The following is a 115343-nucleotide window of genomic DNA, read 5'->3' as shown; positions in this document are numbered from 1 at the left end:
AACTCGAGTTCTGGCCTGAACTTGAAGTGTTTGTAAAAGCCTTTAAAGCCTGGAAAGCCGACGGTTTTAGCCAGCTACCAGACGAGCATTACACTAACTCAATGCGCCGCGCCCTAGACATTATTGGCCGCGCCGCACTAACCGGTGGCATTGCTAAGTTACTGGAGATTGAATTGCGCTTAAAAGAAGGCAATAGCGATCTGATTATCCGTACCGACCGCCAGTTAAATGAATCATCTAGCCACGGTATGGCATACCTGATTTTATGTAAATTCTTGCTGGCATTTACCCGTTTATTACGCGGTAAAGCCAATGTGACTATTCATTGGCCTATTGATGAGCTCGGCACCTTGCATCACACCAACGTGAAGAAGATTTTTGATGCCTGTGAAAACAATAACATCAGTGTGTTAGGGGCATTCCCAAATCCAGAATCTGAAGTGCTTAACTTATTTGCTAACCGTTACATCATTAACAAGCAAACTAAAAAACTGCAGGTGGTTAAACCTAAAACTAACCCACTTGCTGAGCGACTCTCGCAACGAAATGCTGACACTGCTCATTCTGAAATATCTCACCCCACAACGGCTAAGGAGCAACGTTAATGTCTGACTCAAATGAAACAACCTTAGTGGGTACCAGTGCGTTAATCGAGCAGCTGTTACGTGGTGAGTTTATTTGCCGAGTGACTAACGAAGACGGTTGGCGCGCGCTAAAAAATAACAGCACCCGCGAGCGGATAGAAACGTACTTAAACCAAATTAATCGCACCCTGGCCAGCGCTGGTGAAGGTGAAGTGTTCTTTTGTGGGTATCTACAACTTGGCGATGCTGAGCGTAAAGTGATTTCATCGCAGTTTAAAGATATTTGCGCGGCGTTAATTCCGCTGGTGGAATGGCTCGTGTTAGTGCAAGAAGCGAGCGGCCAGGATGCACCATTAAGTGAAGGTGCGCCGATACGCTTAACCGACTTACAAGCACGAATAGAAGACACTCCAGCCTTTAGAGAGCAACTAACAAAGCTCAGCCAGTATCGCTTATTTGGCTCTAGCAGCAGTAATGTCGACGGCCAAATTAAGTTAGTGTTTAAGCGCTTAGTCGAATTGGGTTACCTAGCAAAACCCAATAGCGAGAAACAGATTTATATTGCCACTGGTAAGCTTGATTACTTATACGAAGTGATCCGCTTTATTGACGAAACAGAGGGCTTAAGCCTTGAGGCGCAAGCTGAAACCGCGACCCAAAGGGAGTTAATATGAGCAGCAACTTACACCAAGCTGGGGTAAAGCTGCTCAAACAACTCGGGCGGCATGCCGATGTGATCATGGATGCGTATTTAGCCGGCTCGGTTAACGACACAGCCCATGATGCAGGCGTGATTGAAAAACTCAAAAAAAGCGGCATTTTGTGGCGCCCAGAGCCAGACCAAGAGCTGCGCTTAAAGCGCTCAGTGCGGGCGTTGCTTGAAGAAGCCTTAAGCGATGAGCGTAACCGTCAAATTGACTCTAACGTTGGCTCATCTTTAGCGACCATTAAAACCCTCGCCGACCATTATAAAGAAGCACGCCACAATGTTGATTACAGCGCTGCAGAAGCCTATTTAGCCGACTTAAACGAACACGTTTACAGTTTCACCGACAGCTTACGCTATTCAATTAGGGTGTTGTGGGGACGCATTAACAACGAGTTTGGTTATGTCGGGACGATTAGTGCCAAAATTCGTGAAAACGAACTGGCGCAAAGCCAGGTGTCTGACTTGCTTAATGGCCTTGAAATGTTCCAGTTTAGTGAGCTGGGTGAAATTGCCGGTGACATCCGCGAGTTACGCCGTTTATTAATTACCAGCTTGCAAGAAACCCTAAGCCAGTGTACTCAAGAGCTGAGTATTGTACAGGGCAGATTGTATGAATTACTCGGCCGCTTTAGACAAATCCAAGGGCGAACACGGTTGCTCAAAGGCTGGTTGCTGCACACCGACATGCACCCAGATTATCAAGTCGATAACCATGTTGGCCATAAAGCGATTCCGAATTTATTTAACTGTGCCCAGGCTCTATTAGCACCAGCCAGTGTCGATGTAAGTAATCCACATCATGAACTGGAGTTAATGAGTTTAGTCGCGCAAGTGAAAGCCATTAGCCGTGATGCATTACCGCATATTGCACGTGAGCAAAATGTCACCTTTGAAATGGGCGACAGTGAAGATTTTGATATCCCAGAAAATCCACTCAAAATTGCCGTGGATGAATATTTCTGTGAGGTTATCGATTCAGGTTTACGTCAATCGGCATTGAGTTATTTAACCGAAAAGCAATTAACCTGGGATGCTGAAAGTTGGCTTTACCAAGTGATTGGGGGTTATGAAGGTTTGGCCGATGAGCATAAAAATTACTTTGAGTTAGAACCGATTGGTAAACCCGATCCAGTGTATAACGGTAATTTTATCATTCATGATGTTGAGTTATGGCTAGCCTAAGCCAGAGTCAATTACAGTTAATGGCCCGCGCGGCAAAACAACTTTTACCGCGCGTAACATATAATGCTGGTTGGAAAAAACTGTATCAGTTATGGCAAATAGGCGAGCCCGATGGTGCTGAAAAATACCTGTATTTAACCCATAGCGATTATGGTTTACTGCGCAAAATGGCGCAGATAGACTCAGGCTTAGATATTCTCGCACTCGATTTTGACGTGCCGCGACAGCAAATGTCGCAGCTCAGTGCTAATGAAAAATACGCTAATATCAGTCCAGATGCCGATTATGTGTTAATAAAACTCGCGCCTAACATCGTTCAATCTCTGTTCTCTACATCCGCAGTAGACTCTGTCGTCGAGGTGTTGACGGTATTAGGTAGCTCATTGCGATTAAAGGTCGACGCCGCAGTTGCACTGTGTCAGCAACTTAAGATTACCCAGCTCATTGTGGTCGAAAATCTCGACAGTTTTGATAATCTATTTGCTTATTCATTCACGCCAGAGTTACAGCCAATAGTCGACAATTGCATGGTGTTGTATCGTGGCAGCCACGATTATTCTCCAGCTGGTCGCAAGCATTTTTTACATTTGATCGCCGCACTGAAGTTGGATGTAATTGCTTTTACCGACCTTGATCCCGCAGGGTTGATGATTGCCAATACCCTCGAACATTGCCACAGCATGATCGTGCCGCAATGGGTGCTTGAGGCACCCGATAAACTGCTCGCTATCAGCCAAATTAACTCAGTCAGTGATTTTGATAAGCAGCATAAACAATCGGCTTATTTAAACAATATTTTGTCGCAAGGTACTGTAACTTCGATGGTATTCACATCTCAATGGGTATCATTAATCCAGTGGTTGAGCCGTAACCGTGTCAGCATTAAACAACAGCATATGTTGGCAAAGTCATTGCCGCTGAGCTTACTAAAAATCCATTCATAATATCTAATGTCTTAACCTCCTATCGGACAAAAATGTTCAATGATTTTTGTACAGAGTGCTCTTGTATTGTACGAAATATGTTCAAATTGATTATTTGATACGGTTTTCTTTCTTGTATCCTCACTGGTTACACCATTAGCAACTCATTATTTATTATGTAATCGATTGTTATTATTGTCTTTTATATTTAAAAACAGTTAAACGCTCATTAAGTGGTCACTTTTGTTGATAAGGTGATTGAAATATATTGCGCGATGTCTCAGTATTTCAACGCTCGAAAAGAATAAGCACCAGGATTGGTATAACAATAATCAGCAACAGAAGTTGCCATTTCGAATGGGAAATTAATACATGACAAAATCACTTTCAGCACGGATCTTTATTGGTCTATTTTTTGGCGTGCTACTCGGCAGTATTGTGCAATTTTCACTCGCCGACAACGCCTTTTTTGGTGGGACACTTGTTACATTTGCAAGTGGTATCGGCACCATGTTCGTTAATATGATCATGATGTTAGTTGTACCATTAGTGTTTGTGAGTATTGTTTGCGGCGTGTGTGAGTTACAAGATTTAAAAAGCTTTGGCCGTTTAGGTGGCAAAACCTTTGGTTTTTACATTATTAACACCGTTGTCGCGATTCTTGCGGCATTTACAGTGGCAATGATATTTGAGCCAGGCAAGGGCGTTGATATGTCTAGCAGCGGCTCGGTCGATATTACCGCAACAGAACTGCCTGATTTAATGTCACTTATTGTGAGCATTGTGCCTAACAATCCTTTTTCAGCGTTTACCTCTGGCAACATGTTGCAAGTGATTTTTATGGCGCTGCTAATGGGCGGTGTAATGAAATCAATGGGCACATCGGTCGCGGGCGCAGTCAAAGGCTTTCAAACAGCCAATAAAATCATGATGCGCTTAATTGGATTGGTGATGAGTCTTGCACCATACGGTGTATTTGCCTTGATGTTTAAACTAGGCGCTACCTTAGAACCTGAAATTTTTGTCAGTGTGGTTGAATACCTAGTATTGATTTTAGCGCTATTACTGATTTGGATTTTTATCGTATACCCTATTGCTGTTAGCGTGTTTACGCCAGTGTCGGCGAAAACCTTCCGTGATAAAACCCAAGAGCAAATCCTGTTTTCACTTTCAACAGCAAGCTCTAATGCCACCATTCCGGTAACGATGCGCACCTTAACCGACAAACTTGGCGTAAGTCAGGCTGTGGCGGGATTTGGTGTGCCGTTAGGGGCAACAATGAACATGGGTGGGGTATCAATTTATATTACTATCGCCATTTTCTTTGTCGCCAATGCGTTTGGTATGCCAATCAGTAACGACCAAATCCCTTCGCTATTATTTAGCGTATTTTTGCTTTCTGTTGGCGCTGGTGGTGTACCTGGCGGTGGCATGGTGATGATTGGTGTGTTGATTTATCAAATGGGCTTACCGGTTGAAGCGTTTGTGATTGTGGCCGCCCTTGACCGTATTATTGATATGGTACTGACATCATGTAACGTCGTGGGCGACACCGCTGTCCTCACCATTGTCGATCAGACAGAAAAGAAGTACCAAGTGAGTCAAGACTGCGTCGTCGTAGCGAAAGAATAAGTTTAGCGAGTGAGTCATACATAAACGGCCTGCATTGCAGGCCGTTTTTGTTATGACTATTAGAAGTATTATCTATGCTGCATTTTGTTTTCAATATTAGACATAATTTTGAATGTGGTATTTTCTAAATCATCTAAGCCACGATGGGCGACTAATTCATATGATCGATTAATTAATCGGTAAGCTTGCGGGTAGTTAAATTCGACGATCTCAAGCTCAGCTAAATCGTTAAGAGCCTGGCTTTGACCTATTGGATAACCCATCATTTGATGATATTCAATGGCTTTTTTAAACTGCTCTCTAGCGTCGTTATTACGCCCAATTCGTTGATTGATAGTACCCGCTAAGTGATAAATATAACCTAATGTGACCCAATCTTTAACTTTAGCAGCATTGGTTTTGGCGAGGTTGAGCACCCCTAAAGCTTGCTCAATTTTGTTCGTTTCGATGTAACTGTGGGCTAATAATAATCTTTGTTGGGCTAATTCTCGGTATTCGTTCTGATGCTCAGCAATACCCATTGCCGTTGTTAATGTCTTATTAAGCTGCTCAAATTGTTGCTGTTGTAATTGAATAGTACCTAATAGGCGGCTAGCAAGCAGGTTATTAGGTGCGTCTTGAATGACCTCAGATAAAAGCTGCTCGGCACCGAGTAAATCACCTTGTTGGCTCAATGCGATGGCCTGCACTAATTGTGTAGAATGCAATTGAGAGTGGTAGTCGTTAACTGACTGTTTGCTTTCAGGGTTTAGTTGATGAGTGATAGCTTTCGCTGCTGACGCCAATGCTTGATTGATGCTGTCAGCGCTAATACTGGTGCTGTCACTTTGGCTTTGGCTATGTAATGTGTAACTGAGCTGGTACTGATTTTTGAGCATACTCACACTGGATTCGATGACTAATACCGCACCCGATATCGCCATGATTTTGTTAATGTCAGAAGGGCTAACGTTATCGGTTTGAGCGAGCCGCGAAGTGATATTAATGACATCTTCAGCTTGCAGTAGAGGGTAACTCACACCCAGTGTTAACTGGTGAATAAGCACATCCATAGCGGCATAGGCATTCCATTGAGTATCGCCATCTATGGGTGGGGTAACAATCTTAACAGGAAGAACCAATACCGCGCCAGATGCCAGTGGCTTGGGCTTTATGTTGGACAAGTAAACATAAGCACCAATACCAATCAGCAGCAAAATTATTACGGCACTAAAGTATTTATATGTATTTGAGGTCGGTGCCTGTGGCATTGCGATAGTCCTTTATCAATATCGAATGAAGTAACTTAGTGGTTAATTAAGTTATTGTAAAGAAAACCTGTTTTTATCTTTTGTGTTGTTATGGCTTAGGAGGTTTTGTGTTGAAGGGCGTGTCGAATACTTTATTTAAATACAGCGTAAAAATAAAAAACCGCCTTTTGGCGGTTTTTTGAAGACGGATTAGTTAGTCAATTGATGGCTCTTCACTGTAATCAATACCATGATAGCTCAAGCAGGTATCGACTTCATTCGCGCTACCTAAAATCACCGCAACACGTTGATGAATTTCAGTTGGTTGAATATCCAAAATAGTCTCGTAACCTGTTGAGGCTTTACCACCAGCTTGCTCAACAAGCAGTGCCATTGGGTTGGCTTCGTACATTAGGCGTAATTTGAATGGTTTAGCTGGGTTTTTGTTGTCTGTTGGATAGGTAAAAATACCGCCACGACACAAAACTCGATGCACGTCACCCACCATAGCGGCAATCCAACGCATGTTAAAAGACTGCTCGCGAGGACCGATTTTTCCCAGTAACAAGTCGGCAATGTAGGTTTGCATTGGCGCTTCCCAAAAGCGTTGATTTGACATGTTAATGGCAAACTCAGCCGTATCTGGGGTGATTTGTACATTGTCGTCAGTCAATAAAAATGTTTGGCTGTCTGGATCAAGAGTATAAAACTGAGTACCTTGGCCTGTGGTAAGCGCCATCATCGTTGATGGGCCGTAAAGCACGTAACCTGCTGCAACTTGTTTGCGCCCAGCTTGTAAAAAGCTTTGTTCGCTAAACTCACCAGCAGGTGCAGGTAACACAGAAAAAATAGTGCCAACAAGTGAATTAATGTCGATATTAGATGAGCCATCTAATGGATCAAAACTCACTAGGTATTTACCTTGAGCGTTAGCTTCTACAACATAATCTTCTTCTTCAGAGGCAATGCCGCGCACTGTCGTGTCAGCCTTTAAGGCATCTTTAAGCATGTCGTTAGTGATGACATCCAGTTTTTTCTGGGTTTCACCTTGAACATTTTCTTGTTCTGTTGCACCTAGTACACCCGCTAACGCGCCGTGTCGAACTGAACCGCTAATGGCGATTGAGGTTTCCGCTAAGGTAAATAGCAATTGCGTTAAAGATGCATTTACCGCTTGAGCGCTGAGGGTTTGGGCCAAAGTCTGCATTATTTTTCCTATGAGATTTTGCGAGGTTAAGGTCTATGTTTTAAATTTAATTCTTATGAGCAAATCATACCCCACAATGACGCTAATTTCAGCGATTGTTATCTGAGGTTTTGGTTTTACAGTAATTTCAGGCAGAATGTTGGCTGATTGATTGCCCCCAAGGATTAATAATAATGACAACCACATGGAAGCAGCATGCTTTAGTGGCAATGACTGCCGCACCATTACTCTTTACTAGTCAAATTTCTCAAGCAGCGCAAGGCAGTACAATGATCCCATTAACTACCGCACCGTTAACCGCAATAAAAGGTAATAACACGCCACTGACCATAGAGCGTATCCATGCCTCACCAGCTTTGGCTGGATCGAGTCCGCGCGGACTTGCTTTGTCTCCTGATGGTAAGCGAGTGACCTATTTATCGAGTCGTGCCGATAACCAACATTTTTACGACTTATGGCAAATGAACATTGCGACAGGCCAGCGCAGCATATTGATCAATGCCGATCAATTAGCGGGTGGCGAACTGTCTGATGAAGAAAAAGCCCGCCGTGAACGTCAGCGTATTTACGGTGAAGGGATCATGGAATACTTTTGGTCTGAAAACAGCCAAAGTATTTTAATTCCAGCCGCTGGGCAATTGTATTTGTATGATGTGGCTAGCAATAAAGTCACAGAACTAAACACCGGTGATGGCTTTGCAACAGATGCGCGCTTGTCGCCTAAAGGTCGTTATGTGTCGTTTGTACGCGATCAAAACCTTTATGTGTTAGCGCTAGACACTCAAAAAGTCGTCGCATTAACCACCGATGGCAAAGGTGCGATCAAAAATGCCATGGCGGAGTTTGTCGCCCAGGAAGAAATGGACCGCATGACAGGTTATTGGTGGGCACCCGATGAGTCCGCAATCGCGTTTACGCGCATTGATGAATCCGGTGTTGAGTTAGTCACCCGTAATGAAATATATGCCGACGGCATTAAATTAACTGAGCAACGCTATCCTTATGCAGGTAAAGCGAACGTTGAAATAGCCCTTGGTGTGGTTACTTTACAGGATAAGAGCATCAACTGGATTGATTTAGGCAAGCAAAAAGACATGTATTTACCGCGTGTTGATTGGCTACCTGATAGCAAGCATGTGTCTTTTCAGTGGCAAAGTCGTGATCAACAAACACTAGACTTACGCATTGCTGCATTAAGTCAACCTGACCAGGCTAACACCGTGATTGAAGAGCGCAGTAAAGCCTGGGTAAATCTGAATAATGACCTGCACTTTTTAAAGCAGCAGTCGGCCTTTATTTGGGGCTCAGAGCGAGATGGGTTTAATCATCTGTATTTGTTCGACTTACAAGGTAAGCTGCTTAGGCAATTAACCCAAGGTGACTGGGCCGTTGATGCACTTGAGTTTGTCGATGAGGCCAGCGGCTGGGTGTATTTTAGTGGTCGTAAAGACAGTGTCGTCGAGCGTCACTTATATCGGGTTAATTTGCAAAAGGGCGCTGATTCAATCGAGCGAATTAGCCAAACGGCTGGAATACATGCTGCGGTATTTGCCGATAAGAGTCCGGTTTATTTAGATTATTTTAATAGCCTCCAGCAACCGCCACAGATCAGCTTACACAATGACTCGGGTAAATTATTAGCCTGGGTTGAGCAAAACGAGATTAATCAAAATCATCCTTTATATGATTTGGCTGGCTTATGGCAAATGCCTGAGTTTGGCCAATTAAAGGCAGAAGATGGTCAGCCATTAATGTACCGTTTATTTAAACCTGTACCGTTTGATGCTAATAAAAAGTATCCAGTTGTAGTACGTGTTTATGGTGGACCGCACGCACAGTTGGTGGTGAACAGCTGGAGTGAGGCGGATTATTTTACCCAGTACTTATTACAGCAAGGTTATGCCGTATTCCAATTAGATAACCGTGGCTCGGCCCATCGTGGCACTGAGTTTGAGTATGTGATTTATCAAAATATGGGGGATGCCGAGGTAAACGATCAAAAAGTGGGTGTTGATTACTTACGTAGCCTGCCATTTATTGATGGCGAAAATGTGGCAATTTATGGTCACAGTTACGGCGGCTATATGGCATTAATGAGCCAATTTAAGGCGCCAGATTATTTTAAAGCAGCCATTTCAGGGGCTCCTGTAACTGATTGGCGTTTATACGATACCCATTATACCGAGCGTTATATGGGGGATCCTGAAACCAATAAACAAGGTTATGATGCCAGCAGTATTTTGCCATACGTCAAAAATTATCAATCAGGCCTGTTGATGTACCACGGCATGGCGGATGATAACGTATTGTTTGAAAACAGCACGAGAGTATACAAAGCATTGCAAGATGAAGGTAAATTATTCCAGATGATGGATTACCCTGGGTCTAAGCATTCCATGCGCGGTGAGAAAGTGCGTAATCACTTATATAAATCGTTAGCTGCATTTTTAGACCAGCAATTGAAATAACATATGTCGTGAGTAAATCGCTAAAAGCGGGCATAAAAAAACCAGGTTAATCACCTGGTTTTTTATTGGGTAACCTTAAAAGATTAGATTAGCCTTCTAAGTCACCACAAAAACGATAGCCTTCACCGTGAATAGTCGCGATGATTTCTGGCGTATCGGCTAAGCTTTCAAAGTGCTTACGGATACGACGGATTGTCACGTCAACAGTGCGGTCATGCGGCTTTAATTCGCGGCCAGTCATTTTTAATAATAAATCAGCACGCGTTAAAATCTTACCTGGGTTTTCAACAAAGTGAAGCATCGCACGGAATTCACTGCGTGGTAGCTTATAAGACTCACCAAGTGGGTTCACTAATGAACGGCTGTTAATTTCTAAGCTCCAGCCATTGAAACGGTAATATTCAACCGAACCTTTTTCTTCGCTTTCAGCCGCAGCACTGTTAACTCGCGTTAATAGGTTACGAGCACGAATCGTTAATTCACGAGGGTTGAAAGGCTTAGTGATGTAGTCATCGGCGCCGATTTCAAGACCAAGGATTTTATCAACTTCGTTATCACGACCGGTTAAGAAAATAAGGCCGATGTTATTAATTTCACGTAATTCGCGAGCAAGTAATAATCCGTTTTTACCTGGCAAGTTAATGTCCATAACCACTAGGTTAATTTTATTGTCTTGCATGGCTTTGTGCATTTCTGCGCCGTCGTTAGCTTCGGTAACGACATAGCCTTCAGCTTCAAAAATACTGCGTAATGTATTACGGGTTACTGCTTCGTCTTCAACAATCAGAATGTGTGGGTTTTGCATGATATTTACCTAATTTTATAAAATTCGATTCTAGCGATAGGCTAGTAAGTTGTAATCGCGCATTAATTAACGCTGATACTCCAGTATTTTTTTGGTGTTTATCTATGTCTGCCCTGAATAAAACACTCTTATAAACTCGTAAGATGTAACGCTATGTATGGTTACTGAGTTGTCTTGCGTATATTAACGCTCATTACGCAATGCAATATGCAGCTGCATAATAAGTAAAAAATTTGCCAAAAGGCTTACTACTATGAATACGATTTATAGAGATAGTTCCATATGTTGCAAACTTATTTATACGTATTACTGTTTATCCCTTTGCTTTATCAAATGTAGAACATAAAACGTTCAGGTGTAAACTAAGCACACAAAATTGTGATTAATTACCAATAAATGCGTTTTAAACGCCAGCCCTCGATACATTTAGCAAGCGATGTTATTGGTTTCACTACAGTGCTTTACTAGTAGGTGACGTTATTGTACTCGTTTTAGGCATTTGTTAACAAATTAAATGTTAAAAAATTAATATAACAGTCAAGTATATGAAAGATTAATGTTGTTAATACCATGATATTTAAAGGTAAATAAATATTATGCTTGTGACTGACATCACAAACCTTTAAGAATTCATAAGGCTTTGCTAAACTGATTTTGGTTTAATTGACGAATTAATATTATGAAAAATGTTATAGATACACTGTGGCATCACTATCAAAGTACACATTTTTTGTTCACTCAACGCCTTTCTCATGATTTCCCGTTTGCTATTATTACCGCCCACAACCCCAGTGGCTTATTACTCTCCCCGAGCCAAAATCGTTTACTAGATCGTCAGCTCCAATCCAAAATTCAACAATACAACAGTCCATACCGAGCACTCATTGGTGCAGCACCTGATTTGTCGCATATGGAAAAAAGTTGGGCTATTTTTATTGATAAAGAACAGGCGCTTGAGTTGGGTAGAGAATTTAATCAACATGCCATATATTATGTTAATCAAGGATTGTTATCACTTATTGCCTGCATTGATCCGCTGATGCCAGAAGTCGATATGGGAGCTTTTAATCAGCGTTTACGCTTAGTTAATGAGTTGCCTGATATTAGTTCGCACCTGTAGTGTTTAGCTGTTAAGTGCATAAAACTGTGGATCATTTAATTTTTTGGATCTTTAATTAAGACAATAAAGTTCAATTGTCTCTTTATTTTGCCTTTGAAGGCTGTTTAATCCATAAAAATGGCTATTTTTCATCATTATGAACAATCTAAAATGATGTTTTTGAGATTGTGAAGATAAGTCTCCTTGATCGTCATCTTCGCCACAAAGATGAATAAAATTAAAATAGCGTATTTTTACAACGATTGTTGATTGACTTGTTAGTGGGTTTGTTGCTATTTTTCAAGTCCCTCCTTCGGGAGGCACAGAAGAGGAGCGTTAACTAGGTAGTAAGTTTGAGGATGCCAATCCGATGACAACTTATGATGGAGATTAGCGCCGAGGTATCAAATTGTGTGGCACACATTGATATCGGTCGTTTAGGCTGAATCCTAACGATTGTCACCTGTTTTTTGGTGGAGAGCTTCTGGTGATGATTGCTGTTTCCCTTCTTTAAGGGTGCGTTATCTTAGCACCAGGCTCTTCGAACGTAGTGTGTTCGGAGTGTATATCATGTTAGTCAATTATTTCTTATTTTGTCGTCTTTCGCCAACCGCGGAGGCATTCGTATGAGCACTGTTTCTCAAGATATTCGTCCAGAATTAGTCGTCGCCAAATTTGGCGGTACCTCTGTTGCTGATTATGCATCGATGAGTCGTTGTGCTGACATTGTGTTAGCCAATCCTGCCACCCGTTTAGTGGTGGTCAGTGCGTCAAGTGGCGTAACCAATTTACTGGTCGAGTTAACTCAAGCAAATGTGAATGACGAGCGCCGCTTAGCGTTGTTAAAGCAAATTGCACAAATTCAATATGCCATTTTAGATGAGTTAGGGCGCCCGCAAGATGTAGCCGCGAGCATCGATAAAATTCTAAGCCGCATGTCGGTATTAAGTGAGTCGTTAGAACTTGATCGCAGCAAGGCGATTATGGACGAATTGCTCTCAACCGGTGAGCAATGTTCATCGATTTTGTTTTCTGCGGTAATTCGTGAAAAGGGCACCGCATCGGATCATTTTGATGTGCGCCAGGTGCTTCGCACCGACAGTCATTTTGGCCGTGCAGAACCTCATATTGAAGCCATAGCCTCGTTGTCTGGTGACTTGTTAAAGCCGTTGCTGGCGAATTATGTGATAGTCACTCAAGGTTTTATTGGTGCAGATCAAGATGGGCGCACAACCACTTTAGGCCGAGGCGGTAGTGACTATTCTGCAGCGCTACTTGCCGAAGCATTAAGTGCCACAGCGGTAGAGATTTGGACTGACGTTGCCGGTATTTACACTACCGACCCAAGGTTGGCACCTAATGCACGCCCCATTCCAGAGATCAGCTTTAATGAAGCGGCTGAAATGGCAACTTTTGGCGCTAAAGTATTGCACCCAGCGACCATTTTACCTGCGGTAAGACAAAAAATTCAGGTGTTTGTAGGTTCCAGCAAAGCGCCTGAAATGGGCGGTACATGGATCCGTCATCAAGTTGAAGACACGCCCGTTTTTCGCGCGGTGGCATTACGTCGCGATCAAACGTTATTAAACCTTCATAGCCTGCAAATGCTCCACGCACAGGGGTTTTTAGCGGAAACCTTTGCAACACTTGCACGTCATAAAATCTCGGTAGATTTAATTACAACCTCAGAAGTGAACGTGTCGTTAACGCTGGATAAAACCGGTTCAGATTCGAGTGGCCAAGGCTTATTGAGCGAGCCATTACTGCAAGAGCTATCGCAACATTGTCGTGTCCGTGTTGAGGATAATTTAGCGCTTATTGCCATTATTGGTAATCGCATTGCCTCTACCGCAGGTATTTGCAGTCGCGTCTTTAAAGTGCTTGAAAACCACAATGTGCGGATGATTTGCCAAGGTGCGAGCCCACATAATTTATGTGTATTGGTATCTGAATCTGAAGCGGCGCAAGTGGTTAATGCTTTACATCAAAATCTGTTTGAGTCGTAATTGATGAGCAAGGTAATACAGTCGAATATACAAGTTGGGGAGCTTGCCACAGGGCAAGCGCTCACCATACCGCTTTATGATTTTATGGGTGCTAAAGCGTCTGCGCCGAGTGTTTACATTCAGGCCAATGTTCACGGCGCTGAAGTACAAGGTAATGCAGTGATTTATCAGCTGATGACCTTACTTGAAGACTATGACGTACTAGGGGATATCAAGCTGGCACCTTTGGCTAATCCGCTGGGCATAAATCAAAAAAGTGGTGAGTTTACTTTAGGCCGGTTCGACCCCATTACTGGGGTGAATTGGAATCGTGAATATTTTGACCATAAAGTCGATTTAACTACCTGGTATGCAAAGCATCAACACTTGAGTAATGCCGCGTTATTCGATGCCTATCGAGTGATGTTAGTTGAGTCGTGTCAAGCAAGGCTTAATCAGCCTTTTGGGATAACGACAGGCCATAGGCTAGCCGTAAGCTTACAATCTATGGCACATCAGGCTGACATTGTGCTGGACTTACATACTGGGCCTAAGTCTTGTAAGCATTTATATTGTCCTGAATATGACATTGATGCTGCACGTTTTTTCTCTATTCCCTACACCTTGGTTATTCCCAATAGTTTTGGTGGCGCGATGGATGAAGCGGCATTTTGTCCTTGGTGGCAGTTAACCGATTTTGCCGCTCAACAAGGGCGTGACTTTACGGTACCCGTGTCAGCGTTTACGCTAGAATTGGCTAGCCAGGAGCGTATTGATTTAGCTGATGCATTGGAAGACGCAAAAGGTATTTTGGCGTATTTAAGTCATCGAGGGGTGATCCGTGAAAAAGTCGAGCCAGCTCAAATGGCGCGCTTTGGCTGCTACTTAAAAGACTATAAAAAGTTTCATGCGCCTAAAGCGGGTTTAATTGAATATTGCGCAGTAGTTGGCCAGCCACTTAATGCCGGACAACCATTAGTGAATATATTACGTATGGATTTGTATGGCACCGATGACGCGCATCAAGTGATTAGTTTGCCAATGGATTGTGTGCCTATTTTGCATTTTGCTTCCGCATCTGTGCATCAAGGTACTGAGTTGTATAAAGTGATGACCAATGTGTTTAGGTTATAAGCGAAAATAATAAAAACGCCTGCATTTTGCAGGCGTTTTTGTCTGTGACGGAATGAAGATGCACGAGAGGCCTTGAGCTTAACTGCCAAGGATTTGCAGTGGAATAGACAGCATGTCGTCACCAGAACTTGCAAAATACCAAATGATACCCACCAAGCTTGCTACCGTTAACAGATACCACACTGTTGAGAATATTTGTCCGTAACGGTCGAGCGGCAGCAGATGGCTTTGATGCCTGCCACGCCATTCAAATACAATTTCAACACTACCAATCAGCAGTAAAAATCCTAATAGAGCAAGGCCTAGGCTATAGCTGATAAATACCCCTATAGCGGCTCCTAAAATACAGGCTATTAGGCCGACCAGGCTGTTCATTGAAAAGCTAATACTCTTTAAAATATGACCGCCATCGAGTGGCAAAATCGGCAATAAGTTAAATAAGTTCAGCAATGCGTTAAAACTGGCGAGTCCGGCAAAAAATACATTACCGGTGATCCAGTACAGGCCTAAACTAATGACGGATAAAATCAGTCCAAAAGTCGGCCCCATAATCGAGATATACACATCTTGCCAACGAGTATTAATACGCTCATCGCTTAAGGCCAATCCGCCGACAAACGGAATAAGGTAAATGCCTTTTGTTTTCATGCCAAAGTGTTTCATGGCCCTAATATGGCCATATTCATGAAATACTAAACAGCCGATAAGTGCCAATGCAAATTCTAGTGAGAATAACCAAGAGTAAGCTGCCACACTGGCACCAGCAAACAACACTTTAATCACTTTAGCACTTTTGAGGAGTTTGAATCCCAAAGATGCTAAGCCGACTATACTGAGCTTTTGCGTTTTAGCGACCGGAACTTCGGGCGTTTGTTTTTCTATGTCACTGACGCTGCGCTTGCCTTGAGTGATTTGTTCTTCATCAACCAGTAAGCAATAGTCGAGCTGAAAGGGTTGCCAGTTAACATCAATCTCTAATCGAATCTGAATTGCTTTGGTTTGCGATGTGACGCTTGTTGGCGCATCAATAATATCGTCTTCATTAAGCGGTACAGTATGTTGTTGAGCAAGTTCAAACGAGTGAATGTGAAAAGCTTGATCGCTCGCGCTCGCTGACTTTTGTGATACCAGTTGATTATCCCAATATAACTGCTGCCAGCCTGCAATAGAGCCTTCTAGGCGTAAGCGTTTACCAAGACATTCAATATTAAGTAATTCCATTAAGGATTCTCAGAGCTTATAGACGGTGAGTATGCGGGCATTTTGCCAGAGCGCTGTTTGATGCTCAATGGGCAAGGTGATTTTATTGGCTAATAAAGCTGTTCTAATTCAGCAACAGTGGCAATACCTTGTTCAATTGTGGTGAAAACGATTTTTGCACTGCAACAGTGTCCTTGAAACTGACCGAATTGGCGCACCAAAGGCAGCATTTGTAATACGCTTATGGGGAGAGGTTGTTTTACGAGGTGTGGCAGTTGTGCCACACTCGTGTCGACTGAGCTGTGTTCAGGTTGTGGCTTTGCGATAAGATAAACGTCGCCGCTACTGTCAATCAATGTGTCTTGTACGCAAACAGTATATTGATTGGCGCAAATAAAACTTAACCAATCTTGATGATTTGCTAGATACATTAGCTCATCATCTTGATCAAACTTTAAAAATGCTGGCCAATGTATTTGTTGCATAATGTGGCGGTCTCATTATTGAGTGTTGTTCAGGTTAGCGGTTACTGTAATCGTAGGACACTTCTTGATTCACGTTTTTGACAATACATGGGCCATGCTCGCGTTGAGTGCGATTAAATGCATTACCGATGTGGATTTCGACGTTAGTAAAAATGTGCTTTTCAGCTTTGATAAAGTAATGATCAAAATAGCCCTCAACTTCGTTCTGATGTTGAGTGAACTCCACTTCTTCTTTAATTCGCTCAGCTGCCATCTGATTTTTTTGATCGAGCATCATTTTAACTTGTTCAATCATGCCAGCATCGCTTTGCCATTCAGTTTTAGGAGGCAATTTACGCAATCGAGCTTCGAGTTCTAATCCCGCGACTACCATGCCTTTAATGCTATCATCTAAATCTTTAAGTTGTTGTTTTAATTCACCTTGGTTCATAGCGCAATAGATTTCTGTTTTGGTGCCAGCCGTTGCGCCAAAAGCAATGGCTCTAATGCCTTTTGCTGCAGTTGCGATACCTCCAATGAGGTCACCTCGTCTTGACTGGGCATCGCTCACCGTAATGCTATCGCCAGAGGTAGTATTGCTATGAAGTAATTGTTTGGTAATTAAAATATTGCCTTGGGCTTCAAGTCGCGAGTATTGCACAAATTGAGCGCAAATTTGTCCGCTTGCTTTTATGCTAGTGCTGAGCTCTTGGTCTTTAATTAAACGACCTATGACACCTTTGCTGATAATCACATCGCCGTGAGCTTCAATACTGGCTGAATCAACAAACCCCATAACAGTCACATCGCCACTGGCTTTGACTTCCATGCCTTCATGTACATCGCCGGTAATGAGAATACTGCCTTTAAAATTGACGTGCCCATAGCGTACATCTACATCTTTAATTTGCAGCATGTCGTCTACTTGCATGCCTTTGCGGTTTTCAACGGGTTGGCCTGACAAGGTTGCAATGAGCTTATTAGGATCTTTCGGGTGCAAGCTGGTGCCGGTACCAGGTTCCATTGGTTTATCTTTTCCAGGAATTTGCTGCAGTATATCTCCGTGAACATTAAACCCCGGCGTGCCAATTGTTGCAGGAACTTTTACCATTAATAGGTCATTGGGTTTCACGGTGATTAATGCACCTAAATTGCGCATATCGACTGAGCCGTCTTCACGCTCTTGTGGTTGCAACAAGCGCTCACGCGCTAACGCCACCTTTCTGGTGATAACTGCATTTTCACCATTTATGGCTGCTTTTCCACAAGCAATGACTCCCTCACAACTTTCGCCAGGAGGCAAAATCGATAAGCGCTGCATTAATGCCATGATTTTTGGCTTGCTTAAGCCCATTTTGATTTTTTTGCTTTTGAGCATATTGAGGATGTCTGGCAGGGTCATGTCTTTACCGCCCCATGCCGAGGTGATTTTCATGCTGGCATGCATTTTATCGTCACTAACAGTGATATTGACCGACCCGTCTTTACGCTCGGCAATCGCAAAAAATAATTCATGATCACCCGGTTTTTGACCACATAACGCGTTGACTTCGGTTATGGCTTTAATAATTGCAGGTTCAATAGGATACAACATGGCAAAGCTGGGCTGGGTGAGTAAAGTATGAATGTCTTCTGCCGACAACGGGCCATGAGTATTGGGAACTACACGGAGTTCTGCTTTTGATTTATCTGCGCTTAGCGCTATGACTGAGGGCTCTAACATAACATCCTTTGTTTTGTTTTTATTTTTATTATGGTTTAAAACGAAGGCAATAGATTAACAGTGAAAATGACCTAAAAGTGTGCGCCATTTTGCCTTTGAATCAATTTAGCTGATATTGAAGTCCATTTCCAGCAGTAAACCTGCATTAACGCTGATGAAAATACAGTTTGTACTTATTATTTTCTGCTAATACATTCACACTGCCAAAATAGGTAGCGATAGTATCTGAATATGGCAAGTGTCGATTAGCCACTATTTGCCAAACACCTTTAGGCGCTAAGCTGCTTGCGCTATGTTTAACAAATTGCGTGGCGATGTCGGTCGTGCTGGTTAATCCATCATGAAATGGTGGGTTAGAGATGATGCCATTAAACTGGCCATTGATTTGATTAAATCCATCAGACGGATACACATTCGCCTGCATATTGTTTGCCGCAAGAGTGAGCCGGCAAGACTCGAGTGCCATGGCATTGATATCAATACATTCAATGTTTAACAGTGGATTTGCTTTGAGTAATGCCGCGCTTATCACCCCGGCACCACAGCCAAAGTCTAATACTCTACCTTGTAGAGCGTCGGGCAAATGCGACAGTAATAACTCGGTGCCTTGATCAAGTCGTTTTTCACTAAATACCCCCACAAGATTGCAAATTTGCATTTGCCCTTGCGGCGTATCAAGGGCGTATTGGCTAACCCAATCAGTCATTGAAAGTGGCGGTGACATTTGGGTTAAATAACAGGTGTAGAGCAAGCAATGACGCGCATTATCTTGCTTTATTGGGGTGGAGAAGTATTCAGGGGTTAATTTAGCGATAGATTTAATACCCCCTTTGTTTTCGCCCACAATCACCAATAAACCGTCTATGGCTAAGTGCTGAGCCGCGAGTTGCAACAAGTAACCCATTAATGGCTTGGCTTTGGGAAAATAGATAATAATGCTATCGTACTTTTCTGTTGTTAGGGCATCAGGGAGTTGATGGCCAAAATAACATTCTAGTGTACTGTTGGCGTAAGGTAACAGTGTTTGGTGGTGGTTAAAATCGAATGCTAATGCGGTGACATGGCTTGCAGACTCTAGGCATTGGCTCGCAAAAGTATCAGCTTCATAATTGAGTATTAATACTTTATGTTGCTGAAATAGTTCACTGTTGCGGATTAATGCTTGAGACGGATTTGTTAGCACTTGAATTACTCATGGTAAAGATTAAATGATTAACAGCCCTTTGCTTGTGTCGCAAAAGGCTGTTTCGAACGATTATGGTTTCGCTGCTGACTCGGGTAGCAAACTAAACACTTTATTGGCAATGTCGATATTGTCTTGGTGGCCACCAAAAAGTCTTGCGCCAGGGCCTGCCGAAAATACTTGTACGTCAACGGCGGTATGCCCGCCGCTTGTCCAGCCTGTGTTTGAACGCACATCAATTAACTTACGCAATGCAATCGTCAGTGGTTCGTTGCCTTGCATGCGTGCATTTTCTAGGGCGGTGTATTCAGTGTCCGAAGGTGTAAAACCAATCAAGGTGGCAATAACGGCTTGCCATTGTTCATCGGCGATAGCACGAGTCGCAATATCATCTGGGCTAGCTTGAACGTTATGCAGCACAGCTGGATTCCATTCGTATTTGTCATTTGCCCCGACAGATAGGCCACCGGTATTATGGTCGGCGGTAATAACCACTAGTGTGTCTTTATTTTCACGCACAAACTGCTCAACCACTTCGATTGCCGCGGCAAACTCGTCCATTTCACCCATTGCGGTTGCAATGTCGTTACTGTGGCCAGCCCAATCAATTAAGCTGCCTTCAACTAATAACACAAACCCTTGTTGGTTTTGTGATAACAAGTCGATGGCTTTTTGGGTCATTTTACTGAGTTTATGGCCCTGTTTGTCGTTAATCGCCCAAGGTAATTGCACATCTGCAAATAATCCTAACACTTTGGGTGATGTTACAGCGTCGAGTTGTGAAAACTCGTTCAGATGTTGGTAACCTTTGGCAGTGAATTGCGCTAATAATGAGGGTGGAAAATACTGTTGGCCACCGCCTAAAATCACGTCAGCGTCTGTGTCCAGGTAGGCTTGTGCTATGTCGATGTAGTTACTGCGACTTTCGTTATGAGCCAAAAATGCAGCCGGCGTTGCGTGGTTAACTTGTGAAGTCACCGCCACGCCAGTAGCTAGGCCAAGGGTTTTGGCTTTTTCCATTAACGTCGTAAGTGGACGTTTTTCAACATCGACGCTAATCGCCCCATTGTAGCTTTTAAAACCGGTTGCCAATGCAGTTGCCGAGGCAGCTGAGTCGGTAACGTAACCACTGACAGAGGCAGGGTAGGTGCTCGACATGCCCACGAGCAGGCGATCAAAGACAGTCTGTTCGATCTCTTCCGTTTCTGGGTTATCGTTATAATAACGATAAGCTGTGGTGTAAGCAGGGCCCATACCATCACCAATCATGATGATGATGTTTTTAGGTCTAGAAGGTCCTGCCGTTGGTACGTTGCTATTTGCTGATCCCGAAACCGCCACAGGACTTATCATTTCATCGCTAGCCATTACGTTTGGCGCACAAAGGTAAGGTATTAACAATAAGCAGCTTATTGAGCGTTTACATGTCGCTAAAAAATCCATGATGAGTCCTAATGGGTTAAGAGTTAATACGCGCTTCAATGGCATCCATTAACATGCCAGTAATATCGACATCAAAGGCGGCTTCAATTTCTTTTATGCACGTTGGGCTGGTCACGTTAATTTCTGTGAGTTTGTCGCCAATGACGTCTAAACCAACAAAAATTAGGCCGCGTTTTTTCAGTTCAGGCCCAATTGCGCGGGCAATTTTCCAGTCGCTTTCAGATAACGGTTGTGCAACACCACTGCCGCCTGCCGCTAAGTTACCACGGGTTTCGCCTTTCATCGGAATACGGGCTAACGCGAATGGTACTGGCTCGCCGTCAACCACTAAAATGCGTTTGTCGCCTTGAGTGATTTCTGGAATAAAGGCTTGAGCCATGGCGTATTGCTGACCATAGCTGGTTAAGGTTTCAATGATCACCCCAACGTTTGGGTCGTCTTTTTTCACGCGGAAAATAGACGTACCACCCATGCCGTCTAATGGCTTAAGGATAATGTCTTGCTTGAGCTGATGAAACGCACGGATACGTTTAGCATCGCGGGTAACGATGGTTTCTGGGGTGAATTCAGAAAACCATGCCGTGAACAGTTTTTCGTTTGCGTCGCGTAAACTTTGTGGCTTGTTAACGATTAATACGCCTTCTTCTTCTGCGCGCTCTAGCATATAAGTGGCGTAGATAAATTCGGTATCAAACGGTGGGTCTTTACGCATTAATACCACATCAAGGTCAGCGAGTGGTGTGTCTACCGCGTCACCTAATGTAAACCAGTCATTTGCATCTTGCTTAACCGATAATGGACGCATGTTTGCCATGGCTTTGCCATTGACCATCGCCAAATCGTGCATTTCCATATAAAACAATTGATAACCACGTGACTGTGCGGCTAACAACATCGCAAAACTTGAGTCTTTTTTGATGTTAATGTCGCTGATTGGGTCCATTACAATGCCGAGCTTAATCATGGATATTTCCTTACTATATGGGGAGATAATATCGACTGGGTACTAGCCAATATCGCCAAATTTAACTTGTAGTGCGGTAATTGCTGTTAGTGATGCCGTTTCGGTGCGAAGCACTCTTGGGCCAAGCAAAATATCAGTAAAATGATGAGTTTCTGTCATGGCGATTTCTTCATCTGACAATCCACCTTCAGGGCCAATTAACAATCTGACTTTGTGATTATCAGCATTTAATTGCAAGCCATTTATACCGTGAGATGCTCTAGGATGTAAATTGAGTTTTACCGCACTGGTTTGTTCTTCACACCATTGAGCTAATGTCATCGCCGGGCGCACAATAGGTACCACACTTCGGCCAGATTGTTCACAGGCACTGATGACAATTTTTTGCCACTGTTGCAGCTTTTTATCTAAACGCTCACCGTTGAGTTTGACCCCACAGCGATCTGAAAATAGCGGTGTAATCGTGGTCACACCAAGCTCTACCGATTTTTGCACGGTAAATTCCATACGATCGCCGCGAGAAATCACTTGGCCTAAATGCAAATCAAGTGGTGACTCACTATTATTTGCCTCACAACTTAAGACCGTAACAGTAATCGATTTCTTACTGACATCAGTAATTTCAGCTAAATAGTCATTACCGTCGCCGTTAAATAAACTGATGTTATCACCATTTTCCATGCGTAATACACGACCAATATGAGCGACACCGTCATCATCCAATTGAACGGTTTGCCCTTGCTGTAGATTGTCTATGGACTGGTAAATGCGTGGAACTCTCATCAGTGGCGACCTTATATAATTAGTGACTCAAATAATAGCTGGGTATTCAATTAACGGATCAAGCCGTTATTTTGGCATTGTTTGAATACAAAATCATTATGATTACCTTGGCGAGCAGCGATTAAGCTATCACGTTGGCATTCTGTTGCCGAAACTGGCTGCATTTTGTCCCATGCGTTAAACAGTTTTTTCTGACTGCTACTGATTTGCAAACCATAGGTTTGCTGCATGTAAAGATAAGTGCGTGCAATTGGGCCGCGTGAACGTGCTGGTGGTTGTACTTTACGACCTTTAAAGTCGACAATCATGGCGCATTGGCCATATTGATCAGGTTTTCCATTCCAATCACTGAAACGATAATTACTGCGGTCACCGTTTACTTCACCGATGGTTGGCACAAGGTTGTGTAAATCGGCTTCCATTTTTTTAAATTGTTCATTGTTTTTGCCGCAATTTTTACGACCGCCATCTTGCCAGCATTGTAGCTGGTGGCCAAATTCCCATGCAGGGACCACATGTTCCCATTCAATTCGGTTTGCGCGGATGATTTGTTTGCGAACTTGATAGCCACAGCTAGGGTGATCGGCTTGCCAAAGCTTGCCACTAATGGCGATGTCGCAACCGCAATAAAAGGTACTGAGAGGCAGTTGTTGATAGATTTTTTTGGCAATTGTTTTAGCTTGTCTAAAGCTACTAGGATGTTCAGCGGCATTGACAGTTGTTGAAAAAATGCCGCATAAAAGCGACACCCCGAAAAGCCAAGAGTGATAGTAAGATAAGCGCAAAATAAACCCTAAAAAGTAAACTAAAAATACAATGTTTGCGGAGTTAATCCGTCATTTTGCGCAGATGGTAAGGCATAGGCTGCCATGACGCAATTGATAATATTTTATGGGGGTATGACGCTAAGTTGTGTCAGATAGGTTGAAGGGTTTGCTTGCAGCGACGACAGCGATACTGTGTTTGACCACGGACCACTCGATTATGGCGTCTTATAGATAATGTGGTGTTGCCACAACCACAAAAATAGTCAAACTGCTGCCCATTCACAGATTGGACATTCAATTGATGGGTGGTTTTTGGTGCCACTCTAAAGGTGGCCGTCATTATGCTTTGCCATTCTTTGCCATGGGGTTTTACACGGCCAAAAAGTTGGTAACACAATAAGTGGCTTATTTCGTGCGGCACGACTTCGCTTAAAAAAGTCTGTGGGTTTTCTGCCAATAACACTGGGTTAAAACGCAATCGGTTTGTTTGTAAGTGGGCGGTACCCGCACTTTTTCCGCGTAAGGTAAATTGCACGATAGGGCGTGGAAATACTCGATTAAAGTGATGTTCAGCATGTTGATAATCGCTTTCAACCTTGGCTAATATTTGCAACTGTAAAGCAGATTTAGCATGGCTAGCTGTTAAATCTGCGTTACGCTGATTTGAAGCCATATTGGCGCTCGCCGATGCGCTTGCTTTATCCAGAGTGGTTCGAGCTCGTAAAGCAAGATTAAATATATTTTTAAGCATGTTCTCATTTCTAAGCTTGAGCTGTTTTTGATTCCAGCCACCAAGCTGTCATTCATTAGCCATTAGCCATTAGCGGTTATTGTTATAAAGACGTTGCCGCTGCAGCGATCATTGCTTTGATTTGCTCAACAATTTCTGCTTCAACTTGAGCATCATAGCCCTTAACTCGTGGAGTATGAATGTGACCCACAGGCAAGTTCAAGTTAAATTGATCGCGCAATAAAATACTGCGGTACGAGATTTCATTCGACAAATATCCACCGCCAGAACCTTCTACCGAAATTTCATTTTGTAATTCTGTTAATGACTTTGCTGAAAATTGACCTCGAGACATCGTTCTAATTTGGTGATTATCGTTCACTGACCAGCGGCCTTTAACTGCCTGCATTAGTTCAACCGGCAATGAAAATTGCACAAATTCTGGGCCATTTAATTTACCATCGTTTGATGTGCCGCCATTAAAAAGTGGCGCTTTAGGATTACGATGACTGGCGCCAGTTAACACGTTTAGATTATCGGGGGCATCAGCACTACGGTTACGCCCAGGAAAACGTTCAATGTCAAAATTGTCGCGGCCCATACTAATGGTAAATAACATATCTAAACTATTATTACGGTAAAACGGGGTCAGTAATGACTCAATAATCCCGTTGTCAAAATCGCCGAATCTAACGGGGATCATCACTGTTTCAATTTGAGCTATTTTGCCATTAACGTTAAAACGATAACCGTCCAAAGCAAGTGCCGCTAACCCTGATGGATTGCTTTGACCAATATTGCGGTCTAGAAAAAACGGATCGAACCCCGTAACCAAAATATTAATGTGAGTGTTAGGATCGAATTCTATATCACTAAATCCACGCGATGACTTTTCAACCGCGTTCACTAGTATTTCGCGCTGCCAATCAGCAATATTAAACCCAGCCCTATCTTGCTTAAGCGTGTTGCGCATACCTAAGCGGCTCCAGTATAAAGAGCGATCGTCATTATGGCCTGATTGCACGTCGCGCACAGCTTGCTGCCATAATCGATGGCCTTGTTGAGCGGCCATTTCTGTGACGGATAGCTCATCGTTTGCTTGCTGTAATTTGACCTCAAGGGTCTCGTTAATGGCTTGGTAGCGGTTGACCACTTGCGGCATAGTTTGACCCGCTTTAGATACCCGCATCTCTTCAATGTTTTTTGGCAGTTGGCCAGCAATGGCGCTATGAGATAAAGTGAGAAATGCCACTGAACTTAACATGAGCAAAGCGTTGCGATTAATCATCACGGTTCCTTAAGGACGAGCATGCCCTTATTTGGGTTGTGTTTAACGATATAAAGTCAAAAACGAGGTCTAATTGACAGTTATAACACAGATATAGTGTTGATTTAATAGTGCACAAGAGACAAACGCTGATTATGTGAACCTTTTAAGTTGCTGACTTAAATTGCATAAGTTTTTTGGCCGTTAAATTTTACAAACACTTTATTCTTAAGGCTGATATTTACGACAAAAATTGCGTAAGTGAACCATACTAAGTCAATAACAAGATATAGCTGAAATAAAGGCTTAGTCGTATATTCATTGTTTGGTTGCTCTGGGGAGAAAGCCAAGCTTAATGACAGAGCCGCAAATGTGTCATGATACTCAATTGAAAAGGTATTCTTTTGGGGGACGCTTTGCATAGATGTGTAGCGTCACTTTTCTGCATATATGGACGTCACATAGTTGGTTATATCTATAGATAAGATGCACAAACTAATCTCCGATTAGTTATTGATGTGCTCACTGTTTCGAAAGGATATCAACATGGAACCATTACTATTGGCAGGATTTCAGTGTAATGAGCTAAATGACGTACTTTCTCGACTGCATTTTAAGCTTCACTACATTAATTCATACGACAAACAACAAATACCTACCGACTGTGCGCTTTGCTTAATCGATCTTCGTAAAGGCAGTATCATTAATGAAGTTAACTACTTGGTGAGGGAACTCGACCCGAGAGTTCACATCATTGTACTCATTGATAAACCTCAGCTTGATAACTCCGAAATCACTACGTTTATAGCCCAATTTGCATGGGACTTTTGTACCAGCCCTATTGATCCAGAAAGATTAGCAAAGTGTTTGGGGCACGGTATTGGGTTATCTAAATTAAAGCAACAACACCAGTCAGCTGAGCCCTATCTTCCGTGTAACGATCCTGAACAACCAGTTATTCAATCTGCTGTGATGCAGCAATTATTTAGGCAGGTCGAGCGTGTAGCGCCTACTGATATCCCGGTACTGATCCGGGGTGAGTCTGGCACCGGTAAAGAATTGGTCGCCACGACATTACATCAACAATCAACGAGAAAAGACGGGCCATTTATTACCGTAAATTGTGGCGCTATGGCTGCAGGCTTAGTTCAATCGGAATTATTTGGGCACGAGAAAGGCGCGTTTACAGGTGCAACGAGTAGCCGAAAAGGTAAAATTGCGCTTGCGGATGGTGGCACATTGTTTCTTGATGAGATTGGTGATTTACCTGCCGAGTTGCAAGTTAATTTACTACGTTTTTTACAAGAAGGACTTTTCGACACTGTTGGTGGCGGTACTCCTCAGTCTAGCGATGTGCGTATTTTAGCGGCAACCCACGTCGATTTAGAAAATGCCATTGATCAAGGCCAATTTAGGTTAGATCTTTATTATCGTTTAAATGGGATTACTATCGAGACACCAAGATTAAAAGATCGACGCGATGATATTATTGGACTTGCAAACCGTTTTGTCCGTGTTTATTCAAATGAATATGGCCTGGCAACAAAGCCATTATCGCAATCAGCTAGCCATGCGTTATTAAATTATCCATGGCCAGGGAATGTCCGCGAATTAATTAATCGTGTGCGCCGAGCGGTAGTATTGAGCGACACGCAGCAAATCAGCGCGCAAAACCTAGAATTAGCCAGTATGGATAAAAAACGACATATTGCATTATCACTTAAAACCTTAAAAGACACTGCTGAAAAGCAAGCATTGCAGCAGGCAATCTTGATTGCTGATGGCCAAGTTGAGTTAGCTGCAAGCTATTTGGATATTTCTCGAGCTACTTTCTATCGATTAATGGATAAACACGGGTTACAACTTACTTAAGCCTATTTTGCTGCTTATTCCTTATTTTACTTTTTGAGTCTTATTGTTGAGAAATAGGCTTAAAATAAATTCTACAGTTAATTCAATCACCTAGATTTATATCATCTCATTGTTAAGACTTCCCTTTGAACGTTGAAAACCTATCAAATTGAAATATATGCCTTTTTTATATTGGCACAAGGGTTGCTATATCCTTGTATCAAGTATGGAAGGAACATCTTATGGATATCATTAGCAAAGTACATTGCAAGCATTTGCAACTGTCATTAAAGCGAGGAATGCAATTAAGCATGTTATTGCTGGCTGCACAATCTCAAGCTGATGATTCGAGTGTTATTGGTTCACATGTATTGCAAGGTGCAGGACGTGCGAGTATTAATCAGGCCGCAGGCGACTTTAATATTCAGTCTAATAGCCATGCAGTGGGATACAGCACTGCTATTAAAACGATTAATTATCATATATTGCCGCAATCAGAATCGGTATCTGATGTGAATAAACAATTTACAACGGTAATAGACAGCCAAGCCTTTGCGCTATTTCAGGGGTTAGCCAGTGTTAATCAAGTGAGTGGTGAGCTCAACATGCAAGCCAATATCGGCAGTGTTGCGATGGATTCAACACTCGAAACCATCATGGGCCAGGGATTAAGTGACTCAGCATTAACCCAGGTGTCGAGCCAATTTGCCCCTTCAACTTATCAATTATCACATTATCAAGCCGAAATTGCTCCAGACAGCTTTCTGGATGCCCAAGGTGTGATGCAAGTTAATCAGATTTCTGGCGATAAAAATATTGCCATTAACCAGTTCTCGTTGCAGTTACCAAGCGGGAATTAATTATCATCGATCGGAGGAAAGGAAGATGAAAAAACTAACTCTAGTGCTAAGTATTGCAGCAATAATGAGTGGTTCTGCATATGCAAATGGAATGACAGAGACAGACAGTAGTGTTGAATTAGATAAAAAAGTAAAAGTGACCAAAAACTTAAGCTACGAAGGTGCCGTGACCATAGAAGGAAACATTTTTGCCGACGGGCTTGGTATGGCAGTCGTTGAAAATGTTCAAGAGTCCAGTGCTAACATGGTTGTGAATTCCTACCATGATAATGAGGCTCAGATTACGGGTAACGCGTTTGAAAATTCAAGCGGTAATATTGGTGTTAACCAGGCTGCCGGTGAGTTTAATGCGCAATCAAATTCTGCCGCTCTCGCAGCAATTGATGCCGGTTTTGCATTTGGTTCTGGTGATGCTGAAATTTTCAGCACACAGGTGGGAGGGTTTAATACTGTATGGAATGACGCTTCAACCAATACATCGACCATCGACGGCGCTTCATTTATGAATGCGACAGGTAATATTGGCGTTAACGTGGCTGCGGGTAATAATAATCTACAAGCCAACAACATGGCTGCATCGACTTACAGTGGCGCATTAGGTGAAGCGAGTGTGTCGAATTTACAGCAAACCGGCCATAATTATTCAGATAATATCAGTGTGGTGCAAGACTCAATAGAATATGCCCAGGTCAACTTTGCTTTAAATGCTGAAGGTACATATGACGGTGCGTCGTATCTGGCTGAAGCTTATTATCCCGAGGTTATCCTAGAGGGGGATGGCGAACATAATAGTGGCGATGGTGTGGTTCGAGGTCATATCGATTTTGATACCCAGAATCCTTCTGGCGCTGAGGTCATGACCTTTAATGAAGAAGGTGATTTAAGTCTGAATGGTACTGTGAGTGGTGTTTTACCATACTTTGTGCAAACCGTGACTCAAAAAACTAACAACTCTTCTATGTTAGCTGGCACTGCTTTCCAGGGGGCGTCGGGTAACATTGGTGTTAACTTGGCAAGTGGTACGGGTAATTTGCAGTCAAATAACCTTTCATTAGCGACCATGAATGCAACACCTGATCTTATTTCTGGTGAATAGCTTATTAATCAAACGTTATGAATAAGGCAGGGGGGCAACCCCCTGATTCATATTATGAGTAACACAACTTCAATAATGATTATCTTATCGGTCGTGGTCAATTTTATTATCCCTTCTAGCAGCTTTGCAGCCAATATCCCTCTTACAGGGGTTGTGCCTGGAATGGGAACCTATTCTAAACCGATACAAAGTATTCGAGAACGCAAGTTTGAGCATGTTATCGAGCAAAAAACTGACTTTTCTTGTGGTGCAGCGAGTTTAGCCAGCTTGTTAAAGTTTGCCTATGACCGCCATGAGATTAATGAGCAAAAAGTGCTTATTGGCATGTTAGAACACGCCGACTTAGGTTTGGTTAAAGAGCAAGGCTTTTCATTGTTAAATATGAAGCGTTACCTGCAATCTCAAGGGTTAAGAGGCCGAGGTTATAAGGTAGGTGAAGCGGAGATGTCGTTATTAAAAATTCCAGCTATCGTCCTGCTTAATGATGGTGGCTATAGTCACTTTGTGGTTTTTCGTCGTCATGACGAAGGTGAAGTGTATTTAGGCGATCCCGCGCTCGGTAATAGAATTATGAGCATGGATGAGTTTAATCAAAAATGGAATGGCGTAGTGTTTGTGGTGATAGGTCAAGATTATCAGCGCGATAACCCTTTATTACATCCAAGGGCTAAATTAACGCTTAATACACTTGATCCATTATCGCCGATGACAGATGCCGAATTGCTCGAATTTGGTTTTTCATATTCAGACATGCTTTAAGGAGGAAGGTATGAAATTAGGCATGATGCTTTTATTGGCTATTACAACTCCCGTAATAGCGAGCCAACCTTCGCTGTCAGTATTTACACACAGCCAAGTGTTAACAGACTTTGAACTAGACTCAATGAAGGGTAAGTACACCAATAATGGTCAAGATTATTACTTTGGCCTACAAATGCAAACTCAATTTATTCAAGATAATGGCGTTCAGCAACAAGTGGGAATGCAAATAGAACTCAGCCAAGTCGATAATCAACCTTCGATAAATATTACGATTAGTGACCCCAACGCCGTTGATAGTCAAAATGGATTCCAGTTAGATTCGTTAGGACAATCTGCTGGTTTACAGCAACGGATTCAAATAGCGGGAAGTGAAAACCTGGCTGTAAATGAGCTCGATATGGCTCAGGGGCGATTAGCGCCATTATTGCAAGGTATTAATATAGCTGTTGGTACGACCTTGGTCAGTCAAAGTGGTGATACTACTTTTTCGGCGAATGCTAATACTGTGGGTTACCAAATTGCACTGGGCACTAGCAATGTGAGTCAAGGGATTAACTATCAAGATGGCAATGGTCAATTAGTACAGAGTATTTTTATTGATGGACTCAATCAAGGAGTGATAAACCAGTCTACAATAAGATATGACGGTATGCCTGTTGGACCAATACAGTCAAATATACTTGGTAGGCAAATCAGTGATTTAACCTCATTAGGTTTTTAATTCATTCTGTACAAGGCAAGGATGTGTTTATGAATAAGAAATGGACCTCAGCAGCCGCAGTTATATTGCCAAGTTTGCTGGCAATGCCTGCGTATGCTGCAGACACTCATTCTCAACCCGCCTCTTTATCGACTTTATCTGAGCAAGATATTGCTGAACTAAAACAGAAGCTAATTCAATTAAACCAGCAAATTAAGTTACAGCAACAAACGATTAATCAGATGGCGCAGCAGGTACTCAAACAAGAGGCACTAATAAGACAAACCACCACAACAGAGGTCGCATCTTCAACTCCACAAACCACTCCGCCAGCGGAGTCGCAAGTAGCACAAAGACCACGAACAGAATCCTCTCAGCAAGCCGAAACTTCAAGTCATGTCTCTGATCGAAAAAAAGCACCTGATAGGGCAAGAAGTACAGATGACGTACTGCAAGAAGCGCATAACGTATTTACCCGTAAGTTTACTATTGAACCTTCATTTACCTACAGTTATTACAGCCGAAAAGATCTCATTCTTAGAGGTTTTTTAGCTCTTGACGCAATATTTTTGGGTAATTTAAATTTGGATCGTATTCGTACTAATACTACTCAATTTGATCTTACTACGCGTTATACGTTAAATGATGAATGGCAGTTCGAGATAGGGTTGCCGTACCTATATCGCTGGAGTCAATATGATTCAGTGGGTGAAGGGAATTCTAGTCAACGTTATGAAACGGCTAAAATTAGTGACGGCCAAATTGGTGATGTTAGCGGTGCTGTTTATTATCGCCTTAATACTGAGTCTTATGATTGGCCAGATTGGGTGTGGAACTTTCGAGTACGCGCACCGACAGGAAAAGATCCATTTGGTATAGCGTTGGAAACCTCGGATTCTGGTAATTTAACTTATCCTACCGAAATGGCTTCAGGTTCTGGAGTATGGAGCGTGTCGACAGGATTTAGTCTAGCTAAAACCTTTGACCCTGCTATTGTATTTTTTAATTTAAATTATGGCGCAAGTTTCAAAGAAGAGTTTGATGATTTATCTGGCGCTGCTGGCAAAAGTCCTGGGGAAATTGATTTAGGCAATTACCTTGATTACAGCTTAGGGTTAGCATTTGCAGTATCTGAAAGAATGAGTTTAAGCATGAGCTTTAATCAACGTTTTTACAGTAAAACCAAGCAAAGACCTGAAGGCGGTGAATGGGAGAAAATACCGAGAACTGACACTAACACGGCCAGTTTAGGCATCGGAGCAACCTTAGCGTTATCGCCTAATTTGTCGATGGTGACATCTATCGGTGCAGGGCTAACGGAAGACTCACCCGATTATCAAATTAGTTTACGCTTTCCTTACCGTTTCTAGTTTATACCTTGATGCAGTTTGATATCGTTATGATTCAAGCTGCATGAAGGTATTATCCCATCATCATTATCCCATCATAGAGTGTAACGATTCCTGGCTGGTATAACGTTTAGTGAAAAAGTCTAAAAAGGCACTAATGTTACTGGCGAGCTGGCGTCGACTTGAATATACCCCGTAGACTTTAAATGATTCCATTGGCCAGTCTTGCAAAATAGGCACTAGGCTGCCAGAGGCTAATTCTTGCTTGCAGCTGGTGTTCGATAACATCGCAATGCCATAATCATCGAGTGCTAATCGCTTTACCATACTGGCACTGTTTACCCGTACTTTACGTTTAAACGTGGCCATCATTTTTCGATTACCTTTACCCAGTGGCCAAATGGGAGCCGATAATGTTGTGCCAAGTAATATGCCATTATGTTGGGCAAGTTCTTGTGGCGTAGCTGGGCTGTTATGTTTTTTAATATAGCCAGGACTGGCAACAAGAATAGGCTGGCGTTCAAACAATAATCTGGCAACTAAATCGGATGACTGTAATGGACCATATTTAATCGCAATGTCATAACCTTCACCCACTAAACCGACATCGCTATCGGTAAACTGAATATCGAGTTCAATGTTGGGATAAAGTCGCATAAAGCTTGAGCATAAATGACCAATAACATCTTGTGAAAATGACACCGGAATAGCAATGCGTAATGACCCTGAAATATCATTATGAGTATTCTCAATAATCGCTTTGGCAGCTTCAATCTCGTGACTAATGGAATCACAATGCTGAAAAAACAGTGCGCCAACTTGAGTCAGACTTAAATTTCGGGTGTCGCGTTGTAATAAACGCACCCCAAGTTGCTCCTCTAATTGGGCAACTTTACGACTTATTGTTGATTTAGGTTGTCCGATGTCTCGTGCTGCTTGGGAGAAACCTTTGGCTCTTACCACCGCTGCAAACAGCATCATACCGTTCAAATCGGGCATTTTAGTCTCACTGTCTCATTTATGGAACAAAGCGTCCAAGGTAGTTTATATGGTAATTTACCTACTAACAAAGTTATATTTACGAGCTATAAAAAATTTCAGAGGCTATATAAGCAGAGGATCTAAGGATGACCAGCAAAAAGCAGCCCGCTAACAAGACTCAAGCACTATCGGCTGACCCACTTTTCTTACAAGCTGAACACTTGGCTAAAGATTTTTCATTATTTCCTGCTCATAACAAGCAGAGTTTATCTGAAGAAGTGAAAGGACTATTAAATGAAGACGCGATTCAAGCTAATTTAAAAAGCTTAGCGTCTTTAGATGTTGACGGTTATGTGACGAAAGTCATTCAACCAACACTGGATAAAAACCGCCCTGGGGCGAAGCGGATGATCGCTGACTTAAAAGGCAAAATTATTGCTGAAAGTCATGCGGGTCCGTTTTACCGTGCAGAAGTGGAACTTAATTTTGGTACTCGTACTCGCCGAATCGGTTTTATCGCTCAAGAGCGTACAACTGCCAATGGCGCGTGGATGCCTGAACATCACCTAGCAGCGTGTAAAGCGATTCGTCACTTTGCCCAGTTGTCGATGCCTATTGTGTACTTAATTGATACACCGGGTGCGGATGCGGGTGAAGTCGCTAACAGCCAAAACCAGGCGCATTCGATTTCTAAAGCAATTGCCGAAAGTACTAATGTCGATGTCCCTACTGTCGGTATTGTGATTGGTGCGGGTTATTCTGGTGGTGCGATTCCATTAGCCGCCGCTAACATCTTATTGTCGGTTCGCGATGGTATTTTCAACACGATTCAGCCGCAAGGCTTACAAAGCATTGCGCGTAAATACAACTTGTCGTGGCAGGAGTGTGCTAAGTCTGTGGGTGTATCGCCAGAAGAGTTATATACCTCTGGTTGTATTGACGGCATTGTTGACTTTTCTCCATCTGATAAAGACGAGCGCCAGCATAATTTACGCCGTGCCATTATTAGCTCAATTGAAGCAGTTGAACGTGCAGCAATCAATTTTGTTCGCGACTCTACCGATTTAAAAGAGCATTACGACCGTAGCTTACAGCGTTTCTTAACGCCGTCTAAAAATCTACTGACGTTAGAAAATAATACCGGTTTGTCGGTTGCAAGTGACCCGACCATGTACCACAACATTTTTGGTAGTGCATATCGTTATTTGCGTTACCTGACGTTGCGCAGTCGTATTCAATCGATTTCTCAAGATCAGTATGGTCGTTTATCGAAAGTAAGCGTGCCAGAAGGCGACTTGTTAGCGCGTATTAAGCAAGAACAAGAGCGCGTATTCCAAGCCTGGTTAACCAACCCAGACAAACTGGTTTACGACGAAGAACTTAATAAGCTTTGGTCTACTTTTAGTACCAAACGTGGTGAGATTTCAACTGAACGTAACATGATTACGCGCTTTATTTTGGGTGAACCAAAAGAGAACTACAAAAAAGCACGTAAAGCATTGTTATTTAACATCGGTTGGTCTTTGTATCACCGCTGGAAAAGTAACGCCGCCAATAACTTTAATGGTTTAATTAAGCATTTAGAGTCTTTACCAAAGTCGGCTACTCAAGCGCCATGGCCTGAGCTAAATCAACTGACGGTTCTGGATATCGTGGTTAACGATGAGCTGCGTGAAGACTTTATTTGGCAGTGTCATAACGTGCTTATTTTTAACGCGTTATATGACAACGTAGTGGGTAGTTTAGCGTCGATTTCTAAAGAAGCGATGATGTCTAAAAGTTTGTCACGCGAATCTGTAGATAAGCTGTTACATAAGTCTATCGACAATGCGCTATCAACTAACGACAAGGCCAATGATAAGAACAAGTTCTATAAGTGGCTTAAATACTTTATGGACCAATCTAACCGTGCAGAGTTATTAACACGGGTAGAGCAATGGAAGAGCGTCGGTTTCCCACAGTTAAACGATTCATTATTCGTTATTTTGACTTACTTTTTCGAACGCTTATTGCCTGAGTATTTCGACAGTGAAGAAGATCACGACAAATACACCGGCACAATTAACCCTGTGCGTATTGGTCGTCGTAAGGATTTCTGGAACCGCTTAACCATGGGTTACCAAGACTTACTGATCCAAAAAGTGCTTCGCGAAGAGAAAAAACAAGGCAAGATGGCCTGGGAAAATGTCATCAAACAGTTCTTTACTAAGTTTGATGAAGTTGATGCCGACAAAATGTCAGCTAACTTGCTTAACTTCCCAGGTTTCCGTTTATCGATTGAAGATGCGATTGATAAAAAGATCCGCCCTTGCGGTCTGATTACCGGTTTAGCTGACTTTAATAACAACGGCACTAAATTACGTGTAGGTGTTGCTGTATCAAATACGGCATTCCAAGCGGGTGCATTTGATATGGCCAGTGCTGAGAAGTTCAGCGCGCTATTAATCGAATGTGCTAAACGTAAATTACCGGTAATTTGTTTTATCAGTTCTGGCGGTATGCAGACTAAAGAAGGTGCTGCGGCGCTATTCTCAATGGCTGTGGTTAACGACCGTATTACGCGTTTTATTCGTGATAATGAGTTGCCAGTATTAATGTTTGGTTTTGGCGACTGTACCGGTGGCGCACAGGCGAGTTTTGTGACTCACCCATTAGTGCAAACCTATTACTTGTCTGGTACGAACATGCCGTTTGCAGGTCAAATGGTTGTGCCGGCTTATCTACCGTCAACTGCAACGCTATCTAACTACTTGTCTAAAGTACCGGGTGCGATGACAGGATTGGTGCATAACCCATTTTGCGAAACATTAGATGCACAGTTATCAGGTATTGATCCGTTAATGCCTTTGCCAACCGCTAAAATTGAAGACGTGATCAGTAAAGCCTTATCTTCACTTGTGCCAGAAGTGGCTGAAGTAGAAGAAGAGATTGTGCAAGACGATCCGCGTGCCTTGATGAAGCCTATCACTAAAGTCTTGGTACATGCGCGTGGTTGTACTGCGGTGAAACTAATCCGTAAAGCACACGATAACAATATTAATGTGGTGTTAGTTGCGTCAGATCCTGACATGACTTCTGTGCCAGCAGATATGCTGAAAGAAAACGATAAACTGGTTTGTATTGGTGGTAACACATCAGACGAAAGTTACCTTAATGCTTATTCAGTATTAAAAGTCGCTGAGTATGAAGATGTAGACGCATTGCACCCAGGTATTGGTTTCTTATCAGAAAGCCCGCAGTTTGCTGCTTTATGTGTGAATAACGGCGTAAACTTTGTTGGCCCTAGCGTGCATTCAATGACGACAATGGGTAACAAGTCTAATGCTATCCATACATCGCAAGCACACAATGTACCGGTTGTTCCTGGTAGTCACGGTATTTTGAGCAATGCAGAGCAAGCGGTAAACGTGGCGTCTGAAATTGGTTATCCTGTGCTGCTTAAAGCGGTACAAGGTGGTGGTGGTAAAGGTATTCAGGTTGTTAAACGCTCTGAAGACATGATTGGCCTATTCCAAAAAACCGCAACCGAAGCCGCTGCAGCATTTGGTAATGGCGACTTGTATTTAGAGAAATACGTTACCTCATTGCGCCACATTGAAGTGCAGTTATTGCGTGACAAGTTTGGTAACACCAAAGTGTTGGGTATTCGTGATTGTTCAGTACAGCGTAACAACCAGAAAGTGATTGAAGAATCAGGTTCTACAATGTTACCTGAAGAGCTGAAACAACGCGTGATGGAATACACTCGTGCGTTAGGTGATGCGACTGATTACATGGGCGCAGGTACTGTTGAGTTTATTTATAACCTTGACGCAAATGAAGTGTACTTCATGGAAATGAACACACGTCTGCAGGTTGAGCATCCAGTAACAGAGGCCACCTCTGGTATCGACATTGTGAGTGCACAGTTTGATATCGCTGCCGGTCGTTCAATTGAGAAGCTAGAGCCTGTTGATCAAGGTTATGCTATGGAAGTGCGTGTCACAGCAGAAAAAGCGGCGTTAGATAGCCACGGTATTCTGCAGTTGATCCCTAACCCAGGTAAAATCACTGAGTGCGTTATTCCACAACGTGACGACGTAGAAATTATCTCGATTGCTGAAGCCGGTAAAGAGGTGTCGCCATATTACGACAGCTTAATTGCCCAAATTATTATTCGTGGTAAAGATCGTGCCGATGTCGTGACTAAAATGTACGCTTACTTAGACAGTGTAGTCATTAAAGGTATTGCGACTAACATACCGTTGTTGAAGTTGATCCTCAAAGATCCTACTTTCAACGAAGGCGTATATGACACTAACTACTTGCCACGTTTAATGGCTGAGTTAGACATTCCAGCATTGATTGCTGAAATGGAAGCCGCTGCTGAAGCCATGCCAGTTGATACTGAATCTTTACGTGTTGGCGAAAGTAATGAGCTTAAAGTGTTGGCACAAGGTGCCGGTATTTTCTATACCTCTCCAGCGCCAGGTGAAGCTGACTTTGTTAAAGAAGGTGACATTGTCACGGTTGAGCAAAATTTAGCGCTAATGGAAGCGATGAAGATGTTCTCTCAGGTCACGTTAGCCGGCTTTAACCGTCAAACAGGTGTGCTGTATCCTGAAGATCAAAAATATCGTATTGAGCGTATTCTCAATAGCAACGGTCAACAAGTCTCGCAAGGTGACTTATTGTTTGTGATATCGCCTGTAGAGGCATAAATCAAACGTTTGAACGTTGAATAACTTACCCGCCACTTGGCGGGTATTTTTTTGTCATGCTTTTATTTGTTTATACTACACTTCTAACAATATAAATTAATTGTTGAAATGTCATTGGATGTGAGTAGTGTTAAATCATAAGGGGCTGGTATTACTTGGTGCGTTAATAACAAGCGTGTTTGTTGCTCTTGGTGTGGCATCACCCGCCTTGGCGTATACAGAAGCGGCTAACTCGGCTACCGCGACAGATGACTATGTGGTTCGTTATTGTGTTGACCCTGATTGGTTACCTTACGAGGCCATTATCGATGGGCGTCATACCGGAATATCATCCGATTACCTTAAATTATTGACAGACTATACCGAACTCAGTTTTGTGCTAGTGCCGACATCATCATGGCGACAGAGCTTGGAGTTACTTCAGCAAGGGCAATGTGAACTCACCCCTATGTTGAATCAAACTCCCAAACGCGACCAATACCTGCTATTCAGCGACATCTTTTTTAAATCCCCTAATGTACTAGTGTCACTCAAAACTCAGCCATTTCTGCAAGGTTTTGAACATATCGGTCAACGTACTCTCGCCATTCCAAAAGATTACCGCCTTGTTGAATACATTCAGCAGTTTTATCCCAAAATTAATACTGTGTTAACCAGCAATGAACGTGAAGGCTTAGATAAAGTGGCTCAAGGTGAAGTGGATGTGTTTGTTGGCTCGATGTTTTCAGTTAATGCCTATATCCAGCAACAAGGGCTTTCCTCATTAAAAATAGCCGGTTGGGGCGGTCCAGAAGATGAATTGCGTTTAGGCGTGATTCATTCTAAACGTGCTTTACTTGATAAAATCAACACTGGCTTAGCCAAGATTACTCATGCTGACCACATTTCAATTTATAAGAAATGGCATAACATTACCGTGGTGGAAGACATCGACTACAGCTTGGTTTTTCAAGTGTTGGGCGTCTTGGGGCTGTTTATCCTCTTTTTACTTTATCGCACTATTTGTGTCACTAAGTACAACTTACATCTCACAGCAAACAACAACGAGTTACAAAAGCTACAGCATGAATTAGAAAGAAAAAACAGCGATTTAGATTTTTTAGCGCAACACGATCCATTAACTAAATTGTACAACCGTCATTATTTCAACCAAACCTTTTTGAATGATGATCGTGAATATGGCAATGATGGTGTGAGTCTTATTATAATCGATATCGATTTTTTTAAAGCGATTAATGACATGCATGGCCATGCAATGGGCGATAAGGTATTAGTACAGGTTGCTCAAGTGTTGCAAGTATCGGTACGCGACGGTGATGTCGTTGCACGCTGGGGAGGCGAAGAGTTTGTGATTGTATGCAAGCATATGGATTTGCAAGGTGCGGCTGAACTTTGTCAACGGATAACCAAAGAGTTAAGTGAATTTTCATTCCATCAAAAAATCAAAGTGACTTGTAGTTTTGGTGTGGCGCAATTAAATGAACATGAGGCGATTCAAGCCTGTTTCGAACGTGCCGATATGGCCCTGTACAAAGCTAAGCAATCTGGGCGCAATCAATATTGTTGTGCATAAGATATTGCTGTGTATAAAAAATTGTTGCACATAAAATAGTTACTTAAAATGCAATGTTATTTATTGAGTAAGGCAAACAATGAATACGAGATACTTCAGCATAAAATAACAGCGCCGAACGTTGTCACATCGTTAATATCATTTCGCGACCATGACACGATATTGAGTCGCCGTTGTGTTGGTTGAGACTTGGTGAAGGGGGGATTTCGGTTTTATGTTAATTATTACTGGGTTATTCGGTGCTAAGCCGATTAAGCCAAATAGCGATATCATCGCATTTTGACATTGATGAATGCAGGTTAATTCTCGCAATAAAAGTTAGACATTACATGGCCAATTATTTAAGCCGGTAAATTCTCAATATCAGCAAGTCATTCATTAGCATCGAGCATATGAATCACTGTTCTTTGTAGACCATATCTGAGTGCTCATTTACGCAAAATGAGCTTATTGAAGTCCTTTTTCATTGATAATGGTTTATTTCGGTTTTTTTAGGTTAAATCTTCAATAGATTAAAAAATAATCTATTATTTTTTAATCTATTGTTTTATAGAAAATAACTTGTATTTTTTAGGGTTTTTTTAACTAAAAACAAATAAATATTGCACCAGCCATTTGCGCCCAGCAAGGTTCCAATTTACAATATGCGCCTTAATAACCTGATGTGCGGTGTGTCGGTTCTTTTTCGCATGCTCCGTCTACTTCTTAAACTAATCATTAAAGTTGAATCATGACCGAATTATCCAAATACAGAAACATTGGTATCTTCGCTCACGTTGACGCGGGTAAAACCACGACCACCGAGCGTATCCTTAAGCTAACCGGTAAGATCCACAAGATCGGTGAAGTACATGATGGTGAATCAACCACAGACTTCATGGAACAGGAAGCTGAGCGCGGTATTACCATTCAGTCTGCAGCAGTAAGCTGTTTCTGGAATGATCACCGTTTTAACGTTATCGACACCCCAGGCCACGTTGACTTCACAGTAGAAGTATATCGTTCGCTTAAAGTGCTTGACGGCGGTATCGGCGTATTCTGTGGTTCAGGCGGCGTTGAGCCACAATCTGAAACCAACTGGCGTTATGCTAACGATTCAGAAGTTTCGCGTATCATCTTCGTAAACAAGTTAGACCGTATGGGTGCTGACTTCTTACGTGTTGTTAAGCAAACTAAAGACGTTTTAGCGGCTAACCCATTGGTTATGGTTCTACCAATCGGTATCGAAGACGAGTTCTGTGGTGTTGTTGACCTACTAACTCGTAAAGCGCACATTTGGGATGATTCTGGTTTACCAGAAAACTTCGAAATTAAAGACGTGCCAGCTGACATGGTTGACATCGTTGAAGAATACCGTGAAATGCTAATCGAAACTGCTCTTGAGCAAGACGATGACCTATTAGAAGCTTACATGGAAGGCGTTCAACCATCTATTGAAGATGTTAAGCGTTGTATCCGTGCTGGTACTCGTACAATGGCTGTGTTCCCAACATATTGTGGTAGCGCATTCAAAAACAAAGGTATGCAGTTATTGCTTGATGCCGTTGTTGATTACTTACCTGATCCAGTTGAAGTTGATCCACAACCGCTAACTGACGAAGAAGGTAACGAAAATGGCGAGTTCGCAATCGTTGATGTAGATGCTCCGTTTAAAGCATTAGCATTCAAGATTATGGATGACCGTTTTGGTGCATTAACATTCGTACGTGTTTACTCAGGCCGTTTGAAGAAGGGTGACACCATCCTTAACTCATTCACTGGTAAAACAGAGCGTATCGGCCGTATGGTTGAAATGTATGCTAACGAACGTATCGAAATTGAATCAGCTCAGGCTGGTGATATTATCGCTATCGTTGGTATGAAGAACGTGCAAACTGGTCACACTCTTTGTGATCCTAAGCACCCATGTACTCTAGAAGCCATGGTATTCCCTGAGCCAGTAATTTCTATCTCTGTAGCGCCAAAAGATAAAGGCGGCAGTGAGAAAATGGGTATCGCTATCGGTAAAATGATTGCAGAAGATCCATCTTTCCGTGTTGAAACAGACATCGATTCTGGTGAAACCATCCTTAAAGGTATGGGTGAACTTCACTTAGACATTAAAGTAGACATCCTTAAGCGTACTTACGGTGTTGAACTAATCGTTGGTGAGCCACAAGTTGCTTACCGTGAAACTATCACAGCAGAAGTTGAAGATAGCTACACGCATAAGAAACAGTCTGGTGGTTCAGGTCAGTTCGGTAAGATCGACTATAAAATCCGTCCAGGTGCTGCAAACACAGGTTTTGTGTTTAAGTCTTCTGTTGTTGGTGGTAACGTTCCAAAAGAATTCTGGCCTGCGGTTCAGAAAGGTTTTGGTAGCATGATGAACACCGGTACTATCGCTGGTTTCCCAGTGTTAGACGTTGAATTTGAATTAACTGATGGTGCATTCCACGCAGTTGACTCTTCAGCAATCGCGTTCGAAATCGCTGCTAAAGGCGCGTTCCGTCAATCTATCGCTAAAGCTAAACCACAACTTCTTGAGCCTATTATGAACGTTGACGTGTTCAGCCCAGATGACAACGTTGGTGACGTAATTGGTGACCTTAACCGTCGTCGCGGTATGATCAAAGATCAAAACGCGGGTATGACTGGTGTTCGTATTAAAGCTGACGTACCGTTATCAGAAATGTTCGGTTACATCGGTTCACTACGTACTATGACTTCAGGTCGTGGCCAATTCTCTATGGAATTTGCTCACTACTCACAATGTCCTAACAGCGTATCTGAAAAAGTAGTTGCTCAAGTTAAAGAGCGTAAGGCTGCTGAAGCTAAGAAGTAATTCTTAACTTCCCGCTGATAAAAACCGTTGCTTAGGCAGCGGTTTTTTTATGCCTGCGATTTAGCGCTTCATAGCAAAGGATTTTCAGGGTTAGCTGTATTTGGTGTACTGAGCGATAGTAACGCTTGTGCAGGTGGTGTAAGCGGAAGGTTTTGACGCCATATTAAGGCGAGATCCCAAGTCATTGCAGGTTGCATTGGTTTGAACACTAATTGACTGGCCGTTAAGCGTTGACAAATCGGTTCGGGTAATATCGCTACACCCATATTGGCCTCAACCATTGCGGCGATAAAATCCCATTGACCACTCCTAAAAGCGATATTGAGTTGCACACCAGCTTTGCGGCTGAGGCGATTAATTAATTTGGCCAACGAGAAATCTTCGTTGTATAAAATAAATGGATATGACGCAAAGTCGTGCCACTTAATTTCTGCTTTATCTGCTAATGGATGCCCTACCGGAAGGCAGGCAAGTAAAGGGTACTTCGTCAGTAGTTGGCTCGACAACTCAGTTTTGTGGGTTGTAGGAAGTGCAGTGAAGGCGATATCAAGGCTATTGTTGATCAAGGCTTGCTCACAACCAAAACCGCCATATTCGTACATCTGTAATTCTATACCAGGGTATTGTTGGCGATAACGGGTTAATAATCCAATAATTAGACTGCTCATCATAGGGCAAACCCCTAGTCGCAATTGTCCCGATTTAAGGCCGCGTAAATTACTCATATCCTCTTGTAAGCGATGCCAATGACCTAATATCTCTTGTGCACTTTGAGCAAATAGACGCCCGGCTGGGGTTAACTCCACCTTTTGATTATTACGAATAAGCAATTGTTCACCGAGGCTATCTTCTAAGCGCTGCACCACTTTGCTCAATGTGGGTTGAGTCATAAAACATTGTTGCGCTGCTCTGGTGAAGTTTTCGGTTTCTACTATCGTGAGAAAACAGCGTAAGGTCTTGATTGGTATATTCATGCTTAAATGGAATCTAGGTTAAGGTGATTATTCATTTTACTGATAAACCGTAAACGATTACTTTGAACTTGTTAACATAACGGAGTAACAGTCATGAAATCAATTTCGAGTTTATGGGTTGGCGCATTGTGGCAAGCAGCAATGCCAGAAGTGAATGAAGTGCAATCTTCAAATGCATCACAAACGGCAGCAGAGCCCAATTCACAAGCCGCACAACAAGCACCGCAAACCATTAACCCAGCATAAGCTGGGTTTTTTATGGGTATTGTTAAATAAATCATAACAATAAAAAAGCCGCTTGCAATGCAAGCGGCACACGTCATCATCGGGGGGAGGGAAGTTGACTAGTTAAAGGTGTTTTCGACCAGTTGCTGTTTATTTTCAGCTTGTGGTACATGGCACTGATCGCAAAAATAATACATGCCTTTTACGGTGCCTTTGTCATCCAGTACGTGCGATGTATCAACGGGTGTCGCCTTCATACGCTTCGCTTTATCCCAACTGTGGCAGCTTAAACAACCATTTTTATCAGTGCTGATTGAGTAGGTTGCTTTATGCGGAATAATTGGCGGTTGATGCACAAAAGTACGTTCAATCGACTTACCACGATTTGGATAAACAGGCATAGCATCTGCGGGACGAACATCGGTAATTTGTGACTCACCTGCGAGTGATGACAATTTTACTGGCTCAGGATTAGCATGTGCTTGTTGACCTGAGTAAGCGCTAATCGCTAGCATTATCGCAGCTAAAGTGATTAATTTTTTCATAACGGGCTCTCCACCTTAAGAGGAATTCTGTTCGAATATTTTGAATTAAATCGGTTTTCATATTGGAATACGCGCGGTGCACAAACATCAATACAACGGCCACACAAGGTACAATCACTGTCGAGTATAAGCGCTTGGGTACTGCCTTTTTTGAGGACAGGTTTTAATACCTGACGCTCAGGGCAAACAGTAAAACAATCCATACAGTTGTTGCATGCCTCGGCACGCACTGCGGCAACTTTTACCGGACTCACTTTACCTATTAGTGAAAATAATGCCCCTGTTGGACACAAGTGGCTACACCAAGCTCGTTCAACCACAAAGGTGTCGAGCAAAAAAATCACGACCAATATCCACAATCCACTGCTTGCACCAAATAATAGCGCGCGGTAGACAACAGGTACTGGGTTTAACCATTCCCACACAGTAAAACCGGTGAAAATAGGCAATATCAACACAAGTGTTAGCATGTAATAGCGCAGGTTTTGCGGTATTTCGCTGGTGCGAGGCAATGATAATGTTCGCCTAACCCAACTTGCCAAATCGGTGATGATATTCACTGGACATACCCAACTGCAAAATACTCTTCCGCCTAATAGAGCGTAGAGGCCAACAACGATGATGGCTCCTAGTAATAAGCTTAATTCAGGCCAATGGCCACTCATAAGCACTTGCAATGTGGCTAAGGGATCACTTAATGGGACAGTGTCCAGAAATAAACTGCTTGAGAGGTTTCCCTTAAAAAGCCACAGTCCCAAAAAAGGGCCAATGGCAAATAAGCTCAATACGCTTAATTGCGACAGTCTGCGAAGAATAAGAAAACGATGTGATCGCCACCATCCTAATTCTTCAACCGCAGCACTCGCAAAGCGTGTAGCTGATTTAGAGGTTGAGCTATGTTTGCTGCTCATAGTGACAACCCCTTATTTAACATCTCAAGTGTGGTTTCTTCTGTGTGTTGGTAAGTGTCATGAGCTGCCGATTTGCCCATTGCGATATGGCTTGGTAATACTTTTATCACTGCGAGTTCTGTCACGCATGCATGTTCGCATTTACCACATCCCGTACATAAATCTGGGTTTATAGTGGGTAAAAACATGGCATGGTGGCCGCTTTTTTCATTACGTTGCAGTTCTAGTGTGATGGCTTTATCGATTAGCGGGCAAACCCGGTAACAAACATCACAGCGTAAACCTCTATAGTTAAGACAGTTTTTCTCATCTATCAGTACTGCGATGCCCATTTTTGCGTCGTCGACATTTTCCAGTTTGTGATCAAGCGACCCACTTGGGCAGGCTTTAACACATGGAATGTCATCACACATTTCGCAGGCAATGTCACGCGCAGTAAAGAACGGTGTACCCGTTGCCGCGCCTTCAAACCAGCGAGCCAGTTTAAGGGTGTCGTAGGGGCAAGCCTCTACACACAGGCCGCAGCGGACACATGCTGATAGAAAGTCGTCTTCTGCCAATGCGCCTGGCGGGCGAATAGCAAATGGGTCAAGTTGTCGGGACTGGGTAGCAACCGTAGTTAATCCCAAACCGACCATGCCCATTACACAACTGGCTTTTGCCGTTGTGGCAAGAAATTGTCTGCGGTTAACACCGTTGACGCTTGCTAATTTGCTATTGGCTTTGCTCATAACATGACTTTCCGTTTATGCACTAGAGTATTGATTAAGCTTTCATGACTTTTACAGGACACTTCTTGAAATCTGTCTCTTTTGACAGCGGATCGGTCGCATCAAGTAATAGCTTGTTAACTAATTGGCGCGCATCGAAAAACGGCATAAAGACGACGCCTCTAGGTGGTTTATTACGGCCTTTGGTTTCAACACGCGTTTTGACTTCGCCGCGAGGTGACGCCACGACAACTTCGTCACCGCGTTGCAAACCACGTACTTTAGCGTCTTCTGGGTGCATAAAGATTTGAGCATCAGAATATGCGCGTTGTAATTCAGGTACACGAGCGGTCATTGAGCCTGTGTGCCAATGTTCAAGTACTCGACCCGTTGACATCCATAGGTCATATTCTTTGTTTGGCTCTTCTGCTGCTGGCTCATAAGGCAGAGCAAAAATAACCGCTCTTCCGTCTGGTTTACCGTAGAAGTTGAAGCCTTCGCCTGCTTTAACATACGGATCGCTACCTTCAACAAAGCGACGCAAGGTTTCTTTACCATCAATGACGGGCCAGCGCTTACCACGGTTTTCATGGTAGTTGTCAAAGGCGTCTAAATCGTGGGCATGGCCGCGACCAAACTGGGCGTATTCTTCGAAAATCCCTTTTTGTAGATAGAAGCCAAAGTGCTCACTTTCATCGTTATAGGCACCTTTGCATTGCTCTTTCGGGAATTTGTTGATTTCACCGTTAGCAAACAATATGTCGAATAAGGTTTTATCTGCCACATCTGGTTGCTTGGCTATTAACTCTGCAGGCCATACTTCTGACACTTTAAAGCGTTTTGAGAATTCAACTAACTGCCATAAATCTGAAGTCGCGCCTTCTGGTGGCTTAACTTGTTGATGCCAAAAATGGGTGCGGCGTTCAGCATTACCATATGCGCCTTCTTTTTCAACCCACATCGCGGTAGGTAAAATTAAATCAGCTGCCATTGCGGTAACGGTTGGGTATGGGTCAGACACAACAATAAAGTTTTCTGGGTTACGGAAACCTGGGTAAATCTCATCGTTGATATTAGGACCGGCTTGCATGTTGTTGGTACACATGGTCCAGTAACAATTCAATTTGCCATCTTTCAACATTCTGCTTTGCAATACCGCGTGATACCCAGGTTTTGCTGGAATAGTGCCAGCAGGTACTTTCCACAGCTTTTCAGTGATTTCACGGTGTTTGTCGTTATTAACTACCATATCGGCAGGTAAACGGTGAGAGAATGTTCCTACTTCACGCGCGGTGCCACAAGCAGATGGTTGGCCAGTAAGCGAGAATGGACTGTTGCCAGGCGTGGCAATTTTTCCGGTCAATAAGTGGATGTTGTACAGCATGTTATTTGCCCATACACCACGAGTATGTTGGTTGATACCCATGGTCCACAAACTCATGACTTTTTGTTTCGGGTCGGCATAGACTTTGGCCATAGTGATAAGGTTTTCAACCGGAACACCACTCATTTCTGATGCATATTCAACAGTATAAGTACTGACAAATTTGGCATACTCTTCAAAACTAATCGGTTTAGCACCACCATCACCTGGGTTTTTCGCATTCTTTTCTAATGGGTGTTCAGGGCGTAAACCATAACCAATGTCGGTGACACCAAGGGCAAAGTTAGTGTGTTTACTCACAAAGTCTTTGTTCACTGCATTGTTTTGAATAATGTAATTAGCAATAAAGTTTAAAATCACAAGGTCAGTTTGTGGTTTAAAAATCATTGGGTTGTCGGCTAAATCGAAGCTGCGATTTTCGTAGGTCGATAACACATGCACTTTTGCATCTTTGTGGCTTAAGCGACGGTCAGTTAAGCGAGCCCATAAAATAGGGTGCATTTCTGCCATGTTAGCGCCCCAAAGCACAAAGTTGTCGCCAGCTTCAATATCGTCATAGCAGCCCATAGGCTCATCGATACCGAAAGTACGCATAAAGCCACCTACAGCAGATGCCATACAGTGACGCGCATTAGGGTCGATGTTGTTAGTTAAGAAGCCTGCTTTGTGAAGTTTAGACGCAGCGTAACCTTCCCAAATTGTCCATTGACCAGAACCGAACATTCCGACAGAGGTTGGGCCTTTTTTAGCAATACTGGCTTTCCATTTTTCAGCCATGGTGTCGAATGCGACATCCCAGCTAACAGGGGTAAAGTCGCCTTCTTTATCGTATTTGCCATCTTTCATTCTGAGTAATGGCGAGGTAAGGCGGTCTTTGCCGTACATGATTTTTGATAAAAAGTAGCCTTTAATACAATTTAGGCCTTTATTGACTGGGCTTTCTGGATCGCCTTTAGTGGCAATCACTTTGCCATTTTTAGTTCCAACCAATACGCTACAGCCAACACCACAGAAACGGCACGGGGCTTTATCCCATGTAATGTCAGTTTTGCCTTCTGCGGCGTGAACCATATTAATTGGAATAGCGATACCCACAGCCGACGCTGCTGCGGCAGCGGCGTTGGCTTTTAAAAACTCGCGACGGCTTATGCTCATGGTGTTCCTCACTCTTAGAATGTTGTTCTTGGTGCGTGATAGTCATTGGAGGTGACGTGATGAAAATAAGTCTAGACCTTACTATTGGTATGGGTATACCTCTGAATGGGTATAGTGGTTAATAGTTGTTCAAGGTCACATTTTTTCGCGTGATGTAAATCTCATTTTAACAATTAGGCAGATCCTGTTTTAGCAATCGCTTGTAAAGCTGGTGTTATCTGAGATGTAGGTTTTAGCTTTGATTGAAATGCAGGTTATCTTTTCAGTGCGGCTTTTGTGGACACTTAAGTATCCTAGAATGGCAGGTGAAGAGCTCTTTATAGGTAGGCTTGTTAGTGAAGCAGTTAACGATACCCTGTAAGCTCCATGTAACCTTGGCCTTGATGACTCCCTTGGATATTAATGGGTCCTTCCCAATAAGAGGTTGATACCTGCATGTCGCTATTGGGATTAACGGCTTGAGTGGTTACATCTATTGCCTCACTGTTAATTCGGATGCGCCAAGCAATAGGGTGGTTACCCAGGGCTGTTTGTTGCCACTGTGTAGGTTGCATATCAATATCATTTGGGTTGTCGCGACTATTAATATTTCGGCCGCTACCATCGGCATACATACGCCTGGCGCTGAAGAAATGGTCTTGTTCTGTTTCGCCGCGCAATCTAAATGCCATTAAGGTTGAGTTGTCATTGAGTCGCAACGAAAACCAGTCCCACCCTTGTTGAGCTTTAGTGAGAAATTGCGAGCTCCATTCACGATCTAACCATGCTTTACCGCTAACTGTTTCGGTGACACCGTGGCGTGTAATCTCACCGGTCACGTCAATAAAAGGTTGGCTGTAGTAATAAGATGCTACAGCTTGGTCGGCACTTTTACTGCTATAGCCATTATCGCCCTGTAATTGTAATGGCTGTTGACTACTCAGTTGCAGTTGATAATTAAAGGTATCGTTGTTTACCGTTAGCTGAGCTGGGAACAAATCATCAGATTGGCTTAACCATTGCCAATTTTGCAGACGAACTTCAAAGGGCGACGGGTTAACACTGGCTAATTTTGGATGTCCCCGAGACCACTTTTCGGCAATAAGGTGCTCATCTTTAGAGGTTATCGCAGCATGCGCCATATAGAGTTGATTCGTCTTCCAGTCGTGACTATTTTCTGCTTTATTCGCTGATGGTGGCGTCATACCAATCCGAAATTGAGTCCATTGCACCCCAACATTTTCACCTTTCGCTGTTGTTAAATTGGCTGTTAAATACCACCATTCAATTTTAAAGTCGTTATGGGCAGAATGGTCCTGCGGAAACTGTAAGCTTTTACCTTGAACAACCTCTTTGTAGCCCGTAGATGACTGTGTTGACATGGTGCTAATAGTGGTGGCTTTGTGGTTTGTGTCTTGCTCAGGCGCGCAAGCTGATAAAAATAGCGACAAACCAATAGTGCTCAAACCTATCGCGGCCAAACTTAAGCTGCGTATTTTGTTATCAGTAACAGAGATCATAGCGCTTCCTGTTGCAAGCTTGAAATCAGAGGTTTTCGGGTTTGCCAGTATAAAGGTAAGCTTACTGCCAATAAGCAGCTCACTACCGCAATGACGACAACTTGCACATAGGCTGCCCAGTCCCAAACCATTGCGATACTCCAGCCAAAAGCTTGTAAAGTCACTTTATGGATCAGCAGATAGCCCAACAATGCGCCTGTTGGCAAGGCAACTAAACAGGTTAACAATACGATAAACAGCATTTGTACTATCACCATCATCCGCAACTGGTTACGACTAACACCGAGTGCATACAAGCGTGCTAGCGGTGCTTGTCTGGCTTGGGTTAGCATTACGCAGGCACTGAATAAACCAATCGCGGCAACCATTAACGTTAAGCTATTGAGCACGACAGTAATCGAGAAGGTTTTGTTAAATATGGTAATGGCTTCGGTTTTAATCCGTTGCTGGCTGTACATATAAGCAGACGATAAGTTAAGTTTTTGGCTAATGCTATTTTGCAATGTGGTGAGTTCACCTTGGTAAGTGACAGCCAAACTGATGGGCTTAGCCGGCAAAGGTGATTGTTGCCATAATGGCTGGCTAATAATGACTTCACCTTTAGGATTACCATAATCGTAATAAATCGCGCCTATGGTTAATGTATGTTGCTGTAATTGCGATAGTTGAACCTTATCGCCAATGTCGAGATGATATTTTATCGATAAGGGCTCACTTATCATGATGCTATGACCTGCAGTAAACGTCGGCCAAAAGTCATCAGCGGTTGTCTTGAATACTGTGGTGTCAGTTAACGATATATGGTCGCGACTCACCAGGTTAATAGGGATGAGTGTTTGCGGTGTTTCGGCACGATTTAGATTGCTGTCAACGGTCCATTGCTCATATACCGCATCAACCTTTGGATCGTTAGCTAATAGTAAAATCAATGTATCGATTTGATTCGGATTAGGCCGAATATACAAATCAGCATGCAGGCGTGCATCGAGCCATTTTTTTAAGGTAATTTCAAAACTACCCACTAAAGTATTCATGGCGATATTGGCACACAACGCCAGTAAAATGGCCATCATGGCGAGGGCAAGCGGTGCGATAATCTCTTTGGTTTCGGCAATCACATATTGCCATAAACCTTTAGGCATGGCTGGCGTGAGTAAATTCACTACCCAATGTAGGCATTGCGGCAGCAGCAATGGAATGGCCACCACCAACATACCTAATAATACCAGACTATGACGATATTGTTCAGTAAAGGCGAAAGCCACGGTACACAGCAATAACAACAAAACCGCGATGATAAACTGGCGTCGGTGGATGATATTAAATTGTTTATTTTGCGGTTGTTTTTGCGCTCCTTGCGCAAGCGGTGTATTTATCAAGCTGATGAGCATTGGAATGCAGGCTGCAAACGCGGCCGATAACGTCAGAATGAGTGCTTGGGCAAACCACTGCCACTGCCAATTCCCGGGTAATAATTTTGCGCCGTATAACTGCTCTAACGTAAGCGCTACCATAGGCTGCAACCATTGTGACAGTTGCAAACCCACAATAAAGCCTAATACACAGCCAATAAAAACCAAGGTAATAATTTCAATACTTAGGGCTAGCATCACGCTGCGGCGATCGAGTCCTTGTTGCATAATTTGCACTAACAATTTTTGACGTTTCATTAAGCTGTAACGCACGCCGTTATAGGCAATAAATAAACCGACAACAAACGCGAGCATGCTCATGGCATCAAGGTTTAAATGAAAACTTGCCGTTAAAGCGTTGAGTGATTCACCTTCGCTGGTTTTGGTTGAAAAGTGCAGTGTAGTGGTGTCGAACCCTGCTTGAGTCAGTGTTTGATTGAGGCGGGCAATAAGCTGGTTATCGGTTTCTGTTTTATCGGCGCTAAATACGGCAATATAACTCAGCTTTCCTTGCATATTGAGCAATGGTTGCGCGAGTGAAATATCGGCGAGTAGGGCAGAGCCTAATCCCCACTGATCATCAATCGTAATGATGTCTAAAGGCATATTATTTAGCGTAATGCTTTGCGATTGATTGGTCACCTTGCTGATGCGATCGCGCTGGCTGGCAGACATTAACACTTTAGCTTGGCCCGACAATAATTCGGCAAGGGGAATATTAGCTGAGGCCACTGATGTGTTTGCTTGCTCATCTTGGGCTATGCCGCTGCTTATTGCGGCAATAATATCGCTACTATTGACTCGCCATAATCTGCCTTGCTCATCTGTTGCTATGCCTTCAATACTTGCAATCGTGTCAAAGCCAGCATTGGCTAGCGTAAAATAAATCGATTCATCAATACTGTCTTGTGTGAGGTGGCTAATGGATAAACGGGCTTGTTTGCTAAGCAGTTCTGACACATTGCCATAACTTTGCTTGGCATTTTCGTTGGTGGCGTATACTCCAATCAGTAACGTCACTGCCAACATTATGCCGAGTAAAATCGCGCTGGCTTGTAATGGCGCATGGCGATAATGGCTAGCAAATAAGCGTAGGCATAGTATTAAACGGCTGGTGGCAGACGACTGGGACGTCATGGGCTTACCCCTGCAGCTTATTATCGATAGGGTTGACGACAATTTGCTGGTTTTCAACGTGCCAGCGATGCTGCATAAATTGTGCACATTCTTCACTGTGAGTAACCATTAAAATACAGCAATTAGCCTGTTGTGCGAGCTCGGTGAGTAATTGCATAACCTGCATGCCCGCGTGTTGGTCAAGGTTGCCGGTGGGTTCGTCGGCTAAGATTAGTTGCGGTTTATGGGCTAAAGCACGTGCAATAGCGACTCGTTGTTGTTGTCCACCAGAGAGGTTTTCTACACTACGGTCTAACAGTGGTGTGAGTCCCAGTTGATGACATAATTCATCACACCATGGGCTCCAACTTAATTGATTTAATGCCAATGAAAATTGAATGTTGTCGCGAACATTAAGAGGCGTAAGTAAGTTAAATTGCTGAAATATCACCCCAAGAGATTGACGTCGGTATTGGCTCCATTGCTTGTCTTGCCATTGGTTTACCGAGCACATCCTGTTGTTTTGACTAATGAGCATGTCGCCGCTATCGATAGTTTCAAAGCCACCAATAATGTTCAATAACGTGCTTTTACCACTGCCACTTGGGCCAGTGAGGGCAATCGTTTGCCCTTGCTCTAATGTTAAGCTGACCTGCTGCAACACACAATGGAATGACTCACCATCGCGAAATCCTTTGCTGATGTTGTCTAAGGTGACAATGCTGGTCATAGTCGCTCCATAACGAATGAGTTAAATCAAACTGTCACATTAACATCACCATAGTGACAGCTTGTTAACGTAATCATAATAACAACAATATACGTCAAATATTGCGTGAGTGTTCAAAAATAAAAAAGCGAACCTAGGGTTCGCTTTAATAATTAACTCTCTGATTTAATTAAGCATCGACTAATGAATAAGGTAATTCAATAATGGTCAATTGCGAGCTTTCATCGTCAGCGATACGCAGCTGCGCATTATTTTCGGTATCGTTGGGCAATACGGCAGTAAGAAGGACTTTATCGCCTTGTTGAACACACTCAATAATATTGCCCCCACGGCGGAAACCATCTTCTAAGGCGATTTCTAATTGGGTGTCAGTATTAATGGTTTGGCTGGTGGTGCCTGACAATATGTACAGAGCGCGTTTGTTGCCACCGCGATATTTCATTCTGGCGATAGTTTCTTGGCCCATGTAGCAGCCTTTGTTAAAGCTGATGCCATCAATGGCTTGTAAGTTACACATTTGTGCAACGTATTGGCCTGAATGGCTTGCATCAATATTAGGGTAACCTGCTTTGATTTCTAATGCCTGCCACGCGCTAGCATCCACTAATGTTTGTTGTGATGCATTGATTAACGCAGCCGCTTTTTCATCAGTAATAATCACAATGAAACGCTCGCCATCACGCAGTACCGCACCGCCGTCTACTATGGTTAAAGCCGCAGTGATATCGCCAAATTGTTGCGTTATAAATACCTGTGCTTCGCTGCCTGCCACGCCAATCATTTGATATTGGTTGCTGACATCGGCGAGCTCAGCTTTACTGAATACCGCGTATTTTTTGAGTTGCGGTAAATCAAGTTCAAGAGTCGATGTCGGCATTAACATAAACAAGCTGTCTGCAATGGCAAATGTACGGAAACTGGCTAACATTTTACCTTTAGGATCGCAGTGAGCGCCCCATTTCCATTGATCAGCGGTTAACGAAGTAATGTCGGTTGTCACCTGGCCATGAATAAAGCTGCGACCTTGTTCTCCAGTGACTTCGATTAATCCCATGTGAGACAAACGCGATAACATTAATGCTGGAGAGGTGGCAATGAAATCCCAATCGGGTTGGCTTGCTGAAATGGTCATAACGATCCCTAACGAAAGAATAAGACGATATGTGTTGAAGTGTAACGGATTAATATCATACTCAACAGAGGGCAGAGGTTTAAAGCTAATAAAAAAAAGCTACCTTGTGGGCAAGGTAGCTTTTATGGGCAGTTAGCCATTCACGAATGAGTTATGAGCTGATTAAAACAATACGCGAGCACGAATCGTGCCTTCAATTGATTTAAGTTCAACTAAGGCTTCTTCAGCTTGATCTGAGTCGACTTCCATTACCACGTAACCGATTTCAGCGGTGGTTTGTAAGTACTGAGCAGCAATGTTGATGCCTTTTTCAGAAAACGCCTGGTTGATTTTAATCAACACGCCAGGACGGTTTTGGTGAATATGCAATAAGCGCGAGGTACCACGGTGTTGTGCAAGAGACACTTCAGGGAAGTTAACTGCAGACAAGGTTGAACCGTTATCTGAGTATTTAACTAACTTACCCGCGACTTCAATACCAATGTTTTCTTGTGCTTCAGCGGTACTACCACCAATATGCGGTGTCAGTAACACATTGTCTAAACCACGTAATGGCGACACAAATTCATCGTCATTTGATTTTGGTTCAACAGGGAATACGTCAATCGCTGCACCGGCTAAATACTCTGAAGTTAACGCTTGCGCGAGATCGTCAATTTCTACCACAGTGCCGCGAGATGCGTTGATAAAGAAGCTGCCTTGACGCATTTTGGCAAACTCAGCTTTAGCAAACATATTCTTGGTTTGAGGCGTTTCAGGTACGTGTAAGCTCACAACATCGGCTTGGGCGAGTAATTCGTCCATTGAATGAATTTGTGACGCGTTACCCAGTGGCAATTTATCTTCGATATCAAAGAAAATCACTCTCATGCCTAAGGTTTCAGCCAAAATGCCCAGCTGCGTACCAATATGACCGTAACCAATCACACCTAAGGTTTTACCGCGTACTTCAACACTGCCGTTGGCGCTCTTTAACCAACCACCACGGTGTGAAATAGCATTACGTTGTGGAATGCCACGCATTAGCATAATAATTTCGCCAATGACTAATTCGGCTACGCTACGCGTATTGGAAAACGGTGCGTTGAAAACCGGGATACCCAGTTGTTCAGCGGTAGATAAGTCCACCTGGTTAGTGCCGATACAAAAACAGCCAATAGCGACTAGCTTTTCTGCATGGTGTAACACTTCTGCAGTGAGTTGAGTGCGCGAACGCAATCCAACAAAGTGAGCATCTTTAATGGAGGCGAGTAACGCCTCTTCGCCGAGTGAGGCTTTGTGATATTCAATATTGGTATAACCTGCACGTTCCAGTACATCAACCGCAGTTTGGTGGACGCCTTCCAACAGCAGGATTTTAATTTTATCCTTGTCAAGCGAGTGTTTCGCCATGATATGGGTACCCTCTCATCATTAAATGGTGCTTATGCTAATACATAGACTATTAGTGTTAATGCATGTACTTATAGTTGTGATATAAATGCGGACTTCCAACGCCATCCCAAAGTAGCACTTTTTTTATGGCTTGTGGAGGGCTAGATGGCTAAAGTAATATTTTAAATTTAGAACAATATCGCAGATGAGGAAATTAGGATGAAAATGCGCGTAATATGGATAGCGATTTACCTGTTGGTATTGTTGTGGTCGGTGAGCGACCCCAAAGATATGTTTACATGGTGGCTAGAAGCCATCCCCGCCTTAATTGCCTTACCTATACTCTTTTTTAGTCGTAAACGTTTTCCGCTAACGTCTTTAGCTTATTGGCTTATTTTAGTTCATTGTTGTGTATTACTGGTTGGCGCAAGATTCACTTATGCAGAAGTCCCTTGGTTTGACTGGCTAGCGCAGGTCATGGGGAGCGAGCGTAACAACTACGATAAAGTGGGGCACTTTGCCCAAGGCTTTATTCCGGTTATTTTGGCGCGTGAGATATTTATTCGTAAGCAGGTGATGCAAATTGGTGCCTGGTGCCAATTTTTAGCGGTGTGTTTCGTACTGGCATTTTCGGCTTTTTATGAACTGATTGAGTGGTGGGTTGCCGCGGCAACAGGCGAAAATGCCGAGGCGTTTTTAGGCACTCAAGGTTATGTGTGGGACACCCAGTCCGATATGTTTTTAGCCTTAATCGGTGGCATTGTTGCGTTGTTAGTGTTGACGCCAGTGCACAATAAACAAATAAAGCACATTATGGCGCAAAGCCAGCCCGTAAATTGAGCGAACTGTCGCAAGGCGGTTGATGTTATTACGACATAACCGCTGCTATTGTTAGCTTTTGGTAGTGTAAAACGGTAACGAATGTCAGTCTAACGAACTATTAATACTTTAGGTTGACATAATAGTCCTTTGTACTAACAAAAATTAGCTATTATTAGTGTATAACACAAGAGGCTTAGCCATTGAGCTTCTGCCTGTATTGCCAACCTAACCAAGCGTATAGAGTTGCTAGAGGTCACTAATCTGTTGTGATGATGATTTTAGTGTTATTGCTCTAAAGTATTAAATGTAAAACAGATTGTTTGCTTTCCTAAGTCTTAATGCTAGTCAATGCGTTTCTTTTACGTATAGAATGGTGCTTAGGATGTGCTCATGTATCAATGAGCAAAAATTAGCTTTTCAGGGAGAAGAGTGATGAGTTCTAATATCGATGAGTTGGTGTTTTTACATCAAATCGCAGCACCATGTCATTTGGCTATTTTAGCTGAATCAATCGGCTTGAAAACCCGTATTGTCAAGCATGCGGCCGAGCTTGAACTTGATAAAAATGCCAATAACTTTTATCTCATTTCACAAAAAGGTGCAGCACTAGACGCAAAAGGTATTCCTTTACTTGCGTCGCGTTTAGTTAATCATGTCCCTGTTGCATTATACCAAGTCGAACGCGGGTCATTAGACCAAGAGTCTGCATTATTACTGGGCGTACGTGGGCTATTGTATAGCGATCAACGTATGGACTTGATGTTAACTGGGCTCAGAAAAATGGTGTCTGATGAATTGTGGTACGACAGACCACTGATTAGTAAAATATTCAGACGTCTTGTAAAGCAACTCGACACCAATACCGAATTGCCAGAAGAAACCGAAGCCATGATGCAACGACTCACTAATCGTGAGCGGACGATCATCCAGCTGGTGTCGAGTGGTGCGCGTAATAAAGAAATCGCTCAGCGGTTATGCATAAGCGAACATACGGTAAAGGCGCATGTGTCATCTATTTTTAGGAAGACAGAGTCGCGTAATCGTGTCGAATTACTGCGATGGGCGCAAACCTATCAAAGTCATTGTGAGTTAGTAAGTTAGATAACATTGTCACATTGACTGGCATGGAATTGGTATAAGGAGCTTCGGCTCCTTTTTTGTATTTTGGGTGTTTTTCTTTGAATTATTTATACTCAAGTGTCAGAGTAAACAGAGAAAAGCACAATGATAAAACTGAAATGAAAAAGTAGACTCTTGAAGTCGACTGAATCGATAACAATAAAAATGGACTGTAATTATGAGTATTTGGTTTAGCAACGTTACCCTTGAAGATTGCGCTCGCTTAGATGCTGGGATGCAGGGTAAAGGTACATTAATGCAAACATTAGGCATTAAAATCACTGAAATTGGTGATGATTATATGGTGGCGACGATGCCGGCAAATCCATCGGTGCATAACCCGCTGGGGATTGTGCACGGTGGCGCAAATGTCGCATTAGCTGAAACCGTAGCCAGTTATGCGGCAAACTTTGTGGTCGACTTTACGCGTTATTATTGTGTCGGCCAGGAGATTAATGCTAACCATTTAAAAGCTTCACGCAATGGCGAGCTGACAGCCACCGCTAAGCCGGTTCATTTAGGCAAACGCAGCTCAGTTTGGGAAATCTTAATTCGTAACAGTGCTGGCGAGTTATGTTGTATTTCACGGATGACTGCAGCTGTTGTTGAGCGATAAACGACATTATATTTTAGCTAAATCAACGGTAGATCAAAGTTTTAGCCTTATAGGTATTATAATATTCCTACAAGATGCTTTACTTGATTAGTCGTCACGAATATAGCGCTATTAACTGGGGTTAATGGTGAGATAGCGTGATAATCACCTCTTTATAAGGAGAATCCATGGACAGTATTAATATCTGGGAATGGGTAGGTTACTTGGCTTCTGTCGTGGTCGCTATTTCGCTGATGATGTCTGACATCAAAAAGTTACGCTGGTGGAATTTGGTTGGTGCCGTTTTGTTTGTCGCTTATGGTTTAGCGATTGACGCGATTCCCGTGGCACTGGTCAATTTTTTTATTGTACTGATTGATATTTATTACCTCGTTAAGTTATATCGTGAACCTGCCCCAACGAACGATAAATAAGCCAACTTTTACAACACGTTCGTTCAATAAAGCCAAAATGCAGATTTTGGCTTTTTTATTGCCCACAATGTACGGATTGTCACTTCTTAATCGATTTTTCCAATATCATTACAAAACCCTAAATTGTTTTGGCGATTGTTGTTATCTGTTTTAATCGTTTTAATTAATTGCGAACAAGTTCTATTATCACTCCATCGAATGATGAGTTGAGTGAGGAAAATCATCATGGCAACAGTTTACGACTTAATTGAGCAATGGTTAACAGACCAGGCATAGGAGCAAGACATGAATCAAGGTAACTATTTAACAAGCCAAAATGGTGCTCCAGTAGCAGACGATCAAAACTCTTTGTCGGCAGGTGAGCGTGGGCCCCTACTTTTACAAGATTGGCATTTAATTGAAAAGCTTGCCCACTTTAACCGCGAACGTATTCCAGAGCGTGTTGTGCATGCAAAAGGTACCGGTGTTTTCGGCACATTTACGTTAACTAAAGATTTAAGCGAATTTACCATTGCCGATCATTTCAACGGTGTCGGTAAGCAGACCGAAACCTTTATGCGCTTCTCAACTGTTGGCGGCGAAATGGGCTCTGCTGATGCAGAACGCGACCCACGTGGGTTTGGTCTTCGTTTTTATACCGCACGTGGTAATCACGATATTGTGGGTAATAACACCCCAACATTTTTTATTCGTGATGGCATTAAGTTTCCTGATTTTATTCATACTCAAAAACGCCACCCACAAACTAATTTAAAAGATCCACAAGCCATGTGGGACTTTTGGGCACTTAATCCTGAGGCGATGCATCAAGTGACTATTTTGATGTCAGACCGTGGTATTCCGGCTAACTATCGTCAAATGCACGGTTATGGGTCGCATACATTTTCGTTCTGGAATGCCAAAGGGGAACGTTTTTGGGTTAAGTTTCACTTTAAGTCACAGCAAGGTGTAGTGAATTTAACAGGCGAACAAGCCGATATATTAAAAGGCATTGATCCTGACTCTTCACAGCGCGACATGATGGTAGCCATTAATGATGCTAACTTCCCTCGTTGGACGGTGAATGTGCAAATTATGCCCGAGGTAGATGCAAACACCTATGCCATTAACCCATTCGACTTAACCAAAGTATGGCCGCACAGCGATTATCCGTTAATCGAAGTGGGTGTACTTGAGTTAAACCGATTACCACAAAACTACTTTGCTGAAGTAGAGCAAGTGGCATTAGCACCAAGCAATTTAGTGCCGGGTGTTGGTGCATCGCCAGACAAAATGTTGCAGGCGAGACTGTTTTCGTATGCCGACGCACAGCGATACCGTATTGGTACTAACTACAACCAGCTACCGGTTAACTGTCCACATGCAGCCAAGGCAAATCATCATCAACGAGCTGGCGCAATGGCAGGGACACAGTGTCCATATCAAGGCAGTCAAACTGGCGGTGATGCGAGTGTGAATTATGGTCCTAATACTCAAGCACCATTAACTGAAGTGACTGATTTTGCGGAACCACCATTACGTTTAGACGGGGAAGCGGCTCGTTATAGCCGTTACAACCAGGACGATTTTACCCAGGCGGGAAACTTGTACCGACTATTTAGCGAAGAAGAGAAAGTGCGTTTAGTTGACACTATTGCAGGTACCTTACGTCAAACAACGTTAGCGGTTCAACAAACCATGGTAGAGCATTTTACCAAAGCCGACGTGGATTATGGATTACGCGTTAAACAGGCTTTAGCTCAGTAATTAAATCAATGTAACGTCATTATTATCGGCGTTATTCTACTAAATAAAAACAGGAAGGTTTACCTTCCTGTTTTTTTGTGCCCGATGGCGGAGACTATTTACTTTGCTGCACTGATTAACCGATTGACTAATGCTAGCTGTAATTGGCCGTATTGCGGCAGACGCCACAACCGTGCAAGTTGCTCGCTCGGCACTGCATTGGTGGGGCTATTATCTAGTGGCGTAACCTGTGGTAGTGTCTCAAGGATATGATTAAATAATGTGTGTAGCGGATGAGTTTTCTCTGTATCCAATGACACAGTATGTTTTAGAAACTCAATACATTCAGTTAACTGTATCCACAATAGTGTTTGTTGTTCTGTTGAGGTGACAGCTAAGCGTTGTTCAATTAATTGCCAGCGCTCTAATCCCATTGCCAGGGTTTGGATTGAGTGTGCGTTGTCGTGAGAGAAAGATTGCATAGCGTCTAAAGGCGTTGTCGCGACTGGTTTAGATTTTCCGGCGAGTTGATAACCGCGCTGCGCTTTACTGGCTTTGCCTAAACGAAGCGGCACTGATTGGGCAACTGCAATGGCGAGAGGTAACAACGCCGAAGCATGCCCTGAGAGTAATTCAAACTCAAGTTCGCAAATGGGTTCAATTTTACCGTTGGCAATAATCTCGCCGATATCTAAAGCCACTTCAACAATACTGTCATCAACATTGATATGCCATGTTTGGCGGTTAAAGTTGGTTTCAAAGATACATTCAAGCGCAGTATTGATAACGGCTATATTTTGTTTGTCTGGCCAAATTTTATTCGGGAAAAGTGACAGGTCCGGCACTTTTTGAACAATGTTGACATTATATTCTGGACGTGAATGGATGCCACCAACAACACTGCCTGCTGTTTTTATGGTCTGTTCGAGTTGATCATCAAAGCCTCTTACACGTAACCCCATATCCCAACGACGCAGTTGTAAGTCAGTTGTATCAAAATATCCATTAGACAGTTTTTTTGTCCCTTGGGGTGATGAATAAGGGAGCTCATTCAATATTTTTATTAATAAATCATGGTCTTGTTGTTGAATGAAGAGTTTCAACTCTATTTCTGCGTCCATTTACTTTTTGCCCCAACTGTAATCAAATGTTCATTAATGCGTCATAATATGTTCATAATGTCATATTGCTGTAATAAAAATATCTTAGGATAGCCATGCTCGCATCATATATAATGAGCAACGATAACTGAGAACCTGTGTGTTACAAAATTAAAAAACACAGTTTCATTATGCGGACGCTTAGGTTAACATGCGCCCGCTTTTTCCAAACTGGAATTAATTAAATAGGTAAACGGCAATGCCAGTAAACTCTATTTTAGGTGTGTTTGCAAAATCACCTCTTAAGCCTTTAGAACTGCATATCGACAAAGTAAATGAGTGTGCAATACTTCTTGTTCCATTCTTTGACGCAACCATTTCAGGCGACTGGGATGAAGCGATAAAGATCCGCAAACAGATTAGTTTGTTGGAAAAAGATGCTGATTCACTTAAGCGTGAGATCCGCCTAACTTTACCCGGTGGATTGTTTATGCCAGTTGAGCGAACTGACTTGCTTGAGTTATTAACTCAACAAGACAAGATTGCAAATACGGCAAAAGATATCTCTGGTCGTGTAATCGGCCGTCAATTAGTCCTTCCTCAGCCTGTCCAAGCTGCTTTCGGTGCCTATCTTAAACGTTGTTTAGATGCCGTGTCTTTAGCTAAGCAAGCTATTAACGAGCTCGACGATTTACTCGAAACCGGTTTCCGTGGTCGTGAAGTTGAGTTGGTTGCCAAAATGATCAATGAACTCGATATTATCGAAGAAGATTCTGATGATTTACAAATTCAAGTGCGTCGCCAGTTATACGCATTAGAAGATGGTTTGAATCCAATTGATGTGATGTTCATGTATAAAATTATCGAATGGGTTGGAGGTTTAGCAGATATTGCTGAGCGTGTCGGTTCCCGCCTAGAGCTAATGTTAGCTCGTAATTAATCACAAGGTTATCAAGGAAACAACATGGTTGATGTATTAGTCACCAATGGCCCAATGCTTATTATGCTTGCGGCAACATTTGGATTTTTGATGGCATGGGGTATTGGCGCAAACGACGTAGCCAATGCCATGGGAACCTCTGTAGGTTCTAATGCCATTACTATTAAACAAGCCATCATTATTGCAATGATTTTCGAATTCGCCGGTGCTTTCTTAGCAGGCGGAGAAGTAACCAGTACTATCCGTAAAGGGATTATTGACGCGAGTTTCTTCACTGAAACGCCTGAGTTGTTAGTCTACGGTATGATAGGTTCATTGCTTGCAGCAGGCATCTGGTTAGTTGTTGCTTCAGCATTAGGCTGGCCAGTATCAACAACGCACTCTATTATCGGTGCTATTGTTGGTTTTGCTGCAGTCGGTGTGAACATTGATTCTGTTTCATGGGGCGCAGTAGGCGGGATCGTTGGTTCATGGGTGGTGACGCCTGCAATTTCAGGCTTTATTGCATTTATCATTTTCCAAAGTGTGCAAAAACTGATTTTCAACACAGACGATCCATTAAGCAGTGCTAAACGTTATGTGCCTTTTTACATGGCGATTGCTGGCTTTGTGATGTCACTCGTGACCATTACCAAAGGCTTAAAACACGTTGGTTTGCATTTTTCTACCGTTGAAGCATATTTGTTAGCGTTAGTGGTAGCCGTGGTTGTGGGACTGATTGGTAAAGTGGCTATTGGCCGTTTGAAGATGAGCGAAAAAGCGGATATTAAAACCCAATACGGTAACGTAGAAAAAGTATTTGCCATCTTAATGGTTGTTACTGCGTGTTGTATGGCGTTTGCCCATGGTTCAAACGACGTTGCAAACGCGATTGGTCCATTAGCTGCGGTTGTGTCTATTGTTGAAAGCGGTGGCGTGATTGGCTCTAAAGCTGTCTTAAACTGGTGGATTTTACCATTAGGCGCTGTGGGCATTGTATTAGGTTTGGCTATTTTTGGTCAGCGCGTAATGCAAACCATCGGTAAAAACATTACTCACTTAACGCCAAGCCGTGGTTTTGCTGCTGAACTTGCAGCTGCATCAACCGTGGTACTCGCTTCTGGCACTGGTTTACCTATCTCTACGACTCAAACCTTAGTAGGTGCGGTATTAGGTGTGGGAATGGCCCGTGGTATCGCGGCGATTAACATCGGTGTTGTGCGTAATATTGTGGTGTCTTGGGTGGTAACCTTACCTGCTGGCGCAGCATTATCGATAGTGTTCTTTTACATTATCAAAGGTATCTTTAGTTAATTTAACTATCGAACCGCGCATATTTGTAAAAATATGAATGTTTAAATGCATTTAAGAAGGAAGTCATATGACTTCCTTCTTGCATTCAGGGCATTTAATAAATAGCATGACAACAAGTTTACAACGTTTGGATAATTACTCGTGTTAAGACTGCTTTCAATCTTTATTTTAGTGCTTGCGCCAAGTGGTGTTTTTGCTGCGCCAGCTGAACCAGATTATATCTCTGATGATGTATTTACCTATCTTCATGGTGGGCCAGGAAAGGAGTTCCGAATTATTGGTAGCGTAGAAGCTGGTCAGCCTGTCACGTTATTAGATAATACCGAAGGCGACTTTACCCAAATTATCGATCATAAAGGTCGTGAAGGTTGGGTATTAGCCAGTTTAGTTACCGACAAGCCGAGCTATCGCGTACGTTTTCCAGATATGGAAGCGCAATTAAGGCAAGCAAACGAGCAACTGAATAAAGAGTCGTTGAGCACAGACAATACCGAAGAGTACTTGAATCTAGCCAATGAGAAAGTTGCTGAGTTGACCGCCTCATTAGCATTGGCGATTAAGCAGCGTGATGAAGCCCAATCTAACATTGCACAAGTGGCTGATGATCAACGCTATGAGTTATGGCAGCAAGGCGGATTAATTGGTGGCTTAGGCGCATTAATCGGTATTATTTTGGTTTACTTACCTCGTCCACAACGTCGTCAGAAAAACCGCTGGATGTAAATTCAAATAACGGTGAGTAAACCGTTTATTGCGATAACCTCGACTTTAAAGGCCAACAATTAAAACGTTGGCCTTTTTGTTTGGCATTTTTTGATGAAATTAATTCATCTATCTCTATTTTAGTATTTACTGTTAAAAGCATTATTAATCAGATAATTATATTTATTGATTTTCGCATGTTGAGTTGTTCACCCTTAAATTTTTGATTAATTCAATAGTGTTAATCAAACATTCAACATCAAGGTTTCAACTATAGTGTCCAAGTTCACATTTTGAATGTATAATCGCCGAAAATCAGATCGTACATTGTATACAAAATAAAATATTCGTGAATACAGTGTCCATTCAACAACCATAATAACCATCCTTAACCTGACCAGATGGAAGCGAATACTATGTTCAAAGCGAGTGAAGTACTAGACGGCCGCTACGACAATGCCACCCTTGATGAACTGTTTACTGCAGTGACCAACAATTACATTGTCGATGAAGAGCAATACCTGTCTGAATTAATTAAACTTGTACCTTCGTCTGAACAAGACATTGAACAAGTAACTCGTCGTGCCCATGAGCTCGTGAGCAAAGTGCGTCAGTTTGAGAAAAAAGGCCTCATGGTTGGTATTGATGCGTTTTTGCAACAATACAGCCTAGAGACTCAAGAAGGCATTATCTTAATGTGTTTAGCAGAAGCGTTATTGCGTATTCCTGACGCCGCGACTGCAGATGCATTAATTGAAGATAAATTGTCTGGTGCAAAATGGGATGAACACTTAAATAAAAGTGGCTCTGTGCTGGTTAACGCGTCAACTTGGGGCTTAATGTTAACGGGTCGCATTGTAAAGTTAGACCGTAATATTGATGGTTCGCCAAGTAATTTGTTAAAGCGCCTAGTAAACCGTGTCGGTGAGCCAATGATCCGCCAAGCAATGCTTGCAGCGATGAAAATCATGGGTAAGCAATTTGTATTAGGCCGTGATGTTAAAGAAGCACTTAAAAACAGCGAAGCTAAACGCAAATTAGGCTACACGCACAGCTACGACATGCTCGGTGAAGCAGCACTAACAGCCAACGATGCACAAAAATACTTTACCGATTACAGTAATGCAATTCGCGATTTAGGCGCTCAGCAATACAACGAATCTGACTCACCACGACCGACTATTTCTATCAAATTATCAGCGTTACATCCGCGCTATGAAGTTGCGAATGAAGACCGCGTATTAAGCGAATTATACGACACTGTTATCACGTTAATCGTGCAAGCACGTGAACTTAATATTGGTATCTCTATCGATGCAGAAGAAGTTGATCGCCTCGAATTATCATTAACATTATTCAAACAACTCTATCAGTCTGAAGCAGCTAAAGGCTGGGGCTTATTAGGGATTGTTGTTCAGGCTTATTCTAAACGTTGTTTGCCAACGCTTTGTTGGTTAACGCGTCTTGCAAAAGACCAAGGCGATGAAATTCCGCTGCGTTTAGTTAAAGGGGCATATTGGGACAGTGAGCTTAAATGGGCACAACAAGCAGGTGAGTCAGGCTATCCACTTTACACCCGTAAGGCTGGCACCGACGTTTCGTATTTAGCCTGCGCCCGTTATTTATTATCAGACGCCACTCGTGGTGCTATTTACCCACAGTTTGCGACTCATAATGCGCAGACCGTAGCCTGTATTGATGCCATGGCGGGTGATCGTTTATATGAATTTCAACGTTTACACGGTATGGGTCAAGAGCTTTACGACACCATGCTTGCAGAAAGCGGTGCTAAAGCGGTACGTATTTATGCGCCCATTGGCGCTCATAAAGATTTGCTGCCGTACCTTGTGCGTCGTTTGCTTGAAAACGGTGCCAATACCTCATTTGTTCACAAATTAGTTGACCCAAATACGCCAATCGACACCTTAGTTGTTCATCCATTGGTGACGCTATTGGGCTATAAGTCGCTCGCTAACCATAAAATTGTTCAACCAGCTGATATTTTCGGTGCAGAACGTAAAAACTCTAAAGGATTAAACATGAACATTATTTCTGAGTCAGAGCCATTTTTTGCTGCACTGGATAAATACAGTGATACTCAATGGACTGCGGGTCCATTGGTAAACGGTAAAACCTTAGCGGGTGAAGTTCAAACCGTTGTTAGCCCTTATGATACTTCTTTAACCGTGGGTACAGTGGCCTTTGCTGATGCCAATGCCATTGAACAAGCCGTTGCGGGTGCCGATGCAGCCTTTGCAGGTTGGGCGCGTACACCGGTTGAAACACGTGCAAACGCTTTACAAAAGTTAGCTGACTTATTGGAAGAAAACCGCGAAGAATTGATTGCTCTGTGTACCCGCGAAGCCGGTAAGAGCATTCAAGACGGTATTGATGAAGTCCGTGAAGCCGTCGATTTTTGTCGTTATTATGCCGTACAAGCGAAGAAGATGATGGCTAAGCCTGAATTGCTTCCGGGTCCAACAGGCGAGTTAAACGAACTGTTTCTACAGGGACGCGGCATTTTTGTCTGTATCAGCCCATGGAACTTCCCATTAGCGATTTTCTTAGGTCAAGTTTCTGCAGCGCTAGCCGCGGGTAATACCGTTATTGCTAAACCTGCAGAACAAACTTGTTTAGTGGGTTTCCGTGCGGTTCAGTTAGCACATCAAGCGGGTATTCCAACAGATGTATTGCAGTTCCTACCGGGTACCGGTGCTGTGGTGGGTTCGGCAATTACTGCTGATGAACGTATTGGCGGTGTGTGTTTTACTGGTTCTACCGGTACAGCTAAATTAATTAACCGTACATTGGCAAACCGAGATGGTGCAATTATTCCATTAATTGCTGAAACTGGCGGCCAAAATGCCATGGTGGTTGACTCAACTTCACAGCCTGAGCAAGTGGTAAATGATGTGGTTTCGTCATCATTTACCAGTGCTGGCCAGCGTTGTTCGGCATTACGTGTATTGTTTTTACAAGAAGATATTGCCGACCGCGTCATTGAAGTGATGAAGGGTGCCATGGAGCAGTTAGTGATTGGTAACCCAAGTTCAGTGAAAACGGATGTGGGCCCTGTGATTGATGCTACTGCTAAAGCGAACTTGAATGCCCACATTGATCATATTATCCAGGTGGGCAAATTGATCAATAAACTTGAGCTGCCAGCCGGGACAGAAAACGGTCACTTTGTATCACCTACTGCAGTTGAAATTAACTCAATTAAGTTACTTGAAAAAGAACACTTTGGACCCATTTTGCATGTCATTCGTTACAAGGCTGCCGATCTTGCTAAAGTGATTGATGAAATCAACAGTACAGGTTTTGGTTTAACGTTAGGGATCCACAGTCGTAACGAAGGCCATGCGCTGTCTTTAGCAGATAAAGTCAATGTAGGTAACGTGTACATTAACCGTAACCAAATTGGCGCAGTGGTTGGCGTGCAACCCTTTGGCGGTCAAGGTTTGTCTGGCACAGGCCCTAAAGCCGGTGGCCCACACTACTTAACCCGTTTTGTGACCGAAAAGACCCGCACCAATAACATTACCGCTATTGGTGGAAATGCGACGTTATTGTCGTTAGGTGATGCTGACGAGTAAGCATTACGAGATTGTACGGCAATCGTGAGTAAAAGCGTTTGTCTTATTAGCCCACTGTAAAGTGGGCTTTTTTATTAATGCTAAATGGTATTATTACGTTTTAAACCACGGCTAACGTTAGTGCACATTTTAGCAAAGCGGCTGATATCACCCAATGAGGGTATAACGCCTTGGGCCATGGCGGCTTCCCAATAATTGATTTCAGCGTCGACTAAATCCAATAATTTTTTAGGGCAACCTACGCAAGTATTGCTTGGTCCACAGCTGAAAATATCAGCCTGATCTAACGGGAAGCTAACTTTGACTTGAGTGATGATCTGCCTCATCGCTGTCATTCTGTCTGGTTTATACCCAATCAACTTGAAGATACGTGTTTCAGAGCTTCACCGTGTTTTCAATACTAGGCGCGTTAATGCTGTAATGTGGCTACCTTATAAATTAACGCAACAACGTAGTGGGAATACGGTGAAACTCCCAAAGGGCAAGTTTTACACGCGTTTATGCTGTGTTATTGATTTTGGAAAGGGAACAACCATTACCCGCAATCAATGCCTTGCCTAAACGCGTGTAAATTCTTGCTGAAATCGAGCATCTTCAGGTTGTTTGGGTATACGTTCCATAACTTCACCTTATTAGTATGGTGGTGAACACTTGTCAGGTTAGCAAATCGGCATTAGGTTAGTCGTAACACAAATCAATTTTTTGGTAGAAAAATAGCACTAAATCGATAAATTGATTATGTTTATGTAAAATGTTTGTAGCAGTTATCAGGTTTTAGCATAAATTTCACTACGGAAGCAAAGAAGTCTAGACGTCCAGATTGACATGGTTGTTTAGTTCTCTTATTCTTGGCTCAACTTGTTAAGATGCGACTGCAGTATTTAGCGTTGTTTTATGCATGCTAGATAATCACCGATGACCGAGATTGTGTCGTACTCGCTTTTCTCATCCGACAACCCCTAATCGTTAAGATAAAGAGAGACTACTTTGACCAAACCAACTCCATCACCAACGACAGCACTTAATAGCCCAGCGTCGTTTGTGGCCTTACTGCCCTTATTTGTGTTTTTGGGTTTATTTATTGGCGCTGGCTTATATTTTCAAAGCCAAGGTGTTGATTATGCGTTTTATCAATTACCGAGCGTTGTTGCGATTTTACCTGCGATAGTGTTGGCCGTTATTTTATCCAAGCAACACATCAACCAAGCCATTGAAACCTTCATTGAAGGTATTGGCCACAGCAATATTATCGCCATGTGTTTAATTTATTTGCTTGCAGGTGCCTTTGCTGCGGTCGCTAAAGCGACAGGCGGCGTCGATGCGACGGTTGCGTTAGGGTTATCGTTTATTCCGTCTAATTTACTGTTGCCGGGTTTCTTTGTGATTGCGGCGTTTATTGCCACGTCGATGGGTACCTCTATGGGCACCATTGCAGCTGTAGCGCCAGTGGCGTTAGGCGTTGCAGACCAGGCACAAATTGATTACGCATTAATGGCAGGCGCAGTGATGTCTGGCGCATTATTTGGCGACAACTTATCGATTATTTCAGATACCACCATTGCGGCTACCCGCACGCAAGGTTGTGAAATGAAAGACAAGTTTCGTGAAAACCTAGTGTTTTCGATACCTGCGTCAATCATCACGTTGGTGCTATTTGCACTCGCTGGCCAAGGCCAGGCCGATATTGCGACACAAGATATCGATATTTTAAAAGTTATCCCATACTTGACCATTTTGGTACTAGCAGTAGTAGGACTTAACGTCTTTGTGGTGTTGTCTTTAGGTATTGTACTGGCGGGCGCAGCGGGGATATTTACCTCGGAATATACCGTGATTCAAATGGGTAATGATATTTACACTGGATTTACGAATATGCAGGAGATTTTTATCCTGTCTATGTTGGTGGGTGGTTTAGCGGCGTTAATGCAGCAACAAGGTGGATTAACTTTTGTCAGTCAGCTCGTTGAAAAGCTAATCAGCCGATTTTCTAAAGCCAACGGCGGGGCATCAACCCGCGCTGCCGAGCTCGGCATGGCGGCTATTGTTGCCGCAACGAATACCTGCGTTGCTAACAATACGGTATCGATTGTGGTTACTGGTGATATTGCTAAAGAGCTGGCTGAGAAACACGGTGTTAGCCCAAAACGCGCCGCCAGTATTCTCGATATCTTTGCCTGTATCATTCAAGGGTTAATCCCTCATGGCGCGCAAGCATTGTTAATTGCCTCAGTGTTTACTATTAGCCCATTAACTGCAGTATCAAATGCCTGGTATTGCATGGTATTAGCAGTAACGGCAGTCGCTATTGTTATTTTGCGTAAGCGAGCTTAATAAGCCAAAGAACACCCATTGTACGATTATGACCAACATGCCCAGCCCTAAACCGCTGGGCATGTTGTTATTTGCTTTAAATTTAGCCGCTAACAGGTTAATATTTGCCTCCCTTTTTTTAGCATAAAGATTCACTGGTGATATCTAAAACTCGAAATTATGACTTACACCTGGTGATTGTGTTTATGTCTTTGGCCACAGCGATGATCTGTTCATTCGGGGTTGGCAGTGCATTGCTGGCCGAAGTCGGTAGTGTCAGTCTTGATATGCTGTTAATCCGGCCAGACACCTTAGGCGACTACATGAATTCGCCATTAGCCGTGGTGTTCAATTTGTCTTTATTGGCCGGCGGTTCTTGCTTCTTGTTAGCCATGGTGGCTGTGTTTTATACCTACCAAGATGGGCTAAGTCGTTACCTGGCCATGGTGGGTTGCGTTGTTGGCATTAGCATTATTTTGATGGGGGTGTTTCCAGTAAACTTTTTAGACACTCACCGTAAAGTATCGACCCTGTATTTAGTCAGTTCAATTGTGCTGCATTGCGTGTGTGTATTGGATTATTTTAAACCCGGTAGCACCATGAATAAACGCATGTTATCACTGACAATTATCGCCTTAATCTGTGGCACAATATTGATCGTGTTACTCGATTTTAATCAATTAGATTTTCCTCCCTGCTCAAACTATTTACCGCAGTTTTGTGTGGTGTCGTTAGCGATGTGGTCATTGACGCAAGCGAATATTTTATGGTGTGTCTGCTTGAGTTTCAGCATGATGAAAACCATTAAAGTGCAGCAACAAGTGGCCTATAAGTGGCTCGAAAACTATTAATTTTTAATTTAAAGGTCGCTATAGGTCATGTCTTTGGTTCGCATTAGTCATTATTTAGCGTTATGTGGTGTCGCGTCACGCCGCCAAGCGTCGCGATTAATTGACAGCGGAAGAGTCACGATTAACCAACAATTAGCCACCCATACCGAGCGGGTTGATAGCCTGCAAAACCTCGATATTTGTGTTGATGGTGTTGCTGTTTTGGCCCCGCAAGATAAGCAATATTGGCTATACCATAAACCCATTGGTATCGATTGCCGGTTATTGATAAGCGACCCAAGCAGTTTGATTCATTTGTTGCCGCAAACCCCAAGATTATATCCTGCGGGCCGCTTAGATAAAGACTCTCGCGGTTTGTTATTACTCACCAATGACGGCGAGTTAACACACGCGCTAATGCATCCTGATTTTTACCACAGCAAAACTTATGTTGTGCAGGTCGATAAACCGCTAACGCCGGCGTTTTTAACGCAAATGGCGCAAGGTGTGACTTATCAAGGTGCGCAAACTCGGCCATGCTGTATACGTTCATTGAGTGGTTTTGATGAGGGTGATACTTTTGAGATTGTCTTAACCCAAGGCTTAAACCGCCAAATTCGCCGCATGTGTCAGGCGCTGGGTTATAAGGTGATTGATTTACTCAGAACAAAGTTGATGGACGTGGAGTTAGGCTGTCTGCCAGAAAAAACAATGCGGCCAGTTTCGGCCGCAGAGTTATTAAGCTTAACGCAACTCAGTGAGTTAACGTCACTGAGTTAAAGCGGAGACTATTTAGCGATATCCATTTCAGCTAGTAGGTTGTCAGCATTGTCTAAATACTTCATCACCCATAGCATATAGCGGCTATCCACTTGAATTGAGCGATTGCTTTGAGCATCGTAGCCCCAATCGCCAATAATGCTTTCGTATACGCCATCAAACAATAAACCGACTAATTCAGCACGACCATTTAACGTCGGTGAACCTGAGTTGCCGCCGGTGGTGTCTAAGGTCGATAAAAAGTTTACCGGTACTGAATCAATGGCTTTAACGTAGTAATCGCCGTATTGCTTTTGCTTAATCAGTTCAAGCTGTTTAGCCGGTGCATCAAATGGGTCAACCCCAGTGTCTTTGGCTAAAAGTCCTTCTAGGCGAGTAAAGGGTTCGGCCATTAAGCCATCTTGTGGCGAGTAACCTTTAACATTACCTACTGTGACACGTAAGCTTGAGTTTGCATCAGCATATACTGGTTTACCTAACTCGCGGTTGTAAGCAATGATGGCATCCATGTACTGTGGGCGCACTTTCATGAGTTCGCCTTCTAATTGCTTTTTGGCTTTTTCTAGTGCCATGTCTGCGTCATAGGTTTGTACTGCAAATTGAATAAAAGGATCGTTTGACGCTTTAAAGTCAGCAACCGATTTATTCATCCAGGCTAAACGGGTGTCTTGATCATCTAGCGTGGTTTTTGAGTACATGTTGTCGAGGGTTTTCGCTAAGGCGTTAGCATCAAACTTATTCGTAATGCCAAATGCCTTGTCTAATGATGCCATGCGTTGCTTGGCAGGCAATGTTGCATAGCGTGTCAGTAAGTCAGCGAGTAACGCTTTATCAACACTGGCAGCATAGCGACGGTCGATTCGCTCCATGCTTGAGGTAAAGTTGGTCATGTCGCGGTCTTGATAACCGGGTTCACGCGCCATATCCGCTAAGGTTTTCTCATTGGCTAAACGATATAAACTGCGTGCAGTGGTCACCATAGTGGTGTAACCGATATAGCCCAGTAATATGTCACGCTCTTGGTTTTGTTGGCTTTTAGCAACCAGTTTCTCTAGGTTTGCTAAGGTTTTGCCATACTGCTGTTGACGCTTTTTATCTTTACCAATCCAGTTTGCTAAATCGGTTTCTACTTTTTCACGTTCGGCCAACATGGTTGATTTGCCATAAAACTCAATCATCGAGGTAAAGTTTTTAGCGTAGTTGGCAAGACCAGCGATTAAGCTTTCGTATTTAATGCGTTCGTCGCTGCCCTCTGGAGCCGTTTCTTTAATGATATCAATCATGCGCTCTTGCAAGACTTTCCCTTCAGGATAAGCCCAGCCAAATTGATTGCTGACTTCATCGGCTGTGCGGTAACGGTTGGTGCGTCCAGGGTAACCGGCAACCATGACAAAGTCGCCATCGCTCACGCCTTTAGCGGAGACTTTTAAAAAGCTTTTTGGCTCATAAGGGACGTTGTCTTTACTAAAGTCAGCTGGCTTGCCATCTTTTGATACATAAGCACGGTAAAATGAGAAGTCACCGGTATGGCGTGGCCACATCCAGTTGTCGATATCGCCGCCGTATTTACCCACGCTTGCAGCTGGGTTATAAGCTAAGCGCACATCACGAATTTCGAGCTGCTTAACAAGATAATATTCTAAACCGCCATGGAAGCTATACACCTGACAGCGATAACCGTCTTGTTGCTCACACTCAGCCACTAAGGTTTTTTGTTGAAGCTCAATGCCTTTATAGAATTCATTGCCAATTTTATCCATTTGGCCCGCAGTCACTTTGTCTGTCACATTGGTGACGTCTTCAGTAACAAAAATGCGTGAGCCAGGTGTAGCTGGCAACTCTTCGGCGTACGTTTTGGCTAAAAAGCCGTCTTTAAGTAGGTTCTTTTCTGGGGTTGAGTTGTACTGAATAGAACCATAAGCGCAGTGATGGTTAGTGACAACTAAGCCTTTTGGCGATACAAATGATGCGGTACAACCGCCTAGGCTGATCACTGCGTTCATTGGGAACTCAGTTAATTTTGAAATTGAATCAGCGCTTATCTCTAAGCCTTTTGCTTTCAGTTCGTCAGCCATTGCAGGTAATTGATGTGGTTGCCACATCCCTTCATCTGCTGCAGCGCCAAAACTGGCGGCGATGGCGGCGGTTAATAACCATTTTTTCATTATAATTATTCCATTTTCGGTAATTTAATTAGTTGCCCACAAAACAAAAAAGTCAGGCTAGGCCTGACTTTAACAAAAGATTCACTCTCATGATAGCGTCTGAAAAACTCGCTTACAAATGATTAACACTCCTGCTTAAGCGAGTGCAACCATGAGTTGAGCAAACACAATGAGTATGCCGATTAACCCTGCTAGTAATAATGCAAAAGTACCACCGGCAACTTGATAGCCACCCAACAGTTGAGCGCGCTGTTTTAATGCCATCGCAATCGGTAAAAAGATGATCATCACCACCAATGGAATGGCAGCAAAACCAAGCACTTTGAAAAAACCGTCAGGGTAATACAGTGCACAAAGCAGTGGCGGGACAAAAGTGATTAGCCATGTTTTAGCGCGCCCAGCAACGTCATTTTTAGCGCGCGTCAGTTCAGCAACATAATCAAATAAGCTCATGGTGACCCCTAAAAACGAGGTAATTAATGCAAGGTTGGCAAACAGATCAATAGCCTGGCTAATGATGCTCGATTGAACCAGGCCTTGTAGTGCAGACACCAGTTTAGGCAGTGAACCGCCAAAGCTATGTACGGCTTCGCCACCTAACGACCCTAGTGTGACCAGTAGCCATAAAATGTAGCAAACTAAGGGGATGGTTGAGCCAATCAATAACACTTTTCTCAGCGATACAGCATCACCATCCAGGTAGCGCACAATCGTCGCAATACACACATGGAAACCAAAAGAGGTAAACACCACAGGAATAGCGGCTAACCAAAGTTGCTGCAGTGCATCGCCAGAGGCTACGGTTGTGGAGTAGTTATTTAATGCACTCATTAAGTTCACGTCGGGTAGCAAGAAGCTCACAACGACAACTAATAACAACACCATCGCAGTAAATAATATCCGCGATATTTTATCAATCCACTTTACGCCGATGGCAATAATTCCGCCAAAAAAGACGGTGAATAATATTACTGCAATTTGATTGCTCATGGTAATACCGATGGGTTGTAAGCGGGTTTCTAATAGTGATGACCCTCCCATTAGATACACCATGGTTAAGGCGAATAATAAACTGAGAAATGAGCCGCCTTGAATAAGCTGGCCTGCTTTACCAAGGGTTTTACCTGTGATGGCATGGACGTTATCGCCGACACCACTGCGCAAATTGATTTCTAGCATCAGTAAAGAGGTATAAGCTGAAATAGCCCAGATGATGACCAATAAGATTAACGCAGGGATAATGCCTAGTGCCGCGGTGGCTAATGGTAAGGCGAGCATTCCACCACCAATCGCGGTTCCGGCAACGATAGAAATAGAACCTAAGGTTTTCAAATTCACAGCAAACGTCCTGTCTAATTATTATTTTATTTGTGTCGGACATTAGCAGAAGGGTGACTGAGCAGGCAAGGATCTTCGGCAGTTAAAGGCCAACAGCCGTGTTTATAAACAATTACATAACATTACGCCAAACTACTTTACACGCCAATATTGCAATAGCGTAGCATTACAGCGCTACGGTGTGTTCGCTATGATATTAAGTCACGTTTACAATGTAAAAACAGGTGATTGAATAAAATACCTAAGTCGTTATAATGCGCCTAGTTTTAGGGGAGTAGCTAATCTTGTATTGCGCATAGCTGCATGCAAGGTGTCTGTATCAACATAATTGGCCTCATGCCATGGTGCAGACAGTAACACACTGTAAATCGGTGATGTTTACCCAGCGAGACCTAAGCACAATCACTGCATTAAGGGGTATGCGGCGGCTTGTGCTTAGTTGTCATTTACCCCTAGGATAATCACATTGGACGCGTTACTCACTTCAACCTTTTCTGTTGCAATTGCTGAAATCGGCGATAAAACTCAATTATTGGCTTTGTTATTAGCGATTCGTTTTAGCAATAAAACGGCCATCATCAGTGCGATTTTATTCGCCACCTTAATTAATCATTTTATAGCTGCGTATTTAGGGCAATGGGCGATAGGCTGGCTTGATCCTCAATGGTCACGTTATCTTATTGCCGCGAGCTTTTTTGCCATTGCATTATGGGTATTAATTCCAGATAAAATCGACGATGATGATAATCGTTTTTATAAACTCGGGGCTTTTGGCGCGACGTTTATTTTGTTCTTTATTGCCGAAATAGGTGATAAAACACAAATTGCTACCGTGGTGCTAGCCGCTAAATATCAATCATTAACTTGGGTAGTTATCGGCACCACATTAGGCATGCTTATCGCCAATGTGCCTGTGGTGTTAGCGGGGCATTTTAGTGCGAACAAGTTACCTATGGCACTTATCCACCGAGGTTGTGCCGTATTGTTTGCACTGCTTGGTGTGGCCACGCTCATGTGGTAATACCATTGCGCATTAATAAGTGACCACTCAGAATGCGTCCAGCGGTTTTTGATTAAGGCGTCGCTATGTAGTAATGGTTGTTCCCTTTCAAATAGCGAGAACGCAGAGCAAAAGCGGCTGGGGCATTCCTTTCAGGCGAGTTTTAAAAGGGCTTACATTGCGTTGCATGACTTCGAAAGAGAATAACTATTCATTCAGTCATTCGCCTTGTTTAAGCCCTTTTAAATTCTCGCTGAGAGATCACTTACTAACGCGCAATGGTATAAAGAGGTATGATGATAAATAGCCCTTTACTTGATAATAGAACCGCCCGAGCTTTGCCTTGGGTGGTGGCGATTGCATTTTTTATGCAATCACTGGACGGCACGATTTTAAACACCGCCTTGCCTGGAATGGCCAGCGACTTAAATGAAGATCCACTGCGCATGCAAGGCGTTATTATTGCCTACATGCTTACCGTCGCGTTATTGATCCCGGCATCAGGCTGGATAGCCGATCGCTTTGGCACCAAAAGGATCTTTTTCAGCGCGATTGTATTGTTTAGTTTCGGATCGTTACTGTGTGCCTTATCAAATTCACTTGATATGTTGATTGGCGCGCGGGTGGTGCAAGGGCTCGGTGGCGCATTGATGTTTCCTGTCGGGCGATTGGTGATACTGAGGGCTTATCCGCGATCAGAATTGGTACGGATTATGGGGTTTATTACTATCCCAGGATTACTCGGCCCATTAATAGGCCCCGCAATGGGCGGCTGGATGGTGCAATACTTAACCTGGCATTGGATCTTTTTAATTAACCTGCCAGTAGGGCTCATTGGCTGTTATGCCGCGCTCAAGTTTATTCCAGACTTACGCGGCAAACAAAAAACACGCTTTGATAGCGTAGGTTTTTTGTTGTTTGGTAGCGCAATGTTGTTGATTACTATTGCGATGGAAGGCTTGGGCGAACTGCATTTACCCCACTTACGAGTCATGTTGCTGTTATTTGCAGGCATGGCATGCTTGATAGCATATTGGTTACGAGCTGGCCGCATTGCAAAGCCACTATTTTCACCCTCATTATTCAAAACTAACACTTTTTCCATTGGTATTTTTGGTAACCTTTTTGCCCGTTTGGGGAGCGGTGCTTTGCCATTTTTAGTGCCGTTATTATTACAAATCGCATTAGGTTATTCTCCCTCTCAAGCGGGGATGAGCATGTTACCGTTGGCCGCAGCAGCAATGCTCGCTAAGTGGTTGGCTCGTCCAATCATCGAACGTTTTGGTTTTCGTATCGTATTAACCGGGAATACTTTGGCTCTGGGTTTGATGTTGGCCAGTATGGGATTAGTCAGCGAACAAACACCTTACTGGTTTATGTTGTGCATGTTGGCGGTTTTGGGGGCCATTAATTCATTGCAATTTACGGCCATGAATACCGTGACGCTGATTGATTTAGATGACGAGAGTGCCAGTAGCGGTAACAGTCTATTGTCTGTGGTTGCTCAGCTAGCATTAAGTCTAGGCGTGGCCTGTGCGGGTGCATTGTTGGGTGGCTTTAGTGCGGGTGTCAGTAGCGGCAGTCAAGCAGAGGTGTTAAGTGCATTTCAATTAACCTTCGTTACCGTAGGCATCATGACGATGTTTGCAGCGGCCATTTTTTCACTGCTGCCTAAAGAGGTTGGCCGGCAGGTTTATACCCAATCAACTTGAAGAGACGTGATTCAGAGCTTCACCGTGTTTTCAATACTAGGCGCGTTAATGCGGAGACCTTATAAATTAGCACAACAACGCTCTTGATTTAATCATCAGGGGAACACGGTGAAACTCCCATAGGGCAAGTTTTACACGCGTGGATACTGCGGCATTTGTTAATTTAGCTGATTTTGGAAAGGGAACAACCATTACCCGCAATCAATGCCTTGCCTAAACGCGTGTAAATTCTTGCTGAAATCGAGCATCTTCAGGTTGTTTGGGCACAAGATAGAATGCTTAACTCAAATTTGTGCACTAAGACACACTCCAGTTGACTTGGTTGGTTAAAATATAAACATGAGTCTCGTTTTTTTTATATCACTAAGGAGTGGGGTATGAGTATTAAAAAACACGGTTTATCGATTGGCATTAATCGTATTGAGAATGTTTTCTTTGTGACGTTAAAAGCCGTCGGAACGTTAACCCATGAAGATTATCTGGTGATTACGCCAATGCTTGAAGGTGCGTTAAGCCAGGTTGATCAACCTAAAATTAGCTTATTACTCGATGCGACAGAGCTTGAAGGTTGGGATTTGCGTGCTGCCTGGGATGACTTACAGCTGGGGTTAAAGCATGAGTCTGAATTTGAACGCGTTGCCATATGGGGTAATAAGACCTGGCTAGACTGGGCCACTAAAATGGGCAGTTGGTTTATGTCAGGTGAAATGAAGTATTTTGAAGACCAACATGACGCATTAAAATGGCTACGCTATTAGATATTAGTGGCCTTGAAAAAGAAAAACCTAGCGTAAATTGCTAGGTTTTTTTAAGCATCATGTATCTATGCCGTAGTATTAATATTATGACCGCTATTACCCACAGGTTGCGGTGGCGCGGCGGCTTCAATCAACTGCAGTGCCATTTGGCCTTCTGCTTCTTGCTGATCTTTCGCCATTACAGCGACTTTCAAACTGTTACCAGAATCAATCGTTGTAGGCATTGATGATGGTGCATTCACACTGATTGGCATGCGTTGTCCTCAGTTTTGACTTGTGTTTATTTCTATCGGCTTAACAGTGTAAAACTTGAGCGATAAATCATTTTATTTCTCGTGATGCGTTAATACATTGCGCGCAATTAATGTGTGATATAATTAAATTTTGATGAAATTCCGTGTTGGATCTGTCTGGATACAGATTTGAATATTATTGGTGAGCTGAGTAAAGCCTATGTCTATTAAAAATGCCCCCGAGCAAGCGGTTAATCCTTTAGCACTTGAAAACCAAGTGTGTTTTTCATTATACAGTGCTACAAATGCGATGGTCCGCGCATACCGACCACTGTTAGATGGTTTGTCGCTAACATACCCGCAATATTTGGTGATGATGGTGTTGTGGAAAGAACCAGGCATTAGCGTGAAAACCCTAGGTGAAAAGCTGCATCTTGATTCTGGTACATTAACACCGTTACTTAAACGCCTTGAGGCTAAAGAGTTAGTTAGCCGTGGCCGCAGTGAATTAGATGAACGAGTGCGTGTTTTGCATGTCACCGAAGCAGGGCGGCAGCTACATCAACAAGCGTTATCGGTTCCAGAACAAATGCGCTGCAAAGTGGGCGGAACGCTTGAGGATCTCGCTCAACTTAAACAATTATGCGATCAGGCATTTGCCATGCTGAATTCGGGCGAGGCAACAAGCTGTGAAATGTGAATATTTTCAGCGCGGTGATTGTTTATCATGCCGCAACATTTTGCAGCCGATGCCACAACAAATAGACAAAAAACAACAGCAGCTTATTGAATTATTTAGCGATCTTAGCGTAGCAAAATGGTTAGCTCCGGTATTAAGCGCCGAGTCTGGTTTTCGTAACAAGGCTAAAATGGTGGTGTTAGGCGCTGCGCATCAACCTATTTTAGGCTTGGTGAACCCGCAAGGTGAGGCTGTTAGTTTATGTGATTGCAGCTTGTATCCGCAAGACATGCAAATTCTTCTGCATCGATTACAACGTTTTGTGCAACAGGCAGGGTTACCGCCTTACCGAGTGGATAAAGCCAAAGGTGAACTGAAGTACATCTTACTGACTCGTAGCCAAATACAGGGCCAGTTTATGTTGCGCTTTGTGCTGCGCAGTGAGCAAGCCATTACCCGAATTGAACGTGAGTTACCGCAACTATTACACGAGTTTCCAGCGATCGCGTTAGTGTCAGTGAATATTCAACCTGTGCACATGGCGATATTAGAGGGCGAGCAAGAAATCTTTTTAACCGAGGCCACTCGTTTAGAAGAGCAATTTAATCATGTGCCGCTGTTTATTCGGCCTAAAAGCTTTTTTCAAACCAACCCAGATGTGGCGGCCAAGTTATATCAAACTGCCCGCGAGTGGGTTGCAGAGTTCAACCCGAGTTATATTTGGGATTTATTCTGTGGCGTAGGTGGTTTTGGCCTGCATTGTGCCGACAAACATATTCGTTTAACGGGTATTGAAATTGAAGCCGAAGCGATTGAGTGCGCCAAAATGTCTGCTGAAAAGTTGGGGTTAACAAATGTTGATTTCAGTGCGCTTGACTCGACACAGTTTGCTCAAGGGCAAGCAACTCAAGACAAGCCTGATTTAATTATCGTCAATCCTCCAAGACGTGGTTTAGGCGAAGCATTGTGTCGTTCATTAAGTCTTTTTGCCCCTAAAGCGATAGTGTACTCAAGCTGTAATCCCAACTCCTTAGTGGCTGATTTAGCCAATATTGAGGGCTACCAGATTACCAAGGTGCAGTTGTTTGATATGTTTCCGCATACTGACCATTTTGAAGTGTTAGTCATGTTAGAAAAACAGTAAGTTAACAGTAGTGTAGTCATGAAATTGTCATTTTTATGTCATAAAATGATGACTTCACACAAAGAGGAACTGGGCGATGTGGCAAATATTTAGTCGTTTTTTAGCATTAGGCTTAATCAGTTTTGGCGGCCCTGCGGCTCATATTGGTTATTTTAGAAAAGCATTTGTTGATGACTTACAATGGCTTGATGGTAAACAATACGCCAGTTTTGTTGCCTTAAGCCAATTTATGCCAGGTCCGGGTTCTAGTCAGGTTGGTTTTGCCATTGGTTACCACAAAGGGGGGGTATTTGGTGGGCTCGCGGCATTTTTAGGCTTTACGTTACCGTCATTTCTATTGTTGTTTTTATTTGCGGTAACCAGTGCGCAGTGGCTAGAAATCACTGCTGTGCAGGGCATGATCCACGGATTAAAACTGTTAGCCGTCGTGGTCGTTGCCGATGCGACATTGTCCATGTTTAGCCAATTTTGTCAGCGTAAAACCGCCAAGGTGCTAATGGCTGCAACTGCAGTGGCCATTATCTTAATGCCGTCAATGCTAATGCAAATTGCAGTGTTAGTGATTGCCGCCATTCTTGGCGTGGTATTACTGACTCGTGGTGAAAATATTACCCCCGAAAATCCCCCTATCGAACTTGATTATCGTTGGCTGGCTTTGTTTATTTTGTGTTTAGCCAGTTCACTGTATTTTATGGGGAATGATGACAGTTTAGGGCAAATTTTTGCGCAGTTTTTTCAAGTCGGAAGTTTAGTGTTTGGTGGCGGCCATGTGGTGCTGCCATTACTTGAGGCCAGTGTAGGTGACTACATTACTCCCGACCGATTTTTAACCGGCTATGCACTTGCGCAAGCCATCCCTGGGCCTATGTTTACCCTTGCCACCTTTTTAGGGGCCGATTTATGGTTAGAGTCTCCTATTTTAGGCGCCATAGTCGCCACCTTAGCGATATTTTTACCCGGTTTTCTACTGATGTTAGTCGGATTAAAAAGCTGGCATACCATTAGTCAGCGCCCCAATATTGCCGGCGCATTAGCAGGTGTAAATGCGGCGGTTGTCGGTTTACTGTTAGCGGCGCTGTATCAACCGGTATTTACCAGCGCTGTCATCATGCCGCTTGATATGGCACTGGTGATTATTGGATTTAGTCTTTTAAAAGTATTCAGGCCAGGCATTGTTTGGCTTGTTGTGGGCTTTGCTGCAATAGGCGCGTTATTGACGCTAATCTAAGTTCAACTTCCATCTTGTTTATTTTTGCGACATGTTTCACTTTATTCGTGTGCAAAGTTTGGCTACATGCTGTAAACATCTATACTTAATAGATTATTACAACAAAAAGGCTGCCAACTATGCTGAAATCCTCCCTCCGCAATAAGCTTTTGGGATTATCTTTAATTCCATTATTATTAATTTTAGCCGTTTTATTGAGTCTGTTTTATGTTAACGAGGGGACTTCGTTAGAAAATGATATTGCCCAATTTAGGGGCGAGTTAGTTTCAGAGAGAAAAAACCAACTGGCTGAAGCCACTGAGATTGCTCGTGGTGTTGTGGACTATCAGTTATCTCTAGGCAGCAGCGGTGATGTAAAACAAGCTTTACGTGATTTACGTTTCGGCAGTGCAGGATATTTTTACATCTATGACACTGCGGGAGTAAACATCTTCCATGCGACGATGCCTGAGTTAGAAGGGCAAAACAAAATCGATATGGCTGACCCTAATGGTACCAAAGTTATCGTTGGGTTATTAAATGCCGCTAAGTCTGGTGATGGTATTTTTTCTTACTTTTACAAAAAGCCCGGTACGGAGCAATTAATTGATAAGCTCGGTTACGCCGTGATGGTGCCAAATACCAACTGGATGTTAGGTACTGGCGCGTATATTGATGATATTGATCAAGCTATTGCGAAATTTCGTGATGAAAAAACTGAGCGAATGAATAGTAAAACTGTCATGTTTTTATTAATGGCGTTGGGATTAACCGGTATTACGGCATTTGTGGTGGTGTGGATGGCTCATAAACTGGTTGTTCCTATCCAGAATATGGCCAACTCACTAAACGATATTGCCAAAGGTGAAGGCGACTTAACCAAACGTTTAGACGTGACGAGCGAAGATGAAATTGGCCAATTAGGCAGTGCGTTTAATTTATTTGTCGATAAGCTGCAAACGATTATTGGTGATGTTGCGAGTGCGACAGACAGAGTTAAACATGGCGCGCAAAGTATTAGTGGTCAAACGGTTTCAATGACTGAACAGCTCTATAGCCACAATAATGAAATCGATCAAATCGTGACCGCCATTACAGAGATGTCTGCAACGGCAAATGATGTGGCGCACAATACCAGCATGGTAGCAGACGCAACGCATACCGCATCTGGCAACGTGACGAAAGCACAAGAGTGTGTCGATACTTCATTAACGGAAGTGTCTAACTTAATGAGGCAAATCGATAACGCAGCAGCAGATGTGAAATCGTTAAGTGAGCAATCGCAAAAAATTAACTCAGTATTGAGCGTGATTGGTGGCATTGCAGAGCAAACTAACTTACTGGCGTTAAACGCAGCCATTGAAGCAGCGCGTGCTGGTGAGCAAGGGCGTGGTTTTGCGGTTGTAGCCGATGAAGTCAGAAATCTCGCCAGCCGAACCCAAAGTAGCACAGTAGAAATTAACGACATGTTATCGCAATTACATAAGTTAGTGACTAAAGCGGTGCAGACTATGCAAGAAAGCCAAACGAGTTGCTTAAGCTCGGTAGAGTCATCGCGGGCAATCTCAGAAAGCCTAGGCGCGGTAACATCGTCTGTCACCAGCATTAGTGACATGAGTACCCAAATTGCCACCGCTGCGACTGAGCAAAGCTCTGTGACTGAAGAGATCCATCGCAATGTTAACTCGGTGCAAGAAATTGTTAACTCACTACTGGCTGCCAGCCAGGATGCATCTGGCTTGAGTAAAGATGTGGCCAACGAGGGCCAAACTCTTGCGAAGTTAGTGGGGCAATTTAAGGTGTAACTCGCCGCACAGTTTCACGATTACCGCGACAGAAAATGAACCCGAAGTGGGTTCATTTTTTATGGCTAAACGCTTATGAAGTGAACGGCCGTTGTCGTGAAATATATTCGCCATTAGTTTGTTAATAATCGACCTTTCGGTCTAGGTTTAGCGCGTGTCATGGGGTAAAATGCGCCGTTGCACCTTTTGTTAACTGCTAATTTAAGTTGAATATTCATGTTTGAAGTTAATCCGGTAAAATTCAAAATCAAAGAGCTCGCTGAACGTACTGAGTTACTTCGGGGGTATCTTTGACTACGCTGCTAAAAGTGAGCGTTTAGAAGAAGTCAGTCGTGAACTGGAAAGTTCAGAAGTGTGGAACGTACCTGAACGTGCGCAAGCGCTGGGTAAAGAGCGCGCGGCATTAGAAGCGGTTGTTAAAACCATTAATGATATGGACGCAGGTCTTGAAGACATCGAAGGATTGCTTGAATTAGCCATCGAAGAAGATGACGAAGAGACGTTTAACGATGCCGCGGCTGAACTTAACATTTTAGACACCCGTTTGGCTGACTTAGAATTCCGCCGAATGTTTTCGGGTAAAAGTGACGCATCGAATTGTTACCTGGATATTCAATCTGGTTCGGGCGGTACTGAGGCGCAAGATTGGGCCAACATGGTATTACGCATGTATTTGCGTTGGGGCGAAGCCCACGGCTACAGTCCAGAATTAATGGAAGTCACCGACGGTGATGTTGCGGGTATTAAAGGCGCAACCATTAAATTTAACGGCGAATATGCTTTTGGTTGGATGCGCACCGAAACGGGCGTGCATCGTTTAGTGCGTAAGTCGCCATTTGACTCATCTGGCAAACGTCATACGTCTTTCTGCTCGGTGTTTGTTTACCCAGAAATTGACGATGACATTGAAATCGAGATTAATCCATCTGAACTGCGTATTGATACTTACCGAGCCTCTGGTGCGGGTGGTCAGCACGTTAACAAAACGGATTCTGCGGTACGTATTACTCACTTGCCAACCAATACCGTTGTGCAATGTCAAAACGATCGTTCGCAACACAAAAACCGTGACTCAGCCTATAAGCAATTAAAAGCTAAGTTGTACGAGTTAGAAATGCATAAACAAAATGCCGACAAGCAAGCCGCTGAAGATGCTAAATCAGACATCGGCTGGGGCAGTCAAATCCGTTCATATGTATTAGACGATGCACGAATTAAAGATTTACGTACAGGGGTTGAGAACCGCAATACTCAATCTGTGTTGGATGGTGATTTAGATAAGTTTATTGAAGCCAGCCTAAAATCAGGACTTTAGTTTAATCAAATTAACTTTTTTCGCCATGTATCAAAGTGTGGCGAGCAAACGCGAGAATATAACATGACCGAACACGTACAAGATGAAAACAAACTGATTGCAGAGCGTCGCGCTAAACTCGATCACATCCGTACTAGCTGCCCTGCAAATGCTCATCCTAATACATGGCAACGTAGCCATAAAGCGGCTGAATTACAGGCGCAATATGGTGAGCAAACTAAAGAAGACCTTGAAACGTTAGGTTTTCAAACTAGCATTGCTGGTCGTATTATGGCTAAGCGTGGTCCATTTTTAGTGATTCAAGATGTGTCTGGTCGTATTCAAGCGTATGCTGGCAAGCCAGTACAAGGCGACTTAAAAGAACGTTATCAAGGTTTAGATATCGGTGACATCATTGGTGTTAAAGGTCAGCTGCATTTATCTGGCAAAGGCGACTTATACGTCAACATGGAAGAGTACCAGTTGCTGACTAAAGCGCTGCGTCCATTGCCTGAAAAATTCCATGGTTTAACCGACCAAGAAACGCGTTATCGTCAACGTTACGTTGATTTGATCGTTAACGAAGACTCACGTAATGCCTTTATCATGCGCTCTAAAGTGGTTGCTGCCATCCGTAACTTTATGGTCAAAAAAGAGTTCATGGAAGTTGAAACCCCAATGATGCACGTTATTCCTGGTGGTGCATCTGCACGTCCATTTGTCACGCATCACAACGCATTAGACATGGCAATGTACTTACGTATCGCGCCAGAGCTATACCTTAAGCGTTTAGTTGTAGGTGGTTTTGAGCGTGTGTTTGAAATTAACCGTAACTTCCGTAACGAAGGTTTGTCGCCACGTCATAACCCAGAATTCACCATGATGGAATTCTATATGGCTTATGCTGATTACAAAGACCTAATGGATTTAACCGAAGAAATGCTAGGCTCAATTGCTCAAGAATTATTGGGCAGCACTAGCATGCCTTATGGTGAAGAGACCGTTGAGTTTGGTGGCGCTTATGCTCGTTTAAGCATGTTAGAAGCGATTCAAAAGTACAATCCAGACAACGCGACAATTCAGGCAATGACCTACGAGCAAGTTAAAGACGTAGAGTTTATGCGTGATTTAGCCAAGAGCCTGGGCATCAAGTTAGAAAAATTCTGGACTTGTGGTCAGCTACTAGAAGAAATCTTTGGTGAAACAGCAGAACCTAAGTTAATGCAACCTACGTTCATTACCGGTTACCCAGCTGATATTTCGCCTCTAGCACGTCGTAACGACAACAATGATTTCATTACCGACCGTTTTGAGTTCTTTATCGGTGGTCGTGAAGTGGCTAACGGCTTTAGCGAGCTTAACGATGCAGAAGATCAAGACAACCGCTTTAAAGCACAAGTTGATGCTAAAGATGCTGGCGATGACGAAGCGATGTTCTACGATGCAGATTACATTACTGCTCTTGAGCACGGCTTACCGCCAACAGCAGGCCAGGGTATTGGTATCGACCGTTTAGTGATGTTATTCACTAACACTCATACTATCCGTGACGTGATTTTATTCCCAGCGATGCGCCCACAAGCGTAATTGCCTTGTTGGCTCTTCGTTGAGTTAGCGCTAATCGTTGATGAATTGAGTTTATCGCCGATTAAAAAAACAAAACCAGCCAGCAGGCTGGTTTTTTGTTTTAGTGGATCTCTCTAACCCTTTAATTAAAAACGGGCGTTGACCATTTGGAAGGTTTTGTAACCACCAGTGAGGTTACGCACCTTAAAGCCGTGTTGAGTGAGCATGCGATAAGCAACATGTCCACGTAAACCAACCTGGCACAATACCAGTAACTCTTTGTCTTTAGGGAGCTCGTTGAGTCGGTCACGCAGCTGTGGCAGTGGCATATTAATCGCGCCATCAATGGCGCCCGCAGTGGTAAGTTCGCCTGGGTTACGCACATCGACAATGACTTGCCCGGCGTTAGCTGCGCTTATATCGTGCGAGTGACAAATCTGCTCATCACCTAATAATACGTTAGCTGCCACCATACCCGCCTGGTTAACGACATCGCGCGCCGAGCCAAATGGCGGTGCATAGGTGAGCTCAAGGTCGGCTAAATCATATACTGTCATGCCAGCACGTTGTGCCACCGCTAATACGTCAATCCGCTTATCGACACCATCAAGTCCTGCCGCTTGAGCGCCTAAAATAGCACCACTTTCGGGGCTAAATAATAGCTTTAGCGTAATAGGATGCGCGCCTGGATAATAACTTGCGTGGCTGGCGGTATGCACATAAATTTTCTCAAATGGAATCGCTTGTTTGCGTAAGCTTTTTTCGTTGAGACCGGTAGATGCAATGGCCATATCAAATAGCTTACAAATCGCAGTGCCTTGAGTGGCGCGATACTTTATATTACCACCTAACATGTTATCGGCCGCCAAACGCCCTTGTCGGTTAGCAGGCCCCGCAAGCGGGATTAACGTTGGGTTTCCAGTGACAAAATCAGCAGTTTCTATGGCATCGCCTACGGCATAAATATCAGCATCTGAGGTGCGCATTTCATCATCAACCTCAATACCGCCAAGTTTACCCAACGAAAGGCCGCATGCCGTTGCCAAAGTTGTTTCTGGTTTGACACCAATGGCCAAAATCACTAAATCTGTGGCTAATGTTGCGTTATCACTCAGCGTTAATTGCAAGTGAAAGTGTGGCGATGCAGGTTTATCGTAATCATCGGTGTTGTCTGCGTCTGCTAGTGGAATAGGGCATTCAGTTACGGCGGCCAATCCGGTTTTTAAACGTAAATCAACATCATTATCAACCAGTTTTTGGTGCAGCATATTGGCCATTTCAAGATCAACAGGCCCCATAACCTGGTCGGCAAGCTCAAGCAAACTGACCTCTAAGCCTAAATGACGCAACGCTTCGACCATTTCTAAACCAATAAATCCACCACCCACAACCGTGGCATGTTTTGGCTTGTGTAACATTAAGGTGGCGAGAACCTTATCCATATCGGGAATATTACGCAGGCTATGCACAAAGTGGCTATCAATGCCTGGTAGTGGCGGTTTAATCGGTGAAGCGCCAGGGCTTAGTAATAATTTATCATAAGATTCTAGGTAGGTTTCATTGTTTACAAGATTGCGTATGGTCAGTTGTTTAGCCTGGCGATCGATCGCGATCACTTCGTTTAAAACTCGTACCTCAACATTAAAACGTGATTTAAAGCTTTCGGGTGTTTGCAGTAATAACGCATCTCTTGATTCTATCTCGCCACTAATATGGTAAGGCAGGCCACAGTTGGCAAACGACACAAACTCGCCTCTTTCTAACATAATAATTTCAGCGGTTTCAGATACTCGTCTTGCTCTTGCTGCAGCCGATGCGCCACCGGCAACGCCACCAATAATCACTATTTTGGTCATGCTTTTCTCCAGTAAATTAAGTCATAAAACCGATTTGTGAATACGCAATAGGTTTACGCAAGCGGTTTTAGGTAATCGATTCGTTTTGATGTGCTTTTTGACACTCAAAGCACTGGCCATACATATTGAGGCTGTGGTGATGAATGCTCATACCATGATGCTCAGCCGCTAAGCTTAAACGCAGTTCAATTAACGGGTCGACAAAATCAATGACCTTGCCGCAAGTGAGGCAAATTAAATGATCATGGCGTGGTTTATTGCTGAGCTCGTAAATCGTTTTTTCAGATTCAAGCAAACGACGAGTCACAAGCCCTGCTTGCTCAAAATCAGACATCATCCGATAAACACTGGTGAGTCCAATGCTCTCGCCTTGTGCATTAATGCCTTGAAAGATGCTTTCAACGGTTAATACCATACCGCGTTAGTAAATGATCTCTCAGCGAGAATTTAAAAGGGCTTAAACAAGGCGAATGACTGAATGAATAGTTGTTCTCTTTCGAAGTCATGCAACGCAGTGTAAGCCCTTTTAAAACTCGCCTGAAAGGAATGCCCCAGCGATTTTTGCTTTGCGTTCTCGCTATTTGAAAGGGAACAACCATTACGACATAGCGACGCCTTAATCAAAAACCGCTGGATGCATTCTGAGCGGTCATTTATTAATGCGGAATGGTATGAATGCTGCTCATCAACCTGGTTGATAAATTCGAGTAGTTTACATCTTTGGCTGGTTACTTTGAGGCCTGAGTCTTTTAATACTGCTTGCATTAGCCCTACCTATTCACGCCGAACCGTGTTTACTTTGCTGCTGATTTAGCTGATGTTTTTTGTCATCAATGCTTTACCATTAATTAAACTATCAACCACCTTGAACCTTGCTGCTTTCACTAAATTGGCCAGTGTTTGGCGAGAGACAGCCATTGATTTAGCCGCCTCTTGCTGCTGCATACCGAGCAAATCAACTAAGCGTAATGCTTCCATTTCATCCTCAGCCAGAGGTACCTGTTCCAACTGTGTCATTGGAATACCATTAGGCTTGAAACAAATATTGGCAGCTTGGCCGCATATTGTTCTGGGTATTTTGGGTCTTGCCATAATGCACCTCGTTATTGGCATATGCTATTTATACTGGGTTTAATGAAGACTTGCAAGCGTTGTTGAGTATCGATTAGCGATACACAAGCAGAACTTTGAACTAGGGCATATTTTGTCTATATACGATATTGCCGCCATACTTAAAGGGTACCGCAACACTCGTAAGCATAATCCTACGCGGGTATTTTATCTGTAGAATGGCTCAATGCCCAGCAAGGTTTGGTGCTGCGATACTTGGCTCAATAGCCCAGAGTAATGACACATGTTCTAGCAATAATACGACAACACTTCATCGTGCTGAGCTTTAGCGAATTGAGCTGGGATTATAGAGATGTTACTGCAGTTTATTGTGTGCTAAGCCGCTATGTTGACGATGGTTATTATTCGTTTTTGTTAGCGATTTCAGATTCACTATTCGGTGAATCACACCGTGGTTAACCTATTAAAAATAGTTGGTTTAAGGCACAATAGCCGCATTTAATGCTGTAGCCCAAAGGAACTCACATGACGCAAATAACCCTAACGACGCCAGACGATTGGCACCTTCATTTTCGTGATGGCGACATGCTGCGTGAAACCGTACCCGCAACAGCAAGATTATTTAAACGTGCGATTGTAATGCCCAACTTAGTACCGCCAGTGACTAATGCCGACATGATTGTGGCTTATCGTGAACGTATTTTAGCTGCGCGCCCACAAGGCAGTGACTTTGAGCCGCTAATGACCCTGTTTTTAACCAACAACACCAGCGCTCAAGATATTATCGACGCTAAAGCGGCAGGTGTGGTTGCGGCTAAGTTATACCCTGCAGGCGCGACCACTAACTCTGATACAGCGGTAAAAGCCTTAGATGCGCTATTTCCAATATTTGAGGTGATGGCAGAGCAAGGTATGTTGTTGTTAGTGCACGGTGAAGTGACCGAGTCACATATCGATATTTTTGATCGCGAAAAGCTGTTTATTGACCGCTATTTATCACGCATTGTTGAAGCCATTCCTCAGCTTAAAGTGGTGTTTGAACATATCACCACCAAAGAAGCTGCCGAGTTTGTTGCGGGCGCATCAGCTAATGTGGCCGCCACCATTACACCGCAACATTTATTGCTCAATCGTAATGATTTATTAGTCGGCGGCGTGCGTCCACATAACTTTTGTTTGCCAGTATTAAAGCGCAATATCCACCAACAAGCACTGCAAGCTGTTGTGGTGACTGGTTCAAGTAAGTTCTTTTTAGGTACAGATTCTGCTCCGCATGAAAAACACCGTAAAGAGTCCGCGTGTGGGTGTGCTGGCTGTTACAGTGCCTGGAGCGCGTTAGAGTTATATGCTCAAGTGTTTGATAACTTGAATGCACTCGATAAACTCGAAGGCTTTGCCAGTTTCCATGGGGCAGACTTTTATGGTTTACCGCGCAACACAGGCACTGTGACATTAGTGAAACAAGAGTGGACAGTACCTGAAGAAATTATTTTGCCAAACGGTAACCCTATCGTGCCATTTTTTGCTGGCCAAACTGTGAATTGGAAAGTGAAAAACGCTTAGCTATCTGGCAGTAAGCAAATAAAAATGCCTGTGGTATTAATGGTAATCCATTTAATACCACGGGCATTTTTTATGGCAATGTTATTGTGTTTAACATCGCCGTCAAAACAGAGTTTAAAGGGATTGCATACTTGCTTGTGTTTCGAGTAGAGCTTCAAATTCAGCTTGCGGTAAAGGCTTACTGAATAAATAGCCCTGACCATAATCGCATTTCAATGCATTGAGTAATTGATATTGCTCCTCAGTTTCAATGCCTTCAGCCACCACGCATAAATTAAGTCCATGGCCCATTGCGATTGCCGCGCCCACCAATTCTAAATCACCTGGATCGACAGTAATGTCATTAATAAAGCTCTTATCCACTTTTAATGTATCAAATGGGTAGCTGCGTAAATAACTTAATGATGAATAACCCGTCCCAAAATCATCCATAGAAATACTGACACCAATATCGTTTATGGCAGATAAATTATTATCAATAATCTGATCGCCACTGAGTAATACTCCTTCAGTGATTTCTAACTCAACGCTATTAGGTTGAATGTCATATTGGGCTATTAAGGCTTTAAGCAAATCGACAAATTTGTTTTCTCTAAATTGCTTTGGTGACACATTAATGGCAATTTTAAATTGGCGATTAAAGTAAGTTTGCCAATGATAAGCCGCAGCAAAAGCGGTTTCTAAAACGTATTGGCCAATAGGGACAATTAACCCTGTTTGCTCCGCGATAGGAATAAACTCATCGGGAGTGACATGGCCAAGTTCTGGGTTATGCCAGCGCAGTAACGCTTCAGCACCAATGATTTTACGGGTTTTAATCTCCACTAAGGGTTGGAAGTGTACCGACAGCTCATGGTTTTTTAAGGCGCCACGAAGTTGCTCTTCTACCCTTAGTCGGCGATGCATGTCCTGATTCATTTGTTGAGTAAAAAAGGTATAAGTATTGCGGCCCAGATCTTTAGAATGATACATCGCAGAGTCGGCTTGCCTCAGTAACTCTTTAGCGTCCAAGCTGTCATTAGGGTAAAGCGCAATACCAATACTAATCGTTGATACCAGTTCACGGTTTTCAAGCTTAAAAGGCGTGTCAAATTGTTGCAGTAACTTATTGGCTGTCACTTCAACATCAAGCTGATCATTAATGTTATTTAAAATAATGATAAATTCATCACCGCCTAAACGGCCCACTACATCGTTTTCTCGGATCGTGTCTTGCAGCCGGGTTGCGGCTAACACCAAGAGATCGTCGCCAACAGAGTGCCCTAAAGTATCATTCACTTTTTTAAAGTCGTCTAAATCTAAAAAGAGTATTGCCACTTGATTTTTCGCTCGGTGAGCTTCTTTAATCATTTGTGCTAGCCTATCAAGTGACAGTAAACGATTAGGCAATCCAGTTAAACTATCGTAATGCGCTTGATGAAGGATTTTTTCTTCTTGCTGTTTATAATGTGTAACATCTTGTTTTAATGCTAAATAATGTTTTATTACACCATTAATATCAAAAATTGGAGCAATATGAGCTTGTTCCCAAAATATCTCCCCGTTTTTCTTTCTATTTTGCAGTTCGCCTTGCCACGATTTTCCAGTAACAATAACCTCCCATAACTCTTTGTACTGTGATTTTGGGGTTAACCCCGACTTTAAGATACTGGTTTGTTGACCAATCACTTCGTCGGAACAATATCCTGATATTTTTTCAAAAGCGCTGTTAACGTATTCTATTTTGCTATTGGTATCGGTTAACACCATCGATATTGGACTTTGCTCAATAGCTTGTGACAATGTTAATGCTTGAGCTTCAGCTTTTTTCTGGGCACTTAAATCGATGTCGATACAGTACATTTCAATTTCATTTTCTGTGTTGTTAATTAATGCATGAGACGAATACACCTGCACATTACTGCCGTCAGATCTCATGAGTACTAACTCTTCTGCCGGAATGGGTAAGCCCTCGGTTATCCAGGTATTTACATTGTCGATAACATGTTGGCGATACGGTGCAGGAATAATAAGGTCTTCAAGTTTACTTCCCAGAGCTTGTTCTTTGCTGTAACCGTAAAGGTTTTCACTGGCTTGATTCCAGAAAATTACCTCACGATTTTTGTTATATCCTTGAACCGATATAGCAGGGATCCGTTCAAAGATGTGTCTAAACTTCGATTCACTGAGCAAGAGTTTCTTTTCTGCCTCAATGCGCTCTGAAATATCTTTAACAAAGCAAAAAAACATGCCGTTATCACCGTCCCAATAACTGACCGTCACTTCTACATGGTAAAGGTGACCTTGTTTATGTTTGTGTAATGACGTGTAATGAAAACGCTGCTCGCGTTTTGCCCGGTCAAGATTACGCGTTGAAAATTGGCGTTTGTCATCGGTTTCAATTTGATTAACTGACAAGCTAATTAACTCATCCGTAGTGTAACCCGTCATATTGGCAAAGCTCTGATTCACTTCAATAATGCTGCCGTCTAGTGACGCAATAACAAAGCCATCCTGGGCGGTGCTAATAATATTATGGTAAGTGGACTCACTGCGCTGTAGTTGCTCTTCGATATGTCTTTTTTCTGCTACATCCTGGCTTACTCCAACAATCCCTAAAATATCACCATCGACATTGGTAAATGGTGTCTTTTGAGTGCGGTAAATGTGTTCAATACCATTGGCTGCGACAATCTTGTCTTCGCAAACAATGGTCGCTCTTTGTGTTAATGCTTGAGTGTCATCGTGAATAAACTTTTTGGCTTGTTGCGCGCTAAAAAAATCATGGTCGGTGCGGCCCTTGATTTGATCTAATGTCAGGGTAATTTCGTTGGCAAAGGCTTTATTACAGCCTAAATATTTACCGTCAGTCGATTTATAAAAAATGAGATCGGGTATGCCATCAATAATATTTTGCAGGAGGTTTTTTTCGGTTTCGAGTAACTGTTGATGGCGCAATAACTCTTGTGCGAGTTTTTTGCTGTCAATGCGATGTTTAAGCAACAATCCTAATAAAAATGAGAGAGCGGTAAAGACCGAAAGCAATGTTAGGCTAATGGTCGAAAGAATCTTGTATCTATCGTCAATGGGCATCAGTAGCAAACAAGCAATCACCACAAGTTCAACGATGAAGCTCATCGCGAGAATATTTTTCCAGTTAAGGTGATTGTGGGATTTTTTTAACCAATATCGCCAACTTAACCCCACTAGCGCGCTGGTGAAAATGATCAAACTACCAATGTAAACGCCATCACCACCCAGGTAAACTCTGAAGCTTGTAGCGAGCAATACTGCGACAAATGTAGGAATAAAACCAAAAAATAAACCGCTTAAACTGAGCAGTATCCAGCGTGCATCAAAAAACACTCCAGGGCGCAGCTCCCAAGGATTACTCATAACGCTAATGGCGATGATGCCAATAAAAATACCGCTTAATATTGACTTGTAGCGGATGGAAGCAATGTTTTGTAATCTAACCGCGTCGAAGATCACGACGAGTGCTAGCAATAAGACTGCGTTATTCAATAAGCTAAAAAAACTATCCATTTATACCCCGCAAGTAAAAGGGAGTGTCATCCATTACGCTTTACATCGCCAATACTTGGGCGGTCAAACAGGGTTATCGTTATCGTATCAATATGTTGCCCTTTATCATCATATTGGCGACATCGCTGTTTGCACACTTAACACTATCTATTGAGTTTAGTCGTAAATTGATTTTTAACATGAAATAAGACATTAAATTTATCGTTATAAAGGCAGCATTCTTTGTCGTTAATCTACACGCTAGCATGCAACATTATAGATGGCTAAACAATGGCGGATATTGTTTTGATTAATGTGAGATAACGCATAGGTATTTTATTTTGATATTATTTTTTATGGCGGTTTAAATAATTAATACAGTGAGATAAACGTAATACTCACAATCAACAAACACAGGCGGTGATAAAATCTGTAAGAAAATCGCTAACGCTGGGGTCTTTTAAATCAATACAACTTGCTTGATGGCCAAGCAATACATTAAAAGGACAACCCCATGAAATTATTATCAACCAAGACGAGCGCAATTAAGTCTATCGTCACCCCCGCTATTATCAGCTTGAGTTTATTATTTGGATTTCAGGTACAGGCATCAAGTTTAACCGTGCCAGACTCGCTCATTGTAGAAACCGTTAACGGCGAAAATGTAAGCTTTGACAGCACCATCGGCCTTAAGCGCGGCCAACAGTTGGTAGAGATAAATTACCGTGATTTGTTTCAAGACAATGCGGATGACTCAGGTTATTGGGTTCGCTCAAAGCCACTTTATCTCACGTTAAATGTGGCTAAAAACCAGCGCTACGAAATCATCACCCCGACAATTTACAGCGCCGAAGATGCACGTGAGTTTTTAGATAATCCACAAGTTAAATTAACGGTAAACGGGCAGCATCATGATGACGTTGAGCTACTCACTCAAGCACAGTTATTGACTCAACTGATGCTTAAGTAGCGGGTATTGTTAACTCTGCAATAAGTTTATTGTGCTTCCTCATGGCCATTACTCCCACTAAAAGCCCAGGCCCTAAAATAGGAATAGAAATAAAAAGGTAGCCTAGGCTACCTTTTGTTTTTGCATCATAAGCGTAAATGGTTTAACCAATGGCTCAACCAAATAGCTTATGTTGTGAATGGTTACTTACTGTCTGAACGAATGACCAGTTCAACCCGGCGGTTTAGCTTCTGGCCCGCTTCATCAAGGTTATTGGCAATAGGTGAGTACTCGCCAACCCCTTTGGCTTCCACTTGCTGTGCAGCAATAGAGAACTGTTTTATCAAGCGGGTTTTAATTGCAATCGCGCGCTTTTCTGACAAGGTTTGGTTATACGCTTGCGAACCTTGGTCGTCTGAATGTCCTACCACGTAAAATAATTGCTTAGGGTGCGTTTGAAGGTATTGAGCGACCACTTCTACAATCGGATAAGCTTCTGGCAGTAATTCATCGCTATCATATTTAAACAACAAACCGTCCAGCGCCACATGGCCGGTTTTAGCAATCTCGTCGGTTAAGCCCTGCAAATCAATTCCGACTCGGTTATTGTTTAATGTGGTTTCTTCAATGATTCGGATTTCAGCAGAGAGCTCGCCAACATATCCAATCACATACACCATTACATAAACATTTCCCTCAGGTCTGTCTAACTTATACAATCGATAAAATTGACTGTCGTCTATACCGTTGGACATCAGTAATGTTAAGGCGTTATACATTTCTGTTCTTTGGCCACATAGCTTACCTGTACAAGCATAAACTTCGTTAAAGCCAAGCTTAACTAATGCGTTTTGGTAATTAGCATTTATCTCGTATTCAGAATAAGTCCGAGGTAAATTATAGCCAATATCGGTTATTTTTCCTTCTAGCACCTTAGTCTCTAATTTCTTGCCGTTTTTACCTATTAATACGGCGATTTGTCCAAAACTGTGGCTAGTATATTTGGCAATATAGGCACCTGGTATACGAGTCAACATTGGATGGTCGGAAGAGTTTTTTTCATCTTTTTTGCTATTGTCAGTTACTGCTATTTCACTCACTTTTTCTGATAAATACCCCTGATTAGTCGTCACCAAATCTAATGGTTCATCGATGATTTCTATAATATCCAATTCTACATTGGTCGCATTCTTCCAGCCAGCTGCATATAAGGATACATATACTTGTTTTTTAGGAAGAGTGATATAGGCAGTGATTAACGCTGGCGACTTTTTTGAAATTGTATCAAGCGGCTTCAAAAAACTATGTAATCTATCCTCGTTACCACAAGTGGCTTGCTCACATTCAAAAATAATCTCAGCATTGATCGCGTTAAGCTGTTTTTTATAGTTATTGATTAAATGGGCCGGTGTATAAGACGGCGGTAGCTTATAGTTGGTTCTAATCAGTTTACCTTTCATTTCTTTTGACAGAATATTTTTGCCATCAATTGCCGTGATCAATTGCACCGGTGTGAAGTGTCTAAGTTCACTCTTTGTATCTTTTACCTCTTTGGGCTCAGAAAATAATTCTTGAGTTGTCGCAGAAAAAGCATTCATTGCTGGCATCATCGCCATGATGACTGCCAACGACATAAGCGCGGTTTTTAACATTTCAACTCCCTGTTGTGTATGTTGATGGATGTGGAACAAAGTAGATAAGATATTAAATTGTCATAAAATAATTACCAAAAATAACGCCCTAGAAGTTTAACTAAAAAAATCAATAATTAGAACTAATTGAGATTGCTTGCTTTCATTATTTGCCCATAACATTCATTAAGTTACTCGACTTGTTAATGTTAGAAATTTAAACCATACACTACCTTACAATAAATCACATCACATCACATCACATCACTTAGTATGTATTTTGGGTTGGTGGTAATTATTGGTGATAATTGATTTGTTTTTTTTATGTGAAATAATTTATAAGTTGTAACTAAAATTTTCAGTAAATGAATAATCTTAAGATTGAAAAACTTTAACATTGGAGGTTCGAAGATGAACAAATTAAAACAAAAAGGTCAAGGTATGACCGAATACATTATTATCGTAGCGTTAATTGCTGTTTCAGCGATCGGTGTATACAGCTTTTTTGGTAAAACTATCCGTAATCAAGTAGCTGGATTATCTGCTGAAATGTCAGGAAAGGATTCATCAACTCAAATTGATGCTGCTGTAACATCTGCAGGGGCTGCGGGTACTGTAGCAGATAAAAACTATAATCTAGGTAATTATAACGAAGCAGCTAACAAAAGTGCTGCTGCTTCTTCTAACTAATTAGATTTTAACCTACTTATTCATTTATATGAATAAGTAGGTTTTCTGCTATCTAAAAGGATTCAGATATGAAAAAGCGCCAATTAGGTCAAGGTATGACCGAATACATTATCATTGTGGCATTAATCGCGGTTTCGGCAATTGGTGTATACAGCTTTTTTGGACAAACCATTCGTAACCAAGTTGCTGGCCTTTCTGCCGAAATGTCAGGAAAGGATTCAAACACACAGATTACGGCAGCACAAACCTCCGCAGGAGCTGCCAGTACCACCGCTAATAAAAATTACAATTTAGGTAATTATAATGAAGGTGCAAATTCGGCTGCGGGAGGAAGTAGCTCAGGCGGTGGAAGTACTGGTGGCGGAACGGTTGTAGATTAACGCCTTATCACAACTCATGGATGAACTAACGAATGGAAAGTAATACAGGATTTTTAAAGCAAAAAGGTCAATCTTTAGTCCTTTCTTTGATATTAATGTCTTTTGCTGCAATGACAGTTTTGTATAGCTATAACACTGCTCAATTAAATATAAAGTCAACAAAACTACAGCATACAGCTGATAACGCAGCTTATAGTATAGCAACCATCGCAGTGAGAGATTTTAATTTTAAAGCGTACACAAATAGAGCTTCTGTTGCCAATCAAGTTGCGGTAGCCCAAATGGTTGGGTTGTCTTCATGGTTTAATATGGCAGAACGCTTTTCTGAAAATGCATGTGATGTTCTTTGTTGGGTTCCTTATCTTGGGCAGGTTATTGGTGCTATAAGAAGCAGTGTTGGTTATGCAAATCAAGTAGTACAACCATTTACAGAAATAATGATTACTGCTGAAAATACAATATTAGGTATTCTTCGTTTCTCTCAAAATGCAATTCATGTTGCAAGTGCAGGCGCTTCATTTATTACAGCAACTAAAATCGTGCATGCAAACGATGAGAAAGCTGAATTAAGTTTTGCGCAAAACCCTCAGCTTATCGAAAATATACACAATGTTTGGTTTACGTTTCAAAAGGAACACAATCGAAATCTTCAAAACAGAAGTAATACGCAGTTTATTGACTTTAAAACTGTAATTTTGAAATCAAGAGATCCCTTTAGTACAACCCGTAGATATAAATTGAATTTTCCTTGGACTTTTACTTTCTGGCCTATGAAACGAAGGTGGAAAACAGAGAAAGCCGGTGGTAGTGAACTTATTTCTAATCAAAATGAGGCGGAATCTTGGACATCAATGGATACGCTAAGTTTTGACTTATCAAAATGGCGTTGTGGTTGGTCTGGGTGTGGTTGGCGTGGTTATAAAGAAACTCCTGTAGGCTGGGGGGCTACTCGTTCAGATGACAGAGCAGATATAACTCGGCTAGGAAGTCAATCCCTTTGGGGGCAAAGTCGAGCTGTAAATAAAACAGCGTCAAAATACGCAGCGAATAATCAGCAGACATCAGGAGTTTATAGTGGTGTCCAACCTTTTTATGGTTTATCAAATTCAGCAGTTAAAAAGAATCATACAGATAATATCGTCGTTGTTGTTTCAAAAGAACAGAAAGATGCAAGGACAACAAGCTCTGTTGATTTAGCGGGAAAAAATATAGACCCAGCAACAGCAGAAAAAATGTTAGGTGATAGATTAAATTCTATATCTGCATCACAGGCCTATTACTCTAGACCAACTGATTTATGGTCTCGAGCAGATGGTAAGCATGAATATGGAAATTTATATAATCCATTTTGGCAAGCTCGATTAACAGACACCACGAATTTAGAGCGAACGATGGCCTTAGCATTAACGAGGTTGCTCTAATGGGTGCTGTTGAACAGAAAGGACAAGCATTGGTTGAAGGCGCAATTGCACTTACTTTTGTCATTATTCCTTTATTAATTCTACTGCCTTACATGTCTAAAATGACAGAGGTACAGCATCGAGTATCAGAGGCTGCACAGTATACTTCTTGGGAACGAACAGTGTGGAAGAATAGTCGTCCTAGTTTGTTGCCAAATAATAGCTCTCATCATTCGGCAATTATGCCAGAAAATGATATTGCAATGCGTATTCCTTGGCGATTTTATCAAAAAAATGGACTCTTAATTAGTAGTGAAAATCGAAATGAATGGGATTGGGACGAGAACATTCACCCATTACTCAAATCTCAAACTACACGAAACTCATCAAATGACAATTTATTATCCTTAACGGATGAGAACATTACTGACGGTGAGTTTTCTCGATTTGAACGAACAGAGCGAAGTGGTAAAACACCAGGAAGTATAGGGAGTACGATAGATTATGCGGTTGGATTATTATCTTTTACAGGATTAAATTTAGACAGAACGCCATATTACGAAACAGACGTTAGCATTAAATTACAAAATCACTATTTAGAGCCTTTTGATCAATTAAATCTAAGTTTTAAAGGCAACAGTGCATTAATGGCTTCTGGGTGGAATGCGGGTGGAATTGATCATGCTGAGAAAAGAGTCAAAAAGTTGGTGTTAACGACGGTGTTAGATAATGGTCTTGTACGTCTAGTTCAAAGAATTGGCGGCTTTATTCCATTTGGTAAAGAGCTTAGGACTAATTCTTTAAAATTTGGTCATGTTGCTCCAGAGATATTACCGGAAAATAGGTTATGTCGTTATGGTACTGAAAACTGTGGTGGTTAAATTATGAACAAGTTATTCATTCTCCTTCTATTATGTATACCTTCTATATGCTTCAGTGTTGAATGGCCTGATATCGAGTTTCCAGAAGATGCGGTTGTAGAGATAGTTGCCGAAGACATTAAAATGTATGGATATCCAACTAAAACTTGGATTGTCAAAGATAATGCGAGCCAAATGTTAACCGCAGCATTTTTTAAAAAGCAATGGAAGAGTAAAAGCGATAAGTTTGATGAGCAAAAATTAGGCAGTGATTATGTCATTAATAGCCTGCAAGAGCCTTTTTTACTGACAGCTCGAATTAAGAAAGAATATGATGGTGTGACTGTTTTAGTTGGCATAACACAAAATATTGAAGCAAGTTCCAATAATATTAGCGCTGATCAATTTCCATCACCACTTAACTCGAATATAATTTCTGATATTAAGTCGAAAGATTTATTTAAAAACGGTAGAACAGTCATTTTACAAAACAAAAGGAGCATTTCAGAAAATTATCATTATTATCGAAGATATTTTCAACGACTTGGTTGGAGCGAAAATACTGGCATTCTAGATGTTAATTCAGGAAAAGCTGTTTTGATGATGAGTAATGGAGCTAATACGGTTGATATCAGTTTTAACAAAAAAAGTGAAAATGTAAATGTAGTGTTCAACCAAGTCATGGATGGAATATGAAATGACAGGATATACATATAATAAAGGACAATCGAGTGTTGAATATTTAATCGTATGTGCAGCATTAGTCGCTGCATTATTTACACCATTAGAAAATGATAAGAGTGTAATCAATACTTGTGCAGAATCATTAAAAGAATGGTATAGCGCATTTGCATACAATAAATCAATGTCAACATTACCAGATTACAACTAGGGATAGTAAATGCGATTTAAATCTATAGATTTCAACTGGATATTACTGATTATAGCTATTGTGCTAGGCGGTGTTTCAGCTTGGGCAACCAAGAATTATTTTATCACTAAAGAACAGCAAATTAGAGATGAGCTTTCGAGTGATAATATCGTAATGGCGGACGTAGTTGTTGCAACGCAAGAATTACGAAAAGGTGATGTAGTATCACAAGATAATATGTCGGTAAGAACAGTCCGAGCAGATATTTTACCTTTAGACGCTGTTCATCCCTCACAGTTCGATTTAGTCATCGGGCAGATGTTATTGGCACCTATGAGTGCGGGAAGACCGCTTATATCGACATATTTACCTGGTATGCACGCAAAACAATTCTCTGATTTACTTAAAGATGGTGAGCGTGCAATCACAATCAATATAGATGAAATTAACTCGACCGCGGGCATGTTAGTGCCTGCTGATCACATCGACTTATTGTTAGCTTTTAAAGATGAAAAAGATGAACAAGAAACTGAAACATTACAATTGTTAATTGAAAATGTCGTAGTGCTAGCAGCCGGGCGCAGAAGTTTAGATATTAATCCTGAGTTAGTTGAGACTATTTATGACAATCCGAATGCTTACAATACTGTAACACTGGCGTTATCGGTAGAAGATGCTGCGAGAGTTTCTTTAGCTAGAAACAAAGGCAAATTTGTAACCTTACTACGTAATCAAGAAGAGGTAGCGCCTTTAGAGTTTGTTTCTTTAAAAGAAAGCCAAATATTTAATGTTGTTAATAACCAAACTGCCGAAAACAATGTCGAAATGATTATCGGCGGCAGTGGCATAAAAACAACGACCCAAAGTTATCCGCTTCCTAAAGAAATGCTTGAGCAGTTAAATCAATATAAGAATAATTTATCACTATGAAATCATTAAATATAATTTTTGTTTTTTTTATTTGTATTTTTACATCATCGGTAGCTTTAGCTCACAACAATACTCCATTTAAATTATATGTAGGTGCAGTAGAGCTGTATAAAGCCAAAAACATTGAGCGAATAGTGGTTGGTAACGGTAGTGTAATTAGTACAAAGGTTATTGATAATAATGGTCTTATTATTATAGGTGAATCCGCAGGTGAAACCGATTTGCAAATATGGCAAAAAACGGGTCATGTCATTAAGTTAAGCGTGACGGTCACTCCAGACAACTCACTCAAAACGTCAGCGACAATTAAGAGGATGTTAGCCGCTTTTCCTGCATTACAAGTGACGGAAAATGATGGTTTGATCATTGTTCAAGGTGAGGCAGACTTAATCCAAAAAGAACAATTAGAGAAAATATTTGAGGCTAGTCCTAATATTGTGTCATTAGTTCAGTACACAAAATATGCAAAAGCTATTGCACCAATGGTTAGAATGCAGGTCAAGATAGTTGAATTTAATAAATCGACACTAAATAACATTGGTATTCAGTGGGATTCAGTTATGGCTGGTCCGGCATACGGTGCTGCAAAAGCTTTTACCGCCAACCCCATTTTTAGTGTTGCATCTTCAGGTCAGTTTGTTGACCAAATATCAAGTGCAGTGACAGACAGTATTGGTGTACTCGATAACCGTGGATGGAGTTATTTTGGTGTAGTGACGGGTATAAGCTCTCAAATTCAGTTATTGGCTCAAAAAGGTGATGCTAGAATGCTTGCAGAGCCGAATCTTACGACTCGCAGTGGTGAAACTGCATCATTTTTAGCGGGGGGAGAATTTCCAATACAGAGTGTTAGTGGACTTGGTGCCGTAGATGTGGAGTTTAAAGAATATGGTATTAAGTTAGATATTGAACCTGTAGTGGACGAGAACCAAAATATTGTGAGTAGAGTCATGGCCGAGGTCAGCTCAATTGATCCCTCTGTTTCCATCGGTGACATCCCAGGATTGTTAACGCGTAAAACTGAATCTGTCATTAATGTCAAAAATAATGAAACTATCGTTATTTCAGGTCTAGTCAATAGTGAAATGTCAAAATCGGTCAGTAAATTTCCCTTTTTAGGTGACATTCCTATTTTAGGTGAATTATTCAAATCTAGAGACTTTAGAGAAAAGAAAAGTGAGTTGGTTATTTTTGTTACCCCGACGATTGTGTATCCAGGCGAAGAAAGTCATGACGCACAATTAGCCCGAGGGTTAGAGCTCATTGATGAGTCTCCTAAACTTGAAGCGTTTTATATCTTAGATTAAAAAGGATTTACAGATGTTTAGCGTAATTGTTAACACAACTAAAGGCACTAAAGTGGGTGAGTTTCAGTGTATTCATTCGGAATGTCATGTAGGAAAAGAGACTCAACAACTTATTCAACTCCGAGGCTTTAAGGTCTCTAAGCATCATGCGACATTATATCAAAATGATGACGGGATATTTGTAACAGATAATCAAAGTCGCACAGGAACAAAAGTTAATGATGAAAAGCAGGCTCAATTTGGTCCATTAACGTTAAATGACAAAATACAGATTGGTGATTATATTCTTCGGGTACAGTCTTCCGACCGCAGTAACACATCTGAAGAGAACGAAAGCAAGGTTTTAGATACGGAAATTGATAGCGGTGTGAATATTGAATCTACAGATATTCAAGCGCAAGAAAAACAAAATATAGCCTCTATTGCTTCGGCGGAATTACTTCAAAAAATCAAAGTCAGAAACGAATGTCGTCGTAAGGTTCATAGAGAGCTATTAAAGCTAATGGATTTAAGACGCGTAAACGTCAATGAAATGAGTGACGATGAATTAAGGTTTCAAAGCTCCAAATTGATTGAACAAATCATCGATTCAATGACTATTCCGGCTGAAATCGAAGTTAGCTCACTTATTAAAGAAGTGTTAGACGAAACCATTGGTTTAGGACCATTGGAAAGCCTTATTGCCGATCCAGATGTTACTGAAATTATGGTTAATAGCCATGACCAAATATTTTATGAAAAAGCCGGTAACTTGTTTTTATCCGATATTGCCTTTTCTGATGATCAAGCTGTTTTAGGTGCCATTGAAAGAATTGTTACACCAATAGGCCGAAGAATAGATGAAAGTTCGCCAATGGTGGATGCAAGATTAAAAGACGGTTCTAGGGTTAATGCCGTCATTCCACCATTAGCATTAAAAGGGCCATGTATCACCATTCGTAAGTTCATGCAGCGACGTTTGAGCTGTGATGACTTAGTTAAGTTTGATTCAATGAATGCTGCGATGGCATCATTTTTAGAAATGGCTGTTAAGCAAAAAAGAAATATTGTGATTTCCGGTGGTACAGGTTCTGGTAAAACAACATTATTAAATGTGTTATCGAATTTTATTCCAGACAATGAGCGGATTGTAACAGTCGAAGACGCCGCAGAACTTCAATTGTATCAACCTAATTTAGTCTCACTAGAAGCCAGACCGCCAAACCAAGAAGGTAAAGGTGCTGTTGAAATTCGTGATTTAGTCAAAAATTGTTTACGAATGCGTCCTGACCGAGTGGTTATTGGTGAATGTCGAGGTGGTGAAGCTCTCGACATGCTTCAGGCTATGAATACAGGACATGATGGTTCGCTTACCACTGCTCACTCAAATTCTCCCCGTGATTGTGTGTCACGTTTAGAGGTGATGGTAATGATGGCCGGGATGAACTTACCTATCTTGGCGATACGTGAGCAAATAGCCTCAGCAGTGAATATTATTGTGCAACAATCTCGTTTTTCTGATGGTTCAAGAAGAGTGACCAGTATTTGCGAACTGACAGGATTAGAAGGCAGTGTTGTACAGTTGTCTGAAATATTTAAATTTCAACAAACTGGATTTAATGCAGAAGGCAAAATTGAAGGCTTTTATACTGCAACTGGTACCGTTCCTGAGTTTTATGAGCAGTTACAAAAGCGGGGCGTAAAAATTAAATTAGATATTTTTGATAATGGAGGCCGTAAATGACAATAATTTTATTTGCAGCCCTTTTAGCATTTATATCTGTTGCGCTATTGGTGTGGTCTTTAAAGCATTTATCGGAAAAGTTCGCGTTGAATTACCATCAAACGTTTACGACTTCTGCTAAATTAAATTTGACCGAAATGTTTTTGTTTATCGAGCCAAAACAACTCTTTATCATAAATATGATCACTCTGATTTCGCTACCTATTTTATTTAGAGTTTTTATGGGCACTTGGGTGTTGGGTATTCTACTCAGTATTTCTCTTGCTCTTGTCCCCCGGTTTATTTACAAGTTTTTACATAAAAGGCGTCGTAGAAAATTTGTTCACCAATTACCTGACGCGCTCAATATGGTAGCTACATCTATGCAGTCTGGTGCTAACGTAACCAGTGCAATTGAATTTATGGCTGAAGAAATGGAATCGCCAACTAAACAAGAGTTTCAGTTATTTTTGCGTGAGCAAAGGCTTGGTGTCGAATTCAACAAAGCACTAGATAATATGCTAGTGAGAATTCCTGAAGATGAATTTCAGCTTGTTACCGCAGGCATGCAAATATCCAGAGAGGTTGGAGGGAATTTAGCTGAGGTGCTTCATAGATTATCACAGACTTTACGCAAAAAAATTGAGATGGAAGGTAAAATTGATGCCTTAACCTCTCAAGGTAAAATGCAAGGCGTTGTGATGACCTTATTGCCAGTCTTTATTGGTGTAGTGCTATATCATATGGAACCCTCTTCAATGGGCCGAATTCTTACGGAGCCAATGGGATGGGCATTAATTGCACTTATTACTATCATGTTATTTGCCGGGTATATGTCAATCCGTAAAATAGTCTCGATTGATGTATAGGGAATATCATGGTTAATTTAATTGTCACATGCTACACAATCGCATTCATCTTCTTAGTTGTTAGTTGTATTCGTATTTATCGAAAAGTACCAAAAGATAATCGTGAATTTATGGACCCGTTATCTCCAGGGTTAAAGCTTATCTGGCCTTTTGTTAGAATCGTTGCTTTTTATATTAGTGAAAATTTAAGTGTAGATTACCTGGAACGGATCTCAAAAAAGCTTCAAATATCAGGTTTGTCTTACATCATGACCGCAGAGCAATATTTTGCTATCAGGGTTTTAAGTACATTATTTTCGCTTGGGTTAACGATATTTTGTGGTTTGCTATTAGATAATCTAGAAACTAACTATCTGATTTTTGCTGCCGTTTTTGGTTATTTTTTGCCCGTATTAACCCTAAATGATTTACGTAAAAAACGACAAGGTCAAATCGTCAAATCGCTTCCTGTGTATTTAGATTACTTAACCATGGCAATTGAAGCTGGCTTAAATATGACCGGAGCATTGTCTCAAGCTGTCGACCGTGGGCCCGCAGGCCCATTGCGTATTGAATTAGAAAAGGTGATTCGAGACATGCGAGCGGGGATGTCAAGGGCGCAATCTTTCAGAAATATGGCTGACCGAGTGCAAATCACCGAAGTTAATAGCCTTGTAAGTGCGCTCGCTCAGGCAGAAAAAACGGGCGCGAGCTTAGGGCAAACATTGCGGATCCAGTCAGATCAACGTCGTGTAGAACGTTTTCAGCGTGCAGAGAAAAAAGCGCTTGAAGCACCTGTTAAATTAGTCTTTCCGTTGGTTATATTTATTTTCCCAGTAACATTTATGATTTTGGCTTTCCCTATTGCGATGAAATTCATGTACGAGCTATAAAATGAACTTAATAAGTATTAAAAGCGACAAAGGTAGCAGCATAGATAATGTTTTCTATGCAAACAAAACCTTGAGTAGATTGAAAGGTCTTTTAGGGCAAAGCAGTTTAACTATGCAACAAGGCCTATTGATTGCACCTTGTAATTCAGTTCATACCTTAGGGATGAAGTTTGATATCGATGTGATTTTTTTAGATAAAAATAACAAAGTTGTCAAAATTAAAAAATCGGTTAAACCGATTAGAATGACCAGTTGTTTTCGCTCTAAAAAAGTACTCGAGTTAGCATCTGGAAGTGCAGAATATAACAATATTTCAATCGGAGATTTACTGTCATGGTAAGACATCTATTATTACTTACAGCTGTTTTGTGCATGGGATTAGCTGGTTGCGCCAGTAAACCGGATACTAAGCAACAAGAAGGTAATCAACAAATCATGCAGCTGCAAGCCAATGCTGAACGTGCTTATAAAATGGCTATGTTAGACCAGGCTGAGAGTTTGTACTTTGAGGTCTTAGCTAGCGTGCCTAACTATGCTCCAGCCTGGTTTAGGTTGGGTAATATTTACACTCGAACGGGGCGTCACGATGCTGCAATAGCGGCTTACTCAAAAAATTTAGAATTTCAACCAGATAATCAAAAAGCATTTTATAACATTAGTTTAGTCCGTATTAAACAATCAACTGAAACGCTTGCAGCGGCAACAAAGCATGGTGATGTAAACTCTCCTATTGGTAAACAAATTCAAGCGTTACTCGATGCTCTGAATCAATTGCAAAGAGAGCCAAATAAATCGGATCAGCAAACTCAAGCGGCGTTGTAATGGAACTGAAAACATGTAGAGCTCAAAAAGGCCAAAGTATGGTTGAGTTTAGTCTCGCTGTGCCTTTTTTAATGCCAATCATTTTAGTGACTATGATGTTAATTGTGCAATGGGCTTTTATTTACTCAGCTAAAAGTACCCTAAATGCTGCCACCATTAATGCCGTAAGAGCTGGCACGCTGCACAACGGCAGTATGGACGAAATACGCACAGGGCTTGCTCAGGGCATGATGCCATTATTTGCCCATGGGACTGATATTTCAGACACTCTAGAGGCTGTTGCAAAATCAAAAGTGGCAGTAGCATTACAAAGCGATATTACTATTTTAAGCCCAGATAGAACCGCTTTTGATGAGTTTAAAGTGAGGGTGAGATATCCCCAAGGCTATGTGTATGAAATACCGAATAACAATTTAATGTACCGAAATCCTGTATTAAAAGATTTAGGACAAGGTAGAAAGTTGAATGTACAAGATGCCAATTTATTACAAATAGAAGTCAGATGGTGTCAAAAGCTCATTGTTCCATTTGCTAATTATGTTATCGAAGAAATAGTAACGTCTGTTTGGTATTTACCAGGTCCGGAACAACTCGTGTGTAATGCACTTGGACAAGCCACAGGAGATATTTATTTAGCGATGGTTTCACAAGGGTTAATGCGGATGCAAACACCTTTTAGAATGTAATTAACATAAAGATGAACTTGACGTAACCGTCATTAAAAATTGAAAAATGGATTTAAATAGGGATATATGCGATGAAATATAATGCACTTTGGTTAGCAATATTACTAGCTGCTAGCGTAGGAATGAGTGGTTGTAATAGTGAATTAGAGGAAGGTGAAGGCGTTGGCGTTGTCGTGCCCACACCTGTAGATCCTGTAGACCCAACGGATCCTATAGATCCAACTGATCCTGTTGACCCAACCGATCCAGTCGATTTTGTCGGTACCTGGGAAAACAAGGATGAAGATGGTGATGGTGTGCCTGATGAGCAGGATGATTATCCGTTTGATGCAGATAAGTCTGAATACGAATTGGTTTATGAAGAAGAGTTTAATAATAATCTAGCAGTTGCTAACATCGTAAATGGAGGCGTTCCTTTCAGAGTTAGTGGTGTCGTCCAAGAGAATCAAGATCTTGATCTTTACAAATTTCATGTTAATGAGCGTAAAGATATAACAGTAGTGCTTAAGTCTGATAGTAAAGAGTTTTCTCCTTATGTAACGATTTTTGATTCTAAGGGGGAGTCATTACAAATGTATAAAAGTAGTTACAATCCTGTCGGTCTAGTTCGTAATGCGGTAAGTTTTACATTGACTAAATCAGGGGCTTATTATCTGGTGGTAGGTGATTCTGAAGCAAGTGGTAAGCCTGACTTTAACTATGATATACATGTGTTCGATGATGTAGATGTAGATTTAATTGATGATAACATCGAATCAGCATTTGGTCTTTCAAGTAAAATACAAGATTCAGATGAAGATCAAATCATTGATGGTGACGAGTTTTATGTTTACGAGTATGGTGATGTATTCTCACATGATCGTGACAATGACGGAACTCCAAACTGGCTAGACCTTGATAGTGATGGCGATGGGATTATAGATCGTATCGAGAATAACAAAGACTATGAAAGAGATGGTTTCGCGGCATTTGTAGACTTAGACTCTGATGGGAATGGTATTTCAGATGCTATAGAAGTTGGTGATAATATTTTAAGTCCATTAGATCAAGACATCGATGGTGATTATGACTATATAGATGTAGATGATGATGCTGATGGGTTATTAGATATAAATGATTCTAATCCCAAAGAAAGTGTAGTTTCGGTTTTGCCTAATCAAGTGGGCTATAAAGATATTCTATCTATTTCATACTTATATAACGGACAATCTATAGATAATATTAATATAGCATTTGAACCGCATATGTTAAATGGAACTAACCTTAATCAAAGTGGTTACCTTGTATTTAATATGGGCCCAGGTGTTTCACCTGTCAACATTAAAATGTCCGGAGGCGATGAGGGTGTTTTTTTAATGCCTAAAAACGCAAGTAGCTTATATTTTTACTCTGATGGTGTTCGTTCAAATGTTGTTGATGTTAAATATTCTAACTCTAACATCCCTATTATTAACTCAATGTCTGGTGAGTATTATAAAGAAGGTCAGACAGTTGATTTGTCGGGTGTGAACTTTAATGAAGACACATTAGTTTATATTAATGATGAAGAAATATTACCTTCTATTAACACGCCTACAAACTTAAACTTTACCTTGCCAGAGAATCTACCACCATCAGTTATGGTAAGTGTGAAAACGAGTTATGGGGAAAGTAATCAAAGAGAGATTAAAATTGGAAATCAAATATCACTTGACTTATTGATGCCAGACAATGTCGTTATTGACTATGAAAGTCTAATAATTGAATCACTTCGCTCCCCAACAGGTGTTAGTTACAAATTTAATAGTGCATTAACCTCACAAGTACTAGTAGGTAGCGGGCACGATATCATAATTATCAGTTATGAAGATGGTAACGATAGTTGGCCATATTTATATCAAGCAGCTTTTGGTGGGAAACTTAAATATGAAATTTCGGCTTTAAATTCAGCAAAATCACTTTCATGGTATATGGCCGGTGCAAAGAATTTAGTACCTACATCTAGCTGGGAGGCATTTTATGATAATTTGTCTGAGATCGCTGAAATACAATTGTTAGCAAATTTTATAGAAGCTAATTTAACAAATCCTAAGTTTTCTGAAAATAAAGCCGCTGAGTACAATGAACTTGAAAGTGCTGCTGTTAAAGCTGTAAAGTCTTCGATAGAAATAACATTCCCAAGTTCAGAGAATAGTAAGCCAACTTCGTCAAAGTCAAGCAAAGCTAGAGTACCAGAAGGAGCATACAAACCTTTAATTGAAGCCGATTGGGTTGATACTGATGGAGATATAGAAATTATACCATCAGAAGTATGGGATGGGTTCGCGGATGATGTATTTGATGGTAATTTTGGTGTTGAAAATGATACCGCACTTTTTTTGAGTAGTCGATTTAAAAAAATGGGCGAAGAGTATGAGAATGATGTGTTGATACCGCATGTCACTTCAAGTATCGATGGTAATGTCATCGGTCCTCAGCATTGGGGGATTTTGAATATTTCCCAAACGAAGTATTTCCCCCAGTGTAATTATAATAATTGTGATATTGAAGTTATAACACCTGGAATACGCGGACCTTATCCAAGTACTAGTGCAGGTGAGCAGGCAAGAAACGCACTAATTTTTAAAACCGCGGTTGAACAGGTTATTTTACCTGCGATTGGTTACGTCATCGATAGAAATAATTTGTATGAAGACAGAGTTTGGGTACAAAAAGTATTGACAGAAGCTTATCCAATATTTATTAATGCTGTTGACCTATCGCAGTCAAAAGACACTGCAGAGGTCTTAGGGAAATTTTTTTGGCTTCTTAGAGACGATATCATGTCTAATGGGCCAGCAAGTCAATTAAGTGTCATCATCGCTCAAAAAGTAGGCTCAAGTTCTTTAATGACAGCCGTTAGAAATAAATTAGCCCAGTATCTTGCACCATTAGCGCTTCCAGTGGTTGGTGAAGCGATTATTCTAATACAAGCGATTAACGATGCGTTAAAGGGCGTTAATTTAGCAAATAAACTATTAAATGTTACCGGCGATCTCATGAGAGTACCCAGTGTCGTGAGCTTTACGGCGCAATGGCCAGTTCGAATCGACTCAGTTTATCCCGCAGCTATAGATAAAAGTACAATTAAAAGTGATGTAAACCTTATTATTGAAGGGCGTGGCTTTTTGTCTCTTTGGGTTTTCGGTAAAAAAGTTTTTCCTGAAGTTTCAGTTATAGATACTAAAGGAACAGACGATTTAACTGATGATGACACCCTATTAGATTTTGAAACGAACGGACAAAACTTAGTCTCTGATGGTTCAGCTATCGATTTTGTTTATATTGAAAAAGATAAGCTACTTAATGCTGTCGGGCCTCTAAAAGTCTTTGTCGAAGTATCTGATTCGAAGCCAACACCTAAGGAAATTCAATTTGTTGACGGTATTCAAATAGCCAATATTGAACCTGATGAAGTATTCCGTGGAGATAGCGTTTTAATTTCAGGCGCTGGTTTCAGTCGTTCAATTCCTGAAAACCTTGTTACTTTTCAAGGTAACTCAGGAAGGCTACAAGCTAAAATTGTATCTGCTAACATCAATAGCTTGCGAGTTATTGTGCCTGATGGTGCTGTCTCTGGTGATGTTACCTTATCTGTAAATGGTAGATCATCTAAAAATAGCTATCCTGTGATAGTACAAGAAAGTGGTATTACAGCTAGGTTTGGTGATAACGGTAATGAGCAGGATGATATATTCACTTTGTTTGTCGCAGGTAAATCTGTTCAAATGTCACAAGCAGGACAACGAGATATTGAATTATTTCAATCTTTAGCACCAGGTGAGTATGAAGTTTTGATGACTGCAAATGACATTCCTGATGAAAGAGGTACATATTATGTCTGTTTTTCTGATAATGTTGAAATACTTAATGGTAGTCCTGTCACTGCAAAAACATTATTGACAAATCAAGGTGATCAAGCAAGATGGAACATAAGGGTATCGGCTAGCGCAGGTAAAATAATTTCTAATTGTGCACAATCAGAAATTAAACCAAGCCAGCAAGTGTTTGGTAACATTAAACAAGCAGTAATTGATTAACATAAAAGGAAAATCACCTTGAATAAATTATTTTTTATAGTGGTATGTTTATTGCTTAATAGCAGTGTTGCAGAGGCTAAGTTTGATGAAGATTTGCAAAAAAGGTGCGTTAACATTGTAAACTACAAGCTAGCAGGGGATCTAGACTCGTTATTGCAATATGGTTATCCTAAAACCAGTAGCAATCCTAAATTTGTTAAGTTTTATGAAAAAAAACAGATAAAAGATGCTAGAAGGATTGCTGAAAAAGGGGCTGTTGATAGTGTGTCTGTAGTCGACACTAACGAGCTTGCTAATCCGGCAAGCGACAGCAAGCATGCTGGCTTTAATATTGTTGAACAACGCTCAATTCTAACTCATGTTAAGTTTTCTAAACAGGAGCGACCCGTAAGTTATGAATGTCAATTTGGTCGTGAAAAAGAGTCAAATGAATGGTTTATTTTAAACGCGATTTAGATTTTAGATAATAAAAAACTAAAACGACTAACATTGGTTAGTCGTTTTTATATTTTTAAATACAAAATTACAGCGATTTTTTTATGCCTTGGTTAGCAAAGAAGCTCCGAAAATTTAACAATACTTCCTCTTTATCAGACAAATTAACAGAACAGCATAAGGTCGTTGTAACATTAAATAGAATTGTGTGGCCCTTATCTAACTACACTTGGGCGCTATTTGTGATTTGCTTAGTGGGCATCCCATTGGGGTTATTTGCATTGGATTATTATCAATATGTGTTGGAGGCGACGTTTACTGCATTAGCCGTCATTCTCGTTAGCCATTTTATTATCCATTTTAAAACAGGTTTTAAAGCGACCTTAACAAAAGATGCCATAGAATTACCGATTAGCCAGCATTCGACGGGATACGTGTCATTTAGTCGGGTTAAAGAAATTCGTATCCAACGTTTTTATCATATTTACCGCTATGTTAAACCCGGCGCTATTTTTAACTCGCCAGCAAGAGGCGAGATATATACCCATGCACATCTAGTGTTAAACAATGGCGAAGTTGTTAATTTGTCTCGGGTAAACCTCGTCTCATTACCTGAAATTGTCGAATACATACAGCAGCGTTACTCTCCCAAAATCAGTTATCGTTATCCAATGCCACTGACATTTTTAGGTGGGATGTTTCTGTTATATATAGTGTTGCTTATCTCACAAATTATGACGATTTAATTGTTTGACAATAATTGCGCAAATCGAAAATTAACATGGCCATATATAGACGCTCCCGGTGAGTCAAGATAATACTCTGCTCACCGAAGGCTTTTTGGCCTTAGTTTTCTATACAATATTCTCATTCTTATCAACAACATGGCCATCCATGATTGTTGGCTAAATATCAAGCAATAAACTAGGCTTTATTTACCCTTCCTAAATGGTATTTGAAGATGGCCAGACCAAGACAGACAATTGTTAGCGTAGATGACACACCTTCTCCTGCAAATAGAGAGTAGTCACTGCTGTTCGCGAGTAGTCCGTAAGGCTTTTCTGTGTGGTATTGATCATTTAACGGGTGAAAACTTTGAGCATGGGCGTGAGTGGGTTGACTCACGTATTCTTGAGCTTGCCACCATCTTTGCCATAGATATTTGCGCCTACGCACTCTTTGTAATGAACAGGGAGTAATCACTTGCATGTGGTATTAAAGGTTGATGCAGAAAAAGCGAAATGCTGGTCAGATAAAGAATTGTTAATTCAATGGCACAAAGGCTTTAAAGGTACATTACTGACACAAAAATTTGTTAAAGGTGAGGACCTAAACTCATTTGAGCTTCAAACGGTTAATGAATGCATTACTGAATACCGTAAACGCTTAATTGATATCAGCTGGTTTATGCGCTCCTTGAGTGAGCCAATCGCTCGAACGGCCAATAAAGAAGATAAATGTACCGGGCGATTTTATTCGCTGCCATCCATGGCACTCACCTTCCTGGCCAGCTAAAGCTGTTCAAATTTATTCCCGATAAATTTGTGGGAAGGGCTGTTTACCTTTTTCTGCCATAAAGAGTCAAGCATTATTAGATGACGCCGCAGTATTAGCCTGTATGGCTTATGTTGATTTGAACCCAATTCGAGCCAAGATGGCAGCAACTCCAGAAACTTCAGATTACACCAGCATTAAACGTCGAATATGTTCAGCGATAAAAGGTGAACAACCCAAAGCGTTACTGCCTTTTGTCGGTAATGAACGGCTAGATATGCCCAATGGACTGATGTTCAGTGTAAAAGACTATATCGTGCTGGTGGAAGATACGGGTCGTATTATTCGAGAAGATAAGCGTGGTGCCATTAGCTCAACTAGCCAAGATATTCTCAATAGACTAAATATCCCAGCTGACAACTGGCTAAAAATCACCACTGAGTTTGGCGCGTTATTCAAAGGCGCAGTAGGGGCTTTACCTGCAATAACTGACTATTGTGAACATTTAGACCGAAAGCGACGACAAGGCGCTTCAAATTGCCAGCGTTGGCTGTGTGCTTAAGGCTTAATATCGAGAAAACTATAATGTATTTTACACTTTGGTTGGTATCAATCAGCTAGTGTTGCCTTCATTTTGGCCTATAAGCTGATTATCAAACATCAGAGTTGAATTCGGGCTTATTTATTGTTTAAAAGAATGTATTTTGGTTTTTGTATAGTCATAAAAGGCTATCGTAATTCAAGTGAAAAGGCAGTAAGTTATTTCATTATAAAAATGGGTGATGAGATGGACGCTCCCTAATACGGCGTCAATGCGCCAAACTGATGTTGAACCATACAGTTACTTAAGGAGCGTCCACTATGAAAGTTACCACTATTGCGATTGATTTGGCAAAAAATGT

At 42.1% G+C, this 115343-nt stretch carries 94 protein-coding genes, 1 pseudogene and 1 riboswitch (1 of these 96 running past the window's edge); of the genes and pseudogenes, 60 read left to right on the top strand and 35 right to left on the bottom strand.

Annotated elements, in window-relative coordinates:
- The 5 genes from AC19MV_RS09965 to AC19MV_RS09945 form a co-directional block, all read left to right on the top strand.
- Window positions 1-605: the 3' end of an ATP-binding protein gene (locus AC19MV_RS09965; protein ID WP_498307346.1), read on the top strand. It extends 3109 nt beyond the left edge of the window; 605 of the gene's 3714 nt are visible here — the last part of the coding sequence; its start codon lies beyond the left edge, outside the window; its stop codon occupies window positions 603-605.
- A complete protein-coding gene (locus tag AC19MV_RS09960; RefSeq protein WP_432402877.1) occupies window positions 605-1258 on the top strand; it encodes a condensin complex protein MksE in 654 nt (217 codons plus the stop codon). The genes AC19MV_RS09965 and AC19MV_RS09960 overlap by 1 nt, the downstream gene beginning before the upstream one ends.
- On the top strand, window positions 1255-2475 hold the full coding sequence (locus tag AC19MV_RS09955; protein WP_498307344.1) for a phosphoenolpyruvate carboxylase: 1221 nt from the start codon (window positions 1255-1257) through the stop codon (window positions 2473-2475). The genes AC19MV_RS09960 and AC19MV_RS09955 overlap by 4 nt, the downstream gene beginning before the upstream one ends.
- The gene (locus AC19MV_RS09950) at window positions 2463-3419 is read left to right on the top strand and encodes a DUF7281 domain-containing protein (RefSeq protein ID WP_498307342.1); all 957 of its coding nucleotides are present in this window, start codon (window positions 2463-2465) and stop codon (window positions 3417-3419) included. The genes AC19MV_RS09955 and AC19MV_RS09950 overlap by 13 nt, the downstream gene beginning before the upstream one ends.
- A gap of 351 nt (window positions 3420-3770) precedes the next feature.
- Window positions 3771-5030: a dicarboxylate/amino acid:cation symporter gene (locus AC19MV_RS09945; protein ID WP_498307340.1), complete on the top strand. Its 1260-nt coding sequence runs from the start codon at window positions 3771-3773 to the stop codon at window positions 5028-5030.
- Window positions 5031-5098: 68 nt separating this feature from the next.
- Here the strand turns inward: AC19MV_RS09945 and AC19MV_RS09940 are convergent, their stop codons facing one another.
- Together AC19MV_RS09940 and AC19MV_RS09935 are read right to left on the bottom strand one after the other, a co-directional pair.
- The gene (locus AC19MV_RS09940; protein ID WP_498307338.1) at window positions 5099-6280 is read right to left on the bottom strand and encodes a tetratricopeptide repeat protein; all 1182 of its coding nucleotides are present in this window, start codon (window positions 6278-6280) and stop codon (window positions 5099-5101) included.
- 193 nt (window positions 6281-6473) lie between these two features.
- The gene (locus tag AC19MV_RS09935) at window positions 6474-7466 is read right to left on the bottom strand and encodes a class 1 fructose-bisphosphatase (RefSeq protein WP_498307336.1); all 993 of its coding nucleotides are present in this window, start codon (window positions 7464-7466) and stop codon (window positions 6474-6476) included.
- Between the two features lie 173 nt (window positions 7467-7639).
- On the opposite strand from AC19MV_RS09935, the gene AC19MV_RS09930 reads away from it, so the two are divergent.
- Entirely contained in the window at window positions 7640-9934 is a 2295-nt protein-coding gene (locus AC19MV_RS09930; protein WP_498307335.1) for a S9 family peptidase, read from the top strand.
- Window positions 9935-10022: 88 nt separating this feature from the next.
- Here AC19MV_RS09930 and arcA read toward each other — a convergent pair whose 3' ends face one another.
- Window positions 10023-10739, bottom strand: coding sequence for a two-component system response regulator ArcA (gene arcA, locus AC19MV_RS09925; RefSeq protein ID WP_498307333.1), 717 nt, complete (start codon window positions 10737-10739; stop codon window positions 10023-10025).
- A gap of 679 nt (window positions 10740-11418) precedes the next feature.
- Between arcA and AC19MV_RS09920 the strand changes: the two genes are divergently transcribed.
- From AC19MV_RS09920 to AC19MV_RS09910, 3 genes are all read left to right on the top strand, one after another.
- Window positions 11419-11859 (top strand): DUF3293 domain-containing protein, encoded by a 441-nt coding sequence (locus AC19MV_RS09920; RefSeq protein ID WP_498307331.1) that lies wholly within the window; start codon window positions 11419-11421, stop codon window positions 11857-11859.
- 297 nt (window positions 11860-12156) lie between these two features.
- Window positions 12157-12330: riboswitch (Lysine riboswitch) on the top strand.
- 134 nt (window positions 12331-12464) lie between these two features.
- Window positions 12465-13844: a lysine-sensitive aspartokinase 3 gene (lysC, locus tag AC19MV_RS09915; RefSeq protein WP_432402895.1), complete on the top strand. Its 1380-nt coding sequence runs from the start codon at window positions 12465-12467 to the stop codon at window positions 13842-13844.
- A 3-nt stretch (window positions 13845-13847) separates the two neighbouring features.
- Entirely contained in the window at window positions 13848-14957 is a 1110-nt protein-coding gene (locus tag AC19MV_RS09910) for a succinylglutamate desuccinylase/aspartoacylase family protein (protein ID WP_498307329.1), read from the top strand.
- A gap of 78 nt (window positions 14958-15035) precedes the next feature.
- Here the strand turns inward: AC19MV_RS09910 and AC19MV_RS09905 are convergent, their stop codons facing one another.
- The 10 genes from AC19MV_RS09905 to AC19MV_RS09860 form a co-directional block, all read right to left on the bottom strand.
- The gene (locus AC19MV_RS09905) at window positions 15036-16178 is read right to left on the bottom strand and encodes a site-2 protease family protein (protein ID WP_498307327.1); all 1143 of its coding nucleotides are present in this window, start codon (window positions 16176-16178) and stop codon (window positions 15036-15038) included.
- Window positions 16179-16267: 89 nt separating this feature from the next.
- Window positions 16268-16642 (bottom strand): DUF4144 family protein, encoded by a 375-nt coding sequence (locus AC19MV_RS09900; protein ID WP_498307325.1) that lies wholly within the window; start codon window positions 16640-16642, stop codon window positions 16268-16270.
- Between the two features lie 34 nt (window positions 16643-16676).
- Entirely contained in the window at window positions 16677-18344 is a 1668-nt protein-coding gene (locus AC19MV_RS09895; RefSeq protein WP_498307324.1) for a flagellar assembly protein A, read from the bottom strand.
- A 145-nt stretch (window positions 18345-18489) separates the two neighbouring features.
- Window positions 18490-19527, bottom strand: coding sequence for a methyltransferase (locus AC19MV_RS09890; protein WP_498307322.1), 1038 nt, complete (start codon window positions 19525-19527; stop codon window positions 18490-18492).
- Window positions 19528-19599: 72 nt separating this feature from the next.
- Window positions 19600-20880, bottom strand: coding sequence for an alkaline phosphatase (locus tag AC19MV_RS09885; RefSeq protein ID WP_432403039.1), 1281 nt, complete (start codon window positions 20878-20880; stop codon window positions 19600-19602).
- A gap of 106 nt (window positions 20881-20986) precedes the next feature.
- Window positions 20987-21934 (bottom strand): glutathione synthase, encoded by a 948-nt coding sequence (gene gshB, locus AC19MV_RS09880; RefSeq protein WP_432402907.1) that lies wholly within the window; start codon window positions 21932-21934, stop codon window positions 20987-20989.
- A gap of 42 nt (window positions 21935-21976) precedes the next feature.
- A complete protein-coding gene (gene rsmE / locus AC19MV_RS09875; RefSeq protein ID WP_498307320.1) occupies window positions 21977-22717 on the bottom strand; it encodes a 16S rRNA (uracil(1498)-N(3))-methyltransferase in 741 nt (246 codons plus the stop codon).
- A 50-nt stretch (window positions 22718-22767) separates the two neighbouring features.
- On the bottom strand, window positions 22768-23466 hold the full coding sequence (locus AC19MV_RS09870) for an endonuclease (protein WP_498307319.1): 699 nt from the start codon (window positions 23464-23466) through the stop codon (window positions 22768-22770).
- Window positions 23467-23632: 166 nt separating this feature from the next.
- Entirely contained in the window at window positions 23633-24157 is a 525-nt protein-coding gene (locus tag AC19MV_RS09865) for a SprT family zinc-dependent metalloprotease (RefSeq protein WP_498307446.1), read from the bottom strand.
- A 160-nt stretch (window positions 24158-24317) separates the two neighbouring features.
- Complete coding sequence (locus AC19MV_RS09860; protein WP_498307318.1) at window positions 24318-25502, bottom strand: PA0049 C-terminal domain-containing protein; 1185 nt, start codon at window positions 25500-25502, stop codon at window positions 24318-24320.
- Window positions 25503-26027: 525 nt separating this feature from the next.
- On the opposite strand from AC19MV_RS09860, the gene AC19MV_RS09855 reads away from it, so the two are divergent.
- The 6 genes from AC19MV_RS09855 (at window position 26028) to AC19MV_RS09830 (ending at window position 32120) form a co-directional block, all read left to right on the top strand.
- Window positions 26028-27353: a sigma-54 dependent transcriptional regulator gene (locus AC19MV_RS09855; protein WP_498307316.1), complete on the top strand. Its 1326-nt coding sequence runs from the start codon at window positions 26028-26030 to the stop codon at window positions 27351-27353.
- Window positions 27354-27574: 221 nt separating this feature from the next.
- Window positions 27575-28192, top strand: a complete 618-nt coding sequence (locus AC19MV_RS09850) for a FapB/FapC family functional amyloid domain-containing protein (protein ID WP_498297967.1) — start codon at window positions 27575-27577, stop codon at window positions 28190-28192.
- Between the two features lie 25 nt (window positions 28193-28217).
- Window positions 28218-29288, top strand: a complete 1071-nt coding sequence (locus AC19MV_RS09845) for a FapB/FapC family functional amyloid domain-containing protein (RefSeq protein ID WP_498297969.1) — start codon at window positions 28218-28220, stop codon at window positions 29286-29288.
- Window positions 29289-29342: 54 nt separating this feature from the next.
- Complete coding sequence (locus AC19MV_RS09840) at window positions 29343-30047, top strand: C39 family peptidase (RefSeq protein ID WP_498307315.1); 705 nt, start codon at window positions 29343-29345, stop codon at window positions 30045-30047.
- Window positions 30048-30057: 10 nt separating this feature from the next.
- Window positions 30058-30771 (top strand): hypothetical protein, encoded by a 714-nt coding sequence (locus AC19MV_RS09835; RefSeq protein ID WP_498307313.1) that lies wholly within the window; start codon window positions 30058-30060, stop codon window positions 30769-30771.
- 29 nt (window positions 30772-30800) lie between these two features.
- A complete protein-coding gene (locus tag AC19MV_RS09830) occupies window positions 30801-32120 on the top strand; it encodes a transporter family protein (protein WP_498307311.1) in 1320 nt (439 codons plus the stop codon).
- Window positions 32121-32186: 66 nt separating this feature from the next.
- Here the strand turns inward: AC19MV_RS09830 and AC19MV_RS09825 are convergent, their stop codons facing one another.
- A complete protein-coding gene (locus AC19MV_RS09825; RefSeq protein ID WP_498297976.1) occupies window positions 32187-33098 on the bottom strand; it encodes a LysR family transcriptional regulator in 912 nt (303 codons plus the stop codon).
- Between the two features lie 128 nt (window positions 33099-33226).
- On the opposite strand from AC19MV_RS09825, the gene AC19MV_RS09820 reads away from it, so the two are divergent.
- The 3 genes from AC19MV_RS09820 to fusA all read left to right on the top strand — a co-directional run bounded on the left by AC19MV_RS09820 (window position 33227) and on the right by fusA (window position 42177).
- Window positions 33227-37780, top strand: a complete 4554-nt coding sequence (locus AC19MV_RS09820; RefSeq protein WP_498297978.1) for an ATP-binding protein — start codon at window positions 33227-33229, stop codon at window positions 37778-37780.
- A 127-nt stretch (window positions 37781-37907) separates the two neighbouring features.
- Window positions 37908-39353 (top strand): diguanylate cyclase, encoded by a 1446-nt coding sequence (locus AC19MV_RS09815; protein ID WP_498307309.1) that lies wholly within the window; start codon window positions 37908-37910, stop codon window positions 39351-39353.
- Between the two features lie 730 nt (window positions 39354-40083).
- Entirely contained in the window at window positions 40084-42177 is a 2094-nt protein-coding gene (gene fusA / locus AC19MV_RS09810) for an elongation factor G (protein ID WP_498307307.1), read from the top strand.
- 68 nt (window positions 42178-42245) lie between these two features.
- Here fusA and AC19MV_RS09805 read toward each other — a convergent pair whose 3' ends face one another.
- Entirely contained in the window at window positions 42246-43151 is a 906-nt protein-coding gene (locus tag AC19MV_RS09805; protein ID WP_498297983.1) for a LysR family transcriptional regulator, read from the bottom strand.
- A 93-nt stretch (window positions 43152-43244) separates the two neighbouring features.
- Here AC19MV_RS09805 and AC19MV_RS09800 point away from each other — a divergent pair, with 93 nt between their 5' ends.
- Window positions 43245-43397 carry a hypothetical protein gene (locus tag AC19MV_RS09800; protein WP_432402925.1) on the top strand — a complete coding sequence of 51 codons (153 nt, stop codon included), beginning with the start codon at window positions 43245-43247 and terminating at the stop codon, window positions 43395-43397.
- A gap of 98 nt (window positions 43398-43495) precedes the next feature.
- On the opposite strand, the gene AC19MV_RS09795 is transcribed toward AC19MV_RS09800, so the two are convergent.
- The 9 genes from AC19MV_RS09795 to serA form a co-directional block, all read right to left on the bottom strand.
- Window positions 43496-43921, bottom strand: coding sequence for a nitrate reductase cytochrome c-type subunit (locus AC19MV_RS09795; protein ID WP_498307305.1), 426 nt, complete (start codon window positions 43919-43921; stop codon window positions 43496-43498).
- Entirely contained in the window at window positions 43918-44832 is a 915-nt protein-coding gene (gene napH / locus AC19MV_RS09790) for a quinol dehydrogenase ferredoxin subunit NapH (RefSeq protein WP_498307303.1), read from the bottom strand. Before napH ends, AC19MV_RS09795 begins: the two co-directional genes overlap by 4 nt.
- Window positions 44829-45563 carry a ferredoxin-type protein NapG gene (napG, locus tag AC19MV_RS09785; protein WP_498307302.1) on the bottom strand — a complete coding sequence of 245 codons (735 nt, stop codon included), beginning with the start codon at window positions 45561-45563 and terminating at the stop codon, window positions 44829-44831. The genes napH and napG overlap by 4 nt, the downstream gene beginning before the upstream one ends.
- Window positions 45564-45597: 34 nt before the next feature.
- A complete protein-coding gene (napA, locus tag AC19MV_RS09780; protein WP_498307300.1) occupies window positions 45598-48081 on the bottom strand; it encodes a nitrate reductase catalytic subunit NapA in 2484 nt (827 codons plus the stop codon).
- A gap of 344 nt (window positions 48082-48425) precedes the next feature.
- Window positions 48426-49580, bottom strand: coding sequence for a lipocalin-like domain-containing protein (locus AC19MV_RS09775; RefSeq protein ID WP_498307299.1), 1155 nt, complete (start codon window positions 49578-49580; stop codon window positions 48426-48428).
- Window positions 49577-52129: an ABC transporter permease gene (locus AC19MV_RS09770; protein ID WP_498307297.1), complete on the bottom strand. Its 2553-nt coding sequence runs from the start codon at window positions 52127-52129 to the stop codon at window positions 49577-49579. The genes AC19MV_RS09775 and AC19MV_RS09770 overlap by 4 nt, the downstream gene beginning before the upstream one ends.
- Window positions 52130-52133: 4 nt before the next feature.
- The gene (locus AC19MV_RS09765) at window positions 52134-52838 is read right to left on the bottom strand and encodes an ABC transporter ATP-binding protein (protein ID WP_498307295.1); all 705 of its coding nucleotides are present in this window, start codon (window positions 52836-52838) and stop codon (window positions 52134-52136) included.
- A 169-nt stretch (window positions 52839-53007) separates the two neighbouring features.
- Window positions 53008-53970, bottom strand: coding sequence for a tRNA-modifying protein YgfZ (gene ygfZ, locus AC19MV_RS09760; protein WP_498307293.1), 963 nt, complete (start codon window positions 53968-53970; stop codon window positions 53008-53010).
- A 162-nt stretch (window positions 53971-54132) separates the two neighbouring features.
- Window positions 54133-55362: a phosphoglycerate dehydrogenase gene (gene serA / locus AC19MV_RS09755; protein WP_498307291.1), complete on the bottom strand. Its 1230-nt coding sequence runs from the start codon at window positions 55360-55362 to the stop codon at window positions 54133-54135.
- A 201-nt stretch (window positions 55363-55563) separates the two neighbouring features.
- Here serA and AC19MV_RS09750 point away from each other — a divergent pair, with 201 nt between their 5' ends.
- From AC19MV_RS09750 to katB, 5 genes are all read left to right on the top strand, one after another.
- Window positions 55564-56184, top strand: a complete 621-nt coding sequence (locus tag AC19MV_RS09750) for a DUF2238 domain-containing protein (RefSeq protein WP_498307289.1) — start codon at window positions 55564-55566, stop codon at window positions 56182-56184.
- Between the two features lie 414 nt (window positions 56185-56598).
- Window positions 56599-57267 (top strand): helix-turn-helix transcriptional regulator, encoded by a 669-nt coding sequence (locus tag AC19MV_RS09745; protein WP_432402947.1) that lies wholly within the window; start codon window positions 56599-56601, stop codon window positions 57265-57267.
- A gap of 196 nt (window positions 57268-57463) precedes the next feature.
- Window positions 57464-57901, top strand: a complete 438-nt coding sequence (locus tag AC19MV_RS09740; RefSeq protein ID WP_188957193.1) for a PaaI family thioesterase — start codon at window positions 57464-57466, stop codon at window positions 57899-57901.
- A gap of 167 nt (window positions 57902-58068) precedes the next feature.
- Entirely contained in the window at window positions 58069-58314 is a 246-nt protein-coding gene (locus tag AC19MV_RS09735) for a YgjV family protein (protein ID WP_432402949.1), read from the top strand.
- 285 nt (window positions 58315-58599) lie between these two features.
- Entirely contained in the window at window positions 58600-60060 is a 1461-nt protein-coding gene (katB, locus tag AC19MV_RS09730) for a catalase KatB (RefSeq protein ID WP_498307287.1), read from the top strand.
- A 98-nt stretch (window positions 60061-60158) separates the two neighbouring features.
- Here the strand turns inward: katB and AC19MV_RS09725 are convergent, their stop codons facing one another.
- Window positions 60159-61160, bottom strand: a complete 1002-nt coding sequence (locus tag AC19MV_RS09725; RefSeq protein WP_498307285.1) for a CYTH domain-containing protein — start codon at window positions 61158-61160, stop codon at window positions 60159-60161.
- Between the two features lie 238 nt (window positions 61161-61398).
- Between AC19MV_RS09725 and AC19MV_RS09720 the strand changes: the two genes are divergently transcribed.
- The 4 genes from AC19MV_RS09720 to putA all read left to right on the top strand — a co-directional run bounded on the left by AC19MV_RS09720 (window position 61399) and on the right by putA (window position 67670).
- Entirely contained in the window at window positions 61399-62079 is a 681-nt protein-coding gene (locus AC19MV_RS09720) for a TIGR00153 family protein (RefSeq protein WP_432402955.1), read from the top strand.
- A gap of 24 nt (window positions 62080-62103) precedes the next feature.
- Window positions 62104-63372: an inorganic phosphate transporter gene (locus tag AC19MV_RS09715; protein ID WP_432402957.1), complete on the top strand. Its 1269-nt coding sequence runs from the start codon at window positions 62104-62106 to the stop codon at window positions 63370-63372.
- A gap of 141 nt (window positions 63373-63513) precedes the next feature.
- Window positions 63514-64095 (top strand): TIGR04211 family SH3 domain-containing protein, encoded by a 582-nt coding sequence (locus tag AC19MV_RS09710; protein WP_498298003.1) that lies wholly within the window; start codon window positions 63514-63516, stop codon window positions 64093-64095.
- A gap of 380 nt (window positions 64096-64475) precedes the next feature.
- Entirely contained in the window at window positions 64476-67670 is a 3195-nt protein-coding gene (gene putA / locus AC19MV_RS09705; protein ID WP_432402962.1) for a bifunctional proline dehydrogenase/L-glutamate gamma-semialdehyde dehydrogenase PutA, read from the top strand.
- Window positions 67671-67750: 80 nt separating this feature from the next.
- On the opposite strand, the gene AC19MV_RS09700 is transcribed toward putA, so the two are convergent.
- Window positions 67751-67996, bottom strand: coding sequence for a hypothetical protein (locus tag AC19MV_RS09700; protein WP_498307283.1), 246 nt, complete (start codon window positions 67994-67996; stop codon window positions 67751-67753).
- 661 nt (window positions 67997-68657) lie between these two features.
- Here AC19MV_RS09700 and AC19MV_RS09695 point away from each other — a divergent pair.
- From AC19MV_RS09695 to AC19MV_RS09685, 3 genes are all read left to right on the top strand, one after another.
- Window positions 68658-70001 carry a Na+/H+ antiporter NhaC family protein gene (locus AC19MV_RS09695; RefSeq protein ID WP_498298007.1) on the top strand — a complete coding sequence of 448 codons (1344 nt, stop codon included), beginning with the start codon at window positions 68658-68660 and terminating at the stop codon, window positions 69999-70001.
- A 137-nt stretch (window positions 70002-70138) separates the two neighbouring features.
- The gene (locus AC19MV_RS09690) at window positions 70139-70831 is read left to right on the top strand and encodes a DUF998 domain-containing protein (protein ID WP_432402968.1); all 693 of its coding nucleotides are present in this window, start codon (window positions 70139-70141) and stop codon (window positions 70829-70831) included.
- 27 nt (window positions 70832-70858) lie between these two features.
- Window positions 70859-71590, top strand: coding sequence for a 23S rRNA pseudouridine(2604) synthase RluF (locus tag AC19MV_RS09685; RefSeq protein ID WP_498307281.1), 732 nt, complete (start codon window positions 70859-70861; stop codon window positions 71588-71590).
- Between the two features lie 8 nt (window positions 71591-71598).
- Here the strand turns inward: AC19MV_RS09685 and AC19MV_RS09680 are convergent, their stop codons facing one another.
- Together AC19MV_RS09680 and AC19MV_RS09675 are read right to left on the bottom strand one after the other, a co-directional pair.
- Window positions 71599-73755, bottom strand: coding sequence for a S46 family peptidase (locus tag AC19MV_RS09680; RefSeq protein WP_498307279.1), 2157 nt, complete (start codon window positions 73753-73755; stop codon window positions 71599-71601).
- A 135-nt stretch (window positions 73756-73890) separates the two neighbouring features.
- Complete coding sequence (locus tag AC19MV_RS09675) at window positions 73891-75093, bottom strand: aromatic amino acid transport family protein (protein ID WP_498307277.1); 1203 nt, start codon at window positions 75091-75093, stop codon at window positions 73891-73893.
- Between the two features lie 466 nt (window positions 75094-75559).
- Here AC19MV_RS09675 and AC19MV_RS09670 point away from each other — a divergent pair, with 466 nt between their 5' ends.
- The 3 genes from AC19MV_RS09670 to AC19MV_RS09660 all read left to right on the top strand — a co-directional run bounded on the left by AC19MV_RS09670 (window position 75560) and on the right by AC19MV_RS09660 (window position 78563).
- Window positions 75560-76114, top strand: coding sequence for a TMEM165/GDT1 family protein (locus AC19MV_RS09670; protein ID WP_498307275.1), 555 nt, complete (start codon window positions 75560-75562; stop codon window positions 76112-76114).
- Window positions 76115-76386: 272 nt separating this feature from the next.
- Window positions 76387-77805, top strand: a complete 1419-nt coding sequence (gene mdtD, locus AC19MV_RS09665; RefSeq protein WP_498307274.1) for a multidrug transporter subunit MdtD — start codon at window positions 76387-76389, stop codon at window positions 77803-77805.
- Between the two features lie 377 nt (window positions 77806-78182).
- Window positions 78183-78563: a SpoIIAA family protein gene (locus AC19MV_RS09660; protein WP_432402980.1), complete on the top strand. Its 381-nt coding sequence runs from the start codon at window positions 78183-78185 to the stop codon at window positions 78561-78563.
- Between the two features lie 65 nt (window positions 78564-78628).
- Here AC19MV_RS09660 and AC19MV_RS09655 read toward each other — a convergent pair whose 3' ends face one another.
- On the bottom strand, window positions 78629-78817 hold the full coding sequence (locus AC19MV_RS09655; protein ID WP_432402982.1) for a cytoplasmic protein: 189 nt from the start codon (window positions 78815-78817) through the stop codon (window positions 78629-78631).
- Between the two features lie 199 nt (window positions 78818-79016).
- Between AC19MV_RS09655 and ohrR the strand changes: the two genes are divergently transcribed.
- From ohrR to lysS, 6 genes are all read left to right on the top strand, one after another.
- A complete protein-coding gene (gene ohrR, locus AC19MV_RS09650) occupies window positions 79017-79496 on the top strand; it encodes a transcriptional regulator OhrR (protein ID WP_498298021.1) in 480 nt (159 codons plus the stop codon).
- Window positions 79486-80619: a 23S rRNA (uracil(747)-C(5))-methyltransferase RlmC gene (gene rlmC / locus AC19MV_RS09645; RefSeq protein ID WP_498307272.1), complete on the top strand. Its 1134-nt coding sequence runs from the start codon at window positions 79486-79488 to the stop codon at window positions 80617-80619. Before ohrR ends, rlmC begins: the two co-directional genes overlap by 11 nt.
- A gap of 76 nt (window positions 80620-80695) precedes the next feature.
- A complete protein-coding gene (gene chrA / locus AC19MV_RS09640; protein WP_498307270.1) occupies window positions 80696-81847 on the top strand; it encodes a chromate efflux transporter in 1152 nt (383 codons plus the stop codon).
- Window positions 81848-81966: 119 nt separating this feature from the next.
- Window positions 81967-83631: a methyl-accepting chemotaxis protein gene (locus tag AC19MV_RS09635; RefSeq protein WP_498307268.1), complete on the top strand. Its 1665-nt coding sequence runs from the start codon at window positions 81967-81969 to the stop codon at window positions 83629-83631.
- A 216-nt stretch (window positions 83632-83847) separates the two neighbouring features.
- Window positions 83848-84946 (top strand): peptide chain release factor 2 gene (gene prfB, locus AC19MV_RS09630; RefSeq protein ID WP_432402992.1). Its coding sequence is split into 2 segments (ribosomal slippage): window positions 83848-83922 and window positions 83924-84946, totalling 1098 coding nucleotides; the frame shifts between segments, so codons are not numbered across the junction.
- Window positions 84947-85009: 63 nt separating this feature from the next.
- Window positions 85010-86512, top strand: a complete 1503-nt coding sequence (gene lysS / locus AC19MV_RS09625; RefSeq protein ID WP_432402994.1) for a lysine--tRNA ligase — start codon at window positions 85010-85012, stop codon at window positions 86510-86512.
- 125 nt (window positions 86513-86637) lie between these two features.
- Here lysS and AC19MV_RS09620 read toward each other — a convergent pair whose 3' ends face one another.
- The 4 genes from AC19MV_RS09620 to AC19MV_RS09605 all read right to left on the bottom strand — a co-directional run bounded on the left by AC19MV_RS09620 (window position 86638) and on the right by AC19MV_RS09605 (window position 89439).
- Complete coding sequence (locus AC19MV_RS09620) at window positions 86638-88347, bottom strand: FAD-dependent oxidoreductase (protein ID WP_498307266.1); 1710 nt, start codon at window positions 88345-88347, stop codon at window positions 86638-86640.
- A gap of 67 nt (window positions 88348-88414) precedes the next feature.
- The gene (locus AC19MV_RS09615) at window positions 88415-88762 is read right to left on the bottom strand and encodes a Fur family transcriptional regulator (protein WP_498307264.1); all 348 of its coding nucleotides are present in this window, start codon (window positions 88760-88762) and stop codon (window positions 88415-88417) included.
- Between the two features lie 32 nt (window positions 88763-88794).
- The gene (locus AC19MV_RS09610; RefSeq protein ID WP_498307451.1) at window positions 88795-89112 is read right to left on the bottom strand and encodes a hypothetical protein; all 318 of its coding nucleotides are present in this window, start codon (window positions 89110-89112) and stop codon (window positions 88795-88797) included.
- Between the two features lie 45 nt (window positions 89113-89157).
- A complete protein-coding gene (locus AC19MV_RS09605) occupies window positions 89158-89439 on the bottom strand; it encodes a DUF134 domain-containing protein (protein ID WP_432403000.1) in 282 nt (93 codons plus the stop codon).
- Between the two features lie 504 nt (window positions 89440-89943).
- Between AC19MV_RS09605 and pyrC the strand changes: the two genes are divergently transcribed.
- Window positions 89944-90981, top strand: coding sequence for a dihydroorotase (gene pyrC, locus AC19MV_RS09600; protein WP_498307262.1), 1038 nt, complete (start codon window positions 89944-89946; stop codon window positions 90979-90981).
- A gap of 114 nt (window positions 90982-91095) precedes the next feature.
- Here the strand turns inward: pyrC and AC19MV_RS09595 are convergent, their stop codons facing one another.
- The gene (locus AC19MV_RS09595) at window positions 91096-94506 is read right to left on the bottom strand and encodes an EAL domain-containing protein (RefSeq protein ID WP_498307260.1); all 3411 of its coding nucleotides are present in this window, start codon (window positions 94504-94506) and stop codon (window positions 91096-91098) included.
- 493 nt (window positions 94507-94999) lie between these two features.
- Here AC19MV_RS09595 and AC19MV_RS09590 point away from each other — a divergent pair, with 493 nt between their 5' ends.
- Complete coding sequence (locus AC19MV_RS09590; RefSeq protein WP_498307258.1) at window positions 95000-95455, top strand: DUF2057 family protein; 456 nt, start codon at window positions 95000-95002, stop codon at window positions 95453-95455.
- A gap of 182 nt (window positions 95456-95637) precedes the next feature.
- Here AC19MV_RS09590 and AC19MV_RS09585 read toward each other — a convergent pair whose 3' ends face one another.
- On the bottom strand, window positions 95638-97086 hold the full coding sequence (locus AC19MV_RS09585; protein WP_498307256.1) for an OmpA family protein: 1449 nt from the start codon (window positions 97084-97086) through the stop codon (window positions 95638-95640).
- 390 nt (window positions 97087-97476) lie between these two features.
- On the opposite strand from AC19MV_RS09585, the gene AC19MV_RS09580 reads away from it, so the two are divergent.
- The 18 genes and pseudogenes from AC19MV_RS09580 (at window position 97477) to AC19MV_RS09495 (ending at window position 115003) form a co-directional block, all read left to right on the top strand.
- Window positions 97477-97755 (top strand): Flp family type IVb pilin, encoded by a 279-nt coding sequence (locus AC19MV_RS09580; RefSeq protein ID WP_498307254.1) that lies wholly within the window; start codon window positions 97477-97479, stop codon window positions 97753-97755.
- A 68-nt stretch (window positions 97756-97823) separates the two neighbouring features.
- The gene (locus AC19MV_RS09575; RefSeq protein WP_498307252.1) at window positions 97824-98135 is read left to right on the top strand and encodes a Flp family type IVb pilin; all 312 of its coding nucleotides are present in this window, start codon (window positions 97824-97826) and stop codon (window positions 98133-98135) included.
- 32 nt (window positions 98136-98167) lie between these two features.
- Window positions 98168-99556 carry a hypothetical protein gene (locus AC19MV_RS09570; protein WP_498307250.1) on the top strand — a complete coding sequence of 463 codons (1389 nt, stop codon included), beginning with the start codon at window positions 98168-98170 and terminating at the stop codon, window positions 99554-99556.
- On the top strand, window positions 99556-100416 hold the full coding sequence (locus AC19MV_RS09565) for a hypothetical protein (RefSeq protein ID WP_432403012.1): 861 nt from the start codon (window positions 99556-99558) through the stop codon (window positions 100414-100416). The genes AC19MV_RS09570 and AC19MV_RS09565 overlap by 1 nt, the downstream gene beginning before the upstream one ends.
- A gap of 3 nt (window positions 100417-100419) precedes the next feature.
- Window positions 100420-101091 (top strand): hypothetical protein, encoded by a 672-nt coding sequence (locus AC19MV_RS09560; RefSeq protein ID WP_498307248.1) that lies wholly within the window; start codon window positions 100420-100422, stop codon window positions 101089-101091.
- Window position 101092: 1 nt separating this feature from the next.
- Window positions 101093-101287, top strand: a complete 195-nt coding sequence (locus tag AC19MV_RS09555; RefSeq protein ID WP_124729704.1) for a class III signal peptide-containing protein — start codon at window positions 101093-101095, stop codon at window positions 101285-101287.
- A gap of 9 nt (window positions 101288-101296) precedes the next feature.
- Window positions 101297-102196 (top strand): Flp pilus assembly protein CpaB, encoded by a 900-nt coding sequence (gene cpaB, locus AC19MV_RS09550; protein ID WP_124729705.1) that lies wholly within the window; start codon window positions 101297-101299, stop codon window positions 102194-102196.
- Window positions 102193-103503 carry a type II and III secretion system protein family protein gene (locus tag AC19MV_RS09545; RefSeq protein ID WP_498307246.1) on the top strand — a complete coding sequence of 437 codons (1311 nt, stop codon included), beginning with the start codon at window positions 102193-102195 and terminating at the stop codon, window positions 103501-103503. The genes cpaB and AC19MV_RS09545 overlap by 4 nt, the downstream gene beginning before the upstream one ends.
- 13 nt (window positions 103504-103516) lie before the next feature.
- Complete coding sequence (locus tag AC19MV_RS09540) at window positions 103517-105226, top strand: TadA family conjugal transfer-associated ATPase (protein WP_432403019.1); 1710 nt, start codon at window positions 103517-103519, stop codon at window positions 105224-105226.
- A complete protein-coding gene (locus AC19MV_RS09535; RefSeq protein ID WP_498307244.1) occupies window positions 105223-106074 on the top strand; it encodes a type II secretion system F family protein in 852 nt (283 codons plus the stop codon). Before AC19MV_RS09540 ends, AC19MV_RS09535 begins: the two co-directional genes overlap by 4 nt.
- A gap of 8 nt (window positions 106075-106082) precedes the next feature.
- On the top strand, window positions 106083-106946 hold the full coding sequence (locus AC19MV_RS09530) for a type II secretion system F family protein (protein WP_432403023.1): 864 nt from the start codon (window positions 106083-106085) through the stop codon (window positions 106944-106946).
- A 1-nt stretch (window position 106947) separates the two neighbouring features.
- Window positions 106948-107286 (top strand): DUF192 domain-containing protein, encoded by a 339-nt coding sequence (locus AC19MV_RS09525; protein ID WP_432403025.1) that lies wholly within the window; start codon window positions 106948-106950, stop codon window positions 107284-107286.
- Complete coding sequence (locus AC19MV_RS09520; RefSeq protein ID WP_432403027.1) at window positions 107280-107768, top strand: tetratricopeptide repeat protein; 489 nt, start codon at window positions 107280-107282, stop codon at window positions 107766-107768. The genes AC19MV_RS09525 and AC19MV_RS09520 overlap by 7 nt, the downstream gene beginning before the upstream one ends.
- On the top strand, window positions 107768-108454 hold the full coding sequence (locus AC19MV_RS09515) for a TadE/TadG family type IV pilus assembly protein (protein WP_498307242.1): 687 nt from the start codon (window positions 107768-107770) through the stop codon (window positions 108452-108454). Before AC19MV_RS09520 ends, AC19MV_RS09515 begins: the two co-directional genes overlap by 1 nt.
- A gap of 71 nt (window positions 108455-108525) precedes the next feature.
- Entirely contained in the window at window positions 108526-112512 is a 3987-nt protein-coding gene (locus AC19MV_RS09510) for an IPT/TIG domain-containing protein (RefSeq protein ID WP_498307240.1), read from the top strand.
- An 18-nt stretch (window positions 112513-112530) separates the two neighbouring features.
- The gene (locus tag AC19MV_RS09505; protein WP_498307238.1) at window positions 112531-112968 is read left to right on the top strand and encodes a hypothetical protein; all 438 of its coding nucleotides are present in this window, start codon (window positions 112531-112533) and stop codon (window positions 112966-112968) included.
- 83 nt (window positions 112969-113051) lie between these two features.
- On the top strand, window positions 113052-113693 hold the full coding sequence (locus tag AC19MV_RS09500; RefSeq protein WP_498307236.1) for a hypothetical protein: 642 nt from the start codon (window positions 113052-113054) through the stop codon (window positions 113691-113693).
- A gap of 215 nt (window positions 113694-113908) precedes the next feature.
- Window positions 113909-115003 (top strand): annotated as a pseudogene (locus AC19MV_RS09495) (transposase).
- Window positions 115004-115343 lie beyond the last annotated feature (340 nt).

It is taken from the genome of Shewanella sp. MF05913 (assembly GCF_059758095.1).
This window is presented reverse-complemented; position numbering and strand designations above follow the sequence as displayed.

Coding starts and splice junctions, on each gene's coding strand:
- AC19MV_RS09885 (WP_432403039.1), bottom strand. CDS start 20,880: ATGATAAGTCCTGTGGCGGTTTCGGGATCAGCAAATAGCAACGTACCA.
- putA (WP_432402962.1), top strand. CDS start 64,476: ATGGAAGCGAATACTATGTTCAAAGCGAGTGAAGTACTAGACGGCCGC.
- AC19MV_RS09700 (WP_498307283.1), bottom strand. CDS start 67,996: ATGAGGCAGATCATCACTCAAGTCAAAGTTAGCTTCCCGTTAGATCAG.
- AC19MV_RS09530 (WP_432403023.1), top strand. CDS start 106,083: ATGGTTAATTTAATTGTCACATGCTACACAATCGCATTCATCTTCTTA.
- AC19MV_RS09770 (WP_498307297.1), bottom strand. CDS start 52,129: ATGACGTCCCAGTCGTCTGCCACCAGCCGTTTAATACTATGCCTACGC.
- gshB (WP_432402907.1), bottom strand. CDS start 21,934: ATGATTAAGCTCGGCATTGTAATGGACCCAATCAGCGACATTAACATC.
- AC19MV_RS09535 (WP_498307244.1), top strand. CDS start 105,223: ATGACAATAATTTTATTTGCAGCCCTTTTAGCATTTATATCTGTTGCG.
- AC19MV_RS09685 (WP_498307281.1), top strand. CDS start 70,859: ATGTCTTTGGTTCGCATTAGTCATTATTTAGCGTTATGTGGTGTCGCG.
- pyrC (WP_498307262.1), top strand. CDS start 89,944: ATGACGCAAATAACCCTAACGACGCCAGACGATTGGCACCTTCATTTT.
- AC19MV_RS09950 (WP_498307342.1), top strand. CDS start 2,463: ATGGCTAGCCTAAGCCAGAGTCAATTACAGTTAATGGCCCGCGCGGCA.
- AC19MV_RS09615 (WP_498307264.1), bottom strand. CDS start 88,762: ATGGTATTAACCGTTGAAAGCATCTTTCAAGGCATTAATGCACAAGGC.
- AC19MV_RS09635 (WP_498307268.1), top strand. CDS start 81,967: ATGCTGAAATCCTCCCTCCGCAATAAGCTTTTGGGATTATCTTTAATT.
- AC19MV_RS09610 (WP_498307451.1), bottom strand. CDS start 89,112: ATGCAAGCAGTATTAAAAGACTCAGGCCTCAAAGTAACCAGCCAAAGA.
- AC19MV_RS09825 (WP_498297976.1), bottom strand. CDS start 33,098: ATGCCCGATTTGAACGGTATGATGCTGTTTGCAGCGGTGGTAAGAGCC.
- AC19MV_RS09575 (WP_498307252.1), top strand. CDS start 97,824: ATGAAAAAGCGCCAATTAGGTCAAGGTATGACCGAATACATTATCATT.
- AC19MV_RS09555 (WP_124729704.1), top strand. CDS start 101,093: ATGACAGGATATACATATAATAAAGGACAATCGAGTGTTGAATATTTA.
- AC19MV_RS09960 (WP_432402877.1), top strand. CDS start 605: ATGTCTGACTCAAATGAAACAACCTTAGTGGGTACCAGTGCGTTAATC.
- lysC (WP_432402895.1), top strand. CDS start 12,465: ATGAGCACTGTTTCTCAAGATATTCGTCCAGAATTAGTCGTCGCCAAA.
- AC19MV_RS09795 (WP_498307305.1), bottom strand. CDS start 43,921: ATGAAAAAATTAATCACTTTAGCTGCGATAATGCTAGCGATTAGCGCT.
- AC19MV_RS09860 (WP_498307318.1), bottom strand. CDS start 25,502: ATGATTAATCGCAACGCTTTGCTCATGTTAAGTTCAGTGGCATTTCTC.
- AC19MV_RS09740 (WP_188957193.1), top strand. CDS start 57,464: ATGAGTATTTGGTTTAGCAACGTTACCCTTGAAGATTGCGCTCGCTTA.
- AC19MV_RS09920 (WP_498307331.1), top strand. CDS start 11,419: ATGAAAAATGTTATAGATACACTGTGGCATCACTATCAAAGTACACAT.
- AC19MV_RS09910 (WP_498307329.1), top strand. CDS start 13,848: ATGAGCAAGGTAATACAGTCGAATATACAAGTTGGGGAGCTTGCCACA.
- AC19MV_RS09595 (WP_498307260.1), bottom strand. CDS start 94,506: ATGGATAGTTTTTTTAGCTTATTGAATAACGCAGTCTTATTGCTAGCA.
- AC19MV_RS09680 (WP_498307279.1), bottom strand. CDS start 73,755: ATGAAAAAATGGTTATTAACCGCCGCCATCGCCGCCAGTTTTGGCGCT.
- AC19MV_RS09655 (WP_432402982.1), bottom strand. CDS start 78,817: ATGCCAATCAGTGTGAATGCACCATCATCAATGCCTACAACGATTGAT.
- AC19MV_RS09945 (WP_498307340.1), top strand. CDS start 3,771: ATGACAAAATCACTTTCAGCACGGATCTTTATTGGTCTATTTTTTGGC.
- AC19MV_RS09515 (WP_498307242.1), top strand. CDS start 107,768: ATGGAACTGAAAACATGTAGAGCTCAAAAAGGCCAAAGTATGGTTGAG.
- AC19MV_RS09720 (WP_432402955.1), top strand. CDS start 61,399: ATGCCAGTAAACTCTATTTTAGGTGTGTTTGCAAAATCACCTCTTAAG.
- napA (WP_498307300.1), bottom strand. CDS start 48,081: ATGAGCATAAGCCGTCGCGAGTTTTTAAAAGCCAACGCCGCTGCCGCA.
- AC19MV_RS09735 (WP_432402949.1), top strand. CDS start 58,069: ATGGACAGTATTAATATCTGGGAATGGGTAGGTTACTTGGCTTCTGTC.
- AC19MV_RS09605 (WP_432403000.1), bottom strand. CDS start 89,439: ATGGCAAGACCCAAAATACCCAGAACAATATGCGGCCAAGCTGCCAAT.
- AC19MV_RS09585 (WP_498307256.1), bottom strand. CDS start 97,086: ATGTTAAAAACCGCGCTTATGTCGTTGGCAGTCATCATGGCGATGATG.
- AC19MV_RS09900 (WP_498307325.1), bottom strand. CDS start 16,642: ATGCAACAAATACATTGGCCAGCATTTTTAAAGTTTGATCAAGATGAT.
- AC19MV_RS09835 (WP_498307313.1), top strand. CDS start 30,058: ATGAAATTAGGCATGATGCTTTTATTGGCTATTACAACTCCCGTAATA.
- AC19MV_RS09660 (WP_432402980.1), top strand. CDS start 78,183: ATGAGTATTAAAAAACACGGTTTATCGATTGGCATTAATCGTATTGAG.
- AC19MV_RS09725 (WP_498307285.1), bottom strand. CDS start 61,160: ATGGACGCAGAAATAGAGTTGAAACTCTTCATTCAACAACAAGACCAT.
- AC19MV_RS09580 (WP_498307254.1), top strand. CDS start 97,477: ATGAACAAATTAAAACAAAAAGGTCAAGGTATGACCGAATACATTATT.
- AC19MV_RS09840 (WP_498307315.1), top strand. CDS start 29,343: ATGAGTAACACAACTTCAATAATGATTATCTTATCGGTCGTGGTCAAT.
- lysS (WP_432402994.1), top strand. CDS start 85,010: ATGACCGAACACGTACAAGATGAAAACAAACTGATTGCAGAGCGTCGC.
- AC19MV_RS09775 (WP_498307299.1), bottom strand. CDS start 49,580: ATGATCTCTGTTACTGATAACAAAATACGCAGCTTAAGTTTGGCCGCG.
- AC19MV_RS09500 (WP_498307236.1), top strand. CDS start 113,052: ATGCCTTGGTTAGCAAAGAAGCTCCGAAAATTTAACAATACTTCCTCT.
- AC19MV_RS09940 (WP_498307338.1), bottom strand. CDS start 6,280: ATGCCACAGGCACCGACCTCAAATACATATAAATACTTTAGTGCCGTA.
- cpaB (WP_124729705.1), top strand. CDS start 101,297: ATGCGATTTAAATCTATAGATTTCAACTGGATATTACTGATTATAGCT.
- AC19MV_RS09955 (WP_498307344.1), top strand. CDS start 1,255: ATGAGCAGCAACTTACACCAAGCTGGGGTAAAGCTGCTCAAACAACTC.
- napG (WP_498307302.1), bottom strand. CDS start 45,563: ATGAGCAAAGCCAATAGCAAATTAGCAAGCGTCAACGGTGTTAACCGC.
- AC19MV_RS09565 (WP_432403012.1), top strand. CDS start 99,556: ATGGGTGCTGTTGAACAGAAAGGACAAGCATTGGTTGAAGGCGCAATT.
- AC19MV_RS09540 (WP_432403019.1), top strand. CDS start 103,517: ATGTTTAGCGTAATTGTTAACACAACTAAAGGCACTAAAGTGGGTGAG.
- ohrR (WP_498298021.1), top strand. CDS start 79,017: ATGTCTATTAAAAATGCCCCCGAGCAAGCGGTTAATCCTTTAGCACTT.
- AC19MV_RS09765 (WP_498307295.1), bottom strand. CDS start 52,838: ATGACCAGCATTGTCACCTTAGACAACATCAGCAAAGGATTTCGCGAT.
- AC19MV_RS09545 (WP_498307246.1), top strand. CDS start 102,193: ATGAAATCATTAAATATAATTTTTGTTTTTTTTATTTGTATTTTTACA.
- AC19MV_RS09830 (WP_498307311.1), top strand. CDS start 30,801: ATGAATAAGAAATGGACCTCAGCAGCCGCAGTTATATTGCCAAGTTTG.
- fusA (WP_498307307.1), top strand. CDS start 40,084: ATGACCGAATTATCCAAATACAGAAACATTGGTATCTTCGCTCACGTT.
- AC19MV_RS09715 (WP_432402957.1), top strand. CDS start 62,104: ATGGTTGATGTATTAGTCACCAATGGCCCAATGCTTATTATGCTTGCG.
- chrA (WP_498307270.1), top strand. CDS start 80,696: ATGTGGCAAATATTTAGTCGTTTTTTAGCATTAGGCTTAATCAGTTTT.
- AC19MV_RS09865 (WP_498307446.1), bottom strand. CDS start 24,157: ATGGCTTCAAATCAGCGTAACGCAGATTTAACAGCTAGCCATGCTAAA.
- AC19MV_RS09845 (WP_498297969.1), top strand. CDS start 28,218: ATGAAAAAACTAACTCTAGTGCTAAGTATTGCAGCAATAATGAGTGGT.
- AC19MV_RS09855 (WP_498307316.1), top strand. CDS start 26,028: ATGGAACCATTACTATTGGCAGGATTTCAGTGTAATGAGCTAAATGAC.
- AC19MV_RS09620 (WP_498307266.1), bottom strand. CDS start 88,347: ATGACCAAAATAGTGATTATTGGTGGCGTTGCCGGTGGCGCATCGGCT.
- AC19MV_RS09525 (WP_432403025.1), top strand. CDS start 106,948: ATGAACTTAATAAGTATTAAAAGCGACAAAGGTAGCAGCATAGATAAT.
- napH (WP_498307303.1), bottom strand. CDS start 44,832: ATGAGCAGCAAACATAGCTCAACCTCTAAATCAGCTACACGCTTTGCG.
- AC19MV_RS09805 (WP_498297983.1), bottom strand. CDS start 43,151: ATGAATATACCAATCAAGACCTTACGCTGTTTTCTCACGATAGTAGAA.
- katB (WP_498307287.1), top strand. CDS start 58,600: ATGAATCAAGGTAACTATTTAACAAGCCAAAATGGTGCTCCAGTAGCA.
- AC19MV_RS09905 (WP_498307327.1), bottom strand. CDS start 16,178: ATGGAATTACTTAATATTGAATGTCTTGGTAAACGCTTACGCCTAGAA.
- AC19MV_RS09510 (WP_498307240.1), top strand. CDS start 108,526: ATGAAATATAATGCACTTTGGTTAGCAATATTACTAGCTGCTAGCGTA.
- AC19MV_RS09935 (WP_498307336.1), bottom strand. CDS start 7,466: ATGCAGACTTTGGCCCAAACCCTCAGCGCTCAAGCGGTAAATGCATCT.
- AC19MV_RS09590 (WP_498307258.1), top strand. CDS start 95,000: ATGAAATTATTATCAACCAAGACGAGCGCAATTAAGTCTATCGTCACC.
- arcA (WP_498307333.1), bottom strand. CDS start 10,739: ATGCAAAACCCACACATTCTGATTGTTGAAGACGAAGCAGTAACCCGT.
- AC19MV_RS09560 (WP_498307248.1), top strand. CDS start 100,420: ATGAACAAGTTATTCATTCTCCTTCTATTATGTATACCTTCTATATGC.
- AC19MV_RS09820 (WP_498297978.1), top strand. CDS start 33,227: ATGACCAGCAAAAAGCAGCCCGCTAACAAGACTCAAGCACTATCGGCT.
- AC19MV_RS09850 (WP_498297967.1), top strand. CDS start 27,575: ATGGATATCATTAGCAAAGTACATTGCAAGCATTTGCAACTGTCATTA.
- AC19MV_RS09520 (WP_432403027.1), top strand. CDS start 107,280: ATGGTAAGACATCTATTATTACTTACAGCTGTTTTGTGCATGGGATTA.
- ygfZ (WP_498307293.1), bottom strand. CDS start 53,970: ATGACCATTTCAGCAAGCCAACCCGATTGGGATTTCATTGCCACCTCT.
- AC19MV_RS09895 (WP_498307324.1), bottom strand. CDS start 18,344: ATGTTAGAGCCCTCAGTCATAGCGCTAAGCGCAGATAAATCAAAAGCA.
- AC19MV_RS09745 (WP_432402947.1), top strand. CDS start 56,599: ATGAGTTCTAATATCGATGAGTTGGTGTTTTTACATCAAATCGCAGCA.
- serA (WP_498307291.1), bottom strand. CDS start 55,362: ATGGCGAAACACTCGCTTGACAAGGATAAAATTAAAATCCTGCTGTTG.
- mdtD (WP_498307274.1), top strand. CDS start 76,387: ATGATGATAAATAGCCCTTTACTTGATAATAGAACCGCCCGAGCTTTG.
- AC19MV_RS09570 (WP_498307250.1), top strand. CDS start 98,168: ATGGAAAGTAATACAGGATTTTTAAAGCAAAAAGGTCAATCTTTAGTC.
- AC19MV_RS09930 (WP_498307335.1), top strand. CDS start 7,640: ATGACAACCACATGGAAGCAGCATGCTTTAGTGGCAATGACTGCCGCA.
- AC19MV_RS09800 (WP_432402925.1), top strand. CDS start 43,245: ATGAAATCAATTTCGAGTTTATGGGTTGGCGCATTGTGGCAAGCAGCA.
- AC19MV_RS09750 (WP_498307289.1), top strand. CDS start 55,564: ATGAAAATGCGCGTAATATGGATAGCGATTTACCTGTTGGTATTGTTG.
- rsmE (WP_498307320.1), bottom strand. CDS start 22,717: ATGAGAGTTCCACGCATTTACCAGTCCATAGACAATCTACAGCAAGGG.